This window comes from Novosphingobium piscinae (assembly GCF_014230355.1).
In the GTDB taxonomy this organism is placed as follows: Bacteria; Pseudomonadota; Alphaproteobacteria; order Sphingomonadales; family Sphingomonadaceae; genus Novosphingobium; species Novosphingobium piscinae.
The window spans coordinates 1-115,099 of the sequence record NZ_JACLAX010000001.1; the positions used below are offsets into that span (position 1 = coordinate 1).

Annotated in this window: 97 protein-coding genes (1 of these 97 cut by a window edge); 43 read left to right on the forward strand and 54 right to left on the reverse strand. The window is 69.2% G+C overall.

Annotated elements, in window-relative coordinates; translation table 11 throughout:
- Positions 1-566 (forward strand): helix-turn-helix transcriptional regulator (locus H7F53_RS17590; RefSeq protein WP_425498151.1); only part of this gene is annotated, 566 nt, incomplete at its 5' end.
- Between the two features lie 20 nt (positions 567-586).
- Here H7F53_RS17590 and H7F53_RS00010 read toward each other — a convergent pair.
- The 4 genes from H7F53_RS00010 to H7F53_RS00025 form a co-directional block, all read right to left on the reverse strand.
- Positions 587-1,408, reverse strand: a complete 822-nt coding sequence (locus tag H7F53_RS00010; RefSeq protein ID WP_185677424.1) for an SDR family NAD(P)-dependent oxidoreductase — start codon at positions 1,406-1,408, stop codon at positions 587-589.
- The gene (locus H7F53_RS00015; protein WP_185677425.1) at positions 1,405-1,761 is read right to left on the reverse strand and encodes a hypothetical protein; all 357 of its coding nucleotides are present in this window, start codon (positions 1,759-1,761) and stop codon (positions 1,405-1,407) included. Before H7F53_RS00015 ends, H7F53_RS00010 begins: the two co-directional genes overlap by 4 nt.
- Positions 1,758-2,951, reverse strand: a complete 1,194-nt coding sequence (locus H7F53_RS00020) for an aromatic ring-hydroxylating oxygenase subunit alpha (RefSeq protein ID WP_185677426.1) — start codon at positions 2,949-2,951, stop codon at positions 1,758-1,760. Before H7F53_RS00020 ends, H7F53_RS00015 begins: the two co-directional genes overlap by 4 nt.
- Positions 2,952-3,022: 71 nt before the next feature.
- Positions 3,023-3,619, reverse strand: a complete 597-nt coding sequence (locus tag H7F53_RS00025) for a TetR/AcrR family transcriptional regulator (RefSeq protein ID WP_185677427.1) — start codon at positions 3,617-3,619, stop codon at positions 3,023-3,025.
- Positions 3,620-3,746: 127 nt separating this feature from the next.
- On the opposite strand from H7F53_RS00025, the gene ribB reads away from it, so the two are divergent.
- The 8 genes from ribB (at position 3,747) to H7F53_RS00065 (ending at position 12,211) form a co-directional block, all read left to right on the forward strand.
- Positions 3,747-5,006 (forward strand): 3,4-dihydroxy-2-butanone-4-phosphate synthase, encoded by a 1,260-nt coding sequence (gene ribB / locus H7F53_RS00030; RefSeq protein WP_185677428.1) that lies wholly within the window; start codon positions 3,747-3,749, stop codon positions 5,004-5,006.
- Position 5,007: 1 nt separating this feature from the next.
- Entirely contained in the window at positions 5,008-5,427 is a 420-nt protein-coding gene (ribH, locus tag H7F53_RS00035; protein ID WP_185677429.1) for a 6,7-dimethyl-8-ribityllumazine synthase, read from the forward strand.
- A 21-nt stretch (positions 5,428-5,448) separates the two neighbouring features.
- Positions 5,449-6,351 carry a LysR family transcriptional regulator gene (locus H7F53_RS00040; protein ID WP_185677430.1) on the forward strand — a complete coding sequence of 301 codons (903 nt, stop codon included), beginning with the start codon at positions 5,449-5,451 and terminating at the stop codon, positions 6,349-6,351.
- Positions 6,352-6,420: 69 nt separating this feature from the next.
- Complete coding sequence (locus H7F53_RS00045) at positions 6,421-6,840, forward strand: NAD(P)H-dependent oxidoreductase subunit E (RefSeq protein ID WP_185677431.1); 420 nt, start codon at positions 6,421-6,423, stop codon at positions 6,838-6,840.
- Positions 6,837-8,369, forward strand: a complete 1,533-nt coding sequence (locus H7F53_RS00050; protein WP_343061825.1) for an NADH-ubiquinone oxidoreductase-F iron-sulfur binding region domain-containing protein — start codon at positions 6,837-6,839, stop codon at positions 8,367-8,369. The genes H7F53_RS00045 and H7F53_RS00050 overlap by 4 nt, the downstream gene beginning before the upstream one ends.
- Positions 8,366-9,178 carry a formate dehydrogenase accessory sulfurtransferase FdhD gene (gene fdhD / locus H7F53_RS00055; protein ID WP_185677432.1) on the forward strand — a complete coding sequence of 271 codons (813 nt, stop codon included), beginning with the start codon at positions 8,366-8,368 and terminating at the stop codon, positions 9,176-9,178. Before H7F53_RS00050 ends, fdhD begins: the two co-directional genes overlap by 4 nt.
- The gene (fdhF, locus tag H7F53_RS00060) at positions 9,168-12,005 is read left to right on the forward strand and encodes a formate dehydrogenase subunit alpha (RefSeq protein WP_185677433.1); all 2,838 of its coding nucleotides are present in this window, start codon (positions 9,168-9,170) and stop codon (positions 12,003-12,005) included. The genes fdhD and fdhF overlap by 11 nt, the downstream gene beginning before the upstream one ends.
- On the forward strand, positions 12,002-12,211 hold the full coding sequence (locus H7F53_RS00065) for a formate dehydrogenase subunit delta (protein ID WP_246438360.1): 210 nt from the start codon (positions 12,002-12,004) through the stop codon (positions 12,209-12,211). The genes fdhF and H7F53_RS00065 overlap by 4 nt, the downstream gene beginning before the upstream one ends.
- A gap of 52 nt (positions 12,212-12,263) precedes the next feature.
- Here H7F53_RS00065 and H7F53_RS00070 read toward each other — a convergent pair whose 3' ends face one another.
- From H7F53_RS00070 to H7F53_RS00080, 3 genes are all read right to left on the reverse strand, one after another.
- Positions 12,264-13,850 carry a family 43 glycosylhydrolase gene (locus H7F53_RS00070; RefSeq protein ID WP_185677434.1) on the reverse strand — a complete coding sequence of 529 codons (1,587 nt, stop codon included), beginning with the start codon at positions 13,848-13,850 and terminating at the stop codon, positions 12,264-12,266.
- Positions 13,850-14,800, reverse strand: coding sequence for an alpha/beta hydrolase (locus H7F53_RS00075; RefSeq protein ID WP_185677788.1), 951 nt, complete (start codon positions 14,798-14,800; stop codon positions 13,850-13,852). Before H7F53_RS00075 ends, H7F53_RS00070 begins: the two co-directional genes overlap by 1 nt.
- A 95-nt stretch (positions 14,801-14,895) precedes the next feature.
- Positions 14,896-17,868, reverse strand: coding sequence for a TonB-dependent receptor (locus H7F53_RS00080; RefSeq protein WP_246438361.1), 2,973 nt, complete (start codon positions 17,866-17,868; stop codon positions 14,896-14,898).
- Positions 17,869-18,074: 206 nt separating this feature from the next.
- On the opposite strand from H7F53_RS00080, the gene H7F53_RS00085 reads away from it, so the two are divergent.
- Both H7F53_RS00085 and H7F53_RS00090 read left to right on the forward strand, forming a co-directional pair.
- The gene (locus H7F53_RS00085) at positions 18,075-19,427 is read left to right on the forward strand and encodes a pectate lyase family protein (RefSeq protein WP_185677436.1); all 1,353 of its coding nucleotides are present in this window, start codon (positions 18,075-18,077) and stop codon (positions 19,425-19,427) included.
- Complete coding sequence (locus H7F53_RS00090) at positions 19,424-19,816, forward strand: cupin domain-containing protein (protein ID WP_185677437.1); 393 nt, start codon at positions 19,424-19,426, stop codon at positions 19,814-19,816. Before H7F53_RS00085 ends, H7F53_RS00090 begins: the two co-directional genes overlap by 4 nt.
- A 37-nt stretch (positions 19,817-19,853) precedes the next feature.
- On the opposite strand, the gene H7F53_RS00095 is transcribed toward H7F53_RS00090, so the two are convergent.
- From H7F53_RS00095 to kduI, 4 genes are read right to left on the reverse strand one after another with little or no spacing between them, the layout of a single operon-like run.
- Complete coding sequence (locus tag H7F53_RS00095; RefSeq protein ID WP_185677438.1) at positions 19,854-21,302, reverse strand: carboxylesterase/lipase family protein; 1,449 nt, start codon at positions 21,300-21,302, stop codon at positions 19,854-19,856.
- A complete protein-coding gene (locus H7F53_RS00100) occupies positions 21,289-22,293 on the reverse strand; it encodes a PfkB family carbohydrate kinase (RefSeq protein WP_185677439.1) in 1,005 nt (334 codons plus the stop codon). Before H7F53_RS00100 ends, H7F53_RS00095 begins: the two co-directional genes overlap by 14 nt.
- 9 nt (positions 22,294-22,302) lie before the next feature.
- The gene (kduD, locus tag H7F53_RS00105; RefSeq protein ID WP_185677440.1) at positions 22,303-23,058 is read right to left on the reverse strand and encodes a 2-dehydro-3-deoxy-D-gluconate 5-dehydrogenase KduD; all 756 of its coding nucleotides are present in this window, start codon (positions 23,056-23,058) and stop codon (positions 22,303-22,305) included.
- A gap of 11 nt (positions 23,059-23,069) precedes the next feature.
- Positions 23,070-23,906, reverse strand: a complete 837-nt coding sequence (gene kduI / locus H7F53_RS00110; protein WP_185677441.1) for a 5-dehydro-4-deoxy-D-glucuronate isomerase — start codon at positions 23,904-23,906, stop codon at positions 23,070-23,072.
- A 389-nt stretch (positions 23,907-24,295) separates the two neighbouring features.
- On the opposite strand from kduI, the gene H7F53_RS00115 reads away from it, so the two are divergent.
- A complete protein-coding gene (locus H7F53_RS00115; protein ID WP_246438362.1) occupies positions 24,296-26,944 on the forward strand; it encodes a TonB-dependent receptor plug domain-containing protein in 2,649 nt (882 codons plus the stop codon).
- Between the two features lie 52 nt (positions 26,945-26,996).
- Here H7F53_RS00115 and H7F53_RS00120 read toward each other — a convergent pair whose 3' ends face one another.
- On the reverse strand, positions 26,997-28,019 hold the full coding sequence (locus H7F53_RS00120; protein WP_185677442.1) for a LacI family DNA-binding transcriptional regulator: 1,023 nt from the start codon (positions 28,017-28,019) through the stop codon (positions 26,997-26,999).
- A gap of 110 nt (positions 28,020-28,129) precedes the next feature.
- Here H7F53_RS00120 and H7F53_RS00125 point away from each other — a divergent pair, with 110 nt between their 5' ends.
- From H7F53_RS00125 to H7F53_RS00150, 6 genes are all read left to right on the forward strand, one after another.
- Positions 28,130-29,608 (forward strand): UxaA family hydrolase, encoded by a 1,479-nt coding sequence (locus H7F53_RS00125; RefSeq protein WP_185677443.1) that lies wholly within the window; start codon positions 28,130-28,132, stop codon positions 29,606-29,608.
- Positions 29,609-29,696: 88 nt separating this feature from the next.
- Complete coding sequence (locus H7F53_RS00130) at positions 29,697-30,497, forward strand: 2-keto-4-pentenoate hydratase (protein WP_185677444.1); 801 nt, start codon at positions 29,697-29,699, stop codon at positions 30,495-30,497.
- A gap of 50 nt (positions 30,498-30,547) precedes the next feature.
- Positions 30,548-31,828 (forward strand): MFS transporter, encoded by a 1,281-nt coding sequence (locus tag H7F53_RS00135; protein WP_185677445.1) that lies wholly within the window; start codon positions 30,548-30,550, stop codon positions 31,826-31,828.
- Positions 31,829-31,890: 62 nt separating this feature from the next.
- Positions 31,891-35,514 (forward strand): trifunctional transcriptional regulator/proline dehydrogenase/L-glutamate gamma-semialdehyde dehydrogenase, encoded by a 3,624-nt coding sequence (gene putA / locus H7F53_RS00140; protein WP_185677446.1) that lies wholly within the window; start codon positions 31,891-31,893, stop codon positions 35,512-35,514.
- 79 nt (positions 35,515-35,593) lie between these two features.
- Positions 35,594-35,752: a hypothetical protein gene (locus H7F53_RS00145; RefSeq protein ID WP_185677447.1), complete on the forward strand. Its 159-nt coding sequence runs from the start codon at positions 35,594-35,596 to the stop codon at positions 35,750-35,752.
- 89 nt (positions 35,753-35,841) lie between these two features.
- Positions 35,842-36,693, forward strand: a complete 852-nt coding sequence (locus tag H7F53_RS00150; protein WP_343061826.1) for an alpha/beta hydrolase — start codon at positions 35,842-35,844, stop codon at positions 36,691-36,693.
- Positions 36,694-36,706: 13 nt separating this feature from the next.
- Here H7F53_RS00150 and maiA read toward each other — a convergent pair whose 3' ends face one another.
- The 5 genes from maiA to phhA form a co-directional block, all read right to left on the reverse strand.
- Positions 36,707-37,354 (reverse strand): maleylacetoacetate isomerase, encoded by a 648-nt coding sequence (gene maiA, locus H7F53_RS00155; protein WP_185677448.1) that lies wholly within the window; start codon positions 37,352-37,354, stop codon positions 36,707-36,709.
- Positions 37,355-37,361: 7 nt separating this feature from the next.
- A complete protein-coding gene (fahA, locus tag H7F53_RS00160; protein ID WP_185677449.1) occupies positions 37,362-38,648 on the reverse strand; it encodes a fumarylacetoacetase in 1,287 nt (428 codons plus the stop codon).
- 4 nt (positions 38,649-38,652) lie between these two features.
- Positions 38,653-39,204: a VOC family protein gene (locus H7F53_RS00165; protein WP_185677450.1), complete on the reverse strand. Its 552-nt coding sequence runs from the start codon at positions 39,202-39,204 to the stop codon at positions 38,653-38,655.
- Positions 39,205-39,315: 111 nt separating this feature from the next.
- Positions 39,316-40,395: a 4-hydroxyphenylpyruvate dioxygenase gene (gene hppD / locus H7F53_RS00170; RefSeq protein WP_185677451.1), complete on the reverse strand. Its 1,080-nt coding sequence runs from the start codon at positions 40,393-40,395 to the stop codon at positions 39,316-39,318.
- Positions 40,392-41,264 carry a phenylalanine 4-monooxygenase gene (phhA, locus tag H7F53_RS00175; RefSeq protein ID WP_185677452.1) on the reverse strand — a complete coding sequence of 291 codons (873 nt, stop codon included), beginning with the start codon at positions 41,262-41,264 and terminating at the stop codon, positions 40,392-40,394. The genes hppD and phhA overlap by 4 nt, the downstream gene beginning before the upstream one ends.
- A 95-nt stretch (positions 41,265-41,359) precedes the next feature.
- Between phhA and H7F53_RS00180 the strand changes: the two genes are divergently transcribed.
- Positions 41,360-41,827: an Lrp/AsnC family transcriptional regulator gene (locus H7F53_RS00180; protein ID WP_185677453.1), complete on the forward strand. Its 468-nt coding sequence runs from the start codon at positions 41,360-41,362 to the stop codon at positions 41,825-41,827.
- A gap of 60 nt (positions 41,828-41,887) precedes the next feature.
- On the opposite strand, the gene H7F53_RS00185 is transcribed toward H7F53_RS00180, so the two are convergent.
- Positions 41,888-42,973, reverse strand: a complete 1,086-nt coding sequence (locus tag H7F53_RS00185; protein WP_185677454.1) for a M48 family metalloprotease — start codon at positions 42,971-42,973, stop codon at positions 41,888-41,890.
- Entirely contained in the window at positions 42,970-44,049 is a 1,080-nt protein-coding gene (locus H7F53_RS00190; protein WP_185677455.1) for a YjgN family protein, read from the reverse strand. The genes H7F53_RS00185 and H7F53_RS00190 overlap by 4 nt, the downstream gene beginning before the upstream one ends.
- A 152-nt stretch (positions 44,050-44,201) precedes the next feature.
- Here H7F53_RS00190 and H7F53_RS00195 point away from each other — a divergent pair, with 152 nt between their 5' ends.
- The 3 genes from H7F53_RS00195 (at position 44,202) to H7F53_RS00205 (ending at position 46,940) form a co-directional block, all read left to right on the forward strand.
- Positions 44,202-45,074 (forward strand): amidohydrolase family protein, encoded by an 873-nt coding sequence (locus tag H7F53_RS00195; RefSeq protein WP_185677456.1) that lies wholly within the window; start codon positions 44,202-44,204, stop codon positions 45,072-45,074.
- Positions 45,075-45,183: 109 nt separating this feature from the next.
- Complete coding sequence (locus H7F53_RS00200; protein ID WP_185677457.1) at positions 45,184-46,476, forward strand: flavin-dependent oxidoreductase; 1,293 nt, start codon at positions 45,184-45,186, stop codon at positions 46,474-46,476.
- Entirely contained in the window at positions 46,473-46,940 is a 468-nt protein-coding gene (locus H7F53_RS00205) for a DUF3237 domain-containing protein (protein ID WP_185677458.1), read from the forward strand. Before H7F53_RS00200 ends, H7F53_RS00205 begins: the two co-directional genes overlap by 4 nt.
- 5 nt (positions 46,941-46,945) lie before the next feature.
- On the opposite strand, the gene H7F53_RS00210 is transcribed toward H7F53_RS00205, so the two are convergent.
- From H7F53_RS00210 to H7F53_RS00255, 10 genes are all read right to left on the reverse strand, one after another.
- Entirely contained in the window at positions 46,946-49,105 is a 2,160-nt protein-coding gene (locus H7F53_RS00210) for a xanthine dehydrogenase family protein molybdopterin-binding subunit (RefSeq protein WP_185677459.1), read from the reverse strand.
- Positions 49,095-49,595, reverse strand: coding sequence for a (2Fe-2S)-binding protein (locus H7F53_RS00215; protein WP_185677460.1), 501 nt, complete (start codon positions 49,593-49,595; stop codon positions 49,095-49,097). Before H7F53_RS00215 ends, H7F53_RS00210 begins: the two co-directional genes overlap by 11 nt.
- Positions 49,596-49,705: 110 nt before the next feature.
- Entirely contained in the window at positions 49,706-50,806 is a 1,101-nt protein-coding gene (locus H7F53_RS00220; RefSeq protein ID WP_185677461.1) for a CapA family protein, read from the reverse strand.
- The gene (locus H7F53_RS00225; RefSeq protein ID WP_185677462.1) at positions 50,803-51,987 is read right to left on the reverse strand and encodes a CaiB/BaiF CoA transferase family protein; all 1,185 of its coding nucleotides are present in this window, start codon (positions 51,985-51,987) and stop codon (positions 50,803-50,805) included. Before H7F53_RS00225 ends, H7F53_RS00220 begins: the two co-directional genes overlap by 4 nt.
- Positions 51,984-53,174 carry a CoA transferase gene (locus H7F53_RS00230; RefSeq protein WP_185677463.1) on the reverse strand — a complete coding sequence of 397 codons (1,191 nt, stop codon included), beginning with the start codon at positions 53,172-53,174 and terminating at the stop codon, positions 51,984-51,986. Before H7F53_RS00230 ends, H7F53_RS00225 begins: the two co-directional genes overlap by 4 nt.
- Positions 53,164-55,521: a 2-hydroxyacyl-CoA dehydratase family protein gene (locus H7F53_RS00235; RefSeq protein WP_185677464.1), complete on the reverse strand. Its 2,358-nt coding sequence runs from the start codon at positions 55,519-55,521 to the stop codon at positions 53,164-53,166. The genes H7F53_RS00230 and H7F53_RS00235 overlap by 11 nt, the downstream gene beginning before the upstream one ends.
- Positions 55,521-56,771, reverse strand: a complete 1,251-nt coding sequence (locus tag H7F53_RS00240) for a CaiB/BaiF CoA transferase family protein (protein ID WP_185677465.1) — start codon at positions 56,769-56,771, stop codon at positions 55,521-55,523. Before H7F53_RS00240 ends, H7F53_RS00235 begins: the two co-directional genes overlap by 1 nt.
- Positions 56,768-57,850 (reverse strand): TRAP transporter substrate-binding protein DctP, encoded by a 1,083-nt coding sequence (gene dctP / locus H7F53_RS00245; RefSeq protein WP_246438363.1) that lies wholly within the window; start codon positions 57,848-57,850, stop codon positions 56,768-56,770. The genes H7F53_RS00240 and dctP overlap by 4 nt, the downstream gene beginning before the upstream one ends.
- The gene (locus H7F53_RS00250) at positions 57,847-59,151 is read right to left on the reverse strand and encodes a TRAP transporter large permease (protein ID WP_246438364.1); all 1,305 of its coding nucleotides are present in this window, start codon (positions 59,149-59,151) and stop codon (positions 57,847-57,849) included. The genes dctP and H7F53_RS00250 overlap by 4 nt, the downstream gene beginning before the upstream one ends.
- Positions 59,151-59,678: a TRAP transporter small permease subunit gene (locus H7F53_RS00255; protein WP_185677466.1), complete on the reverse strand. Its 528-nt coding sequence runs from the start codon at positions 59,676-59,678 to the stop codon at positions 59,151-59,153. The genes H7F53_RS00250 and H7F53_RS00255 overlap by 1 nt, the downstream gene beginning before the upstream one ends.
- A 122-nt stretch (positions 59,679-59,800) precedes the next feature.
- Between H7F53_RS00255 and H7F53_RS00260 the strand changes: the two genes are divergently transcribed.
- The 3 genes from H7F53_RS00260 (at position 59,801) to H7F53_RS00270 (ending at position 65,030) form a co-directional block, all read left to right on the forward strand.
- Positions 59,801-60,292: a MarR family winged helix-turn-helix transcriptional regulator gene (locus tag H7F53_RS00260; protein ID WP_185677467.1), complete on the forward strand. Its 492-nt coding sequence runs from the start codon at positions 59,801-59,803 to the stop codon at positions 60,290-60,292.
- 197 nt (positions 60,293-60,489) lie between these two features.
- A complete protein-coding gene (locus H7F53_RS00265; RefSeq protein ID WP_185677468.1) occupies positions 60,490-63,183 on the forward strand; it encodes a TonB-dependent receptor domain-containing protein in 2,694 nt (897 codons plus the stop codon).
- Positions 63,183-65,030 carry a CocE/NonD family hydrolase gene (locus tag H7F53_RS00270; RefSeq protein WP_185677469.1) on the forward strand — a complete coding sequence of 616 codons (1,848 nt, stop codon included), beginning with the start codon at positions 63,183-63,185 and terminating at the stop codon, positions 65,028-65,030. The genes H7F53_RS00265 and H7F53_RS00270 overlap by 1 nt, the downstream gene beginning before the upstream one ends.
- Here H7F53_RS00270 and H7F53_RS00275 read toward each other — a convergent pair.
- Positions 65,006-65,695, reverse strand: coding sequence for a sulfite exporter TauE/SafE family protein (locus H7F53_RS00275; RefSeq protein WP_246438365.1), 690 nt, complete (start codon positions 65,693-65,695; stop codon positions 65,006-65,008). The two genes, H7F53_RS00270 and H7F53_RS00275, sit on opposite strands and share 25 nt — an antisense overlap.
- Positions 65,696-65,979: 284 nt before the next feature.
- On the opposite strand from H7F53_RS00275, the gene H7F53_RS00280 reads away from it, so the two are divergent.
- The 3 genes from H7F53_RS00280 (at position 65,980) to H7F53_RS00290 (ending at position 68,830) form a co-directional block, all read left to right on the forward strand.
- Positions 65,980-67,104: a fumarylacetoacetate hydrolase family protein gene (locus H7F53_RS00280; protein ID WP_185677470.1), complete on the forward strand. Its 1,125-nt coding sequence runs from the start codon at positions 65,980-65,982 to the stop codon at positions 67,102-67,104.
- 71 nt (positions 67,105-67,175) lie between these two features.
- Positions 67,176-67,934: a D-xylose 1-dehydrogenase gene (gene xylB, locus H7F53_RS00285; protein WP_185677794.1), complete on the forward strand. Its 759-nt coding sequence runs from the start codon at positions 67,176-67,178 to the stop codon at positions 67,932-67,934.
- Positions 67,931-68,830 carry an SMP-30/gluconolactonase/LRE family protein gene (locus tag H7F53_RS00290; RefSeq protein ID WP_185677471.1) on the forward strand — a complete coding sequence of 300 codons (900 nt, stop codon included), beginning with the start codon at positions 67,931-67,933 and terminating at the stop codon, positions 68,828-68,830. Before xylB (H7F53_RS00285) ends, H7F53_RS00290 begins: the two co-directional genes overlap by 4 nt.
- 20 nt (positions 68,831-68,850) lie before the next feature.
- On the opposite strand, the gene H7F53_RS00295 is transcribed toward H7F53_RS00290, so the two are convergent.
- Entirely contained in the window at positions 68,851-69,903 is a 1,053-nt protein-coding gene (locus H7F53_RS00295; RefSeq protein ID WP_185677472.1) for a LacI family DNA-binding transcriptional regulator, read from the reverse strand.
- Between the two features lie 227 nt (positions 69,904-70,130).
- Between H7F53_RS00295 and H7F53_RS00300 the strand changes: the two genes are divergently transcribed.
- Both H7F53_RS00300 and H7F53_RS00305 read left to right on the forward strand, forming a co-directional pair.
- Entirely contained in the window at positions 70,131-71,546 is a 1,416-nt protein-coding gene (locus H7F53_RS00300; protein WP_185677473.1) for a sugar porter family MFS transporter, read from the forward strand.
- A gap of 58 nt (positions 71,547-71,604) precedes the next feature.
- Entirely contained in the window at positions 71,605-73,200 is a 1,596-nt protein-coding gene (locus H7F53_RS00305; RefSeq protein ID WP_246438366.1) for an alpha-N-arabinofuranosidase, read from the forward strand.
- 184 nt (positions 73,201-73,384) lie between these two features.
- Here H7F53_RS00305 and H7F53_RS00310 read toward each other — a convergent pair whose 3' ends face one another.
- The 6 genes from H7F53_RS00310 to H7F53_RS00335 all read right to left on the reverse strand — a co-directional run bounded on the left by H7F53_RS00310 (position 73,385) and on the right by H7F53_RS00335 (position 82,334).
- Positions 73,385-74,131, reverse strand: coding sequence for a FadR/GntR family transcriptional regulator (locus H7F53_RS00310; protein WP_246438367.1), 747 nt, complete (start codon positions 74,129-74,131; stop codon positions 73,385-73,387).
- Positions 74,132-74,299: 168 nt separating this feature from the next.
- Complete coding sequence (xylA, locus tag H7F53_RS00315) at positions 74,300-75,607, reverse strand: xylose isomerase (protein WP_185677475.1); 1,308 nt, start codon at positions 75,605-75,607, stop codon at positions 74,300-74,302.
- 6 nt (positions 75,608-75,613) lie between these two features.
- Positions 75,614-77,062 (reverse strand): xylulokinase, encoded by a 1,449-nt coding sequence (gene xylB, locus H7F53_RS00320; RefSeq protein WP_185677476.1) that lies wholly within the window; start codon positions 77,060-77,062, stop codon positions 75,614-75,616.
- A gap of 357 nt (positions 77,063-77,419) precedes the next feature.
- A complete protein-coding gene (locus H7F53_RS00325) occupies positions 77,420-79,849 on the reverse strand; it encodes a TonB-dependent receptor domain-containing protein (protein WP_185677477.1) in 2,430 nt (809 codons plus the stop codon).
- Between the two features lie 195 nt (positions 79,850-80,044).
- A complete protein-coding gene (locus tag H7F53_RS00330; RefSeq protein WP_185677478.1) occupies positions 80,045-81,535 on the reverse strand; it encodes a serine hydrolase domain-containing protein in 1,491 nt (496 codons plus the stop codon).
- 109 nt (positions 81,536-81,644) lie between these two features.
- Positions 81,645-82,334 (reverse strand): DUF1349 domain-containing protein, encoded by a 690-nt coding sequence (locus tag H7F53_RS00335; RefSeq protein WP_185677479.1) that lies wholly within the window; start codon positions 82,332-82,334, stop codon positions 81,645-81,647.
- A 231-nt stretch (positions 82,335-82,565) separates the two neighbouring features.
- Between H7F53_RS00335 and H7F53_RS00340 the strand changes: the two genes are divergently transcribed.
- The 5 genes from H7F53_RS00340 to H7F53_RS00360 all read left to right on the forward strand — a co-directional run bounded on the left by H7F53_RS00340 (position 82,566) and on the right by H7F53_RS00360 (position 89,202).
- A complete protein-coding gene (locus H7F53_RS00340; RefSeq protein ID WP_185677480.1) occupies positions 82,566-83,690 on the forward strand; it encodes a cobalamin-independent methionine synthase II family protein in 1,125 nt (374 codons plus the stop codon).
- Complete coding sequence (locus H7F53_RS00345; protein ID WP_185677481.1) at positions 83,687-84,076, forward strand: nuclear transport factor 2 family protein; 390 nt, start codon at positions 83,687-83,689, stop codon at positions 84,074-84,076. The genes H7F53_RS00340 and H7F53_RS00345 overlap by 4 nt, the downstream gene beginning before the upstream one ends.
- 10 nt (positions 84,077-84,086) lie before the next feature.
- The gene (locus H7F53_RS00350) at positions 84,087-84,839 is read left to right on the forward strand and encodes an IclR family transcriptional regulator (RefSeq protein ID WP_185677482.1); all 753 of its coding nucleotides are present in this window, start codon (positions 84,087-84,089) and stop codon (positions 84,837-84,839) included.
- 491 nt (positions 84,840-85,330) lie between these two features.
- On the forward strand, positions 85,331-87,877 hold the full coding sequence (locus H7F53_RS00355; protein WP_185677483.1) for a TonB-dependent receptor: 2,547 nt from the start codon (positions 85,331-85,333) through the stop codon (positions 87,875-87,877).
- Between the two features lie 83 nt (positions 87,878-87,960).
- Entirely contained in the window at positions 87,961-89,202 is a 1,242-nt protein-coding gene (locus tag H7F53_RS00360) for a serine hydrolase domain-containing protein (RefSeq protein WP_185677484.1), read from the forward strand.
- 59 nt (positions 89,203-89,261) lie between these two features.
- On the opposite strand, the gene H7F53_RS00365 is transcribed toward H7F53_RS00360, so the two are convergent.
- Positions 89,262-90,674: an aldehyde dehydrogenase family protein gene (locus tag H7F53_RS00365; protein WP_185677485.1), complete on the reverse strand. Its 1,413-nt coding sequence runs from the start codon at positions 90,672-90,674 to the stop codon at positions 89,262-89,264.
- Between the two features lie 115 nt (positions 90,675-90,789).
- Between H7F53_RS00365 and H7F53_RS00370 the strand changes: the two genes are divergently transcribed.
- Positions 90,790-91,251, forward strand: coding sequence for a MarR family winged helix-turn-helix transcriptional regulator (locus tag H7F53_RS00370; protein WP_185677486.1), 462 nt, complete (start codon positions 90,790-90,792; stop codon positions 91,249-91,251).
- A 13-nt stretch (positions 91,252-91,264) separates the two neighbouring features.
- Here the strand turns inward: H7F53_RS00370 and H7F53_RS00375 are convergent, their stop codons facing one another.
- Positions 91,265-92,368, reverse strand: a complete 1,104-nt coding sequence (locus H7F53_RS00375; protein ID WP_246438369.1) for an NAD(P)-dependent alcohol dehydrogenase — start codon at positions 92,366-92,368, stop codon at positions 91,265-91,267.
- A gap of 128 nt (positions 92,369-92,496) precedes the next feature.
- On the opposite strand from H7F53_RS00375, the gene H7F53_RS00380 reads away from it, so the two are divergent.
- Positions 92,497-93,339: a p-hydroxycinnamoyl CoA hydratase/lyase gene (locus H7F53_RS00380; RefSeq protein ID WP_185677487.1), complete on the forward strand. Its 843-nt coding sequence runs from the start codon at positions 92,497-92,499 to the stop codon at positions 93,337-93,339.
- Between the two features lie 134 nt (positions 93,340-93,473).
- Positions 93,474-94,811 (forward strand): MFS transporter, encoded by a 1,338-nt coding sequence (locus H7F53_RS00385; protein ID WP_185677488.1) that lies wholly within the window; start codon positions 93,474-93,476, stop codon positions 94,809-94,811.
- Positions 94,812-94,830: 19 nt separating this feature from the next.
- Here the strand turns inward: H7F53_RS00385 and H7F53_RS00390 are convergent, their stop codons facing one another.
- The 7 genes from H7F53_RS00390 to H7F53_RS00420 all read right to left on the reverse strand — a co-directional run bounded on the left by H7F53_RS00390 (position 94,831) and on the right by H7F53_RS00420 (position 103,608).
- Entirely contained in the window at positions 94,831-96,021 is a 1,191-nt protein-coding gene (locus H7F53_RS00390; RefSeq protein ID WP_185677489.1) for an MFS transporter, read from the reverse strand.
- Entirely contained in the window at positions 96,018-96,812 is a 795-nt protein-coding gene (locus tag H7F53_RS00395) for a cyclase family protein (protein ID WP_185677490.1), read from the reverse strand. Before H7F53_RS00395 ends, H7F53_RS00390 begins: the two co-directional genes overlap by 4 nt.
- A complete protein-coding gene (locus tag H7F53_RS00400) occupies positions 96,809-97,765 on the reverse strand; it encodes a fumarylacetoacetate hydrolase family protein (RefSeq protein ID WP_185677491.1) in 957 nt (318 codons plus the stop codon). Before H7F53_RS00400 ends, H7F53_RS00395 begins: the two co-directional genes overlap by 4 nt.
- Positions 97,766-97,775: 10 nt before the next feature.
- A complete protein-coding gene (locus tag H7F53_RS00405) occupies positions 97,776-100,139 on the reverse strand; it encodes a TonB-dependent receptor (protein WP_185677492.1) in 2,364 nt (787 codons plus the stop codon).
- A 75-nt stretch (positions 100,140-100,214) separates the two neighbouring features.
- Positions 100,215-100,883, reverse strand: a complete 669-nt coding sequence (locus tag H7F53_RS00410) for a GntR family transcriptional regulator (protein WP_185677493.1) — start codon at positions 100,881-100,883, stop codon at positions 100,215-100,217.
- A gap of 146 nt (positions 100,884-101,029) precedes the next feature.
- The gene (locus tag H7F53_RS00415; protein ID WP_246438371.1) at positions 101,030-102,391 is read right to left on the reverse strand and encodes a M24 family metallopeptidase; all 1,362 of its coding nucleotides are present in this window, start codon (positions 102,389-102,391) and stop codon (positions 101,030-101,032) included.
- 77 nt (positions 102,392-102,468) lie between these two features.
- Positions 102,469-103,608 carry an FAD-dependent monooxygenase gene (locus tag H7F53_RS00420; protein ID WP_185677494.1) on the reverse strand — a complete coding sequence of 380 codons (1,140 nt, stop codon included), beginning with the start codon at positions 103,606-103,608 and terminating at the stop codon, positions 102,469-102,471.
- A 154-nt stretch (positions 103,609-103,762) separates the two neighbouring features.
- Here H7F53_RS00420 and H7F53_RS00425 point away from each other — a divergent pair, with 154 nt between their 5' ends.
- The 3 genes from H7F53_RS00425 to H7F53_RS00435 all read left to right on the forward strand — a co-directional run bounded on the left by H7F53_RS00425 (position 103,763) and on the right by H7F53_RS00435 (position 106,901).
- On the forward strand, positions 103,763-104,683 hold the full coding sequence (locus H7F53_RS00425; RefSeq protein WP_185677495.1) for an NAD-dependent epimerase/dehydratase family protein: 921 nt from the start codon (positions 103,763-103,765) through the stop codon (positions 104,681-104,683).
- A gap of 30 nt (positions 104,684-104,713) precedes the next feature.
- Positions 104,714-105,721: a LysR family transcriptional regulator gene (locus tag H7F53_RS00430; RefSeq protein WP_246438373.1), complete on the forward strand. Its 1,008-nt coding sequence runs from the start codon at positions 104,714-104,716 to the stop codon at positions 105,719-105,721.
- Positions 105,722-105,830: 109 nt separating this feature from the next.
- Positions 105,831-106,901 carry a VOC family protein gene (locus tag H7F53_RS00435; RefSeq protein WP_185677496.1) on the forward strand — a complete coding sequence of 357 codons (1,071 nt, stop codon included), beginning with the start codon at positions 105,831-105,833 and terminating at the stop codon, positions 106,899-106,901.
- Between the two features lie 46 nt (positions 106,902-106,947).
- Here the strand turns inward: H7F53_RS00435 and H7F53_RS00440 are convergent, their stop codons facing one another.
- From H7F53_RS00440 to hisD, 3 genes are read right to left on the reverse strand one after another with little or no spacing between them, the layout of a single operon-like run.
- A complete protein-coding gene (locus H7F53_RS00440; RefSeq protein WP_185677497.1) occupies positions 106,948-107,238 on the reverse strand; it encodes a putative quinol monooxygenase in 291 nt (96 codons plus the stop codon).
- A 29-nt stretch (positions 107,239-107,267) separates the two neighbouring features.
- Positions 107,268-108,035, reverse strand: a complete 768-nt coding sequence (locus H7F53_RS00445; RefSeq protein ID WP_343061829.1) for an SDR family NAD(P)-dependent oxidoreductase — start codon at positions 108,033-108,035, stop codon at positions 107,268-107,270.
- Between the two features lie 10 nt (positions 108,036-108,045).
- On the reverse strand, positions 108,046-109,377 hold the full coding sequence (gene hisD / locus H7F53_RS00450; RefSeq protein WP_185677499.1) for a histidinol dehydrogenase: 1,332 nt from the start codon (positions 109,375-109,377) through the stop codon (positions 108,046-108,048).
- 205 nt (positions 109,378-109,582) lie between these two features.
- On the opposite strand from hisD, the gene H7F53_RS00455 reads away from it, so the two are divergent.
- Positions 109,583-110,527: a fumarylacetoacetate hydrolase family protein gene (locus H7F53_RS00455; RefSeq protein WP_185677500.1), complete on the forward strand. Its 945-nt coding sequence runs from the start codon at positions 109,583-109,585 to the stop codon at positions 110,525-110,527.
- A 237-nt stretch (positions 110,528-110,764) separates the two neighbouring features.
- Positions 110,765-111,115 carry a UrcA family protein gene (locus H7F53_RS00460; protein ID WP_185677501.1) on the forward strand — a complete coding sequence of 117 codons (351 nt, stop codon included), beginning with the start codon at positions 110,765-110,767 and terminating at the stop codon, positions 111,113-111,115.
- Positions 111,116-111,170: 55 nt separating this feature from the next.
- Here H7F53_RS00460 and H7F53_RS00465 read toward each other — a convergent pair whose 3' ends face one another.
- The 5 genes from H7F53_RS00465 to H7F53_RS00485 all read right to left on the reverse strand — a co-directional run.
- The gene (locus tag H7F53_RS00465; protein ID WP_185677502.1) at positions 111,171-111,635 is read right to left on the reverse strand and encodes a hypothetical protein; all 465 of its coding nucleotides are present in this window, start codon (positions 111,633-111,635) and stop codon (positions 111,171-111,173) included.
- A 165-nt stretch (positions 111,636-111,800) separates the two neighbouring features.
- Positions 111,801-112,193: a VOC family protein gene (locus H7F53_RS00470; protein ID WP_185677503.1), complete on the reverse strand. Its 393-nt coding sequence runs from the start codon at positions 112,191-112,193 to the stop codon at positions 111,801-111,803.
- 7 nt (positions 112,194-112,200) lie between these two features.
- Positions 112,201-113,511 (reverse strand): MFS transporter, encoded by a 1,311-nt coding sequence (locus H7F53_RS00475; protein ID WP_185677504.1) that lies wholly within the window; start codon positions 113,509-113,511, stop codon positions 112,201-112,203.
- A complete protein-coding gene (locus H7F53_RS00480) occupies positions 113,508-114,194 on the reverse strand; it encodes a hypothetical protein (protein WP_185677505.1) in 687 nt (228 codons plus the stop codon). The genes H7F53_RS00475 and H7F53_RS00480 overlap by 4 nt, the downstream gene beginning before the upstream one ends.
- Before the next feature lie 148 nt (positions 114,195-114,342).
- A protein-coding gene (locus H7F53_RS00485; RefSeq protein ID WP_185677506.1) for a helix-turn-helix domain-containing protein crosses the window boundary here: on the reverse strand, positions 114,343-115,099 show its 3' portion. Its footprint extends 236 nt past the window's final position; 757 of the gene's 993 nt are visible here — the last part of the coding sequence; its start codon lies beyond the right edge, outside the window — the gene reads right to left on this strand; its stop codon occupies positions 114,343-114,345.

The following is a 115,099-nucleotide window of genomic DNA, read 5'->3' on the forward strand; positions in this document are numbered from 1 at the left end:
GCCGCGCGGGCCAGCGCCACCCCGCCCGGACCGAGCGCCGGCGTGATTCCGCCGGTGTGCAACAGGCGGGCACCGGCCCGTGCCGCCGCGAAGTCGATCGTTTCGGGCCGGGCGAGGGCGAAGGCGCTGCCGGCGCGGTCATAGGTGATCTGCGCCGCGCGCTCGAGGCCGCCTGCGCCGCGCTGGCCACGGCCCCGCCCGAGGCGCGCGAGCTGGTGCTGCTCGATCCGGCCGCGGCGCAGTGGCTGCTGCTGACCCGCGCCGCCCTGCCGCTGACCGCGCCCGCTGCCGCGCCGGTGGCGATCGGCACCCTGCGCGAGGCCCGGCGCGAGAATCCGCGCGCGGCGGTCCGCACGATCGCGCGGCTCCACGGCCTGTCCGAGCGCGAGGCGGCGCTGGCGCATGGCTTGACCCTTGGCGAATCGATCCTCGAGGCCGGCGCGCGGCTGCGCCTGACCCCCGAGACCGCACGCAACTATTCGAAGCGGATCTATGCCAAGACCGGCACGCGCGGGCAGGCCGATCTGGTCCGCCTGCTGCTCACCGGCCTCGCCCCGCTGGGCTGAGCGTGCCTCGGCGTGCCGGCTCAGTCGGCCGGGCGGGTGGCCGAGGCGCCCGAGCGGTAGCCCGGCTCGGCGGGTTCACCGAAGGCGGCGAGGATCGCGGCATGGCGGGCCTCCAGGGCCGCGCGGTATTCCGGGTGGGTGACGATATAGGGCGCGCCCTCGGCAATCGCGCGGACCACCGCGCGCCCGACCCACAGCGGATCCATCATGTTGGCGCGGACCCGCTGCATGTGCGCGGGATCGTTGGCCACGGCGCGCGCCGCGTCGCGTTCGGCCATGCGGCTGCGGGTCAGCCCCGGGAACAGGGTGGAGACGCCCACCCCGGCCGGAGCCAGCTCCTCGCGCAGCGCGTCGGACAGGCCGAGCACCGCGAACTTGCTGGCCGAATAGGCGGCGAAGCTCCCGAACGGACTGAGCGCGTTGACCGAGGCGGTGTTGACGATGTGCCCGCTGCCACGCGCGACCATGCCCGGAGCGAAGGTGGCGATGCCGTGGTAGACCCCGGTGACGTTGACCGCCATCAGCCGCTCGAACTCCTCCGGTGGCACCGCGAGCAGCGGCTTGAAGCCGTTCGACACTCCGGCATTGTTGCACAGCACGTCGGGCACCTCGCCGATCGCGGCGCGCAGCGCGTGCCAGCTCGCCAGCGAGCGGACATCGAGCGTGAAGGCCCGCGCCCTGGCTGCGGCGGGCAGGCCGGCGGCGACCTCGGCGGCGAGGTCGCCCTCGAGGTCGGCGAGGATCAGCGAGGCTCCGGCCTCGGCGCAGGCCGCGGCGATCCCGGCCCCGATCCCGCCGCCCGCCCCGGTGACCAGCACGGTCCGCCCGGCGAGCGTGCTCATGCCCCGGGCTCCGCGTCGGCGACCGCGCGGGTGATCTGCATCCGCGCCCGGCCGAGCGCATGGCGCGCTTCAGCGGGGCCCTGCATCTCCACGGCCAGCCCGACGTGGGCCAGCGCCAGCAGCAGGTTGAGCAGGCGCTGCTCGGCCGGGTCGAGCGCGTGAAGCGGGCGCGCGTCGAGATGGGCGAGTGCCGAGGCGACCAGCGGGCTGGCCGCGGCAAAGAACTGTTCGCGCTCATCGCTCGTCGCTTCGCCGCGCCGTGCGGCGCGCGCCGCCGTGGTCGGCAAGGCCCAGCCGGCAACGAAGGGTTCGAGCGCGGCAAAGCCCGGGGGCAGGGCGGTCTCCCCGCTCATCCCCGCTGCTCCGGACCGGCTGCTCCCGCCTGGACGCGGCGGTCGACTTCGAGGAACAGGTGGCGGCAGAGCGCCTCCATCGACTGGAAGTGGATGTGCGAGAGCGCTCCGCTGGCCAGCCCGGCCTGTCCGCGCTCGATGATGCCGACATCCTCCGAATGGATGTCGCGCAGCTGGGCAAGGGCATATTCGCGTGCCAGCCGTTGGCTCGCGCTGGCGTCCTCGCCCACCCAGTAGACCCGCACCACGCCGCGCGACCGGTCTGCCGCCAGCGGATAGACCGTGTGCGAGAACGGCTGGGTCGGGGTGCCGATCACGAACAGGTTGGGGAACAGGGCCAGGTAGTCGCGCCCATGCGGCAGCGTCAGCAGCCCCTGTTCGGCCAGTGCGGGAATTCCGCAGAACGAGGCGGCCCGCTGGAACGGCTTGAGCGCGGGGTCGGGGTTCGACCAGATCCGCTGGGTGCGGTGCGGGCCGTGGAAGCCGATCTCGACCGGATAGCCGAACGGGTTGTCGCCGCCGACCCCGGCCCCGCCCGAGCGCGGATGGACGAAGCGCAGGTGGTAGTTCTCCTGGAAGTTGTCGTAGGTCAGCTTCCAGTTGGCGGCGATCTCGTAGGTGTACTCGCTGAAGGTCGTGGCCCGCGCGACCGGCATCTGCTCGAGCCGCCCGGCATAGTCGCCCAGCCAGTCGCGCAGCGGTTGGGCCTGCGGGTCGAAGTTGACGAACAGCAGCCCGGCGCACTCCTGCAGCGCCACCGGCTTCAGCCCGCAGTCCTCCTTGCGCAGGTGGAAGGCGCCGAAATCGGGGGCCGAAAGCAGATCGCCCTCCGGGCCGAAGGTCCACATGTGATAGGGACAGCTGAACCGGCTCTGCCGCCCCGCCGCCGCCTCGACCAGCTGGGTGCCGCGGTGCGGGCAGACATTGTGGAAGGCCCGCACGATCCCGTCGTTGCCCCGCACGATCAGCAGCGAGGCGCGCGCGAATTCGAGGTCGCGGCGCACGAAGGCGCCGGGCTCGGGCAGCTCGCAGGCGTGGCCGACATGGATCCAGCTGGTCAGGAACACGGCGCGCCGCTCGCGCTCGAAATAGGCGGGGTCGTAGTAGGGCGCGGCGGGGATGGGGTTGGTCCCCAGCCAGGCGACGGCGTCCGCGGGGATGGGGCTGAAGCTCGTTCCGGGGTGCGTCATGGGACCAGTCCTGTTGAGCGGGACCCCGAGGCTAAACTGCCCTGATCAAACTTTCAACACCAGTGTTGGAATTATTCGCGGAGCAGTCCGTCGCGGCGCAGCATGCGCTGCTGTTCGGCGCGGAACCGGGCGACCACCTCCTCCGCGCTGGCCTCGGGCCGGATGCTGTGGCGGAACACCCGCGGGCCGATGATCGCCCCGGCCAGCAGGAAGGCGCAGTAGACCTCGACGTCGACCGGCTCGGCCGGCGCGCGTGCGGCCTGGACCTGGGCCGTTGCCGTCACCAGGTCGTCCCAGCGGGGATAGCGTTCGCGGATGTCACCAGGGGCGATGAACTGCTCGATCCACAGCTTGATCAGGTCGGGATTGGCCAGCACGAACCGGGCGACAAAGTCGATCCGGTCGCTCTGGCTGGCAGGCGCCTCGAAGCCTTTCACCAGTTGTGCCGATGACCAGGCCTGGACGGCCTCGAGCAGCGCTTCGCGGCTGGTGAAGTGGTAATAGACCGTCGCGCGGTTCATCTTCACCGCGCGGGCCAGTGCGGCCACGGACAGGGCCTCCACGCCCTTTTCGGAGATGAGTCGGACAGCGGCCTCGATCAGGGCCTGGTGCGTGGCATCGAACGACTTGTTGCGGCGTTGGCGAGCGGGTGGGGCAGGGTCATCCATCGCCTGACTATGGACGAGCGTTCCGGCCAGGCCAACGGGCTCGCGCCACGGGGGCAGGCGCCGCAATATCTGATGGTAATGTGAATCATCTCTTGCTCATCACATCATAATGTGATCAAGCGTCGTCATGTCTAGTGAACTGATCGAACGAATCCGCCGCCTCGTCGTCGATGGCGGCATGTCGCGCTCCGGCCTGGCCCGCGCCGCCGGGCTCCACGCCAACACCCTGCGCGACCTCACGGAGCCAAGCTGGAATCCCACGGCCGAGACCCTCGCCAAGCTTGAACGCTTCCTGTCGGACAGCGACGACAGCCCGGCGCTGGTTCCGATCGAGGAGATCATCGAGGAGGCCCGCAACGGCCGCATGTTCATCCTCGTCGACGACGAGGACCGCGAGAACGAGGGCGATCTGGTGATCCCGGCGCAGATGGCCACGCCCGATGCGATCAACTTCATGGCCACCCACGGGCGCGGGCTGATCTGCCTGACCCTCACCCGCCAGCGCTGCGAGCAGCTCGGGCTCGAGCTGATGAGCCGCAACAACGGGACGCGCCACGAAACCGCCTTCACCGTCTCGATCGAGGCGCGCGAAGGGGTGACCACCGGCATCTCCGCCGGCGACCGCGCGCGCACCGTGGCCGTGGCGATTGATGCGGCCAAGACCCGCGACGACATCGTCACTCCGGGCCACGTCTTCCCGTTGATCGCGCGCGATGGCGGGGTGCTGGTCCGCACCGGCCATACCGAGGCCGCGGTCGACATCTCGCGCCTCGCCGGGCTCAACCCCTCGGGCGTGATCTGCGAGATCATGAAGGACGACGGGACCATGGCGCGGATGGACGACCTGATCCCCTTCGCGCGCAAGCACGGGCTCAAGATGGGCACGATCCGCGACCTGATCGAGTACCGCCGCCGCCACGACCACCTGGTCGAGCAGGTCGCCGAAACGCGCATGACCTCGGACTACGGCGGCGACTGGAAGCTGCTGACGTACCGCAACAAGATCGACGGCACGAACAGCTTCGTGCTGCAGAAGGGCCAGGTCGTACCCGGCCAGCCGACGCTGACGCGGGTCCATGCCATGTCGCTCTTCGACGATATCCTCGGCCGGCCCGGACCGAAGAAGCGGACCCTCCAGCGGGCCATGGACGCGATCGGCGCGGCCGGGGCGGGGGTGATCGTGCTGCTGGTGCCGCCGCCCGGAACCCAGCCCATGCCCGAGGGCGAGATGGACCTGCGCACCTATGGGGTCGGCGCCCAGATCCTGGCCGATCTCGGCGTGCACGACATGGTCCTGCTGACCAATGCCCACCGCAACCTCGTGGCCCTTGACGGCTATGGCCTCAACGTGGTGGGCGAACAGGCCATTCCCCCGGAGAACGCATAAGATGTCCCGTTTCCTCATTGTCGAAGCCCGTTTCTACGATCACCTCAACGACATGCTGGTCGCCGGGGCCAAGGCGGCGCTGACCGCGGCGGGGCATGAGGTGGAGGTCGTCACCGTGCCCGGCGCGCTCGAGATCCCGGGGGCGATCGCACTGGCCGACCAGGCCGACCGCTACGATGGCTATGTCGCGATCGGCGTGGTGATCCGCGGCGAGACCTACCATTTCGAGATCGTGGCGGGGGAAAGCGCGCGCGGGATCATGGCGCTGACCATGGACGGGCTGGCCATCGGCAATGGCATCCTCACGGTCGAGAACGAGGCCCAGGCGATCGTCCGGGCCGATCCGGCACAGAAGGACAAGGGCGGCGAGGCGGCCAAGGCCGCGCTGGCGCTGCTCAAGCTGCGCGAACGCTGGGCCTGATCCGGCGCGGCAGGGGCCGGGATGAACCTCCAGCACCTGCGCTTCTTCACCGCGCTGGCGCGGGAGCGCCACTTCGCCGCCGCAGCCGAGGCCTGCGGGGTGACCCAGCCGACGCTCTCGGCCGGGCTGCGCGCGCTCGAGCAGGAGCTGGGCAAGCGGCTGGTCGAGCGCGACCGGCGCTTCATCGGGCTGACCGAGCACGGTCAGGCGATCCTGCCCTGGGCGCAGCAGGTGCTGGGCAGCCTGCGCGGTCTGACCCAGGCGGCCGGGGCCCTGTCGGCCCCGCTGCAGGGCGAATTCCGGCTCGCCGCGATCCCGGCGGCGCTGCCGCTGATCGGTCCGTTCGGCGCCGCCCTGATGGCGCAGCATCCCGGCCTGACCCTGGCGGTCCATTCCGCCACCGCGCGCGAGATCGCGCGCGGGCTGGCCGCCAGTGCCTTCGATGCCGGGGTGACCTATCTCGATCACGAACCGCCCGCCGACGTGCTGGCCGTGCCGCTCCACGCCGAGCGCCACCTGTTCGTCGCGCGGCGCGGCGGCGCTTTTGACCGCCACCGCGCGGCGACCTGGGCCGAGGTCGCCGCCGAGCGGCTCTGCCTGCTCCACCAGGGCATGCAGTTCCGCCGCATCCTTGACCGCGAGTTCGCCGCGCGGGGGCTGGCGGTCAGCCCGGCCGCGGTCGCCGACAGCTATGTCTCGCTGCTCGCGCTGGTCCGCACCGGTGGGTTCGGCACGGTGATCCCCGATGCCTATGCCGATCTGGTCGCCGGGCAGGACTGGGCTGTGCTGCTCCCCTTTTCGGCCCCCGCGCCCGATCGGCGGATGGGGCTGGTGGTGGTCAACCGCGATCCGTTGGGGCCGCTGGCGCGGGCCGGGCTGCAGGCCGCACAGGCTGCTGGCGCCGGGCCAGACAGCGCCCTCTGATAGATTTTTTCTATCACTGGTCGGCGGTTTTGATTTGACCACGCCGGCTGATCGCGCGCACCTGCGGGCATGGCCGCGATCACCATCGAGGATATTCTGGCCCGGCACGATGGGCGCGAAGGCGCGCTGCTGCCGATCCTGCACGATGTGCAGGCCGCGTTAGGCTACGTCCCGGAAGCCGCCATCCGCGCGATCGCCAAGGCGCTCAACCTCAGCCGCGCCGAGGTCCACGGCGTGGTCTCGTTCTATCACGACTTCCGCCCCGAGCCGGGGCCGCGCGCGGTGATCAAGTTGTGCCGGGCCGAAGCCTGCCAGGCGCGCGGCAGCGAGGCACTGGCCGCGGCGGTCCGCGGGTCGGACCGCGTGGCGATCGAGCCGGTCTATTGCCTCGGGCTGTGCAGCGTCGGGCCCAACGCACTGATTGGCGAGGCGGTTCACGCCCGGCTCGATGTCGCCCGGCTGACCGCGCTGGTGGAGGCGCTGGCGTGACCGCCGCGGCGCCGATCGTGCGGATCAGCGACGATGCCCTGGCCCTGGCCTGCGGGGCCGATGCCGTCGCCGCCGCCTTCGCCGCGCAAGGCTGCGAGGTGCGCCGGGTGTCGAGCCGGGGCATGCATCGGCTCGAGCCGCTCGCCGAGATCGACGGGCAGGGCTTCGGTCCACTGGCGCCGGGAGACGTCGCCGCGGTGCTGGCCGGCACCAGCGGCCGGGCGATCGGCCGAGTCGAGGCGCACCCCTTCCTGGCCCGCCAGCAGCGCCTGATCTTCGCGCGGGCCGGGATCACCCGGCCGCTCAGTCTGGCCGACTATGCCGCGACGGGCGGCTGGGCCGGGCTGGAGCAGGCCCGTGCCATCGGTCCGGCGGCAACGCTCGACGCGGTCGAGGCCTCGGGCCTGCGCGGGCGCGGCGGGGCGGGGTTCCCGGCAGGCACCAAGTGGCGCACGGTCGCCGGGGCGCCGGGCGCGACGAAGTACGTGGTCTGCAACGCCGACGAGGGCGACAGCGGCACCTTCGCCGACCGCATGGTAATGGAGGGCGATCCGTTCCTCCTGCTCGAAGGCATGGCCATCGCCGCCCATGCGGTGGGGGCAGGCCGGGGCTACATCTACGTCCGCAGCGAATATCCCCATGCGATCCGCAAGCTGGAAGCTGCGATCGCGCTGGCCGCGCCGCAGCTCGCGCCGTTCACGGTCGAGGTGCGCGTGGGTGCCGGGGCCTATGTTTGCGGCGAGGAGACCTCGCTGCTCAATTCGCTGGAGGGCAAGCGCGGCGAGGTGCGGGCCAAGCCGCCCCTGCCCGCGCTGGCCGGGCTGTTCGGGCGGCCGACCGTGGTCAACAACGTGCTCACGCTCGCCTCGGTGCCGTGGATCCTCGCCAACGGGGCCGAGGCCTATCAGGCGATCGGCTTCGGCCGCTCGCGCGGGACCATGCCGATCCAGCTGGCCGGCAACGTGAAGCATGGCGGTCTGTTCGAGGTGGGCTTCGGCATCACCCTGGGCGAGCTGGTGAACGAGATCGGCGGCGGCACCGCCAGCGGGCGGCCGGTCAAGGCGGTGCAGGTCGGCGGGCCGCTCGGGGCCTACCACCCGCCCGCCGATTTCCACCTGCCGTTCGACTATGAGAGCTTCGCCGCGGCCGATGGCTTGATCGGCCATGCCGGGCTGGTGGTGTTTGATGACAGCGCCGACATGCGGGCCCAGGCCCGCTTCGCCATGGCCTTCTGCGCGGCCGAGAGCTGCGGCAAGTGCACGCCGTGCCGGATCGGCTCGACCCGCGGGGTGGAGCTGCTCGACCGGCTCGGAGCGTCGGACCGGCAACCGCGCGGGCCCGATGCGGTCGAGGCCCTGCCGCAGATGCGCAATGCGGCCAAGGCGCCGCGTGGGTCCGCCGCCGAAATCGCCCTGCTCGAAGACCTGTGCGAGACGATGAAGTTCGGCTCGCTCTGCGCGCTGGGCGGGTTCACCCCCTATCCGGTGCTCAGCGCCCTGCGCCACTGGCCCGAGGAGTTCGGGGCGTGACCGCCGGCGCGGTGACCATCCCGGTGCGGACCACGGCCTATGCCGTCGCGGGCACCCCGGGCGAGCGTGTGGTCCCGGTCGAGGCGCCCATCGGAATCGAGATCAACGGCCTGGCCTATGCGGTGATGATGGCGACCCCCTGCGATCTGGAGGACTTCGTCACCGGCTTCGTCCTGGCCGAAGGACTGGCCACGGTGGCCGAACTGGGCCCGGTGCAGCTCCATCCGGTTGCGGCGGGTGAGGGCACGGTTGCCCGGATCACCCTGCCGGCCGAGCGGCTCGGCCCGGTCATGGCGCGGGCCCGGCTGCGCTCCGGTGACAGCTCCTGCGGGATCTGCGGGATCGACAGCGTCGAGGCGGCGCTGCGGCCGTTGCCGCCCCTCGCCGCGCGCGCGGCGATTGCGCCCGAGGCGATCCGCCGCGCGCTGCAGGCCATGCGCGATCAGCAGGTGCTCGGGCGCGCGACTGCCGCGACCCATGCCGCCGCCTTCGCCGGGGCCGACGGCGCGGTGACCGTGCTGCGCGAGGACGTCGGCCGGCACAATGCGCTCGACAAGGTGATCGGCGCGCTCGCCCGCGCTGGTGTCGATCCCGCCAGTGGCTTCCTGGTAGTCACCTCACGCTGCTCCTATGAGCTGGTCGAGAAGACCGTGCGCGCCGGCTGCCCGCTGCTGGTGGCGATTTCCGCCCCGACCGACCTCGCCGTGCGCCGCGCGGCCGCCGCCGGGCTGGCGCTGGCGGTGATCGCGCGCGACGACACGATGACCTGGGCCACTGAACCCGCGATGGAGATCGCTCATGTCCTATGAGCCGCAGCCCGATTTCGGCACTCCGGCCGTGCGCGAGGGTGCGCCGGTCACCCTGACGATCGACGGCCGCCAGGTCACCGTGCCCGAGGGCACCAGCGTGATGCGCGCCGCCGCCGAGATCGGCGGGGCGATCCCCAAGCTCTGCGCGACCGACACCGTCGCCGCCTATGGTTCGTGCCGCATGTGCCTGGTCGAGATCGAGGGCCAGCGCGGCACCCCGGCCTCCTGCACCACCCCGGTACGCCCCGGCATGGTCGTGCAGACCCAGACCCCGCGCCTCGAAAAGCTGCGCCGCGGGGTGATGGAGCTCTACATCTCCGACCACCCGCTCGATTGCCTGACCTGCTCGGCCAACAACGATTGCGAGCTGCAGGACACCGCCGCGCAGGTGGGCCTGCGCGACGTGCGCTATGGCTATGCCGGGGCGAACCATCTCGACGCACCGGTCGACGCCTCGAACCCCTATTTCGATTTCGATCCGGCCAAGTGCATCGTCTGCTCGCGCTGCGTGCGCGCCTGCGAGGAGGTCCAGGGCACCTTTGCCCTGACCATCGAGGGGCGGGGTTTCGACGCCAAGGTTTCGGCCGGGCTCGCCTCGGACACCTTCCTCGGCTCCGAGTGCGTCTCGTGCGGGGCCTGCGTTGCCGCCTGTCCGACCGCGACCCTCAACGAGAAGGCGGTCAAGGACATCGGCAAGCCCGAGCGCGCGGTGATCACCACCTGCGCCTATTGCGGCGTGGGCTGCACCTTCCGCGCCGAGCTGCGCGGGCAGCAGCTGGTGCGGATGGTGCCGTGGAAGGACGGCAAGGCCAACCGCGGCCACTCCTGCGTCAAGGGCCGCTTCGCCTGGGGCTATGCCCACCACGCCGACCGCATCACCAGGCCGATGATCCGCGAGCAGATCACGGACCCGTGGCGCGAGGTGAGCTGGGACGAGGCGATCAGCTTCACCGCCGCGCGCCTTGCCGCGATCAAGGCGCAGCACGGCGCGCGGGCGCTGGGCGGGATCACCTCGAGCCGCTGCACCAACGAGGAGGCCTTCCTTGTCCAGAAGCTGGTGCGCGGCGGGTTCGGCAGCAACAATGTCGATACCTGCGCGCGGGTCTGCCATTCCCCCACCGGCTATGGCCTGGCCAAGACCTTCGGGACCAGCGCGGGTACGCAGGACTTCGATTCGGTCGAGGACAGCGACGTTGTCCTGATCATCGGCGCCAACCCGACCGACGGCCACCCGGTCTTCGCCAGCCGCCTGAAGAAGCGGCTGCGCCAGGGCGCCCGGCTGATCGTGATCGACCCGCGGCGGATCGACATGGTCCGCTCGCCGCATGTGCAGGCGGACTACCACCTGCCGCTCCAGCCCGGCACCAATGTGGCGATCCTGACCGCCATGGCGCACGTGATCGTCACCGAGGGCCTGGCCGACGAGGTCTTCGTGCGCGAGCGCTGCGACTGGGACGAGTACCAGGACTGGGCCCGCTTCGTCAGCGATCCGCGGCATTCACCCGAAACGCTCGAGCCGGTCACCCGGGTTCCCGCCGCCGATCTGCGCGGTGCTGCGCGGCTGTTCGCGACCGGCGGAAACGGGGCCATCTATTACGGCCTTGGCGTCACCGAGCACTCGCAGGGCTCCTCGACCGTGCTGGCGATCGCCAATCTGGCCATGGCCACCGGCAACATCGGCCGGCGCGGGGTGGGGGTGAACCCCTTGCGCGGGCAGAACAACGTGCAGGGCGCCTGCGACATGGGCTCCTTCCCGCACGAGCTGGCCGGCTACCGCCACATCTCCGACGCTGCCACCCGCGCGCAGTTCGAGGCCGAGTGGGGCACCGCGCTCGATCCCGAGCCGGGGCTGCGCATCCCCAACATGCTCGACGCGGCGGTCGATGGGACGTTCAAGGCGCTCTACATCCAGGGCGAGGACATCCTGCAATCGGACCCCAACACGCACCACGTGGCGGCCGGGCTGGCGGCGATGGACTGCGTGATCGTCCACGACCTGTTCCTCAACGAGACCGCCAACTACGCCCACGTCTTTCTCCCCGGTTCGACCTTCCTGGAAAAGACCGGCACCTTCACCAATGCCGAGCGGCGGGTGCAGATGGTGCGGCGGGTGATGGACCCGGCGAATGGCTATGAAGACTGGGAGGTGACCCAGCTCCTCGCCAAGGCCATGGGCCTCGGCTGGTCCTATACCCACGCCAGCCAGATCATGGACGAGATCGCCCGGCTGACCCCCAGCTTTGCTGGGATCAGCCATGCCCGGCTCGAGGCGGAGGGCGGGCTGCAGTGGCCAGTCAACGATGCTGCACCGCAGGGCAGTCCGATCATGCACGTGGACGGCTTCGTGCGGGGCAAGGGCAAGTTCGTGGTGACAGAGTACATCCCCACCGACGAGCGCACCGGACCGCGCTATCCGCTGCTGCTCACCACCGGGCGGATCCTCAGCCAGTACAACGTCGGCGCGCAGACCCGCCGCACCGCCAATTCGGTGTGGCACGAGGAGGATCTGCTGGAGATCCATCCGCTCGATGCCGAGAACCGCGGGCTGCAATCGGGTGACTGGGTGCGCCTGGCCTCGCGCGCGGGGGAGACGACGCTGCGCGCGCTGGTGACCGACCGGGTCGCCCCGGGGGTGGTCTATACCACGTTCCACCACCCCGACACCCAGGCCAACGTGGTCACCACCGACAACAGCGACTGGGCCACCAACTGTCCCGAATACAAGGTCACCGCGGTGCAGGTCTCGGCCTCGAACGGGCCGAGCGAGTGGCAGCAGGGCTATGCCGCACAGAGCCGCCTGGCGCGGCGGGTCGAGGCCGCCGAATGAGCAGCGGGGTCGAAGCCAACCTGATCCGCATGGCCAACCAGATCGCCGCCAATCTCGCCGCGCAGGGCGAGGCGGCGGCCGTGGCCGAGACTGCCGCGCACATCACGCGCTACTGGGACCCGCGGATGCGCGCGGCGATCCTCGCGGCCGATGCCGCCGGGCTCTCGCCGATCGCGCGTGCCGCCATCGCCAGCCTGCCGCGCTGAACAAGTTTCCTCGAGGAAACTTTTGCCGCGCGGATAGCCCGCTGTCCCCCGATCAGTCAGCCAGGGCGGCGTAGCGGAAATCGCTGAAGCGGGCGCTGCCCGTGCCTGCGGCATAGAGCCCCGGCTTGAGCGAGAGGAAGCCGCCGCGCACGTTGTGGTGATAGCCCGAGACCTCCATGCCGCGGTCGAAGCGCTGCCAGGTCCGCCCGTCATCCCCGCTGGTGTGGATCGCCACGATGTGGCGGCGGTTGGTGATCCGCAGCCGCATCCGGGCGCCATGCGGGTTGGCCGGCCGGCCCCGCTCGATCCCGTACTGGTGGGTGACGAAGCGTGCGGTGTCGAACCCGAGCCCGCAATAGAGCTTGTCGTCGTAGAACAGCACCAGCCCGGCGGTGCAGCCGGGATCGATCGCGATCGTGCACTCGAAGCGGTAGCTGGTGTCGCCGGCGTTGAGCAGCAGCGGCGATCCGCTCGACGGTGCCAGCCCGCGCGCTGCCAGATGGAGCTGCCCCTCCGCCACTCGCACGCGCGCGGCTTCGTCCGGGGCCGGGCGGAAGAAGGTCCACTTGGCGCCCAGCGCGAGTGGCCCGCCGAACGCGTCCGACAGCGCCATCCCGTGCGGCACGGCCTGTCCTCCGCGCGGCTTGGCCAGCGGGCGCGACAGATCGCCTCCGGTCATGCGGAACCAGCCGTCGGCGGTCCATTCCACCGGATCGAGCAGGCATTGCCGGCCGAGCGTCCAGAAGTCCTTGCGATAGCCGTGATACAGCGACCACCAGGTGCCGTCGGGAGCCTCGACCAGCGAGGCGTGTCCACGCGACCACCAGGCCTCATCCAGCGAGCGGGTGCGGACCAGCGGGTTGCCTGGATGCTGTTCCCACGGTCCGTGAAGCGAGCGCGATCGCGCCGCGATCACCATGTGCCCGGTCGGCGGGCCGGCGGTGCCGCCCACCGCGGTGAGCATGTAGAACCAGCCGCCATGGCGGTGGATCTTGGGTCCCTCGGGCGAGAAGCCCTCGACGTCCCAGTCATCCGGATAGCGCCACGGATCGTAGACATGCTCGACCGGACCGGCGAGGCGCAGCCCGTCATCGCTCAGCCGCACGCGGTCGCCGCCCGACAGGAACAGCCAGCGCGATCCGTCCTCGGCCACGGCATGGCAGGGATCGATGTGCCGGTTGAGCCCCAGCGGAACCGGATCGCTCCACGGCCCGTCGATGTGATCGGCCCAGATCACGAAGATGTCGTTGGGACTGGCCTTGACCGGAATGTAGAGGAAATAGCGCCCTGCGTGCTTTTCCAGGCTCACAGCCCACACTGAGCCGATGTTGCGGGTCAGCGCCGGGCGGCGCGGCTGCCAGTTCACCAGATCGCGGCTGTGCCAGATGGTGAGGCCGGGATAGGCATCGAAGCTGGAGAAGGTCAGGTAATAGTCCGCGCCGTCCTTGAGGATCGCCGGATCAGGGCGGTCACCGCTGAGCACCGGGTTGAGGAAGCGGCCATTGCCAAGGTCTGGCGCGAGCTGTCCCTCGATTCCCCGGCCCGTTCGCGTCGCGGTCCGGCCCGCGGCAGGCGCCGCGCTGACCGCGGCGCCGCCGAGCAGCGCGAAACCCAGCGCGGCGCGGCGATCGACCAGCATCAGCCCAGCCCCACGGTGCGCACCCAGGCGCGCCACAGCTCGGGCCAGGCTTCGACCGGCTTGCCGACCGTCTGGCGCAGCCCGAAACCGTGTCCGCCGTGGGTGAACAGGTGGGTCTCGACCGGCACTCCGGCGGCGCGCAGGGCGGCGCGCAGGCGCAGCGTGTTCTCCACCGGCACCGTGGGATCGTCCTCGGCATGAAGCAGGAAATGCGGCGGGGCGGCGGCAGTCAGCGTGCGGTCGGGCGAATGGGCGGCCTCGGCCTCGGCGGTGGGTGCCGGGCCGAGCAGCTTGAGGCGCGAGCCGGCGTGGGCGACCGCCGGGTCCATCGAGACCACCGGATAGATCGGCGCGGCGCAGAGCGGCCGGGCCGAGAGCCGGTCGGCGGCGTCGACCGGGTCATAGACCCGCGCGGCAAAGCGTGCGGCAAGGTCGGCACAGACGTGCCCTCCGGCAGAGAAGCCCATCGTCGCGACGCGCTCGGGATCGATCGCGAAGTCGCGCGCGCGGTGGCGGATCAGGCGCAGCGCGCGCTGGGCGTCGGCCAGCGGCACGTCGGCGGGGCGGGCCCAGCCCTCGCCGGGCAGGCGGTAGAACAGGACGAAGGCGGTGAAGCCGCGCGCGGCCAGCCAGCGGCCCAGCTCGTAGCCCTCCTTGTCGATCACCACCAGGCGGTAGCCGCCCCCCGGGGTGATCAGCACGGCGGCGCCGTTGGGACGGTCGGGACGGAACACGACCATGCGGGGGCGCGCGATGCCGGTCACCGAGCGGTCGGTCATCACCGCGTCGGGCGCGCGCTCCTCGACTTGCTCGACCGGGGCAGGGCTGGGCATGCCCGGCGCGCCGCCCGGCCAGAGGTCGATCGTCTCGACTGGCTGGGGCAACCCGGCCGGCACCCCGCGCGATGACACGGGCGGGGGCGTCTGGGCCCCCGCCCGCGTCGCAACCATCCCCCCGGCCAGGCTCGCGGCCAGAACCGATCGTCGATCAGGCACCGTGCCGCTCCTCTGTCCTCATGTCCCGGGGGTGTGGAAGGCTGGTCGGGTCAGTAACGGAAGCGTGCCCCCGCCATGATGATCCGGCCGAAGTGGTTGTTCTCGTAGTTGCGGTCAGCGTCCCAGTCGGTGAAGCGGTAGCGGTAGGTGTCGAGCAGGTTGTTGCCTTCCAGCGAGATCTCGATGTTGTCGGTCAGCTTGTAGCGGATCGAGGCATCGAGGTTGGTGGTGGCGCCAAAGCCTTCCAGCAGGTTGCCGGTGCCCGAGGCACCCTCGTGGAAGCGGCCGCGGTAGCTGACCATCGCGCGGGCCGAGAACTTGCCGTCATCGTAGTAGATCGTGCCGTTCCAGGCGGTCCGCGAGACGTTGGCCAGGGTGTTGACCACGGTCACGTTGCTGAGCGGGCCAAGTGCGCCGGTGGTCGGCACGAAGGCACTGGTGATCGGCCCTTGCAGGTTGAAGGTCGCGCTCGAGTCGATGAAGGTCGCGTTGGCGATCACGCCGAAGTGCTGCAGCAGGCCGCTGTCGGTGAAGACATTGAAGGGCAGCTGCAGGGCCAGTTCCACGCCTTTCAGGGCTGCACCCGAGCCGTTGATCGTGGTCTGGAGCGTCCAGATCGGCTGGATCAGCTGGTCGTTGACCGTACCGATCGACTGGGCCGCCGGCGACGAGGGGTTGAGCGCCGAAACCGGCGCGCCGGTCTGGGCATAGGTCAGCCCGGTAATCGAACCGGCCTGGGTGAAGGTCTTCACGTCCTTCTTGAACAGGGCGACCGAGGCGATCGCGCCCGGTGCGAAGTACCATTCGAACGAGAGGTCGTAGTTGGTCGCGCGGAACGGGTCGAGGTTGGGGTTGCCGGTGTTGACGCGCTGGTTGAACCCGTCGGCCGAGCCGCCCGGGGTCAGTGCGCCAAGCGAGGGCCGCGTGATGACGTCGGCCACCGCGCCGCGGATGATCACCGACTGGGTCGGATAGAGCGCCACGTTGATCGCCGGGAGCCAGTTGTCGTAGCTGCGCTTGACAGTGTTGTTGACCGTCCCGACCAGGCCGTACGAGCTCTGCAGCGTCTTCACGTAGCGGACGCCGAAGTTCAGCGCATAGTCCAGCCCGAGCAGGTTGCCCTTGGCGTCGGCCTGGAGATAGCCGCCGCGGGTTTCCTCGGTCACGCCGCGGATGTTGCCGGCATCGGCGACCAGCGGCCGGCTGTAGAGCTGGGTGAAGGCCGCGGCGGCAGGCAGGTTGGCGACCAGCCACTGGTTGGTGTTGCCGGCCGGCTGGCCCGAGGGCCGCAGAGTGAACAGCTCGGACAGGGCCGGGGTCACCTGGAAGCCGTAGATCGCGGTCGGCCCGAATACCGAGGTGAGCGAGCAGGCGATCGTGCCCGAGGTGCTGGTGACCACGCTGGTGCCGCCGTTGCCGCAGACCGAGGCGTCACGGGTATAGGCCGCCACGTCGAAGTTGAAGCGCCGCCACACGCCGCCCAGCTTGATCTGGAAGTCCTCGGTGACGTCCCACTCGGTGCGCAACTGCACGGTCTTGAAGCGGTTGGTGGTGTTCGACGGGCGGTCGCGGATCTCGGCGAGCTGGAAATTCGCCGGATCGGTCACGCTGGTGCCGAAGGTGAGCTTCGGACGGCGCATGTCGGTGTAGTCGTAGCTGTAGCCCTGCGCGTCGCGATCGTCGAACATGATCGTCGTCTCGACCGGGATGTCGGCATCCGACTTCGAGACGCCGCCGACCAGGGTGAAGCGCAGCTTGTCGCTGACGTCCTGGTCCCAGGTCAGGCCGACCTGGTAGAACTCGGTCGAGCTCTGACGCAGGTAGTTCTCGGTGCGGACCCAGGCGTCGTTGAGCGTCGCCTTGATCATGTTGTTGTTGGCGTCATAGACCGGGTTGACCACGTCGACCGAGCGCTCGTTCGAACGCAGCAGGACCTCGCCCCACTTCTCGCCGCGGTTTTCCTTGAAGCGCGAGAACAGCGCGTCGAGCGAGAACTTGGTCTTCTCGGTCGGCTCGAACTGGACCGAGCCGGTAACGCCAAGGCGCTCGCGCATGTGGTTGATCTCGCCATAGCGCGGGATGCGCGGGTGGAACGACAGGGTCGCCCGGTCGCAGGCCGCGCTGGGCCGGTAGGTGCCGCCGCTGTTCGGGCGCGCCGTGGTATAGGCGAGGGTGCCGGCGGCGATGCTGCCGGTGGTGTTGGCGAAGCAGGGCGTCCCGTCGACCGAGTCGAACCGGGCCTGGGCCCAGCGCACGGTGTTGTTGCCCATCTGCAGCGTGTAGATCTTCGAATAGGCGGCCGAGATCGAGGCGCCGAAGGTCCCGGCATCGTTGCGCCAGCTGAGCAGGCCGGCGAGGCGCGGACCGGTCTTCTTGGCCAGGTCGTTGTAGGAGGCCACGGCCGAGAACGCGCCGTGGAGCCCGGCCTTGCCGGCCAGCGGGTTGCCGGTGTTCAGATCGACCACCGCGCCCAGCGACCCTTCGTCGAGGCTGGCCTCGGCGGTCTTGTGGACGACCAGGCTGCTGAACAGTTCCGAGGCGAAAATGTTGAAATCGAAGGCGCGGTCGCGGTTGGCGCTGGCGCCGTCGGTCGAGGTCGCGATGGTCTCCAGCCCGTTCAGGCGGACGCGGGTGAACTGCGAGCCGAGGCCGCGCACGGTGATCGCGCGGCCTTCGCCAGCGTCACGCACGATCGAGATGCCGGGAATGCGCTGCAGCGATTCGGCCAGGTTCTGGTCGGGGAACTTGGCGATGTCCTCGGCCACGATCGCGTCGACCGCGGCGACCGAGATGCGCTTCACATTGAGCGCCTTCTCGAGCGACTGGCGGAAGCCGGTGACGACGATGTCCGACGCGCTGGCCTCCTCGGCCGCCGCCTCGGCGGCGGGTGCCGGCGCGGCCGGGGTGGGCGCCGCGTCCTGCGCGCGCAGCGCGGTCGGCCCTGCCAGCGCCGTGCCTGCGATCAGCGCCAGCTTGAGCAGCGAAAGCCCCGAAACCGACCGCCCTGCAATGTCCTTGCCCATTCCCATTCCCCTCGACGCCTTTGCGGCGATTAGCATTGATACCGGTGTCAGGAACGGATGGACCAAAAGGGATCCTGCCCCGACACCCACAACTCCCCGTTGCGCCGCTGTGGCGCCAACCTGTCCCGGCTCTAGGTAACCGGTGTCATTTTTAATTGCCCTGTCCTGCGGGCTCTGTCAAGAAGTGTGGCATGGGAGATTGGACAATGCGTGACTGGCGCCTCGCAATTGCAGCTATCCTGTTGGTTCTGCAGGCTCTTGTCGGGTCTAGCGGGGCCCTTGCCGCGCCCCCTGAGGTCACCCGTGGCGGGGCCGGGGGTCGAATCATCCGGGTCACCACCCTAGCCAAGGATGGCCCCGGCTCGCTCAAGGAGGCGGTCGAGGCCAAGGGCCCGCGGATCGTGGTGTTCGAGGTCGCCGGAGCCATCGATCTGGGCCGCGAGACCCTGACCATCACCGAGCCCTACCTGACCATCGCCGGGCAGACCGCGCCCTCGCCCGGGGTCACGATCATCCGCGGCGGGATCGATCTGAAGGGCCACGATGTGATCATCAGCCACCTGCGGGTGATGACCGGCGCCGATGGCCAGCCACACTATTCCGGGTGGGAGGCGGACGCCTTCTCCACGGTCGCCGCGCACCACGTGATCGTCGAGCACTGCAGCTTCCTCTGGGCGCTGGACGAGAACATGTCGGCCTCGGGCCCGCGCTTCAACGGCGCCACGGTTGAGGAATGGCGGCGGAACACCAGCCACGACATCGTCTTCCGCAACAATCTGGCGGCCGAGGGCCTGGCCTTCGCCAGCCACCCGAAAGGCGAGCATTCGAAGGGCAGCCTGATCCACGACAATGCCACCGGCATCGTGTTCTACCGCAACGTCTTCGCCCACAACGTCGAGCGCGCGCCGCTGGTCAAGGGCGGGGCCCAGGTGCTGATGATCAACAACCTGATCTACAATCCCGGCCACCGCGCGGTGCACTACAACCTGATGAATCTCGAATGGACCGGACATGACTATGTCACCGGCGAGATCACCGCGGTGGGCAACGTCCTGCGCGGCGGCAACGATACCGATCCCGGTCTGCCTTTCCTGGCGCTCGGCGGCGACGGCGATCTGGCCTACTACGGCCGCGACAACCGCGCGGTCGACCGCTTCGGCCAGCCGCTGCCGATGTTCGGCCGCTATGGCGAGACCCGCGCGCGGCTGCTCCCGGCCAAGGCCCCGCTCGCCAGCCTGGCCGGCTACGACATCCTGCCCTCGGGTGCGGTCGAGACCAGTGTGCTGCAGACCGTCGGCGCCCGCCCGTGGGATCGCGCGCCGGACGACATCCGCGTCCTGTTCTTCGTGGCCGAGGGCCGTGGCGACATCATCGATGACGAGCACGAGGTGGGCCCGGGCTATCCGGTGATCAAGGAAACCCGCGCTGCCTTCGATCCGGCCGCCTGGGACCTCGCCACGATGACCCCGAAGGCCGGAGCCTATCCCGGCGAGAAGGCCGGGGCGCAGGAGAAGCTCTCGCCGCGTGACCTCGGCTCGCGGCAGGGCGCGGGGCAGTGAGCCTGGCCCTCGCCGCGGCGCTGCTGGCGGCGGCCCCGGCGATGGTGGTGGTCGACGAGGCGGACACCCGGCGCGAGGAGCCCCCGCCGCACGGCGCGATCGGCCGGTCGACCGCCTACCGCATCTCGGACGCGGTGCCGGCCCCGCGCGCGATGGAGTTCCGCCGGCGCATCCTGCACCGCGGCGCGGCCATCGGTGCCCATCCGATCGCCCATGACGAGGTCTACTATGTGCTGGCCGGGCAGGGCGAGGTCCTGTCCGACGGAGTGCGCCGTGCGCTGCGGCCGGGCATGGCGGCCTATCTTTACCGGGGCGCGGTGGTGGGGATCTGGCAGCGCGGGCGGCAGCCGCTGTCGCTGATCATCGCCTATCCCAACCCGGCGCCCTGATCATCCCGCACCATCCCGGCCCGGCCTGCATGGTCGGCTAGCTGCCCGGCTGGATATAGGGCACCCGCGCGAACAGCTCGCGCTCCCACTGGCGCGGATCGTTGACCACCCGGCTGACCGTGTCGAACACCATGGTTTCGCGCCGGGGCAGGGTATAGGGCGCCCAGCCCGGATCGCCCCGGCGGGCAAAGCGCACGAAGGCGGCCATCAGCCGCGCGCTCATCGCCGCGCGCGCCGGGCCTTCGGTAGCAGTGGTGCCGAAGGCGAGGCCGATGTCGTCGGTGTGCTTGGCCTGCGCGAAATCAAGTTGATAGACCCACGTCCGGCGCAGCCCGGCGCGGGCCCGGGCATCGGCCTCCTCCACCTGGCCACGCCATGACCGCGCGGCGGTGACCACCCGGTGGAACAGGGCCTCGGGCGGATCCGCTGGATAGCGCGCCCGGAACTGGGCGACAGTCCAGGCCGGATCGATATCGACCTTCATCTCCGGCCCGACCCGCATGGCTAGATTGTCCCAGTCCAGCCCCTGCAACCTGGGATGACCGGGGGGGAAGAAGGCGCGGGTCTCGGCCACGGTATTGCCAAGCAGCATCGGGATGGTGCGTCCCTCGGGCGCCGGTTCGGGCCAGAACGGGTGGCGCGACAGGTGCCGCATGTCGAGGACCGGCCCCATGTAGACACCGCCGCCAAGGATCGGATCGGGCACGGCCAGCGCGGCGATCAGCGCCGCGGCCGGCACCGTCGCCGGATCGCCGCCAAGCCGTCCGAGCACGGCCTCGGCGCGCTGGCGGGCATGGAGCGGGCCGCTGGCCGTAACCTGCTGGCCGCTCATCGTGATCGCCTTGTGGAACAGGCCGCGCGCTGCCGGCATGGCCATCAGCGTGGCGATCTTCGCTCCGCCGCCGGACTGGCCGAACAGGGTGACGTTGCCCGGATCGCCGCCGAAGTCGGCGATCCGGGCCTGGATCCAGCGCAGCGCGCAGACCAGGTCGAGCTGGCCAGCATTGCCGCTGTCGGGGAAACGGTCGGGCAGATAGAGATAGCCCAGCGCGTTGAGCCGGTGGTTGATCGTCACCACCACCACACCCGCGGCAGCCAGCCGCGCCCCGTCGTTGAGCGGATCGGTGACCGAGCCGTTCGAATAGGCTCCGCCGTGGATGTAGGCCAGGACCGGCAGCCCGCCGCGCGGTGCATCGGCCGGGGCCCAGACGTTGAGGTACTGGCAGGCCTCGTCCTGCGGCTGGTAGGCGCCGCCGCCTTGCGGGCAGGCCGGGCCGAAGCGGCCGAGCGGGGCGCGGTCGGCGACCAGGCGCGGGGCGGCAAAGCGCTCCGCCTCGGCATAGCGGATGCCCAGGAAGCGCCGCACCGGTAGGGCGCGATCGGACGGGGCCGCGCCGACCCGGTCCGCGGCCACGGTGGCAAGGCCTGTGGCCAGCATGGCCCGGCGGGTCAGCCCACCCGCCGCCGCCGGCTTAGCGGCGGACATCGCCGCCAGAGGGGGAGAAGCCCGCGAGCATCCCGCGCGAGACCAGGGCCATGTCCCCGGGCAGGGCGTGCTTGAGCGCGGCCAAGGCCAGCCCGCTTTCCGCCATGGCGCGGCAATCGCCCTGCTCGAGCCACTGGTGGAGGACACCGGCGGCGAAGGCGTCGCCGGTGCCGATGCGGTCGACGATGCCGGTCACGTCGAGTTCGTCGGTCTGGTGCCAGCTGTCGCGCCGGTCGACCCGCGCGGCGATGCGGTGGTGGTCGCTGGTGATGATGTGGCGCGCCGTCGAGGCGATCAGCTCGAGCCGCGGGAAGGCCGCGAAGGCGGCCTGCGCGGCCTCGCGCCGGCGATCGGCGCCGTCGCCCGAGAAGCTGGTGCCGAGCAGCAGCGAGATGTCGCGGTGGTTGCCGATCAGGATCGTTGCATCGGCGACCAGCTCGCGCAGGATCGCGGCGGGATCGCTGTCCCAGGCGGACCACAGCTGGGCGCGGTAGTTGCCGTCGAAGCAGATCGGCACCCCGGCGTTCCGCGCCGCGGCCTGCGCCGCGCGGGCCAGCGCCACCCCGCCCGGACCGAGCGCCGGCGTGATTCCGCCGGTGTGCAACAGGCGGGCACCGGCCAGTGCCGCCGCGAAGTCGATCGTTTCGGGCCGGGCGAGGGCGAAGGCGCTGCCGGCGCGGTCATAGGTGATCTGCGCCGCGCGGGCGCCCGCTCCGGCCTCGAGGAAATAGAGCCCCATGCGCCCGGCGCCGCGCGCCAGCTGGCTGGTATCGATCCCCGCGGCGCGCAGCGCGGCCAGCGCGCGGTCGCCCAGCGGATTGTCGCTGACCAGCCCGGCGAAGCGCACCGGGTGACCCAGCGAGGCGAGCGCCGCCGCGACATTGGCTTCGGCGCCGCCGACGATCAGGTCGAGGCTGTTGGTCTGGGCCAGTTGCTGCAGGCCCGGCGGGGTGAGGCGCAGCAACAGCTCGCCGAAGCAGGTGACGGTCATGCGCGCAGGCTACCGCGCCATCCACCCGCCGTCGACCGCCAGGATCTGGCCGGTGACATAGTCGGCCGCGGGCGAGGCGAGGAACACGGCGGTTCCGGCGATGTCCTCCGGTCGGCCCCAGCGCCCCGCCGGGATGCGTTCGAGGATCTGCCGGCTGCGGGTCTCGTCGGACTGCAGCGCAGCGGTGTTGTTGGTGGCGATGTAGCCCGGCGCGATCGCGTTGACCTGCACCCCCTTGGCGGCGAGCTCGTTGGCCATGGCGCGGGTGACCCCGGCCACGCCCGACTTGGCCGCCGCATAGCTGGGCACGCGGATGCCGCCCTGGAAGCTGAGCAGCGAGGCGATGTTGACGATCTTGCCCGAGCCGCGCGCGACCATTCCCCGCGCCACGGCCTGGCTCAGGAAGAACAGGACCTTGAGGTTGGTGTCGAGCACGGCGTCCCAGTCGGCCTCGCTGAAGTCGAGCAGATCGGCGCGGCGGATGATCCCGGCGTTGTTGACCAGCACGTCGATCCGCCCAAAGGCGGCGAGGACCTGCTCGACCAGACCTTCGATCGGAGCGGTCGAGGAGAGGTCGACGCGCAGGTCGAGCGTGCGCCGTCCGGTCGCGGCCAGCCGGGCGAGGGTCTCGGCCGGTTCGCTGCGACCGGCCAGCGCCACGTCAGCCCCGGCCTCGGCCAGGGCGACCGCGATGGCCTGGCCGATGCCGGTGTTGGCGCCGGTGACCAGCGCCACCTTGCCGGCGAGATCGAACGAGATCGTCATCGCTCCGGTCCCTAGTTCAGCTGGCAGATGTCGAGCACGTTCATGTCGGTATAGTCGAGGTTCTCCCCGCCCATGGCCCAGATGAAAGCGTACTTCTTGGTGCCCGAGCCCATGTGGATCGACCACGGCGGGCTGATCACCGCTTCCTCGTTGGCGATCACCAGATGGCGCATCTGGTCAGGTTCGCCCATGTAGTGGAACACGCGGTCGGTCGGCTCGGCGAGGTCGAAGTAGAGATAGATCTCGCTGCGCCGGTCATGGAGGTGCGGCGGCATGGTGTTCCACACCGAGCCTTCTTCCAGCACGGTCAGCCCGAGCAACAGCTGGGCGCTCTCGCAGACACCGGGGATGACCAGCTGGTAGATCGTCCGCTGGTTCGAGTTTGCCAGGTCGCCGCGCGCCAGCGGGTTGGCCTGATCGAGGGTGATGTGCTTGATCGGGCAGGTTTTGTGTGCCGGTACCGAAGCGATGTAGAAGCGCGCCTCGGCGCCCTCGAACAGGACCTCGGCGCTGCCCATCGGGACGTAGAGGCATTCCTTGTTGCCCATCTCGAAGCGCTGGCCATCGACCGTGATCGCGCCCGGGCCGCCAATGTTCACGATCCCGGCCTCGCGCCGCTCGAGGAAGGGGTGGCCGGCAGCGCTGGCCGGGGCGGTCTGGTCGGGCAGCTTGAGCACGGCTCCGGCCGGAACGGCGCCACCGATGACGAAGCGCTCGTTGTGCGAGTAGTTCAGCCGGACCTGTCCGGTCTCGAACATCCCGGTGACGAGATAGCGGTCGCGCAGCTCGGCGTTCGAGACGCCGGCCATCATGTCGGGATGGGTGGCGTGATAGGTCTTGCAAAACACTGGAAGGTCTCCCGGAGGCTGTCCTGGTGCGCTAGGTAACCGGTGTCATGGCTGCGATCAAGTCGCGAGTTGACGAGCGGTCGCCGGCTTGGCCTTGTGCTGCAACGCAGCACAAACGAGTACTGCAGCATTTTATGGTGCGAAGCAGCATAAATGGATTATGGACACTTATGACCTCTATAAAAATCCGTTTTATCATATGAATGCCTTGAAATGTCTGCATTAAGGCAACGATTTGCATCGAAATTACTCTGCCATAATCTGTATCTATTCAGCAACACATCTGCAGAATCCGGAAAGACGATCTTGGCAGCGCGCCGCGAGGCGCTAGCTTGGTGCCGTGCGGAGGAGAGCCGCGCCAGCCCAGACCAAGAGCTTAGGAGCCACTGATGGTTGCCATGACCCGCTTCGCCCTGCTTGCCTCCATTTCGCTCGGCGCTTTCGGTACGCCCGCTCTGGCGCAGGCGCCGCAGGCTGCCGCCGCCAAGGAAGACGACAAGGAAATCGTCATCATCGGCACCCGGCGGACCGACCGTTCGGTGACCGACTCCGCCTCGCCCATCGATGTGATCGGCGCGACCGAGCTGCAGCAGGCCCCGCAGGTCAACATGCTCGACATCGTGCGGACCCTGGTGCCCTCGTTCTACGTGCCGCAGAACACGATCTCGGATGCCTCCACCTTCGTGCGCTCGCCCTCGCTGCGCGGCCTCGGCGCGGACCAGATCCTGATCATGATCAACGGCAAGCGCTATAACCGTTCGGCGCTGGTTTCGGTCTACACCGGGGCCGACACGGCGCTGTCGTTCGGGGCGCAGGGCGCCGACATCGCCAACATCCCGGCGATCGCCATCAAGAACCTCCAGGTGCTGCGCGACGGTGCCACGGCCCAGTATGGCTCGGACGCGATCGGCGGCGTGATCAACTACCAGTTGCGCGACGATGCCGGGATCGAGCTTCAGGGCATCTACGGCCAGACCTACCGCGGCGATGGCGCGAACAAGCAGGTCTCGGGCAATGTCGGCTTCAAGCTGGGTGGGCGCGGCTTCGTCAACCTGTCGGGCGAATGGTTCGACAATGGCGAGACCAGCCGCGGTGCCAACCGCCCGATCGCGGTGGTGCTGGCGCAGACCAACCCCGCTGCGGCGGCCAGCATTCCCAATGCTGCGCGCGGCAAGCCGGCACAAATCTGGGGCTCGTCACCGGCCAACGGCTACAAGCTGTTCCTCAACGCCGCCTACGAGGTCACCGACAGCGCCAAGCTCTACCTGACCTTCAACTATGCCCACAGCGAGGCCGACCAGAGCTTCAACTACCGCTCGCCGATCTCGGCGCCCACCCCGCTCACCGTCGATATTGGCACCGGCACTCCATCAACCCGGTCCCCCGGTCGCAACGGGGCCTTCAACCCGATCTTCCTGACGCCCTGCCCGACCGGCAACGCGACCTGCCCGGCGGGCGGCTTCGTCAACGATACCAACACCTTCAGCTTCGCCTCGGTCTACCCGGGCGGCTTCACCCCGCGCTTCATTGGCAAGGTCGACCAGGCCTTCGGCAATGCCGGGATCAAGGGCGCGGCCGACAGCGGGCTCACCTACGACCTGTCGGCCACGTTCGCGCGCAACTCGCTCGACCTGGCGATGACCGGCTCGCTCAGCGCCTCCTATGGCCCGCAGAGCCAGCGGGATTTCAACTTCGGCAAGCTCATCCAGAGCGAAACCAACCTCAATGCCGACTTCACCTATCCGCTCGAGGTTGGCTTCGCCAGCCCGGTGACCTTGTCGCTCGGCAGCGAGTATCGCCGCGAGCAGTACGAGAAAACCGTGGGTGACCTGCAGTCCTACGGGGCTGGTCCCTATGCGGTGCAGCCGCTCTACAACCTGGTCTCGCCCGGGGTCTACACGCGGGTCCTCGATGCCCAGAACCGCGGCGTCAATGCCACCCAGTCACCCGCGGCAAGCGGGTATGGCGGCACCAGTCCGACCTTCGCCGGCACGTCGAGCCAGGTCGGCTACGGCTTCTACGCCGGTGCCGAGGCCGACGTGACCCAGGCGCTCACCGCGGGCATCGCCACCCGCTGGGAGACCTATTCCAGCTTCGGCAGCGCGTTGGTCGGCAAGTTCAACTTCCTCTACCGCGTCAGCGATGCGGTCTCGCTGCGCGGCACGATCGGCACCGGCTTCCACGCCCCGTCGCCCGGGCAGAACAACACGCAGATCGTCACGACCAACTTCCTCGGCGGCAACCAGGTCCAGACCGGAACCTACCCGACCACCAGCGCCATCGCGCAGTTCTACGGGGCCACGCCGCTGCGGCCCGAGCGTTCGACCAACTTCGGCGCGGGCATCGTGCTGAAGCCGCTTGACGGGCTTTCGCTGACTATCGACGGATACTCGATCAAGGTCCGCAACCGGATCGGCATCTCGCAGAACTTCACCGTGACCCAGCAGAACCTGACCGCGCTGCCGGCCCTGTCCGTCGTCGGGGTGGACGGCGTGGTCAACTACTTCACCAACGGCTTCAACACGAGCACCGACGGTCTCGACGTGGTCGGCAACTATCGCACCTCGCTCGCCGGCGGGCCGCTCGCGCTGACGCTCGCCTACAACTACAACCAGAGCCGGGTCACTTTCCGCAACCGCAATGTGGTGAGCGATGCCCAGGTCGACCTCATCCGCAACATCGCGCCGAAGCACCGCCTGAACGTGGCGGCCAACTGGCAGCTCGGCAATTTCACCGTCAATGCCCGCGGCAACTATTTCGGCAGCTGGTCCAATGCGCTGGAATATGCCGGTCAGCGCTTCGGGGCCAAGTTCCTGACCGATCTGGATGTAAGCTACACCTTCGCCGAGCACTACACCGTGACGGTCGGGGCCAACAACCTGTTCAACACCTTCCCGGACCGCATCGCGCCCAGCGCGAGCAACCCGATCTATGCCCTGACCGGCAGCCTCGCCGACGGCCAGATCTATCCCCGCTCGGGCGGGCCGTTCGGGATGAACGGCGGGTTCTGGTATGCCCGCCTCCGCGTGAAGTACTGAACGCGCGCCGGTCCGGGGTCGGAGGCCGGGTCAGGCGGGGCACACGGGCCGGTCAGCGCCGCGGCGGTGCGGTCGAGGCGCGGGGGACGAATTCGGTCGGGAAGCGCGATTGTTCGCGTCCGGCCGCTTCGGGGTGGATCAGCTTGCGAGCGGCCGAGCGCGCCATCGTGCGGATCGGCCAGCGGACCGTGGTGAGCGGCGGCCAGATCGTTGCCGCGATCGCAGTGTCGTCGAAGCCCACCACCGAAAGGTCCTGCGGGACGTCGAGCCCGCGTTCGCGCGCGACATGCACGACCCCGGCGGCCATGACGTCGTTGCTGGCGAAGATCGCGGTGGGCGGGGCGGGCCCGTCGAGCAGTGCGGCGCCGGCCGCCTTGCCGGTCTCGAAGGTGTAGTTACCGCGCGCGACCAGCGTTTCGTCGCAGGGCAGGCCATGCGCCTCAAGCGCCTCGCGCCAGCCGGCGCGCCGCTCGACGGCCGAGCGAAAGCCCTCGGGTCCTTCGACCAGGCCGATGCGCCGATGCCCCTCGCCGATCAGGCAGGCGACCGCCTCGCGCACGCCTTCGCGGTCGTTCGACTGGACGAGGTGGACCGCATCAGCGAGTTCGGCCGAACCCATCCGGACATAGGCGCAGCCCAGTTCGTCGAACAGCGCGGCGAAGGCGTCGTTCTCGGACAGCGGGGGCAGGATCATCACCCCGGACAGCCGCTGGTGTTCGATGAACCGGCGGATGTCATCGAACAGGGCCGGGCTGTGGCGGTCGACCGGATGGATGACCAGCGCGTACTCGCTATCGCGGATCGCGTCGAGCACGCCCTCCTGGAAGTTGAGCACCATCTGCGCGTTCGGGTTGTCGTAGATCATCCCGAGCACGAAGTTGCGCCGCAGCGCGAGCGCGCGCGCCTGGGGATTGGGAACATAGCCAAGCTCGGCGATGACCGCCTCGACCTTCTCGCGGGTGGCGTCGTTGAGCAGGGGTGAGCGGTTGATCACCCGGCTGACGGTTTTCTTCGACACGCCCGAGAGCCGAGCGACGTCGTTGATCGTCGGCTTCGCTTCGCGTGTCCGCGGCATGCCCGCCATCCCTTTCGTACCCCCGCCGGCAAGCCCGGTCGCCCGTGACCCTTGCCTTCCCCTGCCCTGCAAGGCAATGTTGACACCGGTTACCATAGTCGGAATCGCCCATGTCGCAAGATCCCCCCGCTGCCCTGCGCATTCATGCTGACGATTCGGTGGCCGTGGCGCTGCGTCCACTCGGTGCGGGCGAGCACCTGCTCGGGGTGACGCTGCGCGAGCCGGTCGAACGCGGCCACAAGCTGGCGCTGACCGCCCATGCCGTAGGCGATGAGGTGCGCAAGTACGGGCTGGCGATCGGTCGCGCGACCCGGCCGATTGCGCCAGGTGAGCACGTCCACGTCCACAATTGCGCCACCGCGCTGGCGGGCGAGCGGGCCTATGCCCGGGCGCCGGCCGCGGCGGTGCAGGCGCCAGCCACCGCCGCCACCTGGCAAGGCTATCTTCGCGCCGACGGCCGCGCCGCGACGCGCAACGAGATCTGGATCCTGCCCACGGTGGGCTGCGTCGGGCTGACCGCCGAGGAAATCGCCCGCGCTGCGCGCGAGCGCCACGCGGGACGGATCGACGGGGTCCATGCCTTTCCCCATCCGCACGGCTGCTCGCAGCTGGGCGACGATCTGGCCGGGACCCGCGCGCTGCTCGCCGGTCTCGCCGATAACCCCAATGCCGGGGGCGTGCTGCTGCTCGGCCTGGGCTGCGAATCGAACCAGCTCGATGCCCTGCTCGCCGCCGTGCCCGAGGCGGCGCGCGGCAAGGTAAGGGTGCTCTCGAGCCAGAGCGCGGGCGACGAGCTGGCCGCCGCGGCACGGCTGATCGACGAGCTGGCCGCGCCGATCGCCGATGCCGCGCGCCGTGCGCTGCCGCTCGCCGCGCTGACGGTGGGGCTGAAGTGCGGCGGCTCGGACGGGTTTTCCGGGCTGACCGCCAATCCCTTGCTGGGGCGCCTGACCGACCGCCTCTGCGCCGCCGGAGGCCGCGCCATCCTGACCGAGATCCCCGAGATCTTCGGCGCCGAGCAGGCCCTGCTCGACCGCGCGGTCAGCCCCGAGGTGTTCGCCGCCGGGGCTGACCTGATCAACCGCTTCAAGCGCTACTATCTCGACCAGGGGCTGCCGGTGTCGGAGAATCCCTCGCCGGGCAACCTCGCCGGCGGGATCACCACGCTTGAGGAGAAATCGGCCGGAGCGGTGCAGAAGGCCGGGCAGGCGCCGCTGGCCAGCGTGATCGGCTATGGTGCTCAGGCCACGGCCCCGGGCCTTGCGTTGCTCGAAGCACCGGGCAACGATGCGGTGTCCTCCACCGCGCTTGCCGCGGCCGGGGCGACCCTGGTGCTCTTCACCACCGGGCGGGGTACGCCGCTGGGCTTCCCCGTGCCGACGGTCAAGGTGGCTTCGAATCCCGCTCTGGCCGAGGCCAAGCCACACTGGATCGATTTCGACGCGGGCTGCGTGCTGACTGCCGGAACCGCGGCCGCCGATGCGGCCTTCCTCGACCGTCTGCTGGCCGTGGCGAGCGGCGCGCCGACGGCCGCCGAGCGCGCCGGGCAGCGCGCGATCGCGATCTGGAAGCGCGGGGTGACGCTCTGACCGACCCTGATCGTACCCGCAATGATGGCAGGTTCTTGCCATTGACACCGGTTTCCTATAGGCGCACCTCAACAGCGAAGATACAATCATGGGATCGAGTTTGACCGACCAGGCTGATCAGATCGCAGCCGCTTTCGTGGCGGCCCGGCACGCGCGGCGCGCCCTCGACGCCTATCCGGGCGAGCGCCCTGGCGACCTCGCTGGTGCCTATGCCATCCAGGACCGCGCGCTCGCGCTCGACGGCCGGCCCGTCGCCGGCTGGAAGGTCGGGCGGATCAACCCGCCTTACGAGGCGGCGCTCGGTGCCAACCGCCTGGCCGGTCCGATCTTCGCCGATCTGGTGGTGGATGCCGGGCCCGGGGCCGAACCAGCCATGCCGGTGATCGCGGAGGGCTTCGCCGCGGCCGAGGCCGAATTTATGCTGCACGTCGCGGCTGGCTGGGATGGCACCGTGCCGACCGACGACGCGGCGACCCGCGCGATCGTCGATGCGGTGCGGCTGGGCATCGAGATCGCCAGTTCGCCCTATCCGGGGATCAACGCGGATGGCCCCTGTGTCACCGCGTCGGACTTCGGCAACAATCTGGGCGCCGTGCTCGGCGCGCCGCTGGTGGAGTGGCAGGCGATCGACCTGTGCGCCGTGCCAGTGCGCACCGTCATCAACGGTGAGGTCATCGGCGCGGCCACCGCGGCGGCGATGCTTGATGGGCCGTACGGCGCGGTGCGGTTCTTGCTGGCCCATCTCGCCGGGCGCGGGATCGACGCCAGCCGCGGCCTCTGGGTTTCGACCGGGGCGGTCACGGGGGTCCATCCGGTCCGTCCCGGCGATCACGTCGTGGCCGAATTCGGCGATCTCGGCCAGGTGGCCTGCCGCATCACCACCCGCTAGCGAGCACGGACGCACCGCCAGCGGCGGGCGTCCCAGGGGAGAGACTTTCGATGACCGCAACCGCCGCCCCGCTGTCCAAGCCCGCCGGGCGTTATCGCTGGGTGATCGTCGCGCTGCTCTTCGCGGCCTGCACGATCAACTATATCGACCGCCAGATGATCGCAGTGCTCAAGCCCACGCTGACCAAGGAGCTAGGCTGGAGCGAGAGCGACTACGGCAATGTCGTGTTCTTCTTCCAGTTGGCCTATGCGGTGTCCTATCTGGCCTTCGGCAAGATCGTCGACGCGCTCGGTGCACGGCTGGGCTATGCCATCGCGGTGGTGGTCTGGACGATCGGCCACATGGCCCACGGTGCTGCAGGGTCCGCGATCCAGTTCTCACTGGCGCGCGCCGGGCTGGGAATCGGCGAGGCGGGCAATTTCCCCGCCGGGGTCAAGGCGGTGACCGAGTGGTTCCCGCAGAAGGAGCGGGCCTATGCCACCGGTCTGTTCAACGCCGGATCGAACATCGGGGCGATCCTGACGCCGCTGCTGCTGGCGCTGATCATCGACTACTGGGGGCTGAGCTGGCGCGCGGCCTTTTACATCACCGGGATTTTCGGTGTGGCCTGGCTGATCGCGTGGTGGACGATCTACCGGCCCCCGGCCGAAAAGCCGCAGGTCAGCGCCGAGGAACGCGCGTGGATCGCGCAGGACGGGGTGCCGAGCGGGCAGCGGATCGGCCTCAAGGCGGTGATCGGTCGGCGCGAGACCTGGGCCTATGCGCTCGGCAAGTTCCTGATCGACCCGATCTGGTGGTTCTTCCTGTTCTGGCTGCCGGGCTACCTCGGGGACCGGTATGGGCTCGATCTCAAGACCTTCGCCCTGCCGGTCGCGGCGATCTACCTGATCTCGGACGTCGGCAGCATCGCCGGCGGGTGGATGAGCTCGCGCCTGATCGCGGCGGGACGCAGCGTCAACTTCGCCCGCAAGGTGACGATGCTGCTGTGCGCGCTGCTGATCCTGCCGATCTGGTTCGCCCAGGACGTCTCCTCGGTGTGGGGGGCGGTCTTGCTGATCGGGCTGGCGACGGCCGGGCACCAGGCCTTCTCGTGCAACCTCTACACCCTGCCCAGCGACCTGTTTCCGCAATCGGCGGTGGGCACGGTGATCGGCTTCGGCGGGACGCTGGGCGCGATTGGCGGCATGTTCATGGCCAAGTTCACCGGATACATCCTCGACACCACGCACAGCTACGCGCTGATCTTCGCGATCGCGGCCAGCGCCTATCTGGTCGCCTTGCTGGTGATCCACCTGCTGACGCCGAAGTTCGAGCCGGTCCGGATCGACTGATCCTTCCGGCGGGAGGCGATCGGGAGGGGCGACGCGCCGGTTCATCGTGCTAGGAAGGCGGGATGAGTCGCGCCGATCCGATCGCATCCCCGCCCTTCGCCACCTTTGCTCCGCCCGTCCGCGAACCGACCCCGCTGCGCCGGGCCATCACCGCGGCCTATCGCCGGGACGAGCAGGCGGTACTGCAACCGCTGCTGGCCGAGGCCAGCCTGCCCGCGCCGCTTGCCGAGGCGATCCGCGCCACAGCCAGCGCACTCGTGACCGGTCTGCGCCAGCAGACGCGCGGGGGCGGGGTCGAGGCGCTGGTCCAGGAGTATGCCCTGTCGAGCGAGGAGGGCGTAGCGCTGATGTGCCTCGCCGAGGCGCTGCTGCGCATTCCCGACGACGCCACGCGCGATGCGCTGATCCGCGACAAGATCGCCGATGGCGACTGGACCGCCCACCTCGGCACCGGGCGCTCGCTGTTCGTCAATGCCGCGACCTGGGGGCTGGCAATCACGGGCAAGCTGGTTGGCAGCGTCGACGATCGCGGGCTGGGGGCGGCACTTACCCGCCTGGTCGCGCGTGCCGGCGAACCGGTGATCCGCCGTGGGGTGGATCTGGCGATGCGCATGATGGGCGAGCAGTTCGTAACCGGCGAGACCATCGAGGAGGCTGTCAGCCGGGCGCGCCAGCTCGAGGCCAAGGGCTTTCGCTACAGCTATGACATGCTGGGCGAGGCAGCGGCCACGGCGGCAGATGCCGAGCGCTATTACCAGGCCTACACGCATGCGATCCACGTGATCGGTGCGGCAGCGGAGCGACGCGGGGTGCTGGCCGGTCCGGGGATCTCGATCAAGCTTTCGGCGCTGCACCCCCGCTATGCCCGGTCCCAGGCCGATCGGGTGATGGCCGAGCTGCTGCCGCGCGTGCAGACCCTGGCTGCCTTGTGCAAAACCTATGCGATCGGGCTCAACATCGATGCCGAGGAGGCCGACCGGCTCGAGCTGTCGCTCGACCTGCTCGAGAGCCTGGCGCTCGACCCGCAGCTGGCCGGGTGGGACGGGCTCGGTTTCGTGATCCAGGCCTATGGCCGGCGCTGCCCGCAGGTGATCGACTGGATCGTCGACCTCGCCCGCCGGGCAGGCCGGCGGATCATGGTGCGGCTGGTCAAGGGCGCCTACTGGGATGCCGAGATCAAGCGCGCCCAGGTCGACGGCTTGGCGGACTTCCCGGTCTATACCCGCAAGGTCCACACCGACGTGGCCTATATCGCCTGCGCCCGCCGGCTGCTCGCCGCGCCGGACGCGGTGTTCCCGCAGTTCGCCACGCACAATGCCCAGACCCTGGCGACGATCTACCACCTCGCCGGTCCGGACTATGCCCCCGACCAGTATGAGTTCCAGTGCCTCCACGGCATGGGCGAGCCGCTCTACCAGCAGGTGGTCGGCCCCGACGGGCTCAACCGGCCTTGCCGGATCTATGCCCCGGTGGGCACCCATGAGACGCTGCTCGCCTATCTGGTTCGTCGATTGCTTGAGAATGGCGCAAATTCAAGCTTCGTGAACCGGATCGGTGATTCGCGGGTGAGCGTCGCCGAGCTGGTCGCCGATCCTGCCGCCGTGGTCCGGGCCATGCCGCAGCCCGGCGCCCCGCACGACCTGATCGCTGCCCCGCCGCGGCTCTATCCGGACCGGCCCAACGCGCCGGGGATCGACCTGAGCAACGAGGACAGCCTGACCCAGCTCGCCGCCGGCCTGCGCGAGAGCGCGGCACAGGCGTGGGAGGCGGCTCCGCCCGAGGGGACGGGCACGCGCCGGGCTGTGCTTAACCCGGCCGACCGCCGCGATGTGGTCGGGCACGTGGGCGAGTGCGATCCCGCCGCCGCGCGCGCGGCGGTGGCCCGTGCGGCGGCCTCGCGTTGGCCGGCCGAACCGATCTTCAGCCGGGCCCGGGTGCTCGACAGCGCCGCCGACGCGCTGCAGGCGCGCATGCCGGTGCTGCTCGGGCTGATCGCGCGCGAGGCGGGCAAGTCGCTGCCCAACGCGATCGCCGAGGTGCGCGAGGCGATCGACTTCCTGCGCTATTATGCCCAGCAGGTGCGCACCACCTTCGGCGCGGCGCAGGTCCCGCTCGGCCCGGTGGTCTGCATCAGTCCCTGGAATTTTCCGCTGGCGATCTTCGTCGGGCAGGTCGCCGCGGCACTGGCGGCGGGCAATCCCGTGCTGGCCAAGCCGGCCGAGGAGACCCCGCTGGTCGCGGCCGAGGCGGTGCGGCTGTTCCATGCTGCCGGGGTGCCCGCCGATGCCCTCCAGCTGGTCCCCGGGGACGGCGCGATCGGCGCGGCGCTGGTCGGTGCGCCCGCCACTGCCGGGGTGATGTTCACCGGCTCGACCGAGGTGGCGCGCCTGATCCAGCGTCAACTCGCCACGCGGCTGGGCGCGGACGGTCGGCCGATCCCGCTGATCGCCGAGACCGGCGGGCAGAATGCCATGGTGGTCGACAGCTCGGCCCTGGCCGAACAGGTGGTGGCCGACGTGATCGCCTCGGCTTTCGACAGCGCCGGGCAGCGGTGCTCGGCGCTGCGCGTACTGTGCCTGCAGGAGGAGGTGGCCGATCGCACGCTCGCCATGCTGCGCGGCGCCCTCCACGAGCTGCGGATCGGTCGCACCGATGCGTTGCAGGTGGACATCGGCCCGGTGATCAGCGCCGAGGCCCAGGCCAACATTGAACGACACGTCGCCGACATGGTTGCGCGGGGTTGCCCGGTGGAGCGCCTCCCGCTGCCCGAAGAGACGCGGCACGGCACCTTCGTCGCGCCGACGATCATCGAGATCGCCAGCGTGGCCGATCTGGGCCGCGAGGTGTTCGGCCCGGTCCTGCACGTGGTCCGCTTCCGGCGCGAAAGGCTGGGCGAGCTGATCGATGCGCTGAACGCCACCGGCTATGGCCTGACCTTCGGCCTCCACACCCGGCTGGACGAGACGGTCGCGGCGGTCACCGCGCGGATCAAGGCGGGCAATCTCTACGTCAACCGCAACATGATCGGGGCGGTCGTAGGCGTGCAGCCGTTCGGCGGGCGGGGACTGTCGGGCACCGGTCCCAAGGCCGGCGGTCCGCTCATCCTGGGCCGACTGGTCACCCGACCGCCGGTCAGCCCGCTGCGCACCGCGCATCTGGCCACCCCGATCCATGCCTTTGCCGACTGGCTCGAGAGCGCCGGCAACCGGGCCGGGGCGGAGCTGGCCCGTCGCTATGCCGCCGCCTCCGCGCTGGGCGCAGAGCAGGGGCTGCCGGGGCCGGTGGGCGAGCGCAACGTCTACAGCCTGCACCCGCGCGGGCAGGTCCTGCTGTATCCGGCCAGCGAGAGCGGCCTGTTCGAGCAGATGGCAGCCGTGTTGGCGACCGGCAACACCGGGGTGGTGCGCGGCCTGGCACTGCCGCAAGGCCTGCCGGTGGCGGTCGGGGCCGCCTTCGCCACGGCCGGGGAGGGGCCGTTCAGTGCCGCCCTGGTCGAAGGCGATGCCGCCCGGGTGGCAGCCGTCATCCGCGAGGTGGCCGCGCTGCCCGGACCGGTCGTCCCGGTCCATGCCGCGGCGCCGGCAGGCGGTCTCGCCTATTGCTGCGACTGGCTGCTGGAAGAGGTGACGCTCTCGGTCAACACCACCGCGGCGGGGGGCAATGCCAGTCTGATGATGATCGGTTAGACCTCGCCGCGGGCACAGGCATTGTCTCGGTCCAGCGTGCGGGATAATCGGCAAAGACGCAGGTCAGGAGCCGATCGTTATGCGTATCGCGCTGGAATTGGGCGTTGTGGCCGTGAGCATCGCCGTGCTTGCCGCCTGGCACGGAGCGACCGGCTCGAGCCTGTCGCGGATGGCGCTTAACCTGCTACCCATAGCGGTGGCGATGCTGGCCGTGTCCCGGGCGGATCGCAGGCCGTGATCCGGCGGCGACAAGGGACAGGAGAACGCCAACTGCGGCGCCACTGGCCAGGTCGACGCCGGGTGGTGCGGGCGAGCGCCCTTTGCGTCGTGCTTGTGGCAACCGGCTGTTCGCGGCTGATCATGTTCAACACGGTGGTGCCGAAGGACGAAGGGGCGCGCCGGATCGTCCGCGATGCGGCCTATGCTCCGGGGCCACGGGGCCGGATCGACCTCTACACCCCGACCCGACCCGTGGGTGCCGGTCTGCGGCCGGTGATCGTGTTCCTCTATGGCGGATCCTGGAACTCGGGGACCAAGGATGGCTACGGCTTCGTGGGCCGAGCGCTGGCGGCCCGGGGTTTCCTGGTCGCCATTCCCGATTACCGGCTGGTCCCCAAGGTGCGCTACCCCGCCTTCGTCGAGGACGGCGCGGCGGCGGTGCGCTGGGTGCGGGCCCATGCGGCGGAATGGGGCGGGGATCCGGCCCGGCTGGTCCTGGTGGGCCACAGCGCCGGAGCCTACAACGCGGCGATGCTTGCCTATGACCCGCGCTGGCTGGGTGCCGATCGCGCGGCGATCAAGGGCTTTGCCGGTCTGGCCGGGCCCTATGACTTCGATCCCTTTGACGGACCGATCGCGTCGGCAGCCTTCCAGGGAGCGGGCGAGGCCAGGGCGACCCAGCCGGTGAGCCACGTGGCGCCCGGGGCGCCGCCCGCGCTGTTGGCCACCGGCGACAAGGACACGACCGTGCGTCCGGCCAATTCGGACAGCCTGGCGGCCCGGCTGACCGCCGTGGGCACCCCGGCGACGCTGCGGCGTTATCCAGCGGTCGGCCATGTCGGCATCCTGACCGCGATCGCCCAGCCATGGCGCGGACGGGCGCCGGTGCTGGACGATGTCGCCGCGTTCGCTGCCCGGGTCACGGCCGAGCCGGGCAGCCCGCCGGGCATGCGACCCTGACCGGCCGATCCGCTCAGCCCCCGGCGTCCGGCTGCCGATCCGGGTGGGCCGCCTGGGCGGCGGGAAGCGCCAGCAACGCGTCGGCCGCCGCGACCAGCCCGGGATAGGCGTCCAGCGGCACGGCAAAGCGCCGGGCATTGTAGACCTGCGGCACGATCACGCAGTCGGCCAGGGTGGGGTGATCGCCGAAGGCGAAGCGGCCGCCGTGGCGCGCGATCAGGGTTTCCAGCGCGGCGAACCCGCGATGGGTCCAGTCGGCGATCCAGGCCTGGATCTGGTCCTCGCCCGCGCCGAATTCCTCGCGCAGGGCCTTGAGCACCCGCAGGTTGTTGAGCGGATGGATATCGCACGCGATCAGCGCGGCCATCGCGCGGACCATGGCAGCCGCGTCAGGATCGCGCGGCAGCAGCGGCGGGTTCGGCCAGCGGGTCTCGATCCATTCCAAGATGGCCGGGCTCTCGATCAGGACCCCGCCGTCGTGGGCCAGGGCCGGCACCAGTCCGTGCGGTGCCAGCGCGACATAGTCGGCCGCGGCCTGTTCGCCGTGGCGCAGGTCATGGGTCACCTGGGCGTAGGCCACGCCTTTGAGCGCGAGGGCCAGGCGGACGCGGTAGCTGGCGCTTGATCGCCAGTAGCCGTGCAGGGTGAGTTCGCCCGCCATGGCCCGGTCAGCGCGCCGGGAGGATCGTCGCGCGGCACTCGCCGAACCCGATCGGGACGAACCCGTCAGCCCGGGCCGTGGCCGCGAGGATCACTTCGTCGCCATCCTCAAGGAAGCTGCGAGTCTCGCCCGAGGGGAGGGTGACCGGGGTCTTGCCTCCGGTCGAAAGCTCCATCAGGCTGCCGTAGCCGTCCGGGGTCGGGGCCGAGATCGTGCCGGTGCCGAGCAGGTCGCCGGGACGCAGGTCGCACCCGTTGGATGCGTGATGGGCCACGATCTGCGCCACGGTCCAGTACATGTTGCTCGCCGGCCCACGGCTCAGCCGATGCGGCGGCAGACCGGCCGCGCGCATCGCCGGCGTGGCGATCAGGACCTCCAGTTCGACCCCCAGCGCGCCCCGGGCCTGGTCGGCTTCGTCCCACAGGTAAGGCAGCGGCGCCGGATCGCCCTCCGGCCGGGGCGGCTGGGTGACCCGGAACGGCGCCATGGCCTCGGCGGTGATGACCCAGGGCGAAACCGTGGTGTGGAAGTTCTTGGCCAGGAACGGCCCGAGCGGCTGGTACTCCCAGGCTTGCAGATCGCGCGCCGACCAGTCGTTGAGCAGGCAGTAGCCAGCGACGTGATCCGCTGCCGTGCCCACCGGGATCGGATCGCCCGGCGCGTTGCCCTGGGCGATCCACACGCCCAGCTCCAGCTCGTAGTCGAGCCGGACGCAGGGGCCGAAGACCGGTGCGTCGGCCTCGGGCGGCTTGCCCTGGCCCTTCGGGCGCACCACCGGCACGCCCGAGGGGCGGACCGACGAGGCGCGCCCATGGTAGCCGATGGGCACATGCTTGTAATTCGGCAGCAGCGGGTTGTCCGGACGGAACAGCTTGCCGATGTTGGTGGCGTGATGGATGCCAACATAGAAGTCGGTGTAGTCACCCACCGCGAAGGGCAGGTGCAGCGTGCAATCGGCTGCAGGGTGCAGGTGCGGCTCGACCGCGGCGTGGTGGGCGGGGTCGGTGAGCAGTGCGAAGACCGCGTGGCGCAGCTCGCGCCGCTGGTCCGGGGTGCGATCGACCAGCGCGTTGAGCATTGGCAGCCCCAGCGCCGGATGGGTCCAGGCGGGAAGGTGCCGGGCCAGCGCCGCGAGGTCGAGGATGCTATCGCCGATCGCTGTGCCGATCCGCGGCGGTGCGCCGGCCGGGGCGAAGACCCCGAGCGGCAGGTTCTGCACCGGGAAGGCGGGATGCCCCGCGGCCGAGGCGACCCAGCTGGCAGCGGCGGGATCGTGGGTATGGTCCAGCGCCATCGTTTCAGCCCTCGCCCGCCGGGGGCTGGTGCAGCCAGTCGGCATGGCGCGGGGCCTGCCTGGTCTCGCTCCATTCGGCCAGCATCAGCGGGGCGACCCGGGCCAGCTCGGCGTACTGGTCGGGCGTGCCGATGTCGGTGGCCAGCTCGATGCGATGCCCGTTGGGATCGAAGAAGTAGATCGAACGGAAGATCCCGTGGTGGGTCGGGCCGAGCACGGCCACCCCCTCGGCCTCGAGATGCGCCTTGGCCGCCAGCAGTGCCGCCTCGTCCGCCACCCGGAACGCCAGGTGCTGGACCCAGATCGGGGTGTGAGGATCGCGCCCCATCTCGGGCTGGCGCGGCAGCTCGAAGAAGGCCAGCACGTTGCCGTTCCCGGCGTCGAGGAACACGTGCATGTAGGGATCGTACTCGCCGGTCGAGGGCACGTGGTCCTCGGCGAAGGCGGTGGTGTAGCGCATGCCGAGCATGCGCTGGTACCATTCGACCGTCTCCTTCGCGTCGCGGCAGCGGTAGGCGGCGTGGTGGATCCCGCCGAGCTGGACCGGGTGGGTCATGGGCAGCACTTTCCTGTGAGGTCTTGCCGTCTGGTCATCGCAATCGCCTCCAAGGGCCGCTCAGGCCGAGCGGGGTGAGGGCATGCGGAGAGGAGGGAACGGGGCAAGTGCCTAACCCTCGACGGTGAGCGTGCCGCGCCGGATCTGGTCAAGCTCCATCGACTTGAACAGCGCGGTGAAATTGCCCTCGCCGAAGCCCTCGTCCTTCTTGCGCTGGATGAACTCGAAAAACACCGGGCCGATGCGCGGCTGGCTGAAGATCTGCAGCAGGAGGCGCGGGTCCCCCGCTTCGGTCGATCCGTCAAGCAGCAGCCCGCGCGAACGCAGGGCCTCGACCGGCTCGCCGTGGCCGGGCAGCCGCTCGGCGAGCAGCTCGTAATAGGTTGCCGGCGGGGCCGGGACGAAGGGCGTACCCAGCGCGTTGAGCCGGTCCCACACCGCGTAGAGATCGTCGCAGGCGAAGGCGATGTGCTGGATCCCCTCGCCGTTGTAGGCGCGCAGATATTCCGCGATCTGGCCGTTGCCGCCGGCGCCTTCCTCGTTCAGCGGGATGCGGATCTTGCCATCGGGCGCGGTCATCGCCCTCGAGGTGAGGCCGGTGTACTCACCCTTGATGTCGAAGTAGCGGATCTCCCGGAAGTTCGCGATCCGCTCGTAGAAGGCGGCCCAGTGCGCCATGCGCCCGCCGTAGACGTTGTGGGTCAGGTGATCGATCAGTTGCAGTCCGGCGCCGACCGGGTGCCGCTCGACTCCCGGTTCGTAGATGAAGTCGATGTCGTAAATCGACAGCTGCTCGTCGTAACGGTCGATCAGGTAGATCAGCGAGCCGCCGATGCCGCGGATCGCCGGCAGGCGCAGCTCCATCGGCCCGGTCGCGACCTCGACCGGCTCGGCCCCGCGCGCCACCGCCTCGGCATAGGCATGGGCCGCGTCGCGCACGCGCCAGCCCATGCCGCAGGCCGAGGGGCCATGCTCGGCGGCGAAGTAGGCGGCCGGGCTGCGTGGTTCATAGTTGGCGATCAGGTTGATCCCGCCCTGGCGCCACAGCTGCACGTCCTTGGAGCGGTGCCGCGCGACCCGGGTGAAGCCCATGGCCGCGAACACCGGCTCGAGCAGCCCGCGTTCGGGCGCGGCGAACTCGATGAACTCAAAGCCGTCGAGCCCGAGTGGATTGGCGCTGGGATCGGTCACGGGCGGGCTCCTGATGGGGTGGGGGCGGGACTGTTCGGGCGGCCGCGATGGTACACCCGATCGCTCGGCAGGACGACCGCCGGATCATGGTCCGCACTGCCTGCCAGGGCGGCGTAGAGCGGGCCGAAATCGGTCTCGAGCGTCTGGCGCAGCAGATCCTCGAAGCTATCGATCACGAAGTAGGTCTGCTGGAAGGCATCGATCCGGTAAGGGGTGCGCATCACCCGCGCCAGGTCGAAGGCGATCCGGTTGGGCTCCGCAGCGTCGAGCGCAAAGCGCGATTCGCCGAACGAGGAGACAATTCCCGCGCCATAGATCTGCAGCGCTCCGTCGCGCGCGATGAGCCCGAACTCGACCGTGTACCAGTAGAGTCGCGCCAGCATTGCGGTCACGCCCAGCCCGCCGGCGCGCAGCCCGCCCGCGCCATAGGCCTGCATGTAATCGGCAAAGACCGGGTCGGCGAGCAGCGGGACATGACCGAACACGTCGTGGAACACGTCGGGTTCCTGCAGATAGTCGATCTGGTCCGGGCGACGGATGAAGTTCCCGGCGACGAACCGGCGTTCGGCGAGATGGGCGAAGAACACCTCGTCCGGCACAAGGCCGGGCACCGCGACGACCTGCCAGCCGGTGCGCGCCATAAGCCGTTCAGACAGGTCGGCGAAGTCGGGAATGCCGGGGCGGTCCATCCGGAGCACTTCCAGACCGGCGAGAAACTCGGGCGCCGCGCGGCCCTTGAGCATGCTCGCCTGCCGCGCGAACAGGCGATCCCACAGGGCATGCTCGGCCGGGGAGTAGTGCTCCCAGCCCTGATCGATCGTCCAGTCCGGCGCCGCGCCCTGCGGGCGCGCCTGCAATGCATGGCCCATGTTGGAAGAATGCCACCAATCTGATGCGAAAGCGTTTCATTCAGCCGCAGGAAATGGTACTTCTGTGAAACGTTGCCATCACAAAGTTCGCATGCATGAAACCTGTCTCTCTGGATGGCATTGATCGCCGGATCATCGCGCAGCTGCAGGCCGATGCGGCCCTCAGCAATGCCGAGCTTGCTGAACGTGTGGGCAGTTCCCCTGCCTCGGTCTGGCGCCGGGTGCGCAGCCTCGAGGCGGCCGGTGTGCTGGGGCCAGCGGTGCGGCTGGTCGATCCCGAGGCGGTGGGTTGCAGCGTCAACGTGTTCTGCAACGTCCGTGTCAGCAGCCACGCCCGCGAAGTGCGCGGCCCCTTCGAGGACTTCGTGCGCAGCCGCCAGGAGATCGTAGAGTGTCATTCGATGTCGGGCGAATGGGACTATCTGCTGCGGATCGTCGTCGCTGACGTGGCCGATTACGAGCGCTTTCTGATGCGGGTGCTGCTCGATCACCCCGCGGTCGGAGGGGCTGCCTCGCACTTCGCGCTGTCGCAGACCAAGTACACCACCGCGCTGCCGGTTTAGCGGTGCGGCCGGGTTGCCCCCAGAAATCAGCCCCAGATATCAGCCCCGGGAATCCAGCCTCTAGAAATCCAGCAGGGGCCGCACCCGCTTGTCCTCGTCGCACATCCGGGACAGGGCCTGCCACTCAGCCGTGGTGAGTGCTGGACGATAGACGGACCCCGTGCGTGCCGCCGCGGCATAGGCTGCCGCCCGCGCGGCCGAAGCCGGGTGCGAGGCCAGCATGGCCATCCACGCGCCGCGCGGTTCGGTCTTGGCCACCTTGGTGAAAAAGGCCGCAGTGGGCAGGGGTGAGACCGCCGCGACGGCCAGCCGCTCGCGCGCGAAGGCATCGGCTTCGTCCTCGGCCCCGCGCGAGTAGCGTAGTCCGGTGATCTGGGCGATCTGGCCCGGTACTGCGCCGCTGGTCCCGGCCAGCACCACCGACAGCCCGGCCTCCCGGAGCAGCGCCTGCATCACGTGCCGTTTGCGCACGTGACCAAGCTCGTGGGCGACAACCCCGGCGACCGCATCGGGCGACCTGAGTTCATCAAACAGGCCCGAGAACAGCACGATGCGGTTGCCGGGCAGGGCAGCGGCGTTGACCATGTCGAACTTGATGACCTGGGCCTCGACCGGTGGCTGCCCTGGCAGATCGACTGCCTGGATCAGCCGGGCGAGCGCGGCATCCCCTGCCGGGGTGTGGCAGGTTGCCGCCGACAGGTCGCCAACGAGTGCGGCGCCGATGCGCCGTTCGACCGCCAGCGGCACCAGCGGGCCGAGCCATTGTGGCGTGGTAAGCGCGGCGACGACCAGGCCGACGCTCACGGCGGTACAGGCCAGGACGGCGCGGAGCAGGCCGATCCGGTCGATCCAGCGGCCGTAGCGGGGCGGCGGCGGCAGCTGCGTGGCGAGCGCTGCAGGCAGGCCCTCCGGCAGGTCCAGCCGCCAGCCGGCATGCGCGGGGCGGACCAGCCGCTCGCCCCATGGTCCGGCCGCCTCGCGCGCCAGCGCGCTCAGGGCGACGCGCTCTTCGGCCCCGTCCGCGTACTCCAGCACCAGCGTGGCGCCGGCCAGATGCAGCCGAACCGCGTGCCGTTCGGCCGACCGTCCGTCGAACAGGAAGGCGGGGATCCCGCCCTCCGGTTCCGTTCCGGCCGGATCGCTCACAGGGCGCCCATGTCGAACGCGTCGAGCAGGCCCTCGCCCTGACGCGGCGTGGCCGTGGTCGACTGGTTGAGCGCCGCCATGTCGATTTCGCCGAAGGCCTCGAGATGATCGATCAGGAACTTCCAGTGCCGGTAGTCGAGGAAGATGACGCCGATCCCGAGGGTCACCACCACGAGGGCGAAATCGCCCAGTAGCAGCACCAGCCAGTCCCGGGTGGTGGCGTCGAAGCGAAAAGTCAGCCGATCCAGCGCCATGCCGTCGACCATCTGGCGGAAGAACTTGGCGTAGAAGGCCATGACCACCAGCCCGAACAGCAGATAGAAGCAAAGGGCCCCGAGCACCACGAGCGCGAAACTTATCCCGGCACCAGCCAGACCGCCGCCCGCGGAGCGGCCCCAGGCGAGGGCCAGGCCGATCAGGACGAAGCCTGCGGCCAACCCGATGAGCGGCGCGAGGTAGCACAGCAGGTAACGCCGGATCAGGCCATCGACCGTGCCGTTGGCGCTGAAGCGATGCTGACCGAAGCTCATGGCGCTCCAGCGTTCGTTCCACAGGCTGACCATCGCCCAGGGCAGCAACAGGCCGAGCGCAAGGTAGCCCACTGCGTTCTTCCAGAGGTAGGACCAGCCGTAGCCCAGTCCCGGATCGTCGCTGCCGCCACGGATCCCGCGCCAGTAGGTGCGCGACAGGCGGTACCGCAGGCTGCGGAACAGCGCGACGCCGATCAGCAGCAGGACGAGGACAAGCTGGACCGTGCCGACCAGCCCGCCCAGCAGGGTCTGGCCCTGCAGTACAAGCGACTGGGTCAACATGTTGAGCAGGACCAGCGGCAGGACGATCAGCAGCAGCGCCATGACCGCGCCCTTGAACAGCTCGAGCCCGGTCCCGGCCCATTCGAGTCGGTCATCGATGAACCGGGTGCGCGACCACAGGTAGCGGCGGCTCCGCGCCTTGCCCCAGAACCGGTAGAGGCCCAGCGTCACGATGGTCAGCAGCAGATTGGTGAAGGCGATCGGCGCGTAGTCCTGCCAGCGCCCGTCGAACTCGAACGCCGTGTCGGTCTGGTCCTCGGTCATCCGTACTCCCTGCGCGCCCCGGCTCTCGAGTGAAAACGATTTGTTCGGGTCGTGCAAGTCCGGGCGCGCAGGGATTGACAGTCGCGTTCGCAGCGGGTGGAGCAAGGTCTACGGACGGCACCGGGCCGTCCCGAGCAGCAACAGGCGGACCGATGCCGATCGATCTCAGCGCCATCAAGGCCATTGACGTCCATGTCCACGCCGAGGTGAGCTGCCACGATCCGGAAGACCCGGTGATGGCACAGTTCTTCGACGCGGCCAGCGCCTACTTCAAGGCTCCGCGCGAACGTCCCAAGCTGCCCGAGATCGTCGAGATCTATCGCGAACAGCAGATCGCCTTCTGCCTTTTCACCGTGGATGCGGAATCTGGTCTCGGGGCGAAGCGGGTGTCCAATTACGAGATCGCCGAATTCGCCGCCCGGCACGACGACATCTGCATTCCCTTCGCGTCGATTGATCCGCACAAGGGCAAACTCGGCGCGCGCGAGGCGCGCGATCTCGTGGAGAACCACGGGGTGCGAGGCTTCAAGTTCCACGGCATCGCACAGGACATCAGTCCCAATGACCGCGTGGCCTATCCGATCTATGAGGTGATCAACGCCTACCGGCTGCCGGCGATCTTCCACACCGGCCACTCGGGCATGGGCACCGGAATGCGCGGCGGTGGCGGACTGCGTCTGAAGTACGGGCAGCCGATGCTGGTCGACGACGTGGCGGTCGACTTTCCCGACATGAAGATCATTCTCGCCCATCCGAGCTGGCCTTGGGTCGACGAAAGCCTCTCGATGGCGCTGCACAAGACCAACGTGTTCATTGACCTCAGCGGCTGGAGTCCCCGCTACTTTCCATCCCAGCTGGTGCACTATGCCAATACCCAGCTACGCGGGAAGATGCTGTTCGGTTCGGACTTTCCGCTGATCCATCCGCAGAAATGGCTCGACGCAGCCCGCCAGGTCGGCTTCCGCGACGAGGTGCTGCCGGCGATCATGAAAGACAATGCCGCAGCGCTGCTCGGCCTGACCTGAGCGCTACGGCTGCCGGGCGTGCGGCGTTGCCGCGGCGGCCACGAGGCGATAGGGCGCCGCGACGGGACTCGGGACCCGGAAGATCGAACGGGCGAGGCACGTTGCAGCTATGACATCGGACAAGGTGCTGATCGCCGGAGGCGGATTGGGCGGACTCGCCCTGGCATTGACCCTCCACCAGATCGGGGTCGACTGCATCGTGCTGGAAAGCGTTGGGGAGCTCAAGCCGCTCGGCGTGGGGATCAACCTTCAGCCCAATGCCGTGCGTGAATTGCACGATCTCGGAATCGGCGAGGACGAACTCGACTCGGTGGGCATCGCCGCGCGCGAGTGGGCGCTGGTCGGGCGCAACGGACGCGAAATCTACAGTGAGCCGCGTGGCAAGCTGGCTGGTTATCGCTGGCACCAGTACGCGGTCCATCGCGGCCGCTTCCACCTGCTGCTTTACCGCAAGGTTCTGGAACGGCTTGGCCCCGGTGCGGTGCGCCTCGGCCACAAGGTCACCGGCTACCAAACCGCCGCCGACGGCAGCGTGGCCGCGCTGGTCACCGACGGCGCGGGCACCGCCAGCGTCTGGCCCTGCCGCCTGCTGATCGGGGCCGACGGGATCCATTCCGCGGTGCGGGCGCAGATGCACCCCGACCAGCCGCCGATCAACTGGGGCGGTACGATCATGTGGCGCGGCACGGCGCGCGGCGTGCCGATCCGCACCGGATCTTCTTTCGTCGGGCTCGGCTCGAGCCGTCACCGCGTGGTCCTCTATCCGATCTCGCAACCCGACGCGGACGGCCTGGCCGATATCAACTGGATCGCCGAACAGACCTACGATGCGGACCATGACTGGGCCAAGTCCGGCTGGTTCCGCCCGGTACCGCTGGACGCCTTCGCCCATCTGTTCGACGATTTTGTCTACGATTGGCTTGATCTGCCGGCCCTGCTCGCCGGCTCGGAGGTTGCCTACGAAAACCCGATGATCGACCGCGATCCGCTGCCGACCTGGGTGGACGGCCGGGTTGGCCTGCTCGGCGATGCGGCGCATCCGATGTATCCCACCGGATCGAACGGCGCCTCGCAGGCGATCGTCGATGGCCGCGTACTCGGACGGATCATGTTGACGCACGGGGTTGGACCCGGGGCGCTGGCTGCCTACGACGCCGAGCTGTGCGGGCCGATCGGGCAGGTCGCGCTGCGCAACCGCGGCGCCGGGCCGTTCGGCCTGCTCAACCTCGTCGACGAACGTTGCGGCGGCGAGTTCAGCGATATCGACGCGGTGATCCCTCCGGCCGAGCGGGCCGCCTTCATGCTGGCCTACCAGCAGGCCGCGGGCTTCGCCAAGGACCGGCTCAACGCCGCGCCACCGATCATCCCACAGGACGCCGCCGTGGCCCAGGTCACGGCATGATAGACCTGCCGGTGCCGGCCCTCGTTCCGGCTTTTGACCTGGTGGTCGAGCTCGCCCAGCCGGTCGAGCTGGGGCAGAGCCCGGCGGGGGTGCGGCGGATCATCCCGATCATCGGCGGCACCGCGCATGGCCCGCTGCTCGAGGGGCGGATCCTGCCGATCGGGGCGGACTGGCAGACCGGGCAGACCGGGGGCATCGCCGCGCTCGATGCGCGCTATGCGATCGAGACCACCGACGGCGCGGTGATCGAGGTGGTCAGCCAAGGCATGCGCCACGCCCCGGCCGCTGTGTCCGCGCGGATCGCCGCGGGCGAGGCCGTGCCCCCCGCCGCTGTCTACATGCGCACGTTGATCCGGCTCGAGACCGGCGCACCAGCCTACGACTGGGTCAACCGCGCGCTGTTCCTGGCCGCCGGGGGCAAGAGCGGCAACACGGTCCGGCTCGCGGTCTACCGGATCGACTGAGCCGGTCAGGCAGGCTCGTAGGGCAGGGTGCGCAGGCGCTGCCCGGTCAGGCTGCTGATCGCATTGGCGAGGGCGGCGATCGCCGGCGGCATGGCCGGTTCCCCCAGCCCGGTCGGCGGATTGTCGCTGCGCACCATCGAAATGGCGATCTCGGGCACGACATCGATGCGCGGCAGCGCATAGCCATCGAAGTTGGCCACCTGCACCTGGCCCTGGTCGATCGGCACCTTCAGCCCGGACAGGACATGGCCCATGCCCTCGATCACCGAGCCGCGAATCTGCTGCTCGGCATTGAGCGGGTTGATGATCGTGCTGCCGATGTCGCCGGCCACCCAGACCTTGACCGGGCGGATCCCGCCGTCCTCGCGGCGGCAGTCGGCCACTGCCGCGAAGTAGCCGCGGTGGCTGAAGTAGAACCCGAAGCCGCGGCCCGGCGTGGCGCCGCGCCACTCAGCCTGGCGCATCACCTCGCGGATCACGGTCGCGGCCCGGCCGGTGTCGAATGCAGGACTGCGGCTGCCGGCCGGCGGGGCGATCGATCGTGGCGCGCCCAGCAGGTCCAGCATCAGGTCGGGCAGGGTCTTGCCAGCCGCCGCCGCCACTTCGTCCAGAAATCCCTGGGTTGCGAAGGCCAGCGCATTGGAGCCCGGCGCGCGCAGCCAGCCGAGCGGCACATTCGTTTCCAGCACGGTCACGCCGAGATCGGCGTGGTCGACCAGCTCCGCCGGCACGGTGGCCTCGAGATCTGCGCCGCGGCCCGGCTTGCCATTGGCGCCGAAGGTCACGAGATGGTTCCGGAACGCAACGAGCTTGCCTGCCGCATCCAGCCCGGCTTCGAACTTGTGGAAGCCGGCGGCCCGGAAGAAGTCGAGCTTGAAGTCCTCCTGACGGTCGAACAGCAGCTTGACCGGCCGGCCCGGCAGTTCGCGCGCGATCGCCGCGGTCAGGGCCATGTAGTCGTTCTGCAGGCGGCGGCCGAAACCCCCGCCGGCGCGGGTCAGGTGGATGGTGATGTCGCCCGGAGCAAGACCCAGGGTCTTGGCGATCAGCGCGGCGCCGCCGCCCGGCAGCTGGGTGGGAGCCCACAGCTCGATCTTGCCCTCGGCGAAGCGCGCCGTGCAGTTTTGCGGCTCCAGTGTGGCGTGAGCGGCAAAGGGATAAGTGTAGGTCGCCGTCAGTTGCCGCGCCGAACCGGCCAGCGCCGTGGCTGCATCGCCCCGCGCCAGCACCGGGACCTGCGGCTTGCCGGCATGCGCCGCTTGCGCCGCTGCGGCAAAGGCCGCATCGGAATGGCGCTCGCGGCCCTCGTTGTCCCAGGTGGCCAGCAGCACCTTGCGCGCCTCGCTCGCCGTCCACCAGCTTTCGGCCACCACGGCAAGGGCATCGATCGGCGCATCGGCCTCGCCGATCCGGCGCAGCGGGATCACCTTGAGGACACCGGGGAGGGCCAGCGCCGGTGCGGCATCGAAGCTGCGCAGCACGGCGCCGCGCACCGGCGGGGTGAGCAGCGCGGCATGGACCATCCCGGGCAGCCGGGTGTCGATCCCGAACAGCGGCTCGCCCCTGACGATCGCCGGGGTATCGACCCCGCGCTGCGGCTGACCGATGATCGAGTAGCGGGCCGGGTCCTTCAGCGTCAGCGTCGCCATGGCGGGAACGGCCTGGCGGCTGGCGGCGGCGGCGAAGGCAGCATAGGGAGCGCGGCGGCCGCTGGCGGCATGGCTGACCTCGCCCGCAGCGGTGGTCAGCTGCGCCGCGGGCACACCCCACTGTTCGGCTGCGGCGGCGACGATCATGGCCCGCGCCGCGGCTCCGGCCTGCCGCATCGGCAACCAGTTGGTGGGCGTTGCCGTGCTGCCGCCGGCGACCTGCGGACCATAGCGCGCCGGATCGACCAGCGCCTGCTCGATCCGCACCGCGCTCCAGGCCACGTCGAGCTCCTCGGCGATCAGCATCGGCAGCATTGTCTTGACGCCCTGGCCGATCTCCGGGTTCTTGGCGATGATGGTCACGCTGTTATCCGGGTTGAGCCGGACGAAGGCGCCCAGCGCGGGGCCGGCGGCCGGGCCGGTGGCGGCGGTCGCCAGCTCGATGTCGAAAGCCAGCGCCCCGCCCGCGGCAAGCAGGGCCTTCAGCACAAAGCGGCGGTCGGTCTCAGCCGGCATGTCCGGTCTCCCCGTCCCGGGCGGCGCGGCGGGTTCCCCCGGCGGCCGCCTGGTGGATCGCGGCGCGGATGCGGTGGTAGGTGCCGCAGCGGCAGAGGTTGCCGCTCATCGCCGCATCGATCGCGGCATCGTCGGGCCTTGGATTGGCGGCAAGCAACGAGGCCGCGCTCATGATCTGACCGGCCTGGCAATAGCCGCACTGCGGCACGTCCAGATCGACCCAGGCGGCGCGCAGGCGTTGCCCCACAGCGGTAGCGCCGACTCCCTCGATCGTGGTCACCTTGGCCTTGCCCACCGCGCTCAACGGGGTCGAGCAGGAGCGCACCGCCTCGCCGTCGAGCAGCACGGTGCAGGCGCCGCACAGCCCCTGGCCGCAGCCGAACTTCGGCCCGCTGAGCGCCAGCTCCTCGCGCAGGACCCAGAGCAGCGGCTTGTCGCCGGGCGCCTCGACCGTTCGGGCTTTGCCATTGACCGTGAGTGCGAACTTCATGGGATCCTTCCGTCGCGGGCGGGCATCTTGGCGCTCCGCTATCAACATGTTAGCCTGCGGCCTTCGCGGGGTGAACCCGCTTTCGCAGCCCCTGTCCGACAAGGCACGGCTCAGCCGATCGCCCAGCCCGCCGCGTCATCGGGGGTGAAAGTCCGTGGGGGCAGACCGGCGTCACGCCCGATCCGGGCAAGGTAGTCGACCACAGCCGCGGCGCGCGGGCCGGCGGGAGTCGGGCGCCCGGGGGGCTCGAACCACAGCGGGATCAGCCCGGCCACCACCGCGCCATCGGCAGCGATCCGCAGGCGCCCGATCAGGCCGTACCGCGCATCGGGGTGGAACGGCGCCAGCGGATAGTCGGGCAGCGGCTCGAAGCCGAACAGCACCTTGCGACGCGCGGCCCATTCGGCCCTCGCTGGATGGTCCTGCGCCGGGGTCAGGGCATGGGTGACGACGCAGCCGTTGCCGAGACCGTGGAAGATCGGCTTGCCGCGATAGAGTTCGATCCCGCGGGCGATGTGGGCATGGTGTCCGGCTACCGCGTCAGCCCCGGCATCGATCGCCGCCTGGGCGATCGGGCGTTCGTAGGGGGCCAGTTCGGCAACGCGGTGAGTGATGCCCTTGTGCAGGGCAACGATCACGATGTCCGCCCGGGCCCGCGCCGCGGCGATGTCGTCCTGCATCGCCGCGAGCGAATCCGGGTCGATCACGCGCAAGCGCGCCTGCGGTCGGCTGGGCCCGCCATCCTCGGCACGCACCGCGACATAGGCACAGCCGGGGCGCGCCGACCCGGCCCAGCACAGCTCCGGGCCGACGCAGTTGTAGCTGAGCAGCGCGACGCGGCGTCCGGCCCAGTCGAGCAAGGCCGGCGCGCGGGCACTGGCCAGATCGGGCCCGGCCCCGGCATGGGCAATGCCCTGGGCGGTCAGCCCGGCCATCGTGTCGGCCAGCCCGGTCGCGCCGCAGTCCATCATGTGGTTGCCGGCCAGCGAGACCGCGCCGATCCCGGCCCTGGCCAGTGTGGCGAGATGCGCCGGATCGGCCCCCGGGGCGGGCACGTCGCCGGCCAGTTCCTCGGTGCTGGTGGTGTGCGGCACCTCGAGATGGCCGATCACCAGCCCCGCGGCGCGGGTCAGCGGCGCGATCCCGCCCAGCCAGTGATCGGGGTCGGGCACGTCAAGGATCAGGTCGCCCAGCAGCAGCAGGTCGCTCATGGCGACGGCTCCGCGTCCAGCGCCGCGATCTCTGCGGCCGACAGGCCAAGCTCGGCCAGCACTGACCCGGTATGTTCGCCCAGCGCCGGCACCCGCAGCGGCTCGGCTGGCGGCGTGGCGGCGAAGCCCGGGCCGAGCACCGTCAACGGATCTTCGTGCCCCGGCAGGTCGGCAGGCTGCACCAGTCCGCGCGCGGCGACATGGGGATGGCTGAGCGCCTCGCCGATATCGCGGATTCGCGCCGCGGGGACCCCGGCGGCGGTGAGCCGCAGCTCGAGTTCGGCCGCATTGCGGGTCAGCAGGTGCGTAGTCAGCCAGGCCTTCAGCTCGCCATAATGCGCGACCCGGTCCGCGTGGGTGGCGAAGCGTGGATCGCTGCCCAGCTCGGGGTGGCCCAGCTCGCGGAACAGGGCCTCGATCTGGTGCTGCATGTTCGCGCCCAGCGCGATCCAGCCATCGGCGGTGGCATAGTACTCGGCGGTGGCCACCAGGCGGAACCCGCGGTTGCCGGTGCCCTTGGGCGCGACCCCGGTGTAGGACCACATCGCCGCCGCCGTGCCCATGATCTTGAGTGCGGCGTCGAGCATGGCGATGTCAATGTGCTGGCCGGTCCCGCCCGCGTCGCGTTCGCGCAGGGCCGCCAGCACCCCGATCACCCCGAGATAGCCGGTGAAGCTGTCGACCACGGGCAGTCCGATCTTGAACGGGCGCTCGTCGAACCCGTTCATCATCGCCATGCCCGAGACGGCCTGGGCGATATGGTCGTAGGCGCCCCAGTCGCGCAGCGGGCCGTGTTGCCCGAACCCGCTGAGCGATACCATCACCAGCCGCGGATTGACCGCGTGGAGCGCGGACCAGCCCAATCCGAGCCGGTCGATCACCCCGGGGCGGAAGTTCTCGGCCACGATGTCGGCGCGCGCGGCGAGGCGCAGGGCCACGGCGCGGCCGGCGGCAGTCTTGAGATCGAGCACGACCGAGCGCTTGCCGGCGTTGAGCGCGGCGAAGGGCACGCTCATCCCCGGGGCGCCGGCGTGCTCGGTATAGTGGCGGAAGGCATCGCCGTTGCCCGGCGGTTCGATCTTGATCACCTCGGCCCCCAGCTGGAGCAGCATCTGGGTGCAGGTCGATCCGGCGATGGCGTGGGTGAAGTCGAGCACCCGCAGCCCGGCGAGCGGGCTCATGCTCCGCGCTCCGCCGAGAAGGCGCCGCGCGCTTCGAGCTCGGCCGGGTCGAACCCCAGTGCGGCAAGCAGCGCGGCATTGTCCGCCCCCGCCGGCCCGGCCGGGCGCGGCGGCACCGGCCTGGTCGCGCTGAAGCCGAAGGGCAGGGACAGCTGGCGCACCGGCACCGCATCGTCGGGCAGGGCGACCGCCTCGACCCGGCCGCGCGCGGCGTGGTGAGGGTGGCTCAGGCCTTCCTCGGGGCTGTAGACCGGCATGGCCTGGCTGCCGGCAGCAGCCAGCAGCTCGGCCCAGGCGTCACGCGGGCGGGTGGCCAGGATCGCGGCAATCTCGGCCTGGAGCGCCGGGTGTCCGCCCAGATCGTGCTGCCGCGAGGTCAGATCAGGGCGGCCGATCGCGCTGCAGAACCGCGCCCACGAGGCCGGCTCCATGTCGGTGGTGCACAGATAGCCGCCATCGGCACAGCGCCAGACCCCGCCCTTGGGGTGCCAGGTCCCGAGCGCCGCCAGGTCGTCGAGATTGTCGTGGCGGCCCAGCGAGACGAGCTGCAGTTGCAGCGCGGCGTCGGACATGGCGACATCGACATGCTCGCCCGTGCCGCGCCGGGTGCGCGCCTGGAGCGCCAGCAGCAGCGCGATGGTCGCGCTCATTCCGGTCAGGGTGTCAGCCACCTGCAGGCCGGGCAGCGCAGGTTCGGGGTGGCCGCCCAGCCGTCCCAGCGCGCCGGCGAGAGCGAGGGCGAGGGGATCGTGCCCGGCGCGCTCGGCCAGCGGGCCGGTTTGGCCGGCGAAGCTCACCGAGAGGTAGACCAGCCGGGGGTTGAGCGCCTGCATCGCGGCATGGCCATAGCCCATCGCGGCCATCACCCCGGGGCGGTAGTCCTCGATCAGCACGTCGGCCCCGGCGATCAGGCGGTGCAGCACCTCGCGGCCGGCCGCGGTGCCGGGATTGATCCGCAGGCTGCGCTTGTTGCGGGCATAGGTGGGCCGCGCCCGGCGCCGCGCCGCGGCGCGCGGATCGTCCTCCGCCCCGAACAGGGCTTCCGCCTTGGCCAGTTCGCGCGGGTGCTCGACGCGGATCACCTCCGCGCCCATCTCGGCCGCGACCCAGCCAGCATAGGCGGCGGGGAGGAACCGCGAGAAGTCCACCACCCGCAGGCCGGACAGGGCAGAAGGATCAGCCGCCACAGCGCCGCGCCGCCCGCTCCCGCGCCGGTCCCTCGATAAAGGCGGTGATCGCCGCCTCGATCGCGGCGGCGTCCTCGTCCTCGCGGTTGAAGTTGTCCGCAGTCAGCTCGAGCACCGGAATCCCCGCCGCGCGCAGGGCGCGGACCACGAACGGATCGGCGTCCTGCAGCGCCACTGCGGCATCGATCTGATGCGTCCTGGCCTCGTGCACGTGCCAGGGACCGGCCCAGGTCGGCATGCGCAGCTCATCGCCCATGCAGACGATCCGGCTGGCCAGTGCGCGCAGCGGGTCCTGCCCGCGCGACAGGTCGCGGATATAGCCGTCGGCGGCCAGCGCCAGATACATCGACCAGACGAATACGGCGCCATGGCTGTCCTCCCACTTCTGGTAGAAGCCCATCTCGCTCCACAGCCCGCGGCCGACCCACATCAGGCGGATCCGCTCGGCCGGACAGGCGCCCAGCCCGGCCTCGGCGCGGGCGCAGACCTCTTCGTAGAAGGCCTTGGCGGCATCGCGCGCCCAGACCGTGCCGCGGTGCCACTGCGGGACCATCGTCGCGGGCATGGAATCGACCACCCCGATCGGCGCCGGGACGGTGCGGGCGACGAGGTCGCGGGTCTTGCGGTAGTAGTCCTCCTGCTCGTTCACCAGGGCCATGACCTCGGCCAGCCGGGCGGGATCGAAGCGGCGGCCCGTGCGCGATTCGATCCGGGTGATCACCTCGCGCATCTCGGTCACCAGCAGGTCGATGCGCGCGGACTCGACCGCGGTCTCCCAGTGGTCAGGCAGCTGCTGCCACCAGTCGACGTAGAGGTCGGGGCGGGGATCGATCGTGCGCTCGTAGATGAAGCAGTCGGCCCCGCTGGCCTCGCCCCACTCGGTGAACAGCTTGAGCGTCGGGTCGGACGAGGCGACGGCATGGACGAAGTCGGGCCGCGGCAGGCCACCCCACGGGGCCAGGTCGGCCACGTCGTCGAACAGCGCGGCCAGGCCCTGGGCCGAATAGGCCTCGACATCGGCGGGCAGGTCATGCGCGCGGAGCAGGTCCTGATAGCGCCGCGACTGCTGCTTGGCGGCGACGATCGAGGCCCACCACTGGTTGACCACGAAGGGCACGTCGAGTGCGCGCAGGATTTCCTGCGGGGCATTGGCATTGACCACGGCAAAGGGCGCCCCAGCGGCGACGGCCTCGCGCACCGAGGCGAACCAGTCGCGCTGCCACGCGTTGACGTCGGCGGTCGAGCGCAGGACCTTGCGGCTGCGCGCCGGTGCAGGACGCGGTGAGGCCGGCGGTTTGGGCGCCGGGCTGGCGGCGGCGACAGGCGCGCCCGGCCCGGGTCCGAGCGCCGCAGCGAGGGCCGCGGCAAAGCCCGCGTCGGGGGCGCTCGCGCAGCGCATTGCGGCGAAGGCGCAGTCGGCCGGCAGGGCGCGGCGGATCGCGGCGACGTCCCACGGCGCCGCCTCGTCGCCGTCGATCGCCAGGTGCAGGACCAGCGCGGGGCGGAGCTGCGCGGCCGCCACGGCGACCTGGGCGGCGGTGGCAGCCGGGGCGGTGACGCGCGCCGGAGCGGCGAGCCGCGTGAGGCCCCACCCGTGCACCTCGCCGACGATGGTGCAGCCCGCCGCCTCGATCGCGCGGTAAAGCCGGTCATCCTCGTGCGCGGTGCCGCAGACCAGCACGGGGGTGCCGGAGGGGCGCGCGGGCAGGTCGGCGGCGAGCAAGGCGGTCAGCGCGCCCTCGGCCTCGGCGGCGGGCAGCACCGCGCAGGCCCCGGCGATGACCAGCGCGTCGCACCCGCTGATCCGCCCGGCCCGGCGCAGGCCGTCGATGCGGCCGAGCAGCGGCGCCAGCGCGGGCGCCGGTCCGGTGTGGTCCGCGCTGGCCGGGCCGCCGAGCCCGGCCAGCCAGGCGTCGAGCTCGTCAAGCCGCACGGCGGTGTAGGCGCGCGAGGCGGGGCGATCGAGGTGCAGCCGGTCGAGGAAATGGACATGGCGCGGGACGCCTTCGCCCAGCCGGCCCAATTCGCGCAGGGCGGCAAAGATCTGGGGCTGATCGCCATCGGCCTGGGTGATCAGCACCGGCACATCGGGATGGTCGAGGGTCAGCAGCGTCTCGAGCAGCCGTCGCCCGCGCGGGCCGAGCTCGGCCGCGCCCATCACGGCATCGGCGCGCGGCGTCGCAGGCAGGGGCGGGGCGACCAGGCGGATCGGCTGGAAGCCTGCGGCGATCAGCCGCTCGCGCGGGGCATCGACCCCGAGCGTGCGCAGCGGCCGCCGCCCGGCGGCCAGGGCCCGCGCCACCTCGGCCGCCGGATCGGCATAGGCGCGGCGGAACGGCTCGAGCATCAGATCGCCCCGGCGGCCTTCAGCGCGGCGATCTGGTCCTCGTCATAGCCAAGGTAGTCGCGCAGGATCGGCTGGTTGTGCTCACCGATCCGCACCGGCAGGGCATCGTCGAAGCCGGTGGTCGCGCCGGAAAACTGGATCGGCACCCCGGCGGTCCGCAGATCGATGTTCGAGCGGTAGCTGGGGTGCTTGACCGCCATGGTCTCCTGCCGCGCCACCACCCGTGGGTCGACCAGCGCGTCTTCCGGGTGGCGCACAGGTGCGGCGGGCACCCCCTGCGCCTCGAGCGCGCGCAGCACTTCGACCATTGGCAGGGCGCTCGACCAGGCGTTGATCCGCGCCTCGAGCTCGGTGGCATTCGCCACGCGCATGTCGCGGCTGCAGAAGCGCGGGTCCTCGGCCAGCTCGGGTTGGCCCATGGCTGCGAACAGCCCGCGTGCCAGCGGCTCGTGCACGGCGACCACCGCGACATAGCCGTCGGCGCAGGCGAACACCCCGAACGGCGAGAGCCGCTGCACGGTCAGCCCGGTGCGGGCCGGCATGCCCGCCGCGGCCATGGCCGACCAGTTCTCGATCGCCACGAACGAGGTGAGGGCGCCGAGCATCGAAACGTCGACATGCTGGCCAACCCCGGTGCTGTGGCGTTGCTCGATGGCGGCGAGGATACCGATGACGGTGAACACCGGGGCCAGCATGTCGGCGATCGGGATGCCGATGCGGACCGGGGGCTGGCCGGGTTCGCCGCTGGTGAACATGGCGCCGGACAGGGCCTGGATGATCACGTCCATCGCCTTGCCGTCGCGGTCGGTCGCGCCGAACCCGGAGAGCGAGGCGAAGACCAGGCGCGGATTGACCGCACGGCATGCGTGGTAACCGATACCCAACCGGTCGGCGGTACCCGCGGTGAAGTTCTCGACCACGACATCGGCCTTGCGGACGAGGTCGAAGTATACCCCCTTGCCCGCATCGCTCTTGAGGTCGAGCGAGATGCCGTACTTGCCGCGCGCGCGGGTGAGGTGCGAAATCGAGATGTCGTCCTCGTGGCGGCGCTCGACGATCACCCCCTCGCGTCCGACATAGGGGCTGTTCTCGCGCGCGAGATCCCCGCCCTTCGGTTCCTCGACCTTGATCACCTTGGCGCCAAGGCCGGCGAGCAGCATCGTCGCATAGGGCCCGGCCAGCGCGCGGGTCAAGTCGATCACGGTCAGGCCTTCGAGCGGGCGGTGGGTGAGGTCGCTGCCGTTGCTCATCGGGGGGTGCTCATCGGGTTAACTCCGGAAGATGGGCGCGCGCAGGCGATCGCGCCGGCGGCGATGAGGCGCTGGGCCTCGCGGAACACGGGCAGGCCATCCAGTCCGACATCGGCAAGGCGGCGTGCCTGGTCGATCGCGAACCGGTTGTAGAGCGCGTCGAGCTTGGCCTGTTCCGGCGCGGGGAAGGGGATCATCTCGACGCCGTGGCCGGCGGCATAGGCGATCCCGGCATGTTCGGCCTTGAGCACCTCGTCGGCAAGGGCGGCCTCCCAGATCCGGCGCGAATCCCGCAGCAGCGTCTGGAGATCGGGGGGCAGCCGCCGCCACGCCTGGTCCGACATGGCCCGCGCCGGATAGGCCCCGCGGCTGAAGCGCAGGCTGGTGAAATGGTGCGCCACCTCGGCGAAATGCAGGCTCTTGATCGTATCGGCCGGCGCGACCACGCCATCGATCACGCCCTTGGCCAGGGCCGAATAGACCTCGCCCATTGGCATGTTGACCGGATCCGCGCCCAGTGCGCGCAGCACGTCGATCGCATCGCTCTGCGCGCGCAGGCGCAGGCCCTTGAGGTCGGCCAGGCTGTGCACCGGCCGGTTGCGCGTCAACACACCAGGGAAATTGCCGCCCTGCGCGGCCAGCACGTGCAGGCCCTTGAGTTCGTCGCCGAAGGCGGGGAAGCGCTGGTCAAGGCAGTCATAGACCGCGACCTGATCCTCGATCGTCCGGATTCCGCCGTAGAAGCCCGACTGCGCGCGCAGCATGTGCGCGCCGCCGCGGGTGTAGATCGGGGTGATCAGGCCGATGTCGGCGAGGCCGTGGCGGATCTCCATCATCGACATGTCCGACGAGAGCAGCGCGCCCGACCAGTAGGGCTTGATCCGGATGCGCCCGCCGCTGGCCCGCTCGACGTGTTTCATCCACGTGATGTCGGCCTTGGAGAAGGGGTGGGTCGGCGGATAGGGGCTGGCGTAGGTCAGGAGGTGCGGGGCGTCGGGGGCAGGGCGACTGCAGGCGGACAGGACCAGGCCCAGCAGCAGGGCGAGCAGCAGCGAAGGGAGGATGCGCATCGGGGTCATCCCGCCACCAGCCCGGGCAGCCACAGCGCCAGCGCGGGGACCGCGATGATCGCGGCGAGGTGAAGGAAGTCGGCGACGAGGAACGGGATCACCCCGCGGAAGATCGTGCCGAGCGACAGGTCCCGGGCGAGGCCCTGGATCACGTAGATATTGAGCCCGAGGGGCGGGTGGACGAAGCCGATCTCCATCGTGCGGACCAGGAAGATGCCGAACCAGATCGGGCTGTAGCCGAGCTGCTCGGCGATCGGCAGGAAGATCGGGGTGGTCAGCAGCATCAGCGCCACGCCGTCCAGGAACGAGCCCAGCAGCAGCAGGATCAGCGTCATCGCGATGATCGCCACCACCGGGCTGGCGTGCAGATCGCTGACTGCGCCGGACAGGGCCTCGGTGATCTCGCTGGCCGAGATGAAGTTGGCGAACAGCAGCGCGCCGATGATCACCACGTAGATCATCCCCGCGGTGCGCAGCGTGGCACGCAGGGCTCCGGCTACCGCGGCGCGGGTGAAGCCGCCGCGCACCGCGAGCAGGAGCAGTGCTCCGACCACGCCGACCGAGGCGGCCTCGGTGGGGGTGAACCAGCCGATCATCAGGCCGCCGATCACGAACAGCATCAGCGCGAAGATATCGGCCACCTGGCGCAGCGCGGGCAGGCGGTCGCGCCACGGCACGCGGACCGTGGCCGGACCCAGCTCGGGCCGCCACAGGCACAGCAGGGCGATCGTGGCCATGTAGGAGAGAGCCTGGGTCGCCCCCGGGACGATCGCGGCGGCGAACAGCTTGCCGATCGACTGTTCGGCGATGATCCCGAAGACGATCAGCGCCCCCGAGGGCGGGATCAGCGAGCCCAGGGTGCCGCCGGCGGCAAGAGCGCCCGCGGCGAAGCCCGGATGATAGCCGGCGCGGCGCATTTCGGGCAGGGCAACCGAGCTGATCGTCGAGACCGTGGCGAGGCTCGAGCCGCTGATCGCGCCGAACCCGGCGCATCCGCCGATCGAGGCGAGCGCCAGCCCGCCGCGGCGGTGGCCGAGGAACTTGGCAGCCACATCGAAGAAATCGCGGCTGGCACCGGCGGCGAAGCACAGATGGGCCATCAGCAGGAACAGCGGCAGGACTCCCAGCTCGTACTTGGAGATCACCTCGAACGAGACCACCCCGGCCTTGATCACGGCAGCCTCGGGCGCGATCATCACGGCCAGGCCGCCGATCCCGACGAGCATCAGCCCGACCCCGATCGGCACTCCGCTGGCCAGGAGCAGCAGCAGCATGGCGATGCCCAGCGCGCCGATGAGTTCGGGCGCCATCAGCGGGTCTCGCCAGTCGGTCGGGCCAGCGCCCGTCGCAGGAAGGTCAGCGCGATCAGCCCGGCAAAGCCGATCCACAGCACGCGCAGCCAGCGAATCGGCAGGTGGAGCAATTCGGTCCGTTCGAACCCTGACCACAGCTCGGCCGTGACCCAGGCCGCGCCGACCGCGACGACCAGGAACACTGCGGCGCTGAGCAGCGCAGCTATCCGTGCCAGCCGGGCCGCCACCCGGCGGGGCAGGCGCTCGGTGACCATGTGGACCGAGGCATGCTCGCCCTGCAGCGTGGCGATCAGCATGGCCGATCCGGCCAGCAGAACCGCCGCGGCCTGGACCAGCTCGATCGAGCCGAGCAGGTGGAAGCCGGCGTGCCGCCCGGCGACGGCGATCGCATCGGCCGCGGTCGCGCCCAGCAGGCCACAGCCGCCGAGGGCATAGACCAGCCGCAGCGCCGGGCCCGCCTCGCGTGCCGCGGCGCCGGGCCCGCGTTCCGCGGACGGCGCGTGATCGGGTTCGGTCCGTTCCATGCCTCTCCTGCTCCGCGGTCGTCCCAGTTGACAGCCCCCAGGGCCGCGCCTCTAATGGGGCACCATCTGCGACAGTAGATTATTTCAACTATTTTTCTTGTCAATCATCTGCAGGCATCGACATGGCGAGCACTTCCACCCCCCAGCCGCGTGGCCCCGAGCCTGAGCGCTCCGAGGTTGCGCTGGGCCGCCTCGGCGACTTCGTCGGGTTCCGCCTGCGGCGTGTCCAGAACCAGCTGTCGCGCAAGTTCGCGGCGGCCAACGCCGATCTCGGCCTGCGTTCCGGCCTGTTTTCCTCTCTCGCCATCGTGGCGGCCAATCCCGGCATATCGCAGAGCGAACTCTCCGGTGCAGTCGGTCTGGACAAGTCGGTGACAGTCACGATCATCGACGAGCTCGAGAAGTATGGCTGGGCCGAGCGGCGACGTTCGGCCGAGGACCGGCGGCGGCACGCGCTCTATGTCACGCCCGAAGGCGATCGCCAGCTTGATCGGCTGTTCGCCCGCATGGAGGAGGTGGAGGGCGCCGTGCTCCACCAGCTCAGCGATGCCGAGCACCAGATGCTGAATGACGTGCTCGACCGGATGTACGATGCGGTGGTGCGCGAACTTTGAGGCTACCAACAGTGCCGAAAAACGATAGTTGACTTTGTCCACTAATCTCCGATTAATGAGCAAGAACCGGCGGTAAACCGTCGGCAGGCGCGAATCCGGCAAACGGACAGGCCTTGGAGAGGATAGGTTCGGCGCCGCGGCGCATGGCCCGCTGAGGATCCAGGATCCTGTCCCTTGCCGGAGTGAGGGAGGACATGATGGGACAATCCGCTAAGCTCGTTTCGCACGGGTCCAGTCTGGCGCTGGCACTCGCCTTGCTGGCACCGGCTGCCGCCGCGGGCCAGATCGCCACGTCGCCCGATGCCACCCCTGCTGCGGCGGACGATGCCCAGCCGGAGATCGTCGTCACCGGCACGTCGATCCGCGGCCAGGCGCCGGTCGGCTCGTCGGTGATCTCGCTTGGCCGCGCCCAGATCGAATCCTCCACGGCTGTGACGGTCGACCGCATGATCAAGGAGATCCCCCAGAACTTCGACCTCGGCGTGTCGGAGAACTCGCGCGGGCAGTCGGGCGGCTCGGGCAACATCACCTACGGCAACTCGGTCAACCTGCGCGGCATCGGGCCCTATGCCACATTGGTACTGATCGACGGCCACCGGGTGACCTACAACAGCCGCTCGATCGATCCCTCGGTCCTGCCGACGCTTGGCGTCGAGCGGGTCGAGGTGGTCGCGGACGGCGCCTCGGCGATCTATGGCTCGGACGCCGTGGCAGGCGTGGTCAATCTCATCCCGAGGCGCAGCCTCGATGGCGGCGAGGTCTTCGCCCGCACCGGCATCGCCCAGCAAGGTGACCTGCGCGAGATCACGCTCGGCGCAGCGCTGGGCAAGGTGTTCGACCGCGGCCAGGTGATGGTGGCCTTCGAGCACGTCGAACGCTCCAACCTGTCGGGCGACGACCGCGCCTTCTTCACTTCGAACTTTACCCCATTCGGCGGACCCGACGGGCGCACCACCCGCTGCTTTCCGGGCACGATCCGCGCCGGCGGGGTGACCTATGCTATCCCTCAAGGCGGGGTGACCCAGGCGACCGCCGGAAGCCTGGTGGCCGGCACCAGCAACCGCTGCGAACTGCTCGCCAATCAGGACCTGATGCCCCGGCAGCACTACAATTCGGTCAACGGCACGGCCACCTTCGAGGTCAGCGACTCGATCAAACTGTCGCTCGACGGGTTCTTCTCAAGGCGCGAATTCTACCGCAAATCGGCCTGGAGCTCGGCCACGATCACCGTGCCCCAGACCAATGCCTTCTTCGTGCGGCCAGCCGGTTTCACCGGAACAAGCTACACGGTCGACTACATGTTCCGCGAACTGCCGGCCAACGATTCCTATGGCTATGCCCAGAGCTGGCAGATCACGCCGAAGCTGACGATCAAGCTGCCCCACGACTTCCAGTTCGAGGCACTCGCCGGCTATGGCAAGACCAACGACAATTCGACCTCGCTGTATGGGATCAACAATGCGGCCCTCAACGCCGCCCTGGCGAGCAACGATCCCAATGCGGCCTTCGATCCCTATGGCCTCGGCCGCACCAATCGCGCGCTCTACGCCACCCTCGCCAACCAGATCTTCCTGGCGCCGACCAACGGCCGGCTGAAGACCTATGAGGCCCGGCTGAACGGCAGCCTGTTCGAGCTGCCGGGCGGGTCGGTCAAACTGGCCACCGGCTATGCCCGCCAGGACTTCACCGTGGCGCTCGGCTCGGCTCGTGGCGGACCGACCACGCCGTTGGTGTTCCGCAATTTCGGGCGCAAGATCGATTCAGTGTATGGCGAGCTCTACGTCCCGCTGTTCGGGCCAGACAACGCCGTGCCCGGCTTCCAGAAGCTCGAGGTCAATGCCGCGGTCCGGCACGACAAGTACAGCGATGTCGGCGGGACCACGAATCCCAAGTTCGGGGTCAACTGGATGCCGGTCGACGGACTCAAGCTCCGCGGCAGCTACGGCACGTCGTTCCGCGCGCCGACCATCCCCGAGATCTACGGCAATTCCAACAACCTGTTCGTGCAGAACTACTCGGTACCCGCGGGCGGCACCCTGATCGGCGTTGCGCTGTCGGGCCAGAACCTGGGACTCAAGCCCGAAACCGCCACGACCTGGTCGGTCGGCGCCGATTTCACCCCGGTGAGCGGCCTCAACCTCGGGCTCACCTACTGGGACGTGAACTACAGGAACCAGGTCATCGCCAACCTCTCGAACCTGGCGATCCTCGGCGACCTGCCGTTCTATGCCGGCACCAACGTGGTGTTCCAGGGTGCTGCGGCGGCCACCCAGGTGCAGAACTACATCAACGCCGGGATCGGCGTGGTCGGCGCCCTGCCAGGGGGCAGTGCGGCCAATGTCACGCTGTTTGTCGACGGCCGTGGCCAGAACCTCGGGGCTTCGCGCACCCGCGGCTTCGACTTCACCGCCGATTATGCGCTGACGCTCGGCAACGGTGACCGGCTTGGCGTGCTGGTCGGCGGGACCTATCTGACCAGCTATCGGATCTCGGTCGCGCCCAGTGCGCCGCTGGTCGACCGGCTCAACACGATCTTCAACCCGCTGCGCTTCAAGGTGCGCAGCGTTGTGACCTGGGATCATGGTCCGGTCAGCGCGCGGCTGCAGTGGATCCACGTCAACGGCTATCGCAACATCGCAGCCAGCCCGGTGCAGCAGGTGCGCGCCTACAATCCGGTCGATTTCTCGGTCAACTGGCGGATCGGCGATCGCAGTGCCGCAGGCTTCTTCGAAAAGGGCATCACCCTTGGCCTGGAAGTGCGCAACCTGTTGAACGAGCGGCCGCCTTACGTGAACATCTCGCCCAGCGGGAACGGCAGCGGCGGTTACGATGCCACCGCGGCCGACCCGACCGGCCGGCTGTTCGCCGCCACGGTGCGCAAGGCGTTCTGATGCGCTGGCTGGCCGCCGGGCTGGCCGCCGCGTTGGCCGTGGCGGGAACCGGGGTGGCGGGTCAGGCCGTCCCGGTGCCGCCGCCGACCCTGACCCCGGCCGAGGTCCCCGCCTCGTTCGGGCACTACCAGCCGCCTCGGCGCTACCATGAACAGGTCACCCACTCGTTCTATGTGACGTTGCGCGACGGCACCCGGGTCGCCATGCTGGTCGCCCGCCCGGCGCAGGGCGGGCAGCCGGTCGAAGATCGGTTTCCGGTCATCTGGCATCACTCGCTGAGCGCCACCCAGCAGCCTGCCGACGGTGTCGGCTCGCGGGCGGCCGGCTTCGTGACCATGCCCAACCTGACCGACCACGGCTATGTCGTGGTCCAGGTGGCGCGGCGCGGCAACGGCCAGTCGTTCGGCACGATGCGCGGCTACCATGACCGCAACGAGGCGCACGATGCCTATGAGCTGATCGAGTGGCTGGCGCGTCAGCCCTGGTCCAACGGCAACGTCGGCCAGTATGGCTGCTCGAACACGGGCGATGCCGCGGCCCATGCCATGTCGGTCAACGCCCCGCATCTCAAGGCCGTGTTCGCCGGGTGCTTCTCCTGGAACAAGTACGACGCGATGCGGCGCGGCGGGATTTTTGCGCAATGGGGCACAGGACCTACCCGCACGATCGCGCAGGACATGGCGGTCCGCCCGGTCGACAGCGATCCCGACAAGGTTCTGCTGCGCCTGGCGGCCGAGCAGCACCAGCGTGCGGTCCCGCTGTTCGAGGTGTGGAAGGCCCTGCCCTATCGCGACAGTTTCTCACCCCAGCTCCAGAGCCCGTTCTGGGCCGAGGGCAGCGCTTCCAGCTACCGCCCGCAGATGGTCCAGGGCGGGGTGCCGCTTTATGTGGTCGGCGGCTGGCGCGATGAGTTGCGCGACCAGGGTCTGATCGCCCAGGCCAACATTCCCGGCGCGCGAATCCTGATCGGGGACTGGCTGCACTGCGAGAATGACGGCTTTGCCCTGGTCGAGGAGGCCCACCGCTTTTTTGACCGGCACCTCAAGGGGATCGACACCGGGATCGATCGGGACGATCCCATCCATTACGTCGTGGTCGGCCCGAACGCCTGGCGCTCCAGCAAGGTCTGGCCGTTGCCCGATGCCCGTCCGACCCCGTTTGCCCTGACCGCGCGGGGACTGGTGGAAGGAGTCTTCACCGGTGCGGCGCTGCGACGCGACTTCGCGGTCGACTATGCGGTGAACTGCGAGAAGAGCGGCTTCGGGCCGACGATGCAACCATGCCACAACCCCGGCAACGGCTGGTCGATCGCCGGCCCGCCGCTGACCGCCGCCGCCGAGTACACCGGCCATGGGGTCGCCGACCTGTGGATCGCCGCGGACACGCCCGATGCCAACCTGTTCCTCTATGTCGAGGACGTCGCGCCCGACGGCACGGTGCGGGTGATCACCGAAGGGCGGCTCAAGGCGAGCCTGCGCCGCACCGCCGAGGCGCCCTGGATCCTGCCCGGGGGCTATCCCTGGCACCGCGCCTTCGCCGAGGATGCGCAGCCGCTCCAGCCCGGCCAGCCGGCGCGGTTACAGTTCGATCTGATGCCGACCAGCTGGACATTCCAGCCGGGCCACCGTGTGCAGCTCACTCTGGCTGGCTCGGACTGGCGCGAGCGGGCGCGTGATCCGCAGGCCCAGCCGCGGACCATCACCATCCTCAGCGACCGTGACCATCCCTCTTCAGTGGTGCTGCCGCTGATTCGTCAGGGGGGCAGCGGGGCCGGCCGGCCGGTCGCGACCCTGCGCCGAGCACAGCCTGTGACCGCCGCCGATCAGAGTGCCCGCGTGACCAGGTAAAGCCCGAGCCCGAACATCAGCCAGTAGATCAGCGTGTAGAAGCGTTCCCCCGGCATCCGCCGGACGAGGTGGAGCGAGGCATAGGTGCTGACCATGGCCACCGGCAGCAGGGCGGCCGAGGTCAGCAGGACTTTCGGGGTGAGTGCCCCGAGCGTGACGAAGGCCGGTACCTTGAGCCAGTTGATCACCGCGAACAGCACCGCGTTCGTGCCGACATAGCGGGTGTGCGGCAGCTGGCGCGGGGTAACCCACATCTGGAAGGGCGGCCCGCCAGCGTGCGCGACCTGGCTGGTGAAGCCGGTGAGCACCCCGAACAACAGTCCGACCCAGCCGGGCGAGCGCGAGGGCTCCAACAGGCGTTGGCCGCGTCCGGCCCACAGCCGCCGGGCGGCAAACAGGACGGACAGCGCGCCGATCAGTGCCGCCAGCAACGTGCCGTCAACGGTGCGGGCAAAAAGCCAGGCGAAAGCGATCCCGACGATTGCGCCCGGCAGCATCCAGGCGACGATCCAGCGGTCCCATTCATGCCGGAAAGCCCAGACGCTGACCGCATCCTGGGCGATCAGAATCGGCAGCAGGACCCCGGCGGCGACCACCGGCGGGAGTGCCAGCGCCACGATCGGGGTGGCCAGTGCGCCGAAACCGGTGAACCCGCCCTTGCTCATTCCGAGCACGACGACGGCGCAGAGGCAAGCCGCCCAGGTGAAGGGGTCCGCCAGATAGCCAATGCTGCTCCAGCCTGTTTCTGCCACCCGCGCCTTGACTCCGCCTGCGTCGCAGCCCCGGCCGCGCTTGCCACCTGTTTACGGGGCTACCGGCGCCAGTCCACCCCCGGGGACAGGCACGACGATGTTCCATGGCGACAGTTTCACCGCCGCGCAGGCTTGATCTCTGGGGGATACATCCCTACGTTAGCGCTATCAATCAAAGGGCCTTGGGGGATGCGGATATGGGTGTGGGCCTGACGGCTTGCCTTCCTCGTGACTACGGGAACGGAACGTTCGTCGGCCGCGCGCAGGCCCCCGACGGGCCTCACGTGATCGTCCTTGTCGGCGGCGAGATCCGCGATATCACCGCGGTGGCCAGCACCGTGTCCGGCGCCCTGGCGCGGCGTGCGCTGGCAGGTGGGTCGGTCCTTGGCCCGATCGAGCAGGGGCTGCCTGACGGCTGGACTCTGCTCTCGCCGATCGACCTGCAGTGCGTGAAGGCCTGCGGCGTGACCTTCGCGGTCAGCGCCATCGAGCGTGTGATCGAAGAGCGCGCCCGTGGCGATGCCGCCGCCGCTGCGACGCTGCGCGGCCAGCTTGAAGCCACCATCGGTGCCGGGATCCGCGCCGTGGTCCCGGGGAGTGCCGAGGCCCTGGCGCTCAAGCAGGCGCTGATCGCCGAGGGCATGTGGTCGCAGTATCTCGAGGTTGCGATCGGTCCCGATGCCGAAGTCTTTTCGAAGGCCCCGGTCCTCTCCAGCGTGGGTTACGGGGCCCTGATCGGGGTCCGCTCTGACTCGAGCTGGAACAACCCCGAACCCGAAATCGTGCTGGTGGTCGATCCGGTCGGCGAGGTGGTCGGTGCCACTCTCGGCAACGACGTCAATCTGCGCGACATCGAGGGACGTTCCGCGCTGCTCCTGTCGAAGGCCAAGGACAATACTGCCTCCTGCGCGATCGGGCCTTTCATCCGCCTGTTTGACGCGGGTTTCGGGATCGACGACATCCGCAGCGCCGAGGTCGAGCTGGTGGTCGAGGGCCAGGACAACTTCCGCATGGAAGGAACGAACCGCATGACCGAGATCAGCCGAGACCCGCTTGACCTCGTCCACCAGACTCTCAGCGAGCATAGCTATCCCGATGGCTTCGTCCTGTTCTGCGGCACCCTTTTCGCGCCCACCCAGGATCGCGACGAACCCGGCGGCGGCTTCACCCACAAGCGCGGTGATCGCGTCACGATCCGCTCGGAGCGGCTTGGCGCCCTCGTCAATGTGGTGACCACTTCGCGCGACGCACCGCCGTGGACCGAGGGCATCGGCGCCTTCATGCGCAATCTGACCGCGCGCGGTCTGGCTGATCTGGCATGACGGTCGTGACACCACTCCCATCGCCGCAGGACCCCGCTGCGATGCCTGGAGCCGATGTTCCCGGCAGCGCCATTCTGTCGGCCAGCTATCCCAGTCTTGTGGGCAAGCGCGTCATCATCACGGGCGGAGCCAGCGGAATCGGCGAGGGGATCGTCGCCGCCTTTGCCCAGCAGGGCGCGCGGGTGGGGTTCGTCGACATCCAGGCCGAACCCGCCGAGCGGCTGGTTCGCGCTCTGGGCGAGGTCGCGCATGAACCGGTGTTCCATCGCCAGGACGTGGCCGACTGCGACGGTCTGACCAGCGCCATGGCCACACTGGTCGAGACGCTCGGGGGGTGCGACGTGCTGGTCAACAATGCCGCCAGCGACGATCGCCACGCGCTCGATGCCGTGACTCCGGCCTACTGGGATGAGCGGCTGGCTGTGAACCTCAAGCACAAGTTCTTCGCCTCTCAGGCGGTCTGGCCGGCGATGAAGGCGCAGGGCGGCGGGGTGATCCTCAACCTCGGCTCGATCTCGTGGCATCTCGGGCTCGACGAGCTGGCGCTTTACCAGATCGCCAAGGCCGGGGTAGAAGGCCTGACCCGCAGCCTCGCGCGCGAGCTCGGTCCATTCAACATCCGGGTCAACACGATCATTCCTGGCAACGTCCAGACCGAGCGACAGATGCGTTGGTACACCCCCGAAGGCGAGGCCGAGATCGTCGCGGCGCAGTGCCTCAAGGGCCGGCTGCAGCCGGCAGACATCGCCGCCATGGCGCTGTTCCTCGCTTCGGACGAGGCGCGGTTCTGCACGGGCCATGAGTACTGGGTCGATGGGGGCTGGCGATGAGCGGTAGCGTCGTGACCGGGCCGGTCGAACGGGCGCTGGCGCTCGCCTGCACGCTGGGCGAGGGTCCGGTGTGGGATCCAGAGCGCGCCTGCCTGTGGTTCACCGACATCAAGCAGCACACGATCCACCGGTTTGATCCGGCGACCGGCGAACATCGCCGCCATGTCGTGCCCGATCAGGTCGGCTGGGTCTTGCCGGCGCGCGATGGCGGGCTGCTGGCGGGGCTGAAGGACGGGGTGCACCGGTTCGATCCTGCGACCGGCCTGTGCGCAAACCGGGTCCCGATTCCCGGCGAGCCGGCCGGGAACCGGCTCAACGATGCCTGCGTCGACCGCCGCGGGCGGGTCTACTTCGGCTCGATGGACGATGCCGAGAGTGCGCCCAGCGGGCGCTTCTACCGTGCGGCGGGCGCGGCCATCGCACCCTTCGGCCCGGCAGACCTGTGTATCACCAATGGCCCGGCCATCGCCCCCGACGACAGCCGGATCTACTTTACCGACACGCTCGGCAAGACCATCCTGGTGGCTGATCTCGCCCTGGATGGCAGCCCCGGCCCCGCCCGGCTGTTCGTCGACGTCGCGCTTGACTTCCCCGAGGCCTATCCCGACGGGCCAGTCTGCGATGCCGAGGGCTGCGTCTGGACCGGTCTGTGGAACGGCTGGGGCGTGGCGCGCTATTCACCGGCGGGCGAGCTGCTCGAGCGGGTGAACCTGCCGGTCGCCAATGTCACCAAGCTGGCCTTCGGCGGGCCCGACCTGACCCGGGCCTATGTGACGACCGCGCGCAAGGGTCTCGACGCGGCGGCGCTGGCGGCGCAGCCCGCTGCCGGCGACCTGTTCGCCTTTACGGTCTCCGTTCCCGGGATCGCCACGGCGCCGGCCTCGTTCGGCAGCTGAGCCTCGCCGCCGGCGTCGGGTCAGCGCGGCGGTGGCCCGTCGGATTCGCGGCGGACCATTTCATAGTCCAGCATCGCCAGGCTGGGTTGGGACAGCTCGTCGTTACGCGCGGCGCGGATCTCCTGGATCAACAGCTGCAGCCCTGTCTCGGCCATCTGCCGGATCGGCTGGCGGATGGTTGTCAGTTCGGGCCAGATCGTCGATGCCAGAGCCGTATCGTCGAACCCGCAGACCGTCAGATCGCGCGGGACTTCGAGATGGTTGCGGTGGGCGGCGGCGATGCATCCCGCTGCCATGTCATCGTTGGAGGCGAAGATCGCGGTCGGCCGGCGGTCGAGGGCCAGCATCTCCATCGCGGCGTCGAGCCCCGAGCGGTAGGTGAACTGTCCCTGGCGGACCAGGGGCGCATCGACCTCGACCTGCGCCTCGGCCATCGCGTCGCGGAAGCCCGCTAGACGCAGCGCGCTGGCCGATTGCTGCGGATTGCCGATGATAAAGCCGATCCGGTTATGGCCCAGTCCGAGGATATGGCGGGTCATGTCGAAAGCCGCCTGGTAATCGTCGATCATCACGACGCCGTGATGGGCCTCGGCCTGGCCCGGCCCGATCAGCACGGCATGGGCCCCAGCCCGGCGGAGCCGGGCCAGCAGTGCGGTATCGTCGCACAGTGGTGGCGGCAGCAAAAACCCGTCGACCGCGCTCTCGGTCAGCTTGGCGATCATCTTGGTCTGGTCCCGCTCGGGGTCGCAACGCTCGACCATCAGATGGGCGTCGTGGCGCGTCGCTGCGTCCATGCAGCCGATCAGCAGCTCGCTGAGGTAGGCCGCGGAGGGGTTGGAGTAGAGCAGGACGAGACGCAGCTGGGTTGCCCCCGCGAGGGTGCGCGCGGCGCGGTTCGGGGAATAGTTCAGCTGGCGGATCGCCGCTTCGACCGCCTTGCGGGTCTCCTCGCGAACCCCGGCGCCGCCGTTCACCACGCGGCTGACCGTCATCGGCGAACAGTCCGCCAACCGCGCGACATCATTGACGGTCGGGCGCCCTGACTGGCGGCGGCGGCTGCGGTTGTCGATCATGTCGCGGGTTCTCCCCCTGGCCGCGTTCCTGCGTCCACCTTGCGCGGTTGGCAAGCGCCATTGTGAATAAAGCAGACTTAACCGCAGTTCCCGCTTGCGCCAACGCGACCAGGCGATACAAAGATAGCGCTATCAAGTCGCGGTGGACTTGCGGGCGGACAATGATTCCGGCGTACTCTGAGACCTTCGGGACAGTCGGGGCGCGAACAACCAGGTGGGAGAGACTGATGGCTGCACGGCAGCAAGACCAGGTCAACATGGCGCTTGTCGGCGCTATCGTCGCCGTCGCGACAATCGGCGGCCTGCTGTTCGGTTATGACAGTGGTGCCGTCAACGGAACCCAGGCCGGGCTCAAGGCCGCATTCGCGCTCGACGACAACGGGCTGGGCTTTACCGTGGGTTCGCTGCTGGTGGGTTGCGCTGCGGGAGCCTTTCTGGCCGGACGGATGGCCGACCGGTTCGGCCGCAAGCGCATCATGGTGCTGGCGGCAGTCCTGTTCCTGACTGGCGCGCTGGTCCAGGGGCTGACCGCCAATCATGCGCTGTTCGTGATCGCCCGCTTTTTCGGCGGCATGGCTGTCGGCGCTGCGAGCGTGCTGTCGCCGGCCTATATCTCCGAGGTCGCTCCGGCGGCGATCCGCGGCCGGCTCACCAGCGTGCAGCAGGTGATGATCATCACCGGGCTGACGCTGGCCTTCGTGGTCAATTATCTGCTTGCCCAGGCGGCCGGAGATTCGCTTGGCCAGTTGGCAGGAGCCCCCGCCTGGCGTTGGATGTACCTGGCCCAGGCCGTTCCTGCGGTCGTCTTCCTGGTCGCCTTGCAGTTCATCCCCGAAAGTCCGCGGTATCTGGTCAGCAGCGGCCGCGAGGGCGAGGCCCTGGCCGTGCTGACCCGCCTGTTCGGTGTCGAGGCCGCCACCCGCAAGGTCGACGAGATCCGCGCCTCGTTCGCGGTCGATCACCGGCCTCGTCTGGCCGACGTCCTGGCCCCGGGCACGGTGCTGCGGCCGGTCGTCTGGGCGGGTCTGATCATCGCCCTGTTCCAGCAGTTCGTCGGCATCAACGTCATCTTCTACTATGGCGAGACGCTGTGGCGACTGGCGGGCGTCTCCGAAAAGGCTGCGCTCGAGCGGAACATCTTCTCCGGGCTGGTCTCGATCGCCGCCTGTTTTGTGACCATGGCGCTGGTCGACCGGATCGGTCGCAAGCCGCTGCTGCTGATGGGCTCGGCCGGCATGGCCGTGTCACTCGGGACGATGAGCTGGGCCTTTTCGCAGGGGACCCTCGATGCCGCCGGCGCCCTGCAGATGGACCAGCAGCTCGGCCTGATCGCGGTGATCGCGGCGAACATCTACGTGGTGTTCTTCAATGTCAGCTGGGGCCCGGTGATGTGGGTCATGCTTGGCGAGATGTTTCCCAACCAGCTCCGCGGCTCGGCTCTGGCGGTTTGCGGGCTGGCGCAGTGGGCGGCGAACTATGCCGTGGTGCAGAGCTTCCCGGCGATGGCCAGCGGGCTCGGCCTGGCCGAAACCTACCTGCTGTACACCGTGAGCGCCTTCATCAGCTTCTGGCTCGTCAGGGCCTTCCTGCCCGAGACCAAGGGCATGGAGCTCGAGCAGATGGAGGGCTGGGGCGGGCACTGAGGTGCCGCGGCCCCATACATGGCCGCGCCTGAGCGGTTGACCTTGCCAAGGACCGGCGATGAAGCTGTTGATCCACCTCGCCCGATCCCGCATCCTCGCCTGGGCCGCGGGGGCGAGCCTGACGGCCTTGATGGTGTGCGCGCCGGGGCTGGCCCAGCCGAAACCGATTGAGCTGGCGATCGCCGCCGACCCCACGGGGCCGGTGATCGATCGCCACATCTTCGGCCAGTTTGCCGAACATCTCGGTACCGGGATCTACGGCGGGGTCTGGGTTGGCAGGGATTCGCCGATCCCCAATGTCCGCGGGATCAGGACCGACGTGGTCACCGCCCTCAGGGCGTTGAAGGTGCCCAACGTGCGCTGGCCGGGCGGCTGCTTCGCCGACGAGTACCACTGGCGAGACGGGATCGGCCCGGCCGACAGGCGCCGTATCCAGATCAACGGCAACTGGGGCGGCGTACCGGAACCCAACGCCTTCGGCACGCATGAGTTCATGGACTTCGCCGAGCAGATCGGGGCCGAAGCGTTTATCTCGGTGAACATCGGCTCGGGCACCGCGGCCGAGGCCGCGCAGTGGCTCGAATACATGACGGCCGAGCAGGATACTACGCTCGCCCGCGAACGGGCTGCCAATGGCCGGGCGGCGCCGTGGAAGGTGCCGATCCTTGGCCTCGGGAACGAGAACTGGGGCTGTGGCGGTTCGATGTCGGCCGGGCACTACGTCGAAGAGATGAAGCGGTTCGCCAGCTTCATCCGCAACTTCCACCCGGCCCAGCGCGAAACCGGTCGGATGAAACGCATCGCGGTGGGATGGGACAGCGACCGGCTCGACTACACCGAGGAGGTGATGAAGGCGTGGCAGAGCCGCGTCTATTCGTGGGACATCGAAGGCGTCTCGTTGCACAAGTACACCACCGGTGGCTGGCCCCCGCGTCTCCCCGCGACCGGGTTCGGTCATGACGAGTATGCGATCGCGCTGACCGATGCCCTCACCATGGAGACGCTGCTGGCCCGCCAGAGCGCGATCATGGACCGGTACGATCCCGGCAAGAAGCTGGCGATAGCGGTGGACGAGTGGGGCGTCTGGCTCGCGCCGAACCCGGGGAGCAACCCTGGCTTCCTGCAGCAGCAAAACTCGCTGCGCGATGGCATCGTCGCCGCCCTCAACCTCAATATCTTCGCACGCCATGCCGATCGCGTGAAAATCGCCAACGTCGCGCAGATGATCAACGTTCTCCAGGCGATGATCCTGACCGACGGTGGCAGGATGGTCCTGACGCCCACCTACCATGTCTTCCGGATGTACGTACCGTTCCAGGACGCCCAGCTCATGCCGGTGCGGTTCGCTGCCGGGCGCTATGGCGAAGGCGCGCACGCTTTGCCCAGAATCGACGCGATGGCCGCGCGCGACAAGTCCGGGCAGGTCTGGCTGGCAGTCGTCAACATCGATCCCGAGGCCGGGACCAGCCTGACCGTACCGGGCTACCGCACCGCCGCTGGCGAGGTGCTGACCGCCCCGCGGGTCGACAGCATCAACAGCTTTGCCATGCCGGCTGCGGTCGCCCCCCGACCGCTTCGAGCCGGGGGCTCGGGCCCGACGCTCACGCTCGTCGTTCCGGCCCGTTCGGTTGCGGTCGTCAAGTTGTCCCCGTGATTGCACCGCGTGCCTAGCAGCGGGATCATCTCCACCCGAACCCGCTGCACGTCCCTGTGGCCCGGTCGAAAACTCCGGCCGGGCCACTTTTTTGGCACACGGGAGCGCCACGGAGGGTGGCGCCAGTGGTCCTTCGCCGCGTCTGGTCCAGACCGACGGCCTGGCGAGCCCGGATGGCGTTCGGTCAGATTGCCCCGGCGGGCTGCGGGTTGATGTCGGCCAGGGCAAGCTCGATCAGGTGCTGCATGGCCGCCCGTGCCGCCGGACCGTCGCCGTCCGCCACGGCGTCGAACAGCAGGCGATGTTCGGGCAGGGGATCGCGCGGCAGCTTGCGCTTGCGCTGCTTGTAGATCGTGGTCCAGCGCACCGCCGCCGAGATGGTGCTGGCCAGCGAGATCAGCGCGTTGTTGCCGGTGGCCTTGAGCAGCGTTGTGTGGAAGTTCTGGTCGGCCGCTTGCCCCAGCGGTGAGGCCAGCGTGTGCCGGGCCATCTCCTCGAGCGCATGCCCCATCTGCGCCAGCTGCGCGCCGGAGCGCCGGGTGGCTGCGCGCTCGGCGGCGGCCGGTTCGATGATCAGGCGCAGTTCGAACAGGTCGCGGATCGCTTCGGGGCTTGGCTCCCCCTCGAAGGTCCAGGCCAGCACGTCGGGGTCGAGGATATGCCAGCGCGATGGATCGGTGATCTTGGTTCCTGCCTTGGGGCGGCTCTCGACCAGCCCCTTGGCGGCCAGGATGCGAATCGCCTCGCGGTAGGCCGTACGGGAGATGTTGTTGCGCTCGGCGAAATCCACCTCGCTGCTCAGCACGTGGCCGGGCGGATAGAGACCGGTGACAATTGCGATACCGAGGTCGCGCGCGATACTGCCATGCAGCCGCAAGGATTTGTCAGACCTGTCGATACCGCCGCCAGCCGGTTGCTTCCGTCCCGTCAAGGCTCTCTCCTTCCACTCTCCCCGCAATGTGGGCGCAATTCCGCCAATGTCCAGCGGTTCCATGGCGCGAAAACCAGACGGAACGGGTTAGACTATTTGTGCCGGGTATGTCCGATCAGAGTGGCCTGGACTGCCCGTGCCGGCCCGTCGCAGGCCCGGGATGGCGGCTCAGAACCGGTTGAGCAAGTTCTCGAGCCATTCCTGGCGGCCGGAGACGGGCTGCGGATCGAGCCCCTCGGCCACGGCGAGATCGGCGATTTCGGCCAGACCCGACCGGCCGATGGTCTGACCCAGCGCGCCCTGCCACCCGGCATAGCGCGCGGCGCGGAAGGCTTCGATCCGGCCATCGGCGAGGATCGCCTCGGCGCGCAGCAGCGCCCGGGCGATCACGTCGACCCCGCCGATGTGGCCATGCAGCAGGTCAACCGCGTCGACCGACTGGCGCCGCACCTTGGCGTCGAAGTTGAACCCGCCGGTGGTGAAGCCGCCGGCCCGCTGGATCTCGATGCAGGCCAGGGTAAGCTCCTCGACCGAGTTGGGAAACTGGTCGGTGTCCCAGCCATTCTGCGGGTCGCCGCGGTTGGCGTCGATCGAGCCGAAGATCCCCAGCGCCCCGGCCATGGCGATCTCGTGCTCGAAGGTGTGGCCCGACAAGGTGGCGTGGTTGGCCTCGATGTTGACCTTGACCTCGTCTTCCAGCCCGAACCGCTTGAGGAAGCCGTAAACCGTCTGGGTATCGAAATCGTACTGGTGCTTGGTCGGCTCGTGTGGCTTGGGCTCGATCAGGATCGTGCCGTGGAACCCGATCCGGTGCTTGTGCTCGACCACCAGGCTGAGGAAGCGGCCGAAGTTCTCCTGCTCCACCTTGAGGTCGGTGTTGAGGAGCGTGTCATAGCCCTCGCGGCCGCCCCATAGCACATAGTTCGCCCCGCCCAGCCGATGCGTTGCCTCGAGCGCGTCGCGGACCTGGCTGGCGCCCCAGGCGAACACCTCGGGACGCGGCGAGGTGGCCGCACCGGCAAGATAGCGCGGGTGGCTGAACAGGTTGGCCGTGCCCCACAGCAGCTTGCGGCCATGGCGCGCCTGCAGCTCTTCCAGATGATCGACCGCGCGGGCGAAGCTGTCGCGGAACGCCGCGATGCCCTCGGCCGGGGCCATCACGTCGACGTCGTGGAAGCAATAGAACGGCAGGTCGAGCTTCTCGACGAAAGCCAGTGCCGCCTCGCGCTTGGCGCGGGCCGCCGCCTCGTCCTGGGGTCCGACCAGCCAGGGGCGGTTGAAGGTCCCGGCGCCGAACACGTCGCTGCCCGGCCAGCAGAAGGTGTGCCACATGCACACCGCGAAGCGCAGATAGTCCTCCATGCGCTTGCCGAACACCACGCGGTCCTTGTCGTACCAGCGGTAGGCAAGGTCGTTCGGGCTGTCGGGGCCTTCGTAGCGGACGGTCTCGAACTCGGCGAAATAGGCGGCGGACATGGCGGGTTACTCCGTGATGGCGCTGAGCGCCTGGTAGGCGCGGCGGAACCGGTCGCGCTTGGGCGCAAGCCGGGCGGCGAGAGCGGGGTCGGGGGCGATGGCGGCGCGGACGGGCGGGCGCGTGCAGACCTCGGCCGCGCTGGCGCCTGTCACCGCGATCTGGGCGAGCCGGGCCGCGCCGAGCGCCGGGCCGACCTCGCCCCCGTGCAGGTAGACGAGCCGGACGTCGAGCACGCTGGCAAGGATCCGCCCCCAGTGCGCCGAGCGCGAGCCGCCGCCGATCACCGCCAGTTCGGTGATTGCCGTGCCGGCATCGCGCAGCGCATCGACCCCGTCGGCATGGGCGAAGGCCACGCCCTCGAGCACGGCGGCGGCCATCCGCGCGGTCGAGCTTTCGTTGCCGAGCCCGACGAAGGCCGCGCGGATGTGCGGATCGTTGTGCGGGGTGCGCTCGCCCGACAGGTAGGGCAGAAACAGCTCGCCTCCGCCGGAAGCACCAGCCTGCTCGGCCAGGGCGAAGAACTCCGCCGGACCCGGGACGTTGCAGGCCTTGGCCGCCCAGTCGATGCAGGAGGCGGCGGACAGGTGCACGCTCATCTGGTGCCAGGTGCCGGGCAGGGCGTGGCAGAAGGCGTGGACCGCCCGTGCCGGGTTTGGCCGGAACGCCCCGGTGGCGACGAAGATCACCCCCGAGGTGCCGAGCGAGAGCATGCCCTGGCCTTCGCCCAGCACGCCCACCCCCAGCGCGCCAGCGGCATTGTCGCCCGCACCGGCTGCCACCGGGACACGCTCCATCCCCCAGGATCGGGCCACGTCCTCGCGCAGGGTGCCGGTGATGTCGGGCCCCTCGTAGAGGCGCGGCATGTGGCTGGCTGTCAGCCCTGTCGCGGCCAGCATGACCTCGGACCAGCAGCGCTTGCCGACGTCGAGCCACAGGGTGCCGGCCGCATCCGACAGGTCGCTGGCTTTCTCGCCCGTGAGGGCCAGGCGAACGTAGTCCTTGGGCAGCAGCACGGCCCGGGTCGCGGCGAAGACATCGGGCTCGTGCTGACGGACCCAGGCCAGCTTGGGCGCCGTGAAGCCCGGCATGGCGAGATTGCCGGTAATCGCCCGCAGCCGCGGTTCGGCCGCCTCGAGTGCGGTGCATTCGGCGAAGCTGCGGCCATCGTTCCACAGGATCGCCGGGCGCAGCGGCCGGTCATCCGACCCGAGCAATGTGGCCCCGTGCATCTGCCCGGCCAGTCCGATCCCGCGAACCTCCCGGCGCAAGGCGGGATCGAGCCCGAGCACGGCCCTGTGCGCGGCCGCGACCCAGTCGCCGGGGTCCTGTTCCGACCAGAGCGGCCGGGGCCGCGACACGGTCAGTTCGGCGCTGTGCTGTGCCGTGACCGTGCCGTCAGCGGCACAGACGACCGCCTTGACGCAGCTGGTTCCGACATCGATGCCGAGAAACATCGCCGGGCTACTTGCGCGGCTGCCAGGGATCGATCGCAGCCCCGGACGTCTGCCTGTTGAGCGGGCGTGATGCCGGGCAGGTTGGTGGTCTTGTGGTCATCCCCCGAAATCCTCCCACCGGTTGGCCGCGCCTGGCAACAGACAGGCGTCAAACCACACAGTTCAGGTTATGATAGCGTTACCTATCTTGCGCCGCAATCTAAAATAAAAATTCTAATAAGGCAAGATTGCGGACGTCTTCGCTGGACCGATCGGCGGGGTCGACGGCAAAAGTGAACCCGGGACCGCCCTGCGGCGTCCCGGGTTCAGGCTTGGAGCTGTCGGTGCGACCTGACAGGTGCGGGCCGCCTGGCCCGATCAGAAGAAGACGCGCGCGGATGCCGACAGCGTGCGACCGAAGAGAGGCCGGGCCATCACCACTCCGGAGGTGGGCAGGGTCCCCTCGGAGATGCCCGTGATGGCACGCGTGTTGAACACGTTGTTGGCATTGAGGCCCAGCTCGAGCCGCTCCTTCGGGCGGAACTGCGCGAACAGTCCGACCGTGGTGTAGCCCGGCATCCGCAGCTGGTTCACGTCCTGCGAGAAGCTGCCGGTGGTGCCGATGACATTGGCCCCGAACGTGAAGCGGTCGGTATCGTACTGCGGGGTCAGCCCATAGAGCAGGTGCGGCTGGTTACGTCCGATGTTGCCGACCAGGGCCGGGTTCTCGGCGCGGATGATCTCGGCCTTGGTGTAGGTCGCGTGGGCCATCACGCTGAAGGGCCCGCGCCGCAGTCCGCCCTCGAACTCGAGCCCATAGGCCTCGTAGGTCCGCGTCACCGAGTTCAGCTCGAGCTGGCCGGTGACCGGGTTCGTGCTGATCTGCGAGTTGGTGTCGTCGGTCTTGGCATGGAACCCGGTGAGGTTGAGGGTCAGACCTTCGTGACGGTACTTCAGGCCGATCTCAGCCTGGCGCACGCTGTCGTCGCCGGCGCCGGGATTGAGCAGCGCGCCGGTGGTCGGGCTCATCGCGGCGGTGAACAGGATCTTGTCGGCCGCCGCGCGGGCGCCGAGGCTGTAGCGGGCGAACAGCGCGAACGGCTCGGCGACGCGGTAGTTCACGCTGACCGAGTAGGACAGGTAGTCATGCCGGTAGTTGACCGGCTGGGTGACGCCGACCGGAACGAACGACACCAGCCGTTCGGGGGCCGAGATCACGCCATCGGCATTGATGTCGAACTGCCGCACGGCGCGGTCGTTCATGATTTTGCCGCTGGCGCGGCTGTTGTCCCAGCGGACCGAGGCCCCGAGCGCAATCTTGCCCTTGGCGAAGTTGACCGAGGCGAACGGCGCCGTGGTCTGGTAGGTCACGTTGTTGTCGCGGATGTTGCCCGCTGCGCCGGGGCCGCCGAAATTGCGGTAGCCGCCCTCGGTGACCGCGGTCCCGGCGGCGGTGAACAGGTTGAGCGGGACCGCCTGGCCGCCGCCTACCACATCCTGGAAGAACGTGGCGAAACCGATCTCCGAGACGAACTTCTGGCTCGACCGGTACAGTCCCGCGGTGGTGGTGAGGTTGCCCCCGCCGACCTTCCAGACCCGGCTGATGCGCAGGTCGTTGGTCATGTTGCTGACGTCGGGTGCGTCGTTGTCCGAGAAGAACGACAAAGCCACAAGGCCGTTGCCGCTGGCAGTGTTGAACGGTTGCCCGGCAAGGGTACCGGCGGCATAGCGGAACACGGCGCCGGCTCCGCCGAACCGGGTCGCGAACAGGGCTGCGGGCGCAGCGGCCGAAGGCACCAGTGTGGTGTTCCGGGTCGACTGGTCGGCGAAGCGGAAGCGGTTGGTGATGGACCATTCGCCGAGGCTGAACTGTCCCTCGAAGCCCAGCGCCAGGGCCTTGACCTCGACCCCGTCGACAAAGTCGCGGGTCCGGACTGCGCCGGCCGAGTTGAGCGTGAGCACCGTGGGCAGGTTCGGCGACAGCAGCGAAGCGGTGCGGCTGTTGAGCCCGGCCGGGTCCGCAAAGACGGGGTTGTCGTTGGTCCCGGTCACCAGCAGCGGGGTGCCGGTGAAGGTCGGAACGCGGTCGTCCAGAATCTTGGCGTGAAAGCGGATATAGCCGTTCTCGAACTGGCGGGTGACATTCATCTTGAGCTGGCCGCCGCGCATCGCCTTGAAACCGGTGGTGCGCACGCCTTCGCCCTCGCGGTAGAAGCCGCCGATGTGGAAACGCCAGCCGCCGCCAAGCTGCCCGCCGAAATCGAAGTCGCTCCGGATGGTCTCGAAGTCGATGCCGCTGGTGACCATGATCGACCCGCCCTCGACCTCACCGGTCTTGGAGATGAGGTTGATCACCCCGCCGGGAGCGTTGGAGGCGAAAGTCGAGGCCGAACCGCCGCGGATCGATTCGACCTGGGCGACATTGAAGTCGGCACGGATGAACAGGTCGGGAGTGAGGCGCATCAGATCGCCGAACTCCATGACCGGGAGCCCATCCTCCTGGATCTGGATGTACTTGCTGGCGCCGTTGACCATCGGCAGACCGCGCACCGTGTAGTTGTTCTGCGCCTCGCCGGCGGCTGCCTCCACGCGGATGCCCGGGATGTTGCGGAACAGTTCGGCGAGCGAGCGCGGAGCCAGACGGATGATCTCGTTTTCCTTGATCGCACTTGTCGAGGTCGCGCTGCTCAGGCGGTCCCGACCGCGCGCCACGCCGGTGGTGACGGTGTCGTCTTCGTCGACCGTCCGGCTGGCCTCGAAGGCGGTGAGCGGCCGGGATTCCTCGGCGGCGGCGGTGGCCGGAAGCATGGACAATCCGATGACAGCAAGCGATGCGCGCGACAGCAACCCTGTGTAAATAGGCTTCATTGTGGCCCTCTGAGATGAATGGAGCGGGCCGGATAGCGAAGCGGGCATAAGCGGCGGTTTATCCCGCCCTCGAAGGTTTACTTAACCGTTGATATTCACCGTGGTCACGGGCTTGCCGCCCGCAAGCGCTGCGGGTCAGGGGTCGGCCGGACCGAACTCCAGGGCCTGGATTTCAACGGTCGGGTTCGGTGAGCGCTGCACGCGGCCGGCGATCCGTCCGTGCTCGCAGTTCCAGGTGAACCGCCCCTCCATCAGCGAGAGCGGCTGGAGCGGCTCATCGGCCGCACAGGTGCCGACCTCGGCCTTCAGCGTCTCGACCAGCCGGCGCCAGCGCGCCGCATCCCGGTCCAGCAGCATGTTGTTCGCCAGCGGCGCGGCCGTGATGTCGGCCCTGTGCCAGACCGCTTTAGCGGCTGCATAGGCCTGCGCGAGCCCGGTATCGCCCGCGGGCCTGGCGGCATCGATCTGGCCGGCCCGTTGCAGGGCCAGCAGGGCCCGGGTCGCCGGCAAACCCGGGCCGGCGTAGGTCCGGCTGGCAAAAGCGAAGATCCCGACGCCGCGCTGGGGCAACAGCAAGGCAATCGATCCGTAGCCGGGATAGCCGCCGGCATGGGACAGCATCATCCCGAGGTCGCAATCGTCGATTGCGCTCCAGCCCATGGCATAGGCCACCGCGCGGCGGCAGGACGCGCCGCCCGCCGCCACAGGGCGCAGCGTTCCTGCGGCAAAGTTGCTGCCTGTGGCGATCTCGCGCACGGTTGCACGGCGTACCGGGCCTGTTTCGGGGCCATCGCGGGCCGGCCAGGCCGACAGGAGAAAGGCCACCCAGCGCGCATAGTCGGTGGCGCTGGTCTCCACGCCACCCATCGCGCCGAAGGCGCCGTCCTGCATGTCGGGCTCGCGCACCCACTGGCTGTCCTGCCAGCGATAGCCCAACGCGCGGCGCGCGGGGGGCGAGGCGAAGATATCGTAACCGGTGTCGCGCAGCCCGAGCGGCTGCATCAGTTCGCCCCGGATGTAGTCCTGATAGGGCTTGCCCGAGACATTGGTAATGATCCGCCCCAGGAGCGCATAGCCGAGATTGGAATACTCCATCGCTAGCCCCGGCGGTCGGGCAAACGCCGGCCCGGCGGTGATCAGGCGGGTGAAGTCGGTCTCCGCCATGACCTGCTGGCGGTCGCCCCAGGGGTTGTCCTCGACGAAGCCGGCGGTGTGGGTCAGCAGATGGCGCACGGTGATTTTCGGGCTGTCGCTGGTTGGATAACGCCAGCCCTTCATCTGCGGGATGTAGCGCTCGGCCGGGGTATCGAGCGAGAGCTTGCCATCATCGCGCAGCTTCAGGATGGCCAGGGCCGTGAATGCCTTCGACATCGAGGCAATGCGAAACAGGCTGTCGGCCGTGACGGGGGTCTGGCTGACGGTGTCCTGCACTCCCAGCGCGCGCACGTGGACCAGCCGGCCCTCCGCCACGACCCCGTAGACCAGCCCCGGAACATGGGCCGACAGCCGCCAGTCGGCGAAGATCCGGTCGACTTCGGCGAGGCTCGCGGCAGCGGGGGTCTCGGCCGGCGCGCGCCCTGCCAGCAACAGCACGGCAAGCCCGAAAAGCGCGGTACGGACGATCATGGCGTTCCCCTGCCGGATGAAGTGACCCCGGCGTAAAGGACCGCCGTCCGGCCTGTCAACGCGGCCGGAATGGGTGCTCGGGCATGTCGCCGGTGTACCGTTGCCGCCGTCACTCGCCCTTGCGGAAATCGGCCACACTCTGTCCGGTGAGCCGTAGCGAGCTGAACACCGCCCGGTTGCCCCGGCCGAGCGGCGATTGTGCGCTGAGCCCCAGCCACAGACGGGCGGGATAGTCATTGCGGAAAACGCGGACCAGCTGCCAGGTGCGGCCATCGCCGGAATAGTAGAAGCCGAGCGAGCGCGTGTCGGACGAGACCCGGAGGAATGCCGACCGCGCCGCGAGCACATCGTGGTTGTTGTCGTCCGACGTCCCGCGGGTGCGCACGGTAACGATCCGCGAGCGGCCGTTCTCGTCGCGCTCGAAGGCGAACTTCAGCCAGGTCGCTTCATCCGACCACAGATAGAGCGCGCCGGCGTCGTAGGTCTGGGCGAGATCGGGGGTGACGCGGGTGGTGAAGGTGAAGGGCCGCGTGTTGTCGATCCCGGTCAGCAGCACCGGGGCGTTGCCATAACTGGTCACGCCGTCGGTCTCGCGGAAAAAGTCGGTCTTCTCGCCGCTCTCGATCACCAGCCGGTCGCGGCCGGACCCCGGTGCGGCAGTGGCGCCGTTGAGCGCCCGGTCGAACGCCAGGCCAGCCACCACGACCGGTGCGGACGTCCCGGCGGCTGGCTCGGCGAGCAGGACGCAGGGTGCGGCCAACGCCGCACAACCACCAACCACCCAACGGACCAGGGACATTTCGGACTCTCCCGCTCTGCGCACGGCATTATGGAGGGGCTGAGAGGCAAGAGCAACGCCGCCGGGCCTGGTCTGCACTCATCCCGGTTGACAGGTGTGCCGGAACTGGCTTCATATATACGAAACGTTCACACAAGCGAACGGCGGGGAGCCAGGCGGTTTGTCACCACCGTCATGGCCGGGTGGGGGCCGGACCTGCCCGATCACCCGACCAACAACGGAGAGCCTGCCATGATCGCCACCACCCACGTTGGCAGCCTGCCCCGCGGCGATGTCCTGACCCCGCTGTTGCTGGCCCGCGACAAGGGCGAGCCTTATGATGCGGCGCAATTCGATGCGGTGGTCGGCGCCGCCGTCGACACAGCCGTCGCCGAACAGATCGCCGCCGGCGTGACTGTGATCAGCGACGGGGAGCTCGGCAAGGTCGGTTACTCGACCTACATGATCGAGCGGCTGGAAGGGTTTGGCGGCCATGTCGAGCGGCGCCCGGCCGCTGACCTTGCGGCCCATCCCGATCTCGCCCGCAAGCTGTCCGCGATCATGGGCAGCCAGGAGTTCACCCGGGCCTCTTGCATCGGCCCGGTGCGACTGCGCACGCTGGCCCCCTTGCACGAGGACATCCGGCGGTTGCGCGCCGCGCTCGACCGCCATGGCCCGGCGCAGCGGGCCTTCATGAATGCGGCTTCGCCGGGGCTGATCACGGCGTTTCAGGTCAACCGCCACTATCCCACCCATGAGGCCTATCTTGCCGATATCGTCGCGGCCATGCGCCCCGAGTACGAGGCGATCGTGGCAGCCGGGTTCGAGCTGCAGCTGGATTGCCCCGATCTCGCGATGTCACGCCACACCGGCTATCAGGACCAGAGCGAGGCCGACTTCCTGCGCACCATCGCCGCCAACGTCGAGGCGCTCAATGCGGCAACCGCAGGGATTCCGCCGGAGCGGATGCGGATGCACATCTGCTGGGGCAACTACGAAGGGCCGCACGACCACGACATCGCGCTGGAGAAGATCATCGCCACGGTCCTGCGGGCCCGACCCGCGACAATCCTGTTCGAGGCCGCAAACCCCCGGCACGAGCACGAATGGACCGTGTGGCGCGATGCCGGCATCGCGGACGACAAGATCCTCGCTCCGGGGCTGATCGATACCTGTTCGAACTATGTCGAGCATCCCGAACTGATCGCGCAGCGGATCGCGCGCTTCGCCGGGATCGTGGGGGCCGATCGGGTGATCGCCAGCACCGACTGTGGCTTTGGCACCTTCGCCGGCTATGGCAAGATCGATCCCGCGGTCACCTGGAAGAAGCTGCGGGCCTTGCGGGCCGGGGCCGACCTCGCGGCGGCGCGCTTGTGACCGAGCTCGAGCGATTGCTGGCCGAACAGGCCTGCGCGCGGCTGGTGGCCGACTATGCCAACCTCAACGACTGCGGCGATTGGGATGGCGTGGCCGGCCTCTATGCCGAGGATGCGCGCTTTGCGCGGCCGAGCGCGCCGGAGGACTGGATTGTCGGCCGCGCCGCCATCCTCGCCGCCCTGCGCGCCCGGCCACCGCGGCGCGGCCGTCATTTGTGCAGCAATGTCGTCATCACCGTCGAAAGCGCGCAGCTTGCGCGGGGAACTTGTGCAATCGGACTGTTCGTCGAAGGCCAGCCGCCGCTGGTCGGCTCTTTCCATGATCGCTTCGTCAAGATAGGGCCGGCATGGCGATTTGCTGAACGGCGAGGTTCGCTCGCCTACTGAAAGAGCGGCGATGGCGTCCAGATCGGGGACACAGGCTGGGGTCAAGTCGGCGTTGCGCACGCTTGACCTGCTGGAGTTCGTGGTAGCCCAACCGGGCGGCGTGGTCGCCCAGGACATTGCGGTCGCGCTGGCGATCCCGGTCAGCAGTCTGTCCTATCTCCTCGCGACCCTGGTCGAGCGGGATTACCTGCGGCGGGATGGTCGCCGATACGGACCCGGTGCAGGGTTGGACCGGTTGCGCCGCCCGGCCGGCGCCGTTTCGGTGGTGGATCAGGCCCGTCCGCTGGTGCGCGGGCTGGTCCAGCAACTCAACGAAACCGCCTCGCTGTTCCTGCCTCGGGGACACGAGATCGAAACCGTCCTGACCGAGATGTCGAGCCAGCCGCTGCGCTATGCGATCGAGCCCGGCACGCGCACACCGTTCCACTGCCTGGCGGGGGGCAAGGCCATGCTGGCCGCGTTGGACGATGCGCGACTCGATGCGCTCCTGGGTGAGCTCGAGCTGGCCCGGTTCACGGCGAACACGGTCACCGACGAAGCCGCACTGCGCCGTGAAATCGCCGAGATCCGCAAGGCCGGGGTGGCCTTTACGCGTGACGAGTATACGCCCGGCATTTCGGGAGTGGGCGTGGCCCTGCGGCGCGAGGGTGAGGTGGTCGGCGCGCTGGGGGTCGCTGCCCCGACCTCGCGCTTCACCGACGCGATGCGCGATCGCATTGTCGCGCAGCTGCAGCGCGCCGCTGCCACATTTTCCGCGGCCTGAGCCGAGGCGGCCCACCGCTGTCCCGCCCGGTGCTCCGGGCCGAAGCCTGCACCCGGCGCGGTGCCGCCGTGGCCAGGGCCCCGGCCCCGCTTGGGATACCCGGTCGTCCGCCGGCCCTCCGTGAGGGCTGGTGACATCCCCGCAACAGTACGAAAATTTGTATGCTAGGGATACACATCCGTGAAACCTTCATGTATGGGAAGCTGAGCCAGACCGAAGAGGCGCGACAGATCGTCCGGACCGCTGGCCCGCCATGGGAGATGGATATGACCGCAGGCACACAGGATTCCGGTTGAACTTGGATTAGCGGTCCGCCGCCATGCTCCGGCCGCGGGGCGGGGCATGGGTTAGGGCGGGGCATGGGCTGGGTCGGGCTGGGCATCTGCCGTGGCCGTTCCGGTACCGCCGGCTTGCCTGCAGGCGCGGCGCCCATCGCCCGCCAATCAACACGCTTCAATTGTTGTTCAAGCATACAGTTTTGGGAGAATCTGATGAAGCATTCGCGAATCTACGCTGCATCGGTCAGCCTGGCGGCGCTTGCGGTCCTGGCGAGCTCGCCGGCGCGGGCCCAGTCGACCCCGGCCTCGGCAACGCCCGCCGCCGAAGAAGAGACCGCGGTTTCGCCGGAAATCGTCGTGACCGCCCAGTTCCGCAACCAGCGTCTGCAGGACACCCCGCTGGCGATCACCGCGATCACCGGCAAATCGCTGGCCGAGCGTGGGCAGACCAACATCGCCGAAGTGGCCGCGCAGACCCCGAACGTCTCCTTGGCTCCGCAGAACGGCTATCTGGGGCCCGGCATCATTGCCTTCATCCGCGGCGTCGGCCAGTCGGACCCCAACTTCGCTCTCGAGCCCGGCGTCGGCATGTACATCGATGATGTCTACCTGCCCACCCTGACCGGCTCGCTGCTGGACCTGATGGATCTTGACCGGGTGGAGGTGCTGCGTGGTCCGCAGGGGACTCTCGCGGGCCGCAACTCGCTGGGTGGTTCGATCAAGCTCTATTCGGCCAAGCCGACCGGGAGCGGCAAGGGCATGATCGAGGCGACCTACGGCCGCTTCAACCGGCTCGACATGCGTGGCTCGTTCGATATCGCGCTGACCAGCAACCTGTGGATGCGGGTTTCGGGAGCCACCAAGAACAATGACGGTTTCGTCCAGCGGCTTGACTACGCGCTGACCCATCCCGGCTCGAACGTTCCGACCTTCGCCTCCGGCGCAGACCCGGTGCTGGGCACCCTGGGCGGCCAGAGCTTCGCCGCCGGCCGCGTCGCGCTGCGCTGGATGCCGTCAAGCGATGTCGAAGTGAACCTCTCGGCCGACTATACCCGCCAGCGCGACGAGGCCGGCGCCAGTGTGCTCCTGTTCGCCAATCAGGCGGGGGTGTTCCCCGGTCCGAGCGCGACCGGTGGCCCGCGTCCCTGGCTGGCCGGGCGGAACGGCGCGCCCGTGCCGCTCAACTGCGCTTTCGTGACCGTCGGGGTGAACAGCTGTGACACCATCCCGGCCGGCTTCGACGGACGCTTCATCAACTATGCGACCTATCTGGATCCCGCGACCCGCGACGGCCAGATGGCCTACAAGCCGCTTTCCCTCGATCCGCGTTCGAACCTCGACAACTTCGGTGTCCACGGGACGATCGACTGGACGATCAACGAGAATCTGGCGGTGAAGTCGATCACCGCCTACCGGCACTACGATTCCAACTGGTCCTTCGCCGAAGGCGCGCCGGTGCAATCGTCGATGTTCAACCAGTCGCAGTCGAACACGCAGTGGAGCCAGGAGCTGCGGCTCACCGGCAAGGCGCTGAACGAGAAGCTCGATTTCACCGTCGGCGGGTTCTATTTCCACACCGAGGGCCTGTTCACCGGGCGGATCAATCTGAACTATGCGGCGATCGACTTCCTGCACGGTCCGGACCCGACGCCGGCCTCGAACAAGGCGCTGTTCGCCAACGGCAGCTACAAGCTGACGGACGCGCTGACGCTGACTGGCGGTATCCGGTCTTCTTGGGATACCAAGGACTACGAGTATGTGCGCCGCAATCCCGACGGCACCGCGATCCAGGGGCCTTGCCAGTACTTCCTTGGCGCGCCCACGGCTGGGCCGACCGGGGTGGGCAACTCGCCCAACTGCCTGCTGTTCGGTCTGAACGGGCTGGCCGCGCGCTTCGAATCGCAGCGGACCGACTGGCGCGTGGCGGCCGACTATCGCGTGTCGCCCGAGCTGATGCTCTACGGTCAGATCTCGACCGGCTATCGCGCCGGCGGCGTCAACCCGCGGCCGTTCTTCCCCAGCCAGGTCCGGGCTTTCACGCCCGAGACCATCACCGCCTACGAAGTGGGGTTCAAGTCTGACCTGTGGGATCGCCGGCTGCGCTTCAACGTGTCGGCCTTCTTCAACGACTACAAGAACATCATCCTGACGGTGTTCAACTGCCCGCGGGCTGACGGAACCCAGGGCGTGCCCTGCCTCCAGCCCACCAACGTCGGTTCGGCTCACGTCAAGGGCATCGAGGTTGAAACCCTGATCCGGCCGGTGAGCAACTTCACCATCGACGGTTCGTTCAGCTACCTCGATTTCCAATACACGACGCTGGGCTCGACCGTCACTGGCGTAACGCTCGGCATGATCTCGCCTTTCACCCCCAAGTGGAAGTGGAGCCTGGGCGCGCAGTACGACATCGCCAACGTGGGGAAGGGCAATCTGGCGCTGCGGGTCGACGGGGCCTACCAGTCCGAGATCTACACCGACGCGGTGAACCTGGATTCGATCAGCGTCCCGACCGCCGGTGCCGGCGGCGGCCCGCTCGCGTCGATCGTGGCGACCAACCGGATCGACGGCTACTTCCTCGCCAACGCCCGGCTCACCTGGCACAATCAGGAGGAGGGCCTGACGGCTTCGGTCGAGGTCCGCAACCTCACGAACAAGTACTATTTCACCTCCATGAATTCCAACTACGCTGCCGTCGGGGTGGTCTCGGCCGCGCCGGGCCTGCCGCGCACCTGGGCGGTCACCCTCAAGAAGGAGTTCTGAACGCACTCCCACGCCAGACGCTGCCCGGGCCGGTTCTGACCGGCCCGGGCCATGGCGTATTTCCCGCCCACACGGAGCACCTGATGCATCTGTCCGCACGCCCCCTGATCGCTTTCGCGCTCGCTGCAGCGACCCCCGTGACCCTTGTGCAGGCCGCGCCGGCCGAGGCCCCGACGCCCGCCCCGCAGGCGGCCGAGGTCCCGCCCGACCCCGTGGTGCTGATGCGCGAACACTGGCTTGACGCCGATGTCAGCGCCTTCAATTTCCGCCATTCGGCCGAGTTGTTCTCCACCCGTCCGGTGCGCCATGGCGCCTCGGTCCGCCCGCTGGTGGCGGGTTCGCGATGGTCGCCGCCGGGCTACACGATCGGCGGACAAACCCGTGACTACGAAACCTTCGCCCGGCGCACCTACACCAACGCCGTGCTGGTGCTGCGCGACGGCAAGATCCTGTTCGAGGATTATCGCAACAAGTCGGGGCCGCAGGACCGGTTCATCTCGTTCTCGATGGCCAAGTCGATCACCGGCCTGATGGTCGGTTTCGCGCTCGCCGAAGGTCGGATCGCCTCGCTCGACGATCCCGTGTCGCGCTATCTGCCCGAACTGGGCGAGGGCGCCTATGGCCAGGCCACGATCCGCCATCTGCTGCAGATGCGTTCGGGCGTCGCCTATGAGGAGCGCTATGATTTTGGCGCCAATCCCAGCCTGGCCGCGCTGATCCACCGCAATGCGATCGTGCTCAACCGCGAGCGCTTCGCCGACCGCGCCCGGACCATCGCGTCCGCTGCCGCGCCCGGCGCGCGGTTCAACTACGCGACGCTAGACACCGCTGTCCTCGGCCTGCTGGTCGAGCGTGTCACGGGCCAGAGCCTGGCGGACTATACCGAGTCGCGGCTGTGGCGGCCGGCCGGAATGGCCGACGATGCCTTCTGGATCGCCGATGGCCAACCCGGGACGGGACGCGAACTGGCCGGGATGGGATTCAATGCCACCTTGCGCGACTATGGCCGCCTGGGCCAGCTGCTGCTGGATCGGGGCCGCCGCGACGGCCGCGCGATCATCCCGGCGGGATGGGTCGAACAGGCCACCCGCATGATCACGTTCGACACGCCCACCCCGTTCGGCGGGCGGGGCTATGGCTACCAGTTCTGGCAGCTGGACGATGAGCCCGGCGCCTTCGTGGCGCTGGGGCTGGCCGGGCAGTTCATCTATGTCCACCCGGCGAGCCGGACCGTGATCGTCAAGCTCAGCCACTTCCCCTTGCCGGAACCGCCGGGGGTGATGGCGGAAACCCTGGCCTGGTTCCACGCCGTCGTCCGCCAGTGAAGCCGGCATGCCGGCCGCGATGATCGGAGATCACCGCGGCCGGTGCCAGTGGGCCCGGGTCAAGCCCACTCGACGGCGTTGACGATGTGCGCCTGGGTGTATTCGAGCAGCCCGGCCTCGCCCAGTTCAGCGCCAAGCCCCGATTGCTTGACCCCGCGGAACGGGATGTTGGCGTCGATGGCGAGGTGCTGGTTGACCCAGACGGTGCCGCTGTCGATCTTCATGGCCACATCGGTCGCCCGCTGCAGGTCCTTGCCCCAGACTGTCCCGCCCAGGCCATAGTTCGATGCGTTGGCGCGGGCGATCACCTCGTCGATATCGTCATAGGCGAGCACCGGCAGCACCGGCCCGAACTGTTCCTCGCGGACCAGCGGGGCATCGTCGGTGAGGTCGCGGACAATCGTCGGCGGGATGAAATAGCCGGGACGGTCGAGCGGCTTGCCGCCGGCGATCACCGTGCCGCGCTCGCGGGCATCGTCGATCAGCCCCAGCACCTTCTCGAACTGCATGCGGTTCTGGACCGGGCCGATCGTGGTCCCCTGACGGGTGCCATCGTCGACCACGGCCTCGCCGGCCAGGCGAACCAGCTCGGCGCAGAAGTCGTCATAGACGGCGCGGGGGACATAGGCGCGCTTGATCGCCACGCAGATTTGCCCGGCATTGGCCATGGCCCCCTGGTAGACCTTCTGCGCGGCGGCTGCGACGTCAACATCGTCGAGCACGATCGCGGCGTCGTTGCCGCCCAGTTCCAGCGTGACCCGCTTCACCGTGCCGGCCGCCGAAGCCATGACCTTGGTGCCGGTGGCAGTCGAGCCGGTGAAGGCCACCTTGGCGATATCGGGATGAGCGGTCAGTAGCGGGCCCAGATCGTTCTGGTCGCACAGGATGTTGAGCACCCCGGCGGGCAGGATCGACTGGGCCAGCTCGCCGAACAGCAGGGTGGTGAGCGGCGTGGTCGGCGCGGGCTTGGCGACCATCGTGTTCCCGGTGACCAGCGCCGGGCCGAGCTTGTTCATCAGCAGGATCAGCGGGAAGTTCCAGGGGGTGATCGCCGCCACCACGCCCAGCGGCGTGCGGTGCTCGATCACCCGGTTGCCGCCTTCTTCGCGCAAGGTTTCCGGCTTGATCCGCATGGCCGCGAAGGCCCGCAGGGTGAAGACGCTGCCGAACACCTCGTAGGTTGCCTGGTCCAGCGGCTTGCCCTGTTCCGCGGTCAGCAGCGCGGCAAACTCGCCGACGCGGGCCTCGAGGGCGTCAGCGAGGGCGAGCACCACGGCGGCGCGATCATCCCAGCTGCGCGCCGCCCACGCGGGTTGCGCCGCGACCGCGGCGGCTACGGCCCGCTCGACCATCGCTCCATCGGCCTTCGGGCATGACGCCAGCAGCTCTTCCGTCGCGGGATTGACGACCGGAAAGGTGCTGGCTCCGGCGACCAGCTCGCCATCGATCAGCATGCGGTAGGGGTGGTCCACGGGCTCTCTCCTTGCTTTTTGCCCGCCGAGCGATCCGGGCTTTACGCGCTTGATCGGCGGGCTACTATCGCCTTGCGATATGTACGCCATTCATACAGTTTTCAAGAGGACGGCGATGAAACAGGGCCAAGATCTCCAGCAATTGATCGGGTACCTGGCCCAGCGCCTGCAGCTCATCGGTGAGCGCGATGCCCGCGAGGCGCTGCAGCCTTTCGGGATCACCCCGGCCAAGCTGACCGCCCTGCTGCTGGTGCGCGACAATCCCGGTTGCGACCAGAGCGCGCTCGGGCGGGCGCTCAGCATCAACCGTGCCAGCACGATGCGCCAGGTCAACATCCTCGAGGAACGTGGCTTGATCGAGCGTCGCCCCGGACGCGATGCCCGGACCAACGCGCTGTACCTCACCCCCTTCGGCGAGGCGCAGACCGCGGCCATGGTCGGCGTGGTGCGCGAGTGCGATCGGCGCCTGACGAGCCCGCTGACGACCCCCGAAGTTGAGAGCCTGCGCCGGTTGCTCGTCAAGCTGACCACCGGCAAGGATCGGGTGCGCATCCGCCGCAAGGCTGCCCCCAGCTAGGCCCCCCGGGCGCCTACATGCGCAGCACCGGCTTGATGACGGCACCGCTGGCCGACTGGGCGCAGGCCGCTTCGATCTGGTCGAACGGAAAGAAAGTGATCAGCCGCTCGAGCGGCAGCTCGCCTGCCAGATAGTGGTCGATCAGGCGCGGGATGAAGCGCTGCGGGTCGATCCCGCCTTCGACCACGCCGACGATGCGCCGGCCCATGCTCATCACCGCGGCCGGCTCGATGCCGATCGCGCCCGGTGCATAGGCCCCGACCAGCGCGAGCGTGCCGCGCTGGACCAGCTTGTCCAGAGCCATGGGCAATAGCGCGCTCACTCCGGTGGTATCGATCGCATGGTGGAAACCTCCGGCCAGGCCGGCCAGGTCGGTGCTGGTTTCGTGGGCCCCGAGGCTTTCGGCCAGTGCGAGGCGGTTGGTGTGGAGATCGACCACGGCGATCCGGCCCGCTCCCGCGATGCGCGCCGCCATCACCGCGGCCAGTCCGACCGCTCCGGCGCCCATCACCAGCACGGCTTCGCCGCGCGCCACCTGCAGCGTTTCCAGCACGGTGCCGGCCCCGGTCTGGATCCCGCAACCGAGCGGAGCCAGCACATCGAGCGGTAGCTCGGGAGCAATCTTCACCACGTTGCGGGGATGGGCATAGGCATGGGTGGCGAAAGCCGACTGGCCGAAGATGTTCGCGCTGATGCGCTCGTCGTGGCGCCAGAGTCCGCCATCCTGGGGCGCATGGCTGGCCAGGAAGTTGCGCGGGACGAACTCGACGCAGTAGCCGGGCTGGTGATCGTGGCAGGCCGGGCAGGTCCCGCAGCTGTCGAAGCTGAGCAGAACATGGTCACCCACCGCCAGATCGGTCACGCCGGGGCCGACCGCCTCGATCACGCCTGCGCCCTCATGGCCCAGAATGACCGGGAAGGGCACCGGCAGCGCGCCATGCTGCAGCACCAGATCGGTATGGCAGACCCCGCAGGCCCGGATCGCGACGCGGACCTGGTCCGGGCCGGGCGGGTCCATCACCAGGGTCTCGATGGCAAACGGCGCACCAACCGCCGGGGTGATGGCCGCGCGCACGTTCAGTCGGTCCGCCGTGGCGCCAATCGGCTGCATGGACATGGTTCTCTCTCCCGATGGTCAGGCTTGTCGTGTTTTGCGGCTTGCGTGGCAAGCCGTGGGAATGTATGCAAGGGGTACAAAAATGGCAAGCGCAAACGCGTCTGCGCGCCCAGCAGGAGAGAGCCGCAGTGGCCCAGTCCAAAGTTGTTACGGTGACCGTTGAGGATCGCATCGCCTGGGTGAATTTCGCCCGGTCCGACAAACGCAACGCCATGAACCCCGAGCTCAACCGCCAGATGATGGCGACGCTCGACGAGCTAGAGTTCCGCGACGATGTCGGCGTACTGGTCCTGGGCGGTGAGGGCACCGCCTGGTCCGCCGGCATGGATCTCAAGGAGTATTTCCGCGAGACCGAAGCGCGCGGCCTGCGCGGGGTGCGTGAATCGCAGCGCGAGAGCTATGGCTGGTTCCGGCGGCTGCGTTGGTTCCAGAAGCCGACGATCGCGATGGTCAACGGCTGGTGCTTCGGCGGCGGTTTCGGTCCCCTGTTCGCCTGCGATCTGGCGATCTGTGCCGACGAAGCCAAGTTCGGCCTGTCGGAGATCAACTGGGGCATCCTGCCGGGCGGCGGGGTGACCAAGGTGGTGGTCGATCTGCTGTCGATGCGCGATGCCATGTGGCTCACCCTGACCGGCGATCTGATCGATGGCCGCCAGGCCAGTGCCATGCGACTGGTGAACGAAAGTGTGCCGCTCGACCAGCTCAAGGCACGGACAACCGAAGTGGCCCGCACGCTGCTGATGAAGAACCCGGTGGCGCTGAAGTATGCCAAGGATGCGGTCCGCCGCGTCGGCACGATGACCTATGACGAGGCGGAAGACTATCTGGTCCGCATGCAGGAAGCGGCCAACTTCCACGACCGCAGCGACGGGCGCAAGGAGGGGATCCGTCAGTTCATCGACGAAAAGAGCTACAAGCCCGGTCTCGGGCCCTATGATCTGGCCAAGGCGGCCGCCCGCAGCAGCGCTTAGCCTGATCACAGCGCGGGCCGGGGGGCCAGGAAGGGTCTGCACCGGATCTGCCGGCTTGATCTTTCCCGCCTGCCGGGTCGACAACGCGGACATCCCGGCACAAGCCTGGGCCGTGACCATGGGAGAGTGATACGATGTCCAGCACGCCAGGCGAACCGGGCACCAGCCCGGTCGATCCGCGCGATACCCTGGCCGGGGCGCCGATGACCTGGCAGCAATGGGTGGCGGTCGGCATGTGCGTGCTGCTCAACGCGCTCGACGGCTTCGATGTGCTGTCGATCAGCTTCGCCGCGCCCGGCATCGCCAGGGAATGGGGCGTCGATCGTGCCGCGCTGGGCGTGGTGCTGTCGATGGAACTGATCGGCATGATGGCGGGATCGGTCCTCCTCGGTCAGGTTGCCGACCGGCTCGGCCGCCGGCCCACCGTGATCGGCTGTCTGGCGATCATGGCGCTCGGCATGGTTTCGACCACCCAGGTCCATTCGATCGAGGCCCTCGCGGCGACCCGCCTGTTCACCGGTCTGGGGATTGGCGGCATGCTCGCCGTGATCAATGCGCTGGCCGCGGAGTTCGCAAGCGCGCGCACGCGCGGGGCCGCGGTCGCGGTCATGGCGGCGGGCTACCCGATCGGTGGGATCGCCGGGGGATCGATCGCCAGTGCCCTGCTGGTTCACGGCGACTGGCGCGATGTCTTCTGGCTCGGCGCCGGGATGACTGCGCTGTTCCTGCCGCTGGTTCCGCTGTTCGTGCCGGAGCCAGTCAGCGCCCTGCTGCAGCGCCGCCGGCCAGACACTCTCGCGCGGGTCAACCGGAGCCTCTCCGCGCTGGGTCATGCCCCGGTGGCGGCCCTCCCGCCGGCCGATCCGGTGGTCCGGCAGTCGTCGCTGGCCGAGCTGTTCCGACATGGCATGGCCAGAACCACACTGCTCCTGACCGTGATCTATTTCAGCCAACTGCTGACCTTCTATTTCATCCTCAAGTGGTCACCCAAAGTGGTGGCCGACATGGGTTTCGCCGCATCGGCGGCAGGCGGCGTACTGGTCTGGGCCAACGTCGGGGGACTGGTCGGCAGCCTGCTCTACAGTGTCCTGGCGGTCCGCATCCCGATGCGGAGCCTGCTCGGCGGCTTCATGGTGGCCTCTGCCGCAGCGGTTGCGCTGTTCGGTCGGGCGCCGGCCGACCTGACCCTGCTTGCGCTGGCGGCCGCCGCTGTCCAGTTCTGCGCCAACGGCGTGATCGTCGGACTCTACGGATTGGTCGCGGACAGCTTCCCCGCAGCCAACCGCGCGGGTGGCACCGGCTTCGTCATCGGCCTGGGTCGTGGTGGCGCGGCGCTGAGCCCCATGCTTGGCGGCTATCTGTTCAAGGCGGGCTTTACCTTGCCGAGCGTGGCGGTGGTCATGGCCGGCGGCTCCCTGGTCGCCCTGCTGGCCTTGCTGGCTCTGCCCCGGCGCCCGGTCGAGGTCCATTGACCCCAGGGCGGCCTGCCTGTCAGGTTCCGGAACGGGCCCGTGATGCGCGTCGGGCGCCGCTCATGCCTGTCCCAGCGCCGGCCAGGAGCAGGGCGGCCAGGCCGAGCCAGCCGCGGTATCCAGCGGTCAGGTCATAGATCACTCCGGCCAGCGCCGGCCCGACCGCGCCACCGATCAGAAACACGGTGTAGAGCGCGCCATAGGCCTGGCCATAGGCGGCGCGGGCGAAGTCTCGTGCGACCAGATAGGCGATCAGATCGACTTCGGCGCCGACGCACAGCCCCACGACCAGCGCACCGGCCGGAACTGCGGCCGGACCACCAAATGCCAGCAGCAGCATGCCCGCGGCGGCAGCGAGGAACAGGCTCGTCACCACCGCTTCGGCGCGCACACGATCCAGCAGCCATCCGGTCGCCAGCCGCCCCGCCACGGCCGCGAGCCCGATCAGGGCGGTCATGCCGCCGGCCTGCCTGGGGGACATCCCCGCGTCAGTCAGCATCGGGACGAAATGGACGATCGTGCCCAGCACCGCAGTCGAGGCCAGCGCGAAGACAAGCGCCAGCCGGGCGAAGGCGGGGTGGGACAGGACGTCGCGGAAAGGTGGCACTGTCCCTGTCGCCGAAGTCTCGAGGCCGCCGCGCAGCAGCAGCGCGACGACAGGCAGCAAGAGCGTGATCAGCCCTGCGAGCAGGTGGAAGCCCGCGCGCCAGCCGTGGTCGGCAATGAACCCCGGCAGCCATGCCGGCAGCAGGATCGAGCCAAGTCCCGTCCCGGCCAGGACGATCCCGAGCGCCAGGCCGCGGGCGGTGCTGAAGGAGCCCACGACCAGCCGGGTGAAGGGCAATGGAGACGAGCCGGCGGTCAACAGCGAAAGCACCGCGGTGAGCGCGAGAAAGCTCGCCAGTCCCGTGGCGATCCAGCCAAGCAGCGCGAACGATCCGGCGAGCAGCGCCAAGGACCCCACCGCGAGGCGGGCGCTGCCGATGCGATCGGCCAGCCGTCCGACCGGGATCGCCATGAGTGCCGCGCAGCCAGTCCCCAGCAGAGGTCCCAGCGATGCCTGGCTGCGGCTCCAGCCAAACTCGGCGGCGAGCGGCTTGAGGAAGATGCCGAGCGAATAGAAATAGAGCGAGCTGACCCCCAGCGCGATCCCGAGGAACCCGCCAAGCACGATCCGCCAGCCACGCCGGAACTCCTCTCGCCCGCTCATGCGCGCGCCACCTGGGCGACGGCGCGGACCCAACCGGCCGAGGCCGCCTCAATTTTCACCGGGAAGCACATCACCGTGAAGCCGGTGGCAGGCAAGCGATCCAGGTTCTGCAGTTTTTCCATCTGGTAGTAGGCGCGCTCGCGCCCGGCCTTGTGGCCTTCCCAGATGATTGCAGGATCGCGCTCGCGGGCAAAGCGCTTGGCGGTATGGGCAAACGGGGCATCCCATGACCAGGCATCGGTCCCGACCACCTGCACCCCATGACCCGTCAGGTAGAGTGTCGCTTCGCGCCCCAGGCCGCAACCGCGCTCGGGATAGTCGGGACTGCCATAGGCCGCAGCAGCGCTGGTGTTGACCAGCACGATGTCGAACGGGGCGAGGTGATGGCCGATCCGCCTCAGTTCATGCTCAACTTCGCGCGCGCTCACTACGTGGCCGTCTGGCAGGTGTCTGAAATCGAGTTTCACCCCAGGGCGCAAGAACAGGTCAAGCGGGGCTTCATCGATCGTCGGGGCGCGGCGCGCCCCGCCGTCGGTCGTCGAATGATAGTGCCACGGCGCATCCATGTGGGTGCCGCTGTGGCTGGTCAGGCTAAGGTCCTCGACGGCCCAGCCCTCTCCATCCGGCAGGTCTGCGGGCGAAAGGCCCGGGAACAGTCCGGCCAGGTCGGCCGCCCCGTCGCGATGGGCGCGGTAGGTAATTCGCGGACGCAATGGCGGCGGGTCGGTGATCACGCGCGCACTGATCGGCATCGAGATGTCGATCAGCGTCCACTCGGACCCGGCGATCATGCCAGGACCAGCCGATGCGGCACGTGCGGCGCTTCGATGGTGGTTTCCAGCGCACCGATACCCTCGATCTCGAGCCTGACCAGATCGCCGTCGCACAGCAGCCGGCCAAGCTCGAGCCCACAGCCCGTCCCGACCGTGCCCGATCCCAGCACCTCGCCCGGATGGAGCGTCTCGCCCCGGCTGACGTGCTCGATCACGTGTGCCCAAGACCAGTGCATCGTGCCCGAGCGGCCCTCGCTCCAGACTTCGCCGTTGACCAGCGCGCGCATGGCCAGGTCAGGCTCATCGCCAAGCTCGTCGCGGGTGACGATCACCGGGCCAAGAACGTTCGCCCCGTCGAAGTCCTTGCCCTTTGCCGGGCCAAGCGGACCCTGCATCTCGCGAAACTGGAGGTCGCGCGCGGTCAGGTCGTTGAAGATGGTATATCCGAAAATGTGCTGTCCGGCATCAGCTGCGATGATGTCGCGGCCACCGCGGCCGATCACCACGGCCAGTTCCAGCTCGTAGTCGATCACCTGGCTCGCTCCCGGCCAGGCGACAGGCCCGCCGCCGGCGACGGCGAAGCGGTTGCACTTGTAGTAGATCGGCTGATGGTACCAGATCTCGGGGATCGGCATTGGCTCGGGAGGCGCCGGTGGCGCGCCCCAGGTGGCGCGCAGTTGCGCGCCGCGCCACCCGGCCATGCGCATGTGCTCCTCGAACACCAGGAAATCCCTCATCTGCACCGGGCGAGGCAGCGGGGCCAGCCAGGTGACGCTGTCGGGTGCGACCCGCCCGACCTCAGTCGCCAGCACGTCCCGCGCGAGGGCAAGACCTTCCTCGCCCGACTCGATCAGGGCCTGGAGCGAGGCCAGGGCGGGATGCCCGCGGCGCGACAGCGGCACGATCAGACCCCCAGGATCCAGCGCTCCGGCCTCGGGTCCCGCAGGGCCAAGGAAGGTGAGGAGTTTCATCGTTGGCCCCCTAGAAGTTGATCTTGCCGTTCAAACCCCAGGTGGCTGGCGTGTTGAACGTCGCGACCGGGAAGCCTGTAAAGGGCACGATCTGCGAGATGTAGCGACGGTCGAACACGTTGCGGCCAAAGGCAGCGAGTTCCCACTTGTTGTCTTCCCCGGCCAGCGCCACGCGCAGATCGACCTCGCTCCAGCCGGCCGCCCGGTACTGTCCGTTGTCCTGGTTGGTTTCGAGGAACCACACACTGGTCTGCCCGCGCCAGCTGACGCTCGGAGTGATCGTGCCGAAACCCGTCGGAACTGCGTAGGACAGCGTGGCCGAGCCCTGCCACCTGGGGGCTCGGCTAAGCCGATTGCCGGCCACGTTCTGGCTCACCACGGTCTGGTTCTGGCCCAGCACGATTGTGCCTGCATTGGAGGGCAGGGCAGCCAGCGTGCCCTCGCGGATGGTCCCGTCGAGATAGGACCCGTTGAGCGCCAGGCTCAGCCCGTCCAGTGGATAGAGCAAGGTCTCGACCTCGACGCCGCGGACCCGTGCCTTGGGCACGTTGACGATCGCCACCCCGCCGGTCAGCACCGCCTGGCGGATGTGCAGGTCCCGGTACTCGGTCTGGAACGCTGCGATGTTCAATTTCAGCTTGCGGCCGAAGAACTCGTTCTTCGTGCCGATCTCGTAGTTGGTGATCCGTTCCGAGCCGTTCTCCAGCGGATTGGTCGGATCTGACGGGTTGAGGACGTTGCCAAAGTTGTTGAAGCCGCCCGAGTTGAACCCCTTCGAAAAGCTTCCGTAGACCATGTTGCGCGGCGTAGCCTGGAAGGTCACGACCGCCCGAGGCGAGACGTTTTCGTAGGTGCCGCGGCACGAGGTGGTGGCGGACGGACAGCTGGCATTGAGCAGGATCGGCCCGGCCAGCACCGAATTGGTGATCGTGCGCACCGTATTGGCGATCGTCGCGGCCTTCTCGTCCCGGCTGTAGCGGATACCGCCCGTGACAGCGAGGCGGTCACCGAGCTGGTAGGTGGCATCGGCAAAGAGCGCGTAGGAGTTCACCGTCTGCGCAGCGTCGAACAACGCCGTGGTTCCGGCCGGCCGGCCCGCGAAGATCGGGCCGGTAGCGCCGAAGCCGGTCGCGACCGGCGGACCGCCCTGGACGTTGATGATGTTGATGAAGGCGTCGGTCTCCTGGTGGAAATAGTAGGCGCCAAGGATCCACTTGGCCGGGCCGGTGCTGTTCGAGCCGAGGCGCAGTTCCTGGCTGAAGCTTTTCTGTTGCTGGACGGTGTTGTTGGTATTCGTGATCGCCGCGGGCGTCGGTGCCGGGGAGACGTCCTGCGTACCGCTCACACGGAAGTTTCGGTAACCGCTGATCGCGGTGAGGGTGACACCGCCCAGCGGGACTTCGGCGATCAGTGTGAAGTCGGTCGCCCGTGTGCGGGTCTGCTGGTCGCCGCTGATCTCGACCATGCGGTTGTCGACCACCGTGGCCAGATCGGCGCGGCGCAGATAGGGATTGCCAACATAGACGGTGCCGAGCGTCGGCCCACGCGGTGCTGGCGACACGGTGGCCAGCGACAACGTGGCGGGATTGGCGGTGCCGTTTGAATGGTCAACGATGAGATCTATGGTCGCGCCGCCATCGTCCTGCCAGCGCAGCGTGCCCCGCATGGTGGTGTTCTCACCCCCGCCGAAGCGTCGACTGTCGGATGCGTTGCGGGCCCAGTTGCCGCCAGAGTCGTGGCCGACGGCCAGCCGCAGGCCAAGCCGGTCCGCAATCAACGGCAGGTTGAGCACCCCGGAGATCGCAGCGGCGGCGAAGCTGGCATAGCTGGCCGACACTGTCCCGCCCACCTGGCTGAGGTCTGGGCGCTTGCTGCCGAGCAGGATCGCCCCGGCGGTTGAATTGCGGCCATAGAGGGTACCTTGCGGACCGCGCAGAACTTGCATCGTATCGACGTCAAGGAAGTTGGAGACCGACTGTGCCAGGGCCGGAACGTAGACGCCATCGACATAGACCGCGACAGGCTGGTCGGTGAACAGGCTGCCCCCACCGGCAGGGCCGCCAAGGCCACGGATCGCAATCGGGGCGAGGCCGTAGCTGACGCTCTTGGAGACCACTACGCCCGGCACGGCAGCCGCAAGGTCCTGCAGCGAGGCGACGCCTGCGCGGGTCAGGCTGTCACCGGTCACGGCGGTCACCGCGATTGGCACGGTCTGGGCACTCTCACGACGCAGCTGCGCGGTGACGACGATTTCCGGGACCGTACCATCAGCCTCGTTCGCTGCCGTGGACGGTGCCACCTGCGCATGAACCGGCGCGGACAACAGGCAATAGGCTAGCGCTGCGGCCGAGGCCGCATTCTTGAGAACGTTCATTGGATCTAGTCTCCCACTTGCCTGCGCTGGCGGCAGGCTGACTGGTTGGGCGGTCGTGCCCCTGCAGCTGGTCGGTCAGGTTTCGGGTTCGGGCCCCGCGGTCCAGTAGCCGGCAGCATCGAGAGCATCGACGGTGATCATCATGTGGCGCTCGATCATCGCCACGGCCTCATCGAGCCTGCGTTCCAGCACCACGGCGGCGAGGCGTTCGTGCTCGTCCTCGTGGGCATCGGCCCGCACATTGGGGATCACGATCAGGCGGCGGTAGCGCATGTGCTGCTCTTGCAAGCGCTGCTGCAGATCGAGCAGGCGCGGCGATCCACAGGCCGCAATCAGCGCCGTGTGCAGGCGATCATGGCTCAGTTCCCAGGCGGCGAGCGTCTCGGCGCTGTCGAAGGCCGCTGCTGCCTTCTTGCGGTAGGTGTGCATGGCGGCGACGATTTCGGACTCCCATCCGTCATCACCCTCGATCATCGAGCGGCGCAGCGCCTCTTTCTCGACCGCGCAGCGGGCCACGGCAATGTCGTACAGGTCGGCGCGGTTAAGCGGACGGACCCGGAACCCTTTGTTCGCCTCGGCCAGCACCAGGCCTTCTCCGGCGAGCCGTGACAACGCCTCGCGGATCGGCGAATAGCCGACATCGAAGCGCTCCTTGAGCTCTTCCATCTTGAGTGGCGTGCTGGGCTTGAACACCCCGCGCAGGATGTGGTCACGCACCAGATCCTCGACATTGACCTTTGCCATTCAGCTCCTCCGAGTTTCGGGATAGCGAACGATCAACGACGATGCAACAGATTATCGAAAATATTTTACCTTAGCGATTATCTGGCCGGATATCGCGCCTAACTGGAGTTCCGGGGCAAGCCGCGCGCTAGGGCTGCCATCCGGGGTCAGGGCGATGAGGGTATCAGGGTGAGGGCACGCTGACGCCCATCGATGTAGTGCACGGCCGTGCCATCGAAAAAGGCATTCTCCTCGGCGCGGAAATCGACTCGCTGGCCGCCCCATTCGGGTACGGCGGCATAGGAGGTCAGCTCGATCGACCAGGCGGTGTTGGCGTGCAGCGGCGCGGCGCCGCGCGGGTCGGCGGTCTGGTTGTCCCAGAAGCCGATCGACGGCCCCGCGCCGTGCCCGTGCAGGCCGATCGGATGCGAATAGATCGACACGTCGAGCCCGGCCGCCGCGGCCTCGGCCCGCGCCGCGGCGAGCACGGCATTGCCGCTGCGGCCGACCGCGAAGTGGCGAGTAAGGATGTCCTGCACCCGGTTGGTGTTGGCCAGCCCCTGCCGAAGGCCCGCGGGAGCCACGGTCTCGCCCGGCTTCAGCACATAGGCCAGGTGCTGCGTATCGGTGTTGAGCCTGAGGTAGGTGATCCCGAAATCGGTCCACAGCAGGTCGCCCGGCTGGATCACCACGCCGCCCTGGAGCATGCCCTTGGCCCCCTGCCGCTGGATCGCGACCGAGGGATGGAACCAGGGCTCGAGCCCCAGTTCGAGCAGCCGGTCGCGGTACCACCACTGCACCTGTTCGGCGGTGGTCACGCCGGGGGTGATGACCTTGCGCGAGAACGCTTCGGCGATCACCGCGTGGGCGGTGCGCATGATGGCCGGATAGAGCGCCAGCTCGCCGGGGGTGCGCGTCTCGAGCCAGCGGATCGCCAGCCGCTCGGCGCTGACCACGCGCGGGCGCAGGGGAGCGGGCAGGGCGGCGGTGAACCGGTCGTACTGGCTCACGGTCATGCCATCGGCGAACTGGTGGAGCTCGGAGATGTTGACCGCGATCCGGGCCGGATCGCGCGCCGCGATCAGATCGGCCACGGCCTGCCACTGGTCGGGCTGGGTGGCCGGGTCCCAGGCCGGGGTGAACAGGCCACCGCCATAGCGGCTGAAGGTCAGCCGCTCGATCGGCTTGCCCGCGCCGGGATCGTGGAAGACCAGGATCGTGCGGCGCCGCGCATGCAGGCTTTCGGCGTCGAGCATCGAGGCCACCACCGGCTCCTCGAAATACTCGCGCGCCACCAGCACCCACAGGTCGATCCCCTCCTCCCGCATGATCGCCGGGAGCAGCGTCTCGAGCCGCTCGGCGAGGATCCGGTTCTCGGTGTCGGCGCGGGCGCGGGCGGGCAGGATCGGCGGCAGGGCCGGTGCCGCGGCCTCGCTCTCGCTCATCGCCAGGGGCGTCGGGGCGGCGCCAGCCGGCCCGGCCAGGAGGGCCGCGGCCAGCAGGGGGCGGGCGAGAAGGTGCTGAGGCATCAAGGCTCCGTGGTCCAGTCCGACGGCGCCAGACTGGCCTGTTGCCGCGGGACGATCAAGCCGTGTCCCGGATGCGATCAGAACGGCTGGTTGAGCCGGGCCAGCGCTCCTTCCAGCAAGGCCTTGTGGGCTGCGGGATCACCATGCTCGAGCTGCAGCCGGCCGATCGCGATGCTGCTTTCGATCATGTCGCGGCAGCGCCCGAAGCGGCGGTCCTGGTAGGCCTGCAGGCCGCTCTCGACCGTGCCGGCCCGGGCCAGCTCCTGGGCCAGCACGATCCCGCTTTCGACCGCCATCCCCGCGCCCGAGGCAAGGTGCGGGGTGGTGGCATGGGCCGCGTCGCCGAGCAGGACGATGCGCCCGGCGAACCAGGGTCCGGGCTGGAGCGCAGCGGCCAGCGGGCGGTAGTTGATCCAGTCCTCGCGGGTCATGGTGTCGCGGATCCAGCCGGCATTGCCGCCGAAGTCGCGCAACAGGTCGTGCAGCGCCGCGAACAGCTCGGCCTCGTCCATGAAGGTCTCGCGCGGCTGGTGCGGGGTAAGCATCCACATGTAGACCGCATCGGGCCCGCAGGCGGTGATGCCGCAGGGGTTGTCGTGGCCGAGATAGAACTCCGCGCCGTCCAGTCCCGGCGGCTTGCGGATCGAGATGCGCCAGCAGCCTTGCCCGGTGGGAACCGGCGGGGCCATGTGCGGAAAGGCGATCTCGCGCACGCGCGAATGGATGCTGTCGGCCCCGACCACGAGGTCGTAGTCGCCACGCGAAGCGTCGGAGAAGGTCACGGCAACCCCGCTGCCGGTGTTTTCCAGCGCCGTGACGGTCAGCCCGAGGCGGACCGGGATGGCCAGTTCGCGCACCCGGGTCTGCATGATCCGGTGCAGGATCGGGCGCATGATTCCCCCGGTCGCCGGCAGGCCCTCCTCGATGGCCGGCTCTTCCAGGACGGCGATCAGGCTGCCGTCATGGCGGAACAGGCTGGTGCGGTTGGTGATCGCGCCGGCAGTCTTGATCTGGTCGAGCAGGCCGAGCTCGCGATAGGCGCGCAGTGTCGGGCCGGTGATCGTGATCCCCGCGCCATAGACCCGCCAGGCAGGATCGAGGTCGATCAGTTCGACCGCCACCCCGCGCTCGGCCAGGCTGATCGCCGCCGCCATGCCGCCGATCCCGCCACCCACCACCAGGGCGGTGGCGAGGCTTTCGATGCTTTGCCCGCTCATGCCCTTTCCCCTAAGCCCCCGGTGGCGGGAGGCAAATCCGAACCATGGATGGATCCTTATCGATACAATCGGAGCGACCGTGCGCCGCCGCGCCCTTATGGCGGGGCGCAGCCCGCCCGGACAGACCGGGCAGGGATGGGACAGGAGGCTGACGATGCGCGTTCTGGTGACCGGGGCCGGCGGGTTCGTCGGCCGCGAGATCGTGACCCGGCTGACCGCGGGCGGGGCGCAGATGATCGCGCTCGACAGCCAGCCCGGCGGCATCCCGGCGGGCTGCGAGGCGGTCTGCGGCGATCTGGGCGATCCGGCCGTGCGCGCCGCCGCTCTTGCGGGCGGGCTCGACGCGCTGATCCACCTCGCCACGGTGCCGGGCGGGGCGGCCGAGGCCGATCCGGCGGCCAGCCGGCGGATCAATCTGGATGCGATGTATGACCTGCTGCTCGAGGCGGCGGCGGTGCGGCCCGGGCTTCGGGTGGTCTATGCCAGCTCGATCGCGGTCTTCGGCGATCCCTTGCCCGAACAGGTCGACGATGCCACTCCGGTCTCGCCGCGGATGATCTATGGCGGCCACAAGGCGATGATGGAGCACGCCGTGGCCCTGTTCTCCAACCGCGGCCTGATCGATGGCGTCAGCCTGCGCCTGCCCGGCATCCTGGCGCGACCCAAGGGTCCATCCGGGATGAAGTCGGCCTTCATGTCCGACCTGTTCCATGCCCTGCGTGCCGGCGCGGCCTTCACCTGTCCGGTCTCCGCCAGGGGGACGATCTGGGCGCAGTCCGTGGCTTGCTGCGCGCGCAACTTCCTCGCCGCGCTGTCGCTTGATGCGGCCCTGCTGCCTCCCACGCGCGCGGTGACCCTGCCGGCCCAGCGGATCGCGATGGGAGACCTTGTCGCCGAGGTGGCACGCCAGTGCGGGGTGTCCGCCGACCTGGTCAGCTATGCCCCGGACGCGGCGCTGGAGGCCGCCTTTGCCGCGCAGCCGCCGCTCGCCACCCCGGCGGCCGAGCGTGTCGGTTTGGCGCACGACGGCAACCTTGCTACACTTGTCGCCAGCGCCCTGGCGACCCTGGCATAGGCCCGGGACAGAGGGATCCGGGCGCCGGAGATGGCAATGCGGTTTGGCAGGCTTGACCTCAACCTCCTGGTGGCGCTCGACGCCTTGCTGTCGGAACGCAGCGTCAGCCTTGCGGCCGATCGGCTGTGTCTGTCGCAGTCGGCCACGTCGAGCGCGCTCGGCCGGCTGCGTGACTACTTCGGGGACGAGCTGCTGGTGGTGAAGGGCCGCACCATGGTGCTGACCGCCCGTGCCGAGGAGCTGATTGAACCGGTCCGTGCGGTGCTGGAGCAGATTCGCACGACGGTGGCGGTTGCGCCGCCGTTCGATCCGGCCACCGCCGAGCGCCAGGTGCGGATCATGGCCTCGGACTATTCGACCCAGGTCATGCTCGCCGAGGTCCTCGCCGATTTCGAGGCGGTGGCGCCGAGCATGCGCTTCGAGATCCAGCCGATGAGCGACAGCCCGATCGAGGCGATCGAGCGCGGCTACATCGACCTGCTGCTGACCATTGATTGCGCGGTTTCGGCTGATCATCCCAGCCTGATCCTGTTCGAGGATGACTACGTGGTGGTGGGCGATGCGCGCAATCCGGCGATGGACGAGCCGATGACGCGGCAGCTCTACTTCTCGCTTGGTCATGTCACCCCGCGCTTTGGCAAGTCGCGCGTGCCGGCCTTCGAGGACTGGTTCGTGCGGCGCCAGAAGCAGCAGCGCCGGGTCGAGGTGGTCGCCCCCACCTTCCTGTCGCTGCCGGGGCTGGTGGTCGGGACCCGGCGCATCGCCACGCTCCACCGGCGCATGGCGGAGCAGGTCGTGCAGACCCAGCCGCTGGTGATCCGCGAACTGCCCTTCGACATCCCGCCGATCCGCGAGGCGCTGCAGTGGAACATCGCCAACAACAACGACCGGGCACTGCGCTGGGTGATCGAACGGCTCGAGACCGCCGCGATGTCCAAGCGCCGTACGCCCAGCAACGTTGTTCTGCTAGGTGGCGAGAGCGCGTTCGACCGCGGTTCGCTCGAGATCGAGTACCGGCTCAATCATCTGCGCCGTTAGGCGCCGCGCGCGCCAGCTATCGAGCGCCCCGCTAGCCTCGATCCCAAACAATGCATTTCTCCCGCGCCCCGGCGGTTCGCATAAGCCGGGCGAACAGCGGAGAAAGAGCATGACCGTTCTGGGTATCGAAAGCGTGGTCTTCGGCGTGGCTGACCTGGCCGAGCACACCCGGTTCTGGACCGATTTCGGCCTCCCGCTCGACCATGCCGATGCCGGTGAGAGCGTCTTCCGCCTCGCCTCGGGCAGCCGGGTCATCCTCCTGCCCCATGGTGATCCGCGGCTGCCCACGCCCGATCCGTTTGCCGGAGACGGGATCAAGGAGACGGTCTGGGGGGTGGACAGCCCGGCCAGTCTCGAGCGCATCGCCGCCAGCCTCGCGCGTGAGGTCGCGGTGACGCGCGAGGCGGACGGGACCCTGCGCTGCACCTGCCCGGATGGCCAGCCGATCGCCGTCCGGGTCTGGGCCAAGCAGGCGGTGGCCAGCGAGACCTCGCCGGTGAACACCCCCAGCTCGTGGCCGCGCTTCAACCAGCACCGCATCTGGCGTCAGCGCGCGATCCCCAAGACGATCAACCATGTGGTGTTCTTCAGCACCGATTATGTCAGCTCGTTCGAGTTCTACGAACGGCATTTCGGGTTCCGTTATGTCGACCACTCGAAGGGGGTCGGCATCTTCGCTCGCGCCGACGGCACCTTCGAGCACCATTCGATCTTCTGGGTGAACTGCGATCTGCCGATCGCACCCGACCACTTCGGCTTCATGCACATCGCCTTCGGCTGCGACGATATCGACGAGGTGATGCTCGGTGCCAACCTGATGGAGCAAAAGGGCTGGAAGAACACGACGATGAACACCAGCGGGGGCATTTCGCGTCACCGCATCTCCAGCGCGATCTACTACTACTGCGAGATTCCCGGGCATGCCGGCGAGGCCGAGTACCATGCCGACACCGACTATCTCGACGACAACTGGGTCCCGCGCGCCTGGGATTTCCGGTTCGGCTCGCTGCTGTGGTCGGCCAATGCCCCGCCCATCTTCCGCGGCGACAACATTCCGTGGGACATGACCTTCGATGCCGACCGCCGAAGCTTCGAGCCCTATCGCAAGCAGGGCCCGGGCCAGTGCGCGGTCGAGGGCCAGCTGGCGGCGATCACGGCCGAGGACGAGCACGCGCTGTGATGTCGGGTGCCGGTTGCACCCATGGCGCGGCGCAGGGCGGGTCCGCCTAGATCACCGTTTCGACGTGGATCACGCTGGGCGGTGCGGTGAAGAACGGGCCGGCCAGCGCCCGCCATTGCTGGAACGCCGGGGATTGCCGAAAATCCTCCATATGCGCCGCAACGCTGGTCCAGCCGACGACCAGCCGGTACTCGCCCGGGTGCTCGATCACCCGCTCCAGCCGGAACGACAGGCAGCCCGGATCGCCCTCGAAATGCGGCCGGGCGGCGGCCACCGCGGCCTCGAAGGCGCCAGCCTGCGCCGGATCGATCGTCAGCGCAGCGATTTCATGGATCATGGCAAGGGTCTCCTCGGGTGGTGGCGGGTTCAGTCGGCGGTCCAGCCGCCATCGACCACCAGGCTGGTCCCGGTCATCAGGGCAGAGGCATCGGAGGCGAGGAACAGAACGGCGCCCATGAGGTCCTCGACCCGGCCGAGCCGGCCCAGCTTGATCTTGGCCAGAACACTCGCGCGGAAGCCCGGGTCGTCGAGGAAGGGGCGGGTCATCGGCGTTTCGATGAAGGTCGGGGCGATCGTGTTGGAGCGGATGCCGTGGGGGGCGAGGTCGAGGGCGAAGCTCTTGTTCAGGCCCTCGAGCGCCCACTTACTGGCGCAGTAGAGCGAGCGGTTCGGTCCGCCGACGTGGCCCATCTGGCTGCCGATGTGGATCAGGCTGCCGCTCGCGCCCTCGGCCATCATGCGCCGTGCGCAGGCCTGGGCGACGAAGAAGGCGGCCTTGAGGTTGAGGTCGAGCACGGCGTCGTAGTCGGCCTCGCTCACCTCCCACATCGGTTTGGGGCGGTTGGTTCCGGCATTGTTGACCAGCACGTGGAAGGCGGGGCGATCCGCGAAGAAGGCGCTGACCGCGGCCAGGTCCGAGACGTCGAGCACCGCGGCCTCGGCCTGGCCACCGGCGGCGCGGATCGCGGCGGCGGCCTCCTCGATCTCGTGCTGGCTGCGCGCTGCCAGGGTCACCATGGCGCCGGCCTCGGCCAGTGCGGCCGCCATGGCGAGCCCGATCCCGCGCCCGGCCCCGGTCACCAGCGCGCGGCGGCCATCGAGCCGGAAGCTGGGCGTCCGGGGCAGCGTGGTCACATCCATGCCTTCAGGCCCGCGTCAGCGCGCTGGGCTCGGCCTGCCCGGCATAGGGCACCTCGCGCCCGCCATAGCGGCGCACGCGCAGATTGGCCTGTTCGCCGTGCCCGGCAAAGCCCTCCAGCGCGCAAAGCCGGCTGCAGTATTCGCCGATCAGCGCCGAGGCCTCGTCGGTCAGCACCTTCTGGTAGGTGCAGGTCTTGAGGAACTTGCCGACCCACAGCCCGCCCGTATAGCGCGCGGCCTTCTTCGTCGGCAGCGTGTGGTTAGTGCCGATCACCTTGTCGCCGAAGCTGACGTTGGTGCGGGCGCCCAGGAACAGCGCGCCGTAGTTGGTCATGTTCTGCAGGAAGTAGTCGGGATCGGCCGTCATTACCTGGACGTGCTCGCTGGCGATCTCGTCGGCGATGGCCACCATCTCGGCGTCGCTCTCGGCCACGATCACCTCGCCGAAGTCCTGCCAGGCCCGGCGGGCATGCTCGGCGGTGGGAAGGATCTGCAGCAGCCGCTCGATCTCGGCCATCGTCTCGCGGGCCAGCCGCTCGCTGGTGGTCAGCAGCACGCCCGGGCTGTCGGGCCCGTGCTCGACCTGGCCGAGAATGTCGGTCGCCGCCATCTCCGGATCGCAGCCGACCTCGTCGGCGATGATCAGCGTCTCGGTCGGGCCGGCGAACAGGTCGATACCGACCCGGCCGAACAGCTGGCGCTTGGCCTCGGCGACAAAGGCGTTGCCCGGCCCGACGAGGATGTCGACCGGGTCGATGCTTTGGGTTCCCAGCGCCATCGCGCCCACCGCCTGGATGCCGCCGAGCGCATAGATCGCGTCGGCCCCGGCCATCGCCTGCGCCGCCACGATGTGGCGCGCGGCCTTGCCCTGGAACGGCGGGGCGCAGGTTATGACGCGCTTCACGCCGGCCACCTTGGCGGTGATCACGCTCATGTGGGCCGAGGCCAGCAGTGGGTACTTGCCGCCGGGCACGTAGCAGCCCGCGGCGTTGATCGGCACGTGCCGGTGGCCCAGCACCACCCCGGGCATGGTCTCGACCTCGACGTCCCGCATGGAATCGCGCTGGATCTGCGCGAAGTTGCGGACCTGCGCCTGGGCGAACTCGATATCCTTGCGCTCCTGCGCGGTCAGGCTCTCGACCGCGGCATCGATCTCGGCCTGCGACAGGCGGTAATCCTCGCGGTCCCAGCCGTCGAACTGGATCGACATGTCGCGCACGGCCGCATCGCCCCGCTGCGCGATATCGGCCAGCGCCGCCTCCACAATGTCGCGCACCTTGCGGTCAGCCGTCGCCTTCGCTTCCGCCGTCGCGCCGCGCTTCAACCAGATTGCCATGCCTGCTCCCCGGCTCTGTCCCTGCCAAGCCGATGCGGTTGGCCGCAGCGGCCCGCGGTATCTGGCATGCGGCTTCCGGCCCGGACCATCACATTGTGTCGATAGGTCGCTATCGATCGAATGCCTTTGCCGACCCGCCCGGCTGCGCCTAGCCCGCGGCGCAGACAGCCGGTTTCGGTGGGCTGTCATGAGGAGAGACGGCGATATGCGGTTGGCCACGCTGCGCAACGGAACCCCAGACGGTGTGCTGGTCGTGGTGTCACCCGATGGCACGGCCTGCGCCCCCGCGCCGGTGCCCACGCTGCAGCAGGCGCTCGAGCAGTGGGCCGCGGTGGCGCCGGCGCTGGGCGCGATCTCCGCGTTCCCGTTGCCGCTCGATCCCGACCGGCTGGCGGCCCCGCTCCCGCGGGCGTGGCAATGGCTTGATGGTTCGGCCTACGCCAGCCACGGCGCCCTGATGGACAAGGTGCTGGGCGTCACCCCGGTGAAGACCGACCTGCCGCTGATGTACCAGGGCGTGTCCGACACCTTCTACGGCCCGCACGATGATGTGCGCATGCCGGACGAAACGCTCGGGATCGATTTCGAGGGCGAGTTCGGGGTGATCGTCGATGCCGTGCCGATGGGCACCACGGCGGCGGCGGCGCTGGCGCACATCAGGCTGGTCGTGCAGATCAACGACTGGTCGTTGCGCGCGCTGGCCGGGCCCGAGATGAAGACCGGATTTGGCTGGGTCCAGGCCAAGCCGCCCTGCAGCATGGCGCCCTTCGCGGTGACGCCGGACGAGCTGGGCGATCAGTGGCGGGACGGCCGGGTCTGTCTTGACCTGCTGGTCGACTGGAACGGTCGGCGGTTCGGTGCGGCCAATGGCGAGCCGATGGGCCACGGGTTCCACGAGCTGGTCGCCCATGCCGCGCGGACGCGCGATCTGGTGGCCGGGACGGTGATCGGTTCGGGCACGGTGTCCAACCCCAACTTCCGCGAGATCGGATCCTCCTGCATTGCCGAGCGACGCGGGATCGAGGTGGTCGACACCGGCGAGGCGCGCACCGCCTTCATGCGGTTCGGCGACCGCGTCCGCATGGAAGGCCGCATGGCGGATGGGCGGGCACCGTTCGGGGCGATCGACCAGCAGGTGGTCCGGGCCTGAGCCCCCCCGGCCGCCGCGGTCCCGTCTGGTCCCGGTCTGACCGCGCGCAAGGCCGGATCGCGGCCCCGTTTGGCAAAACGCGCCACTTTGCCTCCCGCAAAATAGCAAAACTCACCGATTTTGCGGATTCTGCACGGGACCTGAACGGCCAAAGCCCCGGATTCCGGAGTTGGCACGGCGCTTGCTGTAGGGATGGTACCCGCCCCGGCGGCCCCACCAAGCTCAAGGAGACCCACCATGCTGCACCTCAACACCCTGTTCGCCCGTCCCGCCCTGACCCTCGCCACCGCTGCCGCCGCCCTGGCCGTCGCCGCGCCGGCCGTGGCCGCGCCTGCCGCCAACCTGCCCACGGTCGAGGTCCGGCTCAACACTGCCGAGCTGTCGGGTGGCGCCGCCGCCACCACCATCCACCGCCGGATCGCCGCTGCCGCGCGTCAGGTCTGCGCGCCCCAGGGTGCCACGCTGCGCGAGCAGATGGACGCCCGCCAGTGCTACGCCAAGGCCGTGCGTTCGGGTGAGGGCCAGCTGGTCGCGCTGCGCGAACTGGCCAAGAGCCGCCAGCAGACCCTCGCCACCGCCGCCCGCTGAGCGGTCCCCCATTCACCCGGGCCATGTCCAGCCGGCATGGCCCGGGCGGGAGCGTTCAGGACCGGCGTGAGCCGCTGGCCACAACCGGTCCGATCATGTAATCGATCGCCTGGTCACGCCATTGCGGGGATGTCGGATCGCCCTGCGCGACCTGATGGATCAGATCCGCATTGCCGAAAGTGATCAGCGCCCAGCCGATCATGCTGAAATAGGCGATGTCCGGAGCGGCCCCGCCCAGCCGCCCCTCGTCACGGAGCCGCTCGAACAGCGGTTTGAGCAGGATCCAGACCGGCTCGGCGAAATGCTCGCGCAGCCATGCGCTGCGCTCGGACGTGACCGAAAACTCCTGCAGCATCAGCCGCGTCAGTTGCGGCTGCGCGGCGAAGCTGCGCAGGAAGTCTGGCAGGATCGCCAGCGCGGTGTCGACCGCCTCCAGCTCGCCGCACAGCGGCAGCCGCTCGGCCAGGCGGCGTTCCCCCTCGTGCTCGAAGGTTTCGATGACCTGCCGCCACAGCGCCATCTTGTTGGGAAAGTCATAGGCCAGATGGCCCTGCTCGATCCCCGCCGCCAGCCGCCGCCGCTGTTCGGCGCCGTCGTAGCGGGGCCGGGTTGGGCGGGAGTGTGGAGGCAGGCTGAGCCAGCCGGGCCTTGCCAGACCCCGGCGCTGCCGCGGCGTCGTTCGGTTTCAGCCGGGCGGCAGGGGCGGCTGGCCGAAGGTCAGTTCCACCACCAGTCCGTTGGGATCGATCAGGTTGAACTGGACCAGCCCGGGCACGATCGTCTCGACCACGGTGTAGGCCAGGCCCAGCGCGGCGAGGTGGTCGGCCATGGCGGCCCGATCGGGGCAGTCGAACGCGATGTGGTGCACCGGGCCGCCGCTCCCGTCCGTCCCGTCGTCCGGGCGCCGCAGGTTGACGTGGATGCAGGCGTGCCCGGACGCGTCACGCAGCCAGAGATTGCGGGTCGGGTCCGGTGCGGTCAGCGCGATGCTGCGGGTGAGGCCAAGCAGGTCCTCGTAGAAGCGGCAGGTCTCCTCGAGCCGGTCGGTGCGGATGTTGACGTGACCGAAGCGGATCATCGCTGGCTCATGTCCCGGCGCTCATCGCGTCCGGGTCGGGCAGGCGCTCGACTGTCCGGACGATGAAGGCATAGGACAGGGCGCCCAGCGTGGCCATCGCGCCGATATAGGCCAGGCCCGACCCGAACGAACCGGTCCGGCCGACCGTGACGCCGATCACCAGCGGGGTGATTATGCCGGCAAGGTTGGTGCACAGGTTGAACAGTCCGCCGGTCAGCCCGGCGAGCCGGGCCGGGGCCACTTCGGACAGGAGTGTCCAGCCGAGATTGGACATGCCCTGCCCGAAGAAGGCAAGCGACATCACCGCGATCACCGCAGCGTCGCTCTCCAGGACGATGGCGAGGACGATCGTGGTCGAGAGCAGCAGCCCCGCGATCACCGGCAGCTTGCGGGCCAGCGACAGCGAGTGCCCGGCGCGCAGCAGGCGGTCAGAGACCTGCCCGCCGGCCAGGACCCCGACCGAGGCGGCGACGAACGGGATCATGGCGAAGACCCCGGCCTTCATCCAGTCCATGTGGCGCTCGCTGGCCAGATAGGTGGGAAACCAGGTGAGGAAGAAAACCAGCGTTGAATTGGTCGCGAACTGGCCGATCGAGGCGCCGATGATGTTGCGCTGGCGCAGCAGGTAGGCCGCATCGCTCCAGCGGAACGGGCGCGGCGGGGCGATCTCCGTCACCCCGCCATCGGCCCGGATCAGCGCCAGTTCGGCCGCGTTGACCGAGGGATGGTCGGCCGGGTCGCGGTAGAGGCGGAACCACACCAGCCCGAAGCCGATGCCGAGCCCGCCGATCGCCCAGAACAGCGCGCGCCAGCCCCAGGTCGCGGCGATCCAGAACAGCAGGGGGCTGCAGAAGCCAATGCCGAAGTACATGCCCACCGAGTAGACGGAATTAGCCCGTGCGCGTTCGCGGCGCGGAAACCAGGTGATCAGGACCCGGCTGTTCGCGGGAAAGCAGGGCGCCTCTGCGGCGCCGAGCCCGAGACGGACCAGGATCAGCATGCTGGCCGATCGGACCGTGCCTTGCAGTACCGTGAAGACCGACCATCCGACCAGCGAAAGGCCGTAGGTCAGACGTGTGCCGAACCGGTCGAGGAACACGCCGCCGGGCACCTGGGCGAGGGCATAGCTCCACGAGAAGGCTGCGAAGACCACGCCCATCATCTCCGGGCTGAAGCCGAGTTCGCGGCTCATTGCCGGGGCGGCAACCCCGAGCAGGGTGCGGTCGAGGTAGTTGAGCGCCGTGGCCGTGGCGATCAATGCCAGAATGCCGAACCGGGCGCGGGTGGGTTGCGCACCTGATGCGATGGCGACGGTCATTGCGCCTCGCGCCGTTCCAGCGTGTAGGCCACGGCGTAGGACTGGACGATCTGGTCGGAGGCCGCCAGCTCGCCAAGCGCCACCGCCAGCTCGTCCTGGAGCGCGGTGGCTTCCGGCAGACCGATCGTCTCGAGATAGACGACCAGCGCGAAGGCGGGCTCGGCCATCGGCGGCCGCAGGTCCGTCTCGGATGTTTCGCCGCCAGCGAAGCGGGGCCGTGCGGCGCCAAGGTGCGCCGCCGTAACCGACGGGTGATCTGCGAAGCGGTGCAACAGCGGCCGGATCCGTTCGGCCATCGCTGCCTCGTCCACGCCGGCCGGCAGCGCGAACCGCGAGGTCACCACCCCACCGCCCGAACCTCGGCCGGAGGTGTGCAGGACCGTACAGGCCATCCGCAGAAAGTTGCGGAAGTGCGGGGCGACCGACCGGGTCCAGTCGGTCGGGCCGTTGAGACTGGCCAGGTATTCGGGCGAGACGAAGGTCTCCAGGCCATCCCCCTCGTAGCAGGTGAAGTAGATCTGCCGCGACAGGGCGCGGTTGATTCCCCGTCGGGATCGGCGGAAGCCCGGATGATCGAGCCGTTCGGGCATGTGCTGACGGGTGTGCCAGAGGTTGTATTCGGCATCGGCTTCGGGCGCGATGTCGTGCCACATGATCACGAAGGCCGAGCCCTTGAGCGCCATGGTCTACTCCCGCCGAGCCGACCGCACAGTGCAGTTGCCCTGGCCTCCGACGATAGCAGTCCGCCCCGCCGGAGGGCTGGCCAAGCGCGCACAATCGTCTGGCTGCCAGTGCATGCGGTGTGGGCTTGGGCCCGTGTTTCGGTCTGGATCAATGGAGCAGGGGATCCCCTGCGTGCGGCGCATTGCGGAAGGCGCCGGGTGACCCACCGAACTGGGCCTTGAACCGCCGCGAGAAGTGGCTTGGATCGCAGAACCCGCAGCGCCAGCCGATCTCTGCCACGGCGATCTCGGCGAAGAGCGGATTCGTCAGCATGGCCATGGCCTGGTCGAGCCGCACTGTGAACAGCTCGCGCAGGAAGGTTGTGCCATGCTGGGCCAGGATCTTGTGCAGGTAGCGCGGCGAGATCTGGATCGTGCGCGCCACGGCGGCGGCGTCGAGTTCGTGTTCGCAGAACCGCTCGCGGATCGTCGCCAGGATCCGCCGATGCACGCCGCGCCCGGCACTGGCCTGGCCCTGGCCGAGCGGCCCGAGGCTGAGCGCGAGGGCGCCGCCCATCTGTTGCACGCAAATCGCACGCACCGCCTCGTCCTCGGGACGGATCTGCATGATCTCGTGCAGGGTCGAGGTCAGCAGCGAGTGCCACGGCGTTCCCGCGCGGATCGGGGTCGCCACCGCGTCTTCCGGGCTCGGCAGCCAGCAGCGCAGCCAGTCCACCGGCAGGTGCGCAGAGAAGTGCACCGCGCCGTCCTGCGCCTTGACGCTGTAAGGCTGACGGTTGTCGAACAGCACCAGTTCGCCCGGGCCGACCTCGATCTCGCGGCCATAATGGGTCACCAGCCAGCGGCCCTCGCGGATGAAGTTGAGATTGAACCGGCCGAGCTTGTCGCGCGCGGCGGCCTGGGGC

Coding starts and splice junctions, on each gene's coding strand:
- H7F53_RS00010 (WP_185677424.1), bottom strand. CDS start 1,408: ATGAGCACGCTCGCCGGGCGGACCGTGCTGGTCACCGGGGCGGGCGGC.
- H7F53_RS00015 (WP_185677425.1), bottom strand. CDS start 1,761: ATGAGCGGGGAGACCGCCCTGCCCCCGGGCTTTGCCGCGCTCGAACCC.
- H7F53_RS00020 (WP_185677426.1), bottom strand. CDS start 2,951: ATGACGCACCCCGGAACGAGCTTCAGCCCCATCCCCGCGGACGCCGTC.
- H7F53_RS00025 (WP_185677427.1), bottom strand. CDS start 3,619: ATGGATGACCCTGCCCCACCCGCTCGCCAACGCCGCAACAAGTCGTTC.
- ribB (WP_185677428.1), top strand. CDS start 3,747: ATGTCTAGTGAACTGATCGAACGAATCCGCCGCCTCGTCGTCGATGGC.
- ribH (WP_185677429.1), top strand. CDS start 5,008: ATGTCCCGTTTCCTCATTGTCGAAGCCCGTTTCTACGATCACCTCAAC.
- H7F53_RS00040 (WP_185677430.1), top strand. CDS start 5,449: ATGAACCTCCAGCACCTGCGCTTCTTCACCGCGCTGGCGCGGGAGCGC.
- H7F53_RS00045 (WP_185677431.1), top strand. CDS start 6,421: ATGGCCGCGATCACCATCGAGGATATTCTGGCCCGGCACGATGGGCGC.
- fdhF (WP_185677433.1), top strand. CDS start 9,168: ATGTCCTATGAGCCGCAGCCCGATTTCGGCACTCCGGCCGTGCGCGAG.
- H7F53_RS00065 (WP_246438360.1), top strand. CDS start 12,002: ATGAGCAGCGGGGTCGAAGCCAACCTGATCCGCATGGCCAACCAGATC.
- H7F53_RS00070 (WP_185677434.1), bottom strand. CDS start 13,850: ATGCTGGTCGATCGCCGCGCCGCGCTGGGTTTCGCGCTGCTCGGCGGC.
- H7F53_RS00075 (WP_185677788.1), bottom strand. CDS start 14,800: ATGGTTGCGACGCGGGCGGGGGCCCAGACGCCCCCGCCCGTGTCATCG.
- H7F53_RS00080 (WP_246438361.1), bottom strand. CDS start 17,868: ATGGGCAAGGACATTGCAGGGCGGTCGGTTTCGGGGCTTTCGCTGCTC.
- H7F53_RS00085 (WP_185677436.1), top strand. CDS start 18,075: ATGCGTGACTGGCGCCTCGCAATTGCAGCTATCCTGTTGGTTCTGCAG.
- H7F53_RS00095 (WP_185677438.1), bottom strand. CDS start 21,302: ATGTCCGCCGCTAAGCCGGCGGCGGCGGGTGGGCTGACCCGCCGGGCC.
- H7F53_RS00100 (WP_185677439.1), bottom strand. CDS start 22,293: ATGACCGTCACCTGCTTCGGCGAGCTGTTGCTGCGCCTCACCCCGCCG.
- kduD (WP_185677440.1), bottom strand. CDS start 23,058: ATGACGATCTCGTTCGATCTCGCCGGCAAGGTGGCGCTGGTCACCGGC.
- H7F53_RS00115 (WP_246438362.1), top strand. CDS start 24,296: ATGGTTGCCATGACCCGCTTCGCCCTGCTTGCCTCCATTTCGCTCGGC.
- H7F53_RS00120 (WP_185677442.1), bottom strand. CDS start 28,019: ATGCCGCGGACACGCGAAGCGAAGCCGACGATCAACGACGTCGCTCGG.
- H7F53_RS00125 (WP_185677443.1), top strand. CDS start 28,130: ATGTCGCAAGATCCCCCCGCTGCCCTGCGCATTCATGCTGACGATTCG.
- H7F53_RS00130 (WP_185677444.1), top strand. CDS start 29,697: ATGGGATCGAGTTTGACCGACCAGGCTGATCAGATCGCAGCCGCTTTC.
- H7F53_RS00135 (WP_185677445.1), top strand. CDS start 30,548: ATGACCGCAACCGCCGCCCCGCTGTCCAAGCCCGCCGGGCGTTATCGC.
- putA (WP_185677446.1), top strand. CDS start 31,891: ATGAGTCGCGCCGATCCGATCGCATCCCCGCCCTTCGCCACCTTTGCT.
- H7F53_RS00145 (WP_185677447.1), top strand. CDS start 35,594: ATGCGTATCGCGCTGGAATTGGGCGTTGTGGCCGTGAGCATCGCCGTG.
- maiA (WP_185677448.1), bottom strand. CDS start 37,354: ATGGCGGGCGAACTCACCCTGCACGGCTACTGGCGATCAAGCGCCAGC.
- fahA (WP_185677449.1), bottom strand. CDS start 38,648: ATGGCGCTGGACCATACCCACGATCCCGCCGCTGCCAGCTGGGTCGCC.
- H7F53_RS00165 (WP_185677450.1), bottom strand. CDS start 39,204: ATGACCCACCCGGTCCAGCTCGGCGGGATCCACCACGCCGCCTACCGC.
- phhA (WP_185677452.1), bottom strand. CDS start 41,264: ATGGGCCATGCATTGCAGGCGCGCCCGCAGGGCGCGGCGCCGGACTGG.
- H7F53_RS00180 (WP_185677453.1), top strand. CDS start 41,360: ATGAAACCTGTCTCTCTGGATGGCATTGATCGCCGGATCATCGCGCAG.
- H7F53_RS00190 (WP_185677455.1), bottom strand. CDS start 44,049: ATGACCGAGGACCAGACCGACACGGCGTTCGAGTTCGACGGGCGCTGG.
- H7F53_RS00195 (WP_185677456.1), top strand. CDS start 44,202: ATGCCGATCGATCTCAGCGCCATCAAGGCCATTGACGTCCATGTCCAC.
- H7F53_RS00200 (WP_185677457.1), top strand. CDS start 45,184: ATGACATCGGACAAGGTGCTGATCGCCGGAGGCGGATTGGGCGGACTC.
- H7F53_RS00205 (WP_185677458.1), top strand. CDS start 46,473: ATGATAGACCTGCCGGTGCCGGCCCTCGTTCCGGCTTTTGACCTGGTG.
- H7F53_RS00210 (WP_185677459.1), bottom strand. CDS start 49,105: ATGCCGGCTGAGACCGACCGCCGCTTTGTGCTGAAGGCCCTGCTTGCC.
- H7F53_RS00215 (WP_185677460.1), bottom strand. CDS start 49,595: ATGAAGTTCGCACTCACGGTCAATGGCAAAGCCCGAACGGTCGAGGCG.
- H7F53_RS00220 (WP_185677461.1), bottom strand. CDS start 50,806: ATGAGCGACCTGCTGCTGCTGGGCGACCTGATCCTTGACGTGCCCGAC.
- H7F53_RS00225 (WP_185677462.1), bottom strand. CDS start 51,987: ATGAGCCCGCTCGCCGGGCTGCGGGTGCTCGACTTCACCCACGCCATC.
- H7F53_RS00235 (WP_185677464.1), bottom strand. CDS start 55,521: ATGCTCGAGCCGTTCCGCCGCGCCTATGCCGATCCGGCGGCCGAGGTG.
- H7F53_RS00240 (WP_185677465.1), bottom strand. CDS start 56,771: ATGAGCAACGGCAGCGACCTCACCCACCGCCCGCTCGAAGGCCTGACC.
- dctP (WP_246438363.1), bottom strand. CDS start 57,850: ATGACCCCGATGCGCATCCTCCCTTCGCTGCTGCTCGCCCTGCTGCTG.
- H7F53_RS00250 (WP_246438364.1), bottom strand. CDS start 59,151: ATGGCGCCCGAACTCATCGGCGCGCTGGGCATCGCCATGCTGCTGCTG.
- H7F53_RS00255 (WP_185677466.1), bottom strand. CDS start 59,678: ATGGAACGGACCGAACCCGATCACGCGCCGTCCGCGGAACGCGGGCCC.
- H7F53_RS00260 (WP_185677467.1), top strand. CDS start 59,801: ATGGCGAGCACTTCCACCCCCCAGCCGCGTGGCCCCGAGCCTGAGCGC.
- H7F53_RS00265 (WP_185677468.1), top strand. CDS start 60,490: ATGGGACAATCCGCTAAGCTCGTTTCGCACGGGTCCAGTCTGGCGCTG.
- H7F53_RS00270 (WP_185677469.1), top strand. CDS start 63,183: ATGCGCTGGCTGGCCGCCGGGCTGGCCGCCGCGTTGGCCGTGGCGGGA.
- H7F53_RS00275 (WP_246438365.1), bottom strand. CDS start 65,695: ATGAGCAAGGGCGGGTTCACCGGTTTCGGCGCACTGGCCACCCCGATC.
- H7F53_RS00280 (WP_185677470.1), top strand. CDS start 65,980: ATGGGTGTGGGCCTGACGGCTTGCCTTCCTCGTGACTACGGGAACGGA.
- H7F53_RS00290 (WP_185677471.1), top strand. CDS start 67,931: ATGAGCGGTAGCGTCGTGACCGGGCCGGTCGAACGGGCGCTGGCGCTC.
- H7F53_RS00295 (WP_185677472.1), bottom strand. CDS start 69,903: ATGATCGACAACCGCAGCCGCCGCCGCCAGTCAGGGCGCCCGACCGTC.
- H7F53_RS00300 (WP_185677473.1), top strand. CDS start 70,131: ATGGCTGCACGGCAGCAAGACCAGGTCAACATGGCGCTTGTCGGCGCT.
- H7F53_RS00305 (WP_246438366.1), top strand. CDS start 71,605: ATGAAGCTGTTGATCCACCTCGCCCGATCCCGCATCCTCGCCTGGGCC.
- xylA (WP_185677475.1), bottom strand. CDS start 75,607: ATGTCCGCCGCCTATTTCGCCGAGTTCGAGACCGTCCGCTACGAAGGC.
- xylB (WP_185677476.1), bottom strand. CDS start 77,062: ATGTTTCTCGGCATCGATGTCGGAACCAGCTGCGTCAAGGCGGTCGTC.
- H7F53_RS00325 (WP_185677477.1), bottom strand. CDS start 79,849: ATGCTTCCGGCCACCGCCGCCGCCGAGGAATCCCGGCCGCTCACCGCC.
- H7F53_RS00330 (WP_185677478.1), bottom strand. CDS start 81,535: ATGATCGTCCGTACCGCGCTTTTCGGGCTTGCCGTGCTGTTGCTGGCA.
- H7F53_RS00335 (WP_185677479.1), bottom strand. CDS start 82,334: ATGTCCCTGGTCCGTTGGGTGGTTGGTGGTTGTGCGGCGTTGGCCGCA.
- H7F53_RS00340 (WP_185677480.1), top strand. CDS start 82,566: ATGATCGCCACCACCCACGTTGGCAGCCTGCCCCGCGGCGATGTCCTG.
- H7F53_RS00350 (WP_185677482.1), top strand. CDS start 84,087: ATGGCGTCCAGATCGGGGACACAGGCTGGGGTCAAGTCGGCGTTGCGC.
- H7F53_RS00355 (WP_185677483.1), top strand. CDS start 85,331: ATGAAGCATTCGCGAATCTACGCTGCATCGGTCAGCCTGGCGGCGCTT.
- H7F53_RS00360 (WP_185677484.1), top strand. CDS start 87,961: ATGCATCTGTCCGCACGCCCCCTGATCGCTTTCGCGCTCGCTGCAGCG.
- H7F53_RS00370 (WP_185677486.1), top strand. CDS start 90,790: ATGAAACAGGGCCAAGATCTCCAGCAATTGATCGGGTACCTGGCCCAG.
- H7F53_RS00375 (WP_246438369.1), bottom strand. CDS start 92,368: ATGTCCATGCAGCCGATTGGCGCCACGGCGGACCGACTGAACGTGCGC.
- H7F53_RS00385 (WP_185677488.1), top strand. CDS start 93,474: ATGTCCAGCACGCCAGGCGAACCGGGCACCAGCCCGGTCGATCCGCGC.
- H7F53_RS00390 (WP_185677489.1), bottom strand. CDS start 96,021: ATGAGCGGGCGAGAGGAGTTCCGGCGTGGCTGGCGGATCGTGCTTGGC.
- H7F53_RS00395 (WP_185677490.1), bottom strand. CDS start 96,812: ATGATCGCCGGGTCCGAGTGGACGCTGATCGACATCTCGATGCCGATC.
- H7F53_RS00400 (WP_185677491.1), bottom strand. CDS start 97,765: ATGAAACTCCTCACCTTCCTTGGCCCTGCGGGACCCGAGGCCGGAGCG.
- H7F53_RS00405 (WP_185677492.1), bottom strand. CDS start 100,139: ATGAACGTTCTCAAGAATGCGGCCTCGGCCGCAGCGCTAGCCTATTGC.
- H7F53_RS00410 (WP_185677493.1), bottom strand. CDS start 100,883: ATGGCAAAGGTCAATGTCGAGGATCTGGTGCGTGACCACATCCTGCGC.
- H7F53_RS00415 (WP_246438371.1), bottom strand. CDS start 102,391: ATGCCTCAGCACCTTCTCGCCCGCCCCCTGCTGGCCGCGGCCCTCCTG.
- H7F53_RS00420 (WP_185677494.1), bottom strand. CDS start 103,608: ATGAGCGGGCAAAGCATCGAAAGCCTCGCCACCGCCCTGGTGGTGGGT.
- H7F53_RS00425 (WP_185677495.1), top strand. CDS start 103,763: ATGCGCGTTCTGGTGACCGGGGCCGGCGGGTTCGTCGGCCGCGAGATC.
- H7F53_RS00430 (WP_246438373.1), top strand. CDS start 104,714: ATGGCAATGCGGTTTGGCAGGCTTGACCTCAACCTCCTGGTGGCGCTC.
- H7F53_RS00435 (WP_185677496.1), top strand. CDS start 105,831: ATGACCGTTCTGGGTATCGAAAGCGTGGTCTTCGGCGTGGCTGACCTG.
- H7F53_RS00440 (WP_185677497.1), bottom strand. CDS start 107,238: ATGATCCATGAAATCGCTGCGCTGACGATCGATCCGGCGCAGGCTGGC.
- hisD (WP_185677499.1), bottom strand. CDS start 109,377: ATGGCAATCTGGTTGAAGCGCGGCGCGACGGCGGAAGCGAAGGCGACG.
- H7F53_RS00455 (WP_185677500.1), top strand. CDS start 109,583: ATGCGGTTGGCCACGCTGCGCAACGGAACCCCAGACGGTGTGCTGGTC.
- H7F53_RS00460 (WP_185677501.1), top strand. CDS start 110,765: ATGCTGCACCTCAACACCCTGTTCGCCCGTCCCGCCCTGACCCTCGCC.
- H7F53_RS00465 (WP_185677502.1), bottom strand. CDS start 111,635: ATGGCGCTGTGGCGGCAGGTCATCGAAACCTTCGAGCACGAGGGGGAA.
- H7F53_RS00470 (WP_185677503.1), bottom strand. CDS start 112,193: ATGATCCGCTTCGGTCACGTCAACATCCGCACCGACCGGCTCGAGGAG.
- H7F53_RS00475 (WP_185677504.1), bottom strand. CDS start 113,511: ATGACCGTCGCCATCGCATCAGGTGCGCAACCCACCCGCGCCCGGTTC.
- H7F53_RS00480 (WP_185677505.1), bottom strand. CDS start 114,194: ATGGCGCTCAAGGGCTCGGCCTTCGTGATCATGTGGCACGACATCGCG.